We start from the raw sequence: 115,343 nt of genomic DNA, 5'->3' as shown, positions 1-115,343 counted from the left end.
CTGCCTTTACGCGCGCTGGCTGTCGTGGTGTTGATCGCTGCGGCGGGCGGCATTGCGTTGCTGACCACCAAAGGCAAAGCAACCGTGGCTTTTGCACGTGAAGCAAGAACCGAAATGCGTAAGGTCATCTGGCCAACTCGCCAGGAAACATTGCACACCACGTTAATCGTTGCCGCGGTCACTGCCGTGATGTCACTGATTTTGTGGGGGCTGGATGGTATTCTGGTCCGTCTGGTATCGTTTATCACTGGCCTGAGGTTCTGAGATGTCTGAAGCTCCAAAAAAACGCTGGTACGTCGTTCAGGCGTTTTCCGGTTTTGAAGCCCGCGTAGCCAAGTCGCTGCAAGAGCATATCAAACTGCACAACATGGAAGAACTGTTTGGCGAAGTCATGGTGCCGACTGAAGAAGTCGTGGAAATCCGTGGCGGCCAGCGTCGCAAAAGCGAACGCAAATTCTTCCCTGGTTACGTACTGGTCCAGATGGTGATGAATGACGCCAGCTGGCACTTAGTGCGCAGTGTACCGCGTGTAATGGGCTTCATTGGTGGTACCTCTGACCGTCCGGCACCGATCAGTGATAAAGAAGTGGATGCGATCATGAACCGCCTGCAGCAGGTGGGTGATAAGCCGCGTCCGAAAACGCTGTTCGAGCCAGGCGAGATGGTGCGTGTCAACGACGGCCCGTTTGCCGACTTCAATGGTGTGGTCGAAGAAGTGGATTACGAGAAGAGCCGCCTGAAGGTTTCTGTTTCTATCTTCGGCCGTGCAACGCCGGTAGAACTCGACTTTGCTCAGGTGGAGAAAGGCTAAGCCTTTTGTTCACTTTTTAGCTCTTGCGGAAGGCGCGAAATTTACCTATAATTTCGCGCCTTTTGTTTTTATGCGCTGGCAACAGCGTGTAAATCGTTATCACGGGGAGCCTGTTCGCCAGGCGCTATACCCAATAGAGGAAATATCATGGCCAAGAAAGTACAAGCCTACGTCAAGCTGCAGGTTGCAGCTGGTATGGCTAACCCGAGCCCACCAGTTGGTCCGGCTCTGGGTCAGCAGGGTGTTAACATCATGGAATTCTGTAAAGCGTTCAACGCCAAAACAGAATCACTGGAAAAAGGTCTGCCGACTCCAGTAGTTATCACCGTATACAGCGACCGTTCTTTCACCTTCGTTACCAAAACGCCTCCGGCTGCCGTTCTGCTGAAAAAAGCAGCAGGCATCAAGTCTGGTTCTGGTAAGCCGAACAAAGATAAAGTCGGTAAAGTAACTCGTGCTCAGGTACGTGAAATCGCAGAAACCAAAGCTGCGGACATGACTGGTGCTGACGTAGAAGCGATGACTCGCTCTATCGAAGGTACTGCTCGTTCCATGGGCCTGGTAGTGGAGGACTAAGAAATGGCTAAGCTGACCAAGCGCATGCGCGTGATCCGTGACAAAGTTGATGCGACTAAACAGTATGACATCAACGAAGCTGTTGCTCTGCTGAAAGAACTGGCTACCGCTAAATTCGTAGAGAGCGTGGACGTTGCTGTTAACCTCGGCATCGATGCACGTAAATCTGACCAGAACGTACGCGGTGCGACCGTTCTGCCACACGGTACTGGTCGTTCAGTACGTGTTGCCGTCTTTACCCAGGGCGCAAACGCTGAAGCTGCTAAAGCAGCTGGCGCTGAGCTGGTAGGTATGGAAGACCTGGCTGATCAGATCAAGAAAGGCGAAATGAACTTTGACGTTGTTATTGCTTCTCCGGATGCAATGCGCGTTGTTGGCCAGCTGGGCCAGGTTCTGGGCCCACGTGGTCTGATGCCAAACCCGAAAGTTGGTACCGTAACTCCTAACGTTGCTGAAGCTGTGAAAAACGCTAAAGCGGGTCAGGTTCGTTACCGTAACGACAAAAACGGCATCATCCACACCACCATTGGTAAAGTGGACTTCGATGCTGACAAACTGAAAGAAAACCTGGAATCTCTGCTGGTTGCGCTGAAAAAAGCTAAACCTGCTCAGGCGAAAGGCGTGTACATCAAGAAAGTCAGCATCTCTACCACCATGGGCGCCGGCGTTGCCGTTGACCAGGCTGGTCTGAACGCAGCAGCAAACTAATTGCTGCTTGTAACGGGCGAAAAATTCATCTAGAATCTTACGCCCGTTGTTCTGGTTGATCCGTCAATTCAGAACCCAAATTCATAGTCGCGGAGTGCACAGGTCTAAACACCTTGTCATTCAGCGACTAAGGTTGGAGCCAGGCCTGATCCTGGCCTCCGTCCAAGACCGCAGGAGCAGAACCTCTTCGGAAGTGATGCTTAATATCCTGCGTAGACGGTGACAGAACCAAAAAGAATTTTTTCTTCACTGGATTCTGCTCACCGTGTAACGCGCTTACGGCCTTCGGGTGTGTAAGTGAAGTGAGTTCCGGGAAATTTTCCCGGTCAAATCCAGGAGCAAAGCTAATGGCATTAAATCTTCAAGGCAAACAAGCAATTGTTGCTGAAGTTAGCGAAGTAGCCAAAGGCGCGCTTTCAGCGGTTGTTGCGGATTCCCGTGGCGTTACCGTTGATAAAATGACTGAACTGCGTAAAGCAGGTCGTGAAGCTGGCGTCTACATGCGTGTTGTTCGTAACACCCTGCTGCGCCGCGTCGTTGAAGGTACTCCATTCGAGTGCCTGAAAGACACGTTTGTTGGTCCGACCCTGATTGCATACTCTATGGAACACCCGGGCGCTGCTGCTCGTCTGTTCAAAGAGTTCGCGAAAGCGAATGCAAACTTTGAGGTCAAAGCTGCAGCCTTTGAAGGTGAGCTGATCCCGGCGGCACAAATTGACCGTCTGGCAACGCTGCCGACTTACGAAGAAGCACTGGCACGTCTGATGTCGACCATGAAAGAAGCTGCTGCTGGCAAGCTGGTCCGCACTCTGGCTGCTGTTCGCGACGCGAAAGAAGCGGCTTAAGGCCAGATTCTTTTTCTTCGTACTTGCTAACGTATAAACTTTTACTGATTCTTAGGAACAATTGTCATGTCTATCACTAAAGATCAAATCCTGGAAGCCGTTGCAGCTATGTCCGTAATGGAAGTAGTTGAGCTGGTTTCTGCTATGGAAGAAAAATTCGGCGTTTCTGCTGCTGCTGCTGTCGCTGTTGCTGCTGGCCCGGCTGAAGCTGTTGAAGAGAAAACTGAATTCGACGTTATCCTGAAAGCTGCTGGCGCGAACAAAGTTGCTGTAATCAAAGCCGTTCGTGGCGCAACTGGTCTGGGCCTGAAAGAAGCTAAAGACTTGGTTGAAGCTGCTCCAGCTGCAATCAAAGAAGGCATCAGCAAGGACGACGCAGCTGCACTTGAAGCTGCTCTGAAAGAAGCTGGCGCTGAAGTTGAAGTTAAGTAAGACAACCCTCGGGTTGCAGTCTGCGTAAACAGACTGATGGCTGGTGACTTTTTGGTCACCAGCCTTTTTGCGCTACAGGGGAACGATGGCGTTTCGCACTGTTTGTCCATTGTTCCTCTTCAATATCTTTTTCTATCGACGACTTAATATACCGCTTTCCTGTGAGGGTTCCCTGCCTGCGCAACGGCGATGAAATGATTTAAGAGTGATAGAAAGATGTATTGCATGGGGTGCCGCGCATCGCATGAAAAACAAAATAGTGTTGCATGAACTGTCCCTTCAGGACGGACAGCGTGGGTCGACTTGTCAGCTAGCTGAGGAACCCTATGGTTTACTCCTATACCGAGAAAAAACGTATTCGTAAGGATTTTGGTAAACGTCCACAAGTACTGGATGTGCCTTATCTCCTTTCTATCCAGCTTGACTCGTTCCAGAAGTTTATCGAGCAAGATCCAGAAGGCCAGTACGGTCTGGAAGCAGCCTTCCGTTCCGTGTTCCCAATCGCGAGCTACAGCGGCAACTCTGAGTTGCAGTATGTCAGCTACCGTCTGGGTGAGCCGGTGTTTGACGTGACAGAATGTCAGATCCGTGGCGTGACGTACTCCGCACCGCTGCGCGTTAAACTGCGTCTGGTGATCTACGAGCGCGAAGCGCCGGAAGGCACCGTAAAAGACATCAAAGAACAAGAAGTGTACATGGGCGAAATTCCGCTCATGACCGACAACGGTACCTTTGTCATCAACGGTACTGAGCGTGTTATCGTTTCTCAGCTGCATCGTAGTCCTGGCGTATTCTTTGACAGCGATAAGGGTAAAACGCACTCTTCCGGTAAAGTGCTGTATAACGCACGTATCATCCCTTACCGCGGTTCATGGCTCGACTTCGAGTTTGACCCGAAAGACAATCTGTTCGTCCGTATTGACCGTCGTCGTAAGCTGCCGGCCAGTATCATCCTGCGCGCGCTGGATTACACCACTGAGCAGATTCTCGATCTGTTCTTCGAAAAAGTGGTGTTTGAAATCCGCGATAACAAGCTGCAGATGGAACTGGTGCCTGAGCGCCTGCGTGGTGAAACCGCCTCCTTCGATATCGAAGCCAACGGCACGGTCTACGTTGAGAAAGGTCGTCGCATTACTGCGCGCCACATCCGTCAGCTGGAAAAAGACAACATTCAGCACATCGAAGTGCCGGTCGAGTACATCGCGGGCAAAGTGGTCGCGAAAGATTACATCGATCTGAACACCGGTGAGCTGATCGTGCCGGCGAACATGGAGCTGTCACTGGATCTGCTGGCGAAACTGAGCCAGTCCGGTCACAAACGCATCGAAACCCTGTTCACCAACGACCTGGATCACGGCCCGTACATTTCTGAGACGCTGCGCGTTGACCCAACCAACGATCGCCTGAGCGCGCTGGTTGAGATCTACCGCATGATGCGTCCTGGCGAGCCGCCAACGCGTGAAGCCGCAGAAAACCTGTTCGAGAACCTGTTCTTCTCTGAAGATCGTTACGATCTGTCGGCCGTTGGCCGCATGAAGTTCAACCGTTCTCTGCTGCGTGACGAGATCGAAGGTTCCGGTATCCTGAGCAAAGACGACATCATCGAAGTGATGAAGAAGCTCATCGGTATCCGTAACGGTATTGGCGAAGTGGATGATATCGACCACCTCGGCAACCGTCGTATCCGTTCGGTCGGCGAAATGGCGGAAAACCAGTTCCGCGTTGGCCTGGTGCGCGTAGAGCGTGCTGTGAAAGAGCGTCTGTCTCTGGGCGACCTCGACACGCTGATGCCACAGGACATGATCAACGCCAAGCCAATTTCGGCCGCGGTGAAAGAGTTCTTTGGTTCCAGTCAGCTGTCCCAGTTTATGGACCAGAACAACCCGCTGTCTGAGATTACGCACAAACGTCGTATCTCTGCTCTGGGCCCAGGCGGTCTGACCCGTGAACGCGCCGGCTTCGAAGTGCGTGACGTACACCCGACTCACTACGGTCGCGTATGTCCAATCGAAACCCCGGAAGGTCCGAACATCGGTCTGATCAACTCACTCTCTGTTTACGCGCAGACGAACGAATACGGCTTCCTCGAAACGCCGTACCGCCGCGTGGTTGACGGTAAAGTGAGTGATGAAATTCATTACCTCTCTGCAATCGAAGAGGGTAACTACGTTATCGCTCAGGCGAACACCAACCTCGCCGATGACGGCAGCTTTGTTGACGATCTCGTCACCTGCCGTAGCAAAGGTGAATCGAGCCTGTTCAGCCGCGATCAGGTTGACTACATGGACGTTTCCACTCAGCAGGTGGTTTCTGTCGGTGCGTCCCTGATTCCATTCCTGGAGCACGATGATGCTAACCGCGCCCTGATGGGTGCGAACATGCAACGTCAGGCTGTACCTACCCTGCGTGCTGACAAGCCGCTGGTTGGTACCGGTATGGAACGTGCTGTTGCGGTCGACTCCGGTGTAACTGCCGTCGCGAAACGTGGTGGTACCGTGCAGTACGTCGATGCGTCACGTATCGTTATCAAAGTTAACGAAGACGAGATGTATCCGGGCGAAGCAGGTATCGACATCTACAACCTGACCAAGTACACCCGTTCTAACCAGAACACCTGCATCAACCAGATGCCGTGTGTTTCTCTGGGTGAACCTATCGAGCGTGGCGACGTGCTGGCTGACGGCCCGTCTACCGACCTCGGTGAGCTGGCGCTGGGTCAGAACATGCGCGTGGCGTTCATGCCATGGAACGGTTACAACTTCGAAGACTCCATCCTCGTTTCTGAGCGTGTCGTACAGGAAGACCGTTTCACCACCATCCACATTCAGGAACTGGCTTGCGTGTCGCGTGACACCAAACTGGGGCCGGAAGAGATCACCGCTGACATCCCGAACGTGGGTGAAGCTGCGCTCTCCAAACTGGATGAATCCGGCATCGTGTATATCGGTGCGGAAGTGACCGGTGGCGACATTCTGGTAGGCAAGGTGACGCCGAAAGGTGAAACCCAGCTGACGCCAGAAGAGAAACTGCTGCGTGCAATCTTCGGTGAAAAAGCCTCTGACGTGAAAGACTCGTCACTGCGCGTGCCGAACGGCGTTTCCGGTACGGTTATCGACGTACAGGTCTTCACCCGCGATGGCGTGGAAAAAGACAAGCGCGCGCTGGAAATCGAAGAGATGCAGCTGAAGCAGGCGAAAAAAGACCTGTCTGAAGAACTGCAGATCCTCGAAGCGGGCCTGTTCAGCCGTATCCAGGCCGTCCTGATTTCAGGTGGCGTGGAAGCGGAGAAACTGGACAAGCTGCCACGTGAGCGCTGGCTGGAACTCGGTCTGACCGACGAAGAGAAGCAGAACGCGCTGGAGCAGCTGGCTGAGCAGTATGACGAGCTGAAGCACGAGTTTGAGAAGAAACTCGAAGCGAAGCGTCGCAAGATCACCCAGGGCGACGATCTGGCACCGGGCGTGCTGAAAATCGTCAAGGTGTATCTGGCCGTTAAGCGTCAGATTCAGCCTGGTGACAAAATGGCGGGTCGTCACGGTAACAAAGGTGTTATCTCCAAGATCAACCCAATCGAAGACATGCCATACGATGAGAACGGTACGCCGGTCGACATCGTACTGAACCCGCTGGGCGTACCATCGCGTATGAACATCGGTCAGATTCTGGAAACCCACCTGGGTATGGCGGCGAAAGGCATTGGTGAGAAGATCAATGCGATGCTGAAGAAGCAGGAAGAAGTCGCCAAACTGCGTGAGTTTATCCAGCGTGCTTACGATCTGGGCACCGATGTGCGTCAGAAAGTTGACCTGAACACCTTCTCGGACGATGAAGTGCTGCGTCTGGCAGAGAACCTGAAAAAAGGTATGCCAATCGCGACGCCAGTGTTCGACGGTGCGAAAGAGAGCGAAATCAAAGAGCTGCTGCAGCTCGGCGGTCTGCCTTCTTCCGGTCAGATCACCCTGTTCGACGGCCGTACCGGTGAGCAGTTTGAGCGTCAGGTAACCGTAGGTTACATGTACATGCTGAAACTGAACCACCTGGTCGACGACAAGATGCACGCCCGTTCTACCGGCTCTTACAGCCTGGTTACGCAGCAGCCGCTGGGTGGTAAGGCGCAGTTCGGTGGTCAGCGCTTCGGTGAGATGGAAGTGTGGGCACTGGAAGCATACGGTGCCGCGTATACCCTGCAGGAAATGCTTACCGTTAAGTCTGATGACGTCAACGGCCGTACCAAGATGTATAAAAACATCGTTGACGGCAACCATCAGATGGAACCGGGCATGCCGGAATCCTTCAACGTACTGTTGAAAGAGATTCGCTCGCTGGGTATCAACATCGAGCTGGAAGACGAGTAAGCACTCGCAAGTACTGGTTATGGGACGCGCCTGGCGCGTCCCTGAGAGTTCCACTCCGACGGGAGCTAATCCGTGAAAGACTTACTTAAGTTTCTGAAAGCGCAAACTAAAACCGAAGAGTTTGATGCGATCAAAATTGCGCTGGCCTCGCCAGACATGATCCGTTCCTGGTCTTTCGGTGAAGTTAAAAAGCCGGAAACCATTAACTACCGTACCTTCAAGCCGGAGCGTGACGGTCTTTTCTGTGCCCGTATTTTCGGACCGGTAAAAGATTACGAATGCCTGTGCGGTAAGTACAAGCGTCTGAAACACCGTGGCGTGATCTGTGAGAAGTGTGGCGTTGAAGTCACGCAGACCAAAGTGCGTCGTGAGCGTATGGGCCACATCGAGCTGGCTTCGCCGACCGCGCACATCTGGTTCCTGAAATCACTGCCATCCCGCATCGGTTTGCTGCTGGATATGCCGCTGCGTGATATCGAGCGCGTGCTGTACTTCGAATCTTATGTTGTGGTCGAAGGCGGCATGACCAACCTGGAAAAACGTCAGATTCTGACTGAAGAGCAGTACCTTGACGCGCTGGAAGAGTTCGGTGACGAATTCGACGCGAAGATGGGTGCGGAAGCTATCCAGGCGCTGCTGAAAAATATGGATCTGGAGCAGGAGTGCGAGCAGCTGCGTGAAGAGCTGAACGAAACCAACTCTGAGACCAAACGTAAAAAGCTGACCAAGCGTATCAAGCTGCTGGAAGCGTTCGTGCAGTCTGGCAACAAGCCAGAGTGGATGATCCTGACCGTTCTGCCGGTGCTGCCGCCAGATCTGCGTCCGCTGGTACCGCTGGACGGCGGTCGTTTCGCTACGTCGGATCTGAACGATCTGTATCGTCGCGTGATCAACCGTAACAACCGTCTGAAGCGTCTGCTGGATCTGGCTGCGCCAGATATCATCGTACGTAACGAAAAACGTATGCTGCAGGAAGCGGTAGATGCCCTGCTGGATAACGGCCGTCGCGGTCGTGCCATCACCGGCTCTAACAAACGTCCTCTGAAATCTTTGGCCGACATGATCAAAGGTAAGCAGGGTCGTTTCCGTCAGAACCTGCTGGGTAAACGTGTTGACTACTCCGGTCGTTCGGTTATCACCGTCGGTCCATACCTGCGTCTGCATCAGTGCGGTCTGCCGAAGAAAATGGCACTGGAACTGTTCAAACCGTTCATCTACGGCAAGCTGGAACTGCGTGGCCTCGCGACCACCATTAAAGCGGCCAAGAAAATGGTTGAGCGCGAAGAAGCGGTGGTCTGGGATATCCTGGATGAAGTGATTCGCGAACACCCGGTACTGCTGAACCGTGCACCAACCCTGCACCGTCTGGGTATCCAGGCGTTTGAACCGGTTCTGATCGAAGGTAAAGCGATCCAGCTGCACCCGCTGGTGTGTGCGGCGTATAACGCCGACTTCGATGGTGACCAGATGGCTGTTCACGTACCGCTGACGCTGGAAGCCCAGCTGGAAGCGCGTGCGCTGATGATGTCTACCAACAACATTCTGTCTCCAGCGAACGGCGAGCCAATCATCGTTCCTTCACAGGACGTTGTTCTGGGTCTGTACTACATGACCCGTGACAAAGTGAACGCCAAAGGCGAAGGCATGGTACTGACCGGCCCGAAAGAAGCTGAGCGTGTTTACCGCGCTGGCCAGGCCGAGCTGCATGCACGCGTTAAAGTGCGTATCACTGAATACAGCAAAAATGAGCAGGAAGAACTCGTTGCGAAAACCAGCCTGATCGACACCACCATTGGTCGTGCGATCCTGTGGATGATCGTACCGAAAGGTCTGCCTTACTCCATCGTCAACCAGGCGCTGGGTAAGAAAGCGATTTCTAAGATGCTGAACACCTGTTACCGCATCCTGGGCCTGAAGCCGACCGTTATCTTTGCTGACCAGACCATGTACACCGGCTTTGCCTATGCAGCCCGTTCAGGTGCCTCAGTCGGTATCGACGACATGGTGATTCCTGCCAAGAAAGCAGAAATCATTGCAGAAGCCGAAGCGGAAGTGGCCGAGATCCAGGAGCAGTTCCAGTCTGGTCTGGTTACCGCGGGCGAACGTTACAACAAAGTCATCGATATCTGGGCTGCGGCTAACGAACGCGTATCCAAAGCGATGATGGATAACCTGCAGACCGAAACCGTGATCAACCGTCACGGCGAAGAAGAGCAGCAGGTTTCGTTCAACAGCATCTACATGATGGCCGACTCCGGTGCGCGTGGTTCTGCGGCACAGATTCGTCAGCTGGCAGGTATGCGTGGTCTGATGGCGAAGCCAGATGGCTCCATCATCGAGACGCCGATCACCGCGAACTTCCGTGAAGGTCTGAACGTACTCCAGTACTTCATCTCGACCCACGGTGCGCGTAAAGGTCTGGCCGATACCGCACTGAAAACGGCGAACTCCGGTTACCTGACCCGTCGTCTGGTTGACGTGGCGCAGGACCTGGTGGTCACCGAAGACGACTGTGGCACATTCGAAGGCATCATGATGACCCCGGTCATTGAAGGTGGCGACGTTAAAGAGCCGCTGCGTGAGCGTGTACTGGGTCGTGTGACGGCAGAAGACGTGCTGAAGCCGGGCACTGCGGACATCCTGATCCCGCGTAACACCCTGATCGATGAGCACTGGTGTGACGTGGTTGAACTGAACTCCGTGGACGCGATTAAAGTGCGTTCCGTGGTGAGCTGTGAAACCGACTTCGGTGTGTGTGCACACTGCTACGGTCGCGATCTGGCACGTGGTCACATCATCAACAAAGGTGAGGCCATCGGCGTTATCGCAGCACAGTCCATCGGTGAGCCGGGTACCCAGCTGACCATGCGTACCTTCCACATCGGTGGTGCGGCATCGCGTGCGGCAGCTGAATCCAGCATTCAGGTGAAGAATAAAGGTACTATCAAGCTGACCAACGCCAAGTCAGTAACCAACTCCTCCGGGAAACTGGTTATCGTCTCGCGTAACGTTGAGCTGAAGATGATCGACGAGTTCGGTCGTACCAAAGAGAGCTATAAAGTGCCTTACGGTGCGGTCATGGCGAAAGGTGATGGCGAGCAGGTTGCCGCGGGCGAAACCGTTGCAAACTGGGATCCACACACCATGCCGGTTATCACCGAAGTGGGCGGTTTCATCCGCTTCACCGACATGATCGACGGTCAGACCATTACCCGTCAGACTGACGACCTCACCGGTCTGTCATCGCTGGTGGTACTGGATTCTGCAGAGCGAACTGCGGGCGGTAAAGACCTGCGTCCGGCACTGAAAATCGTTGATGCCAACGGCAACGATGTACTGATCCCGGGCACCGACATGCCGGCACAGTACTTCCTGCCAGGTAAAGCGATTGTGCAGCTGGAAGATGGCGTGAAGATCAGCTCGGGTGATACCCTGGCGCGTGTTCCGCAGGAATCTGGCGGTACCAAGGACATCACCGGTGGTCTGCCGCGCGTTGCCGACCTGTTCGAAGCGCGTCGTCCGAAAGAGCCAGCTATCCTGGCGGAGATCAGCGGTATCATCTCCTTCGGTAAAGAGACCAAAGGCAAGCGTCGTCTGGTGATCACCCCGGTTGACGGTAGCGATCCGTATGAAGAGATGATTCCGAAATGGCGTCAGCTCAACGTATTCGAAGGTGAACGTGTAGAACGTGGTGACGTCGTATCCGACGGCCCAGAGTCTCCGCACGACATCCTGCGTCTGCGTGGCGTCCATGCTGTGACCCGTTACATCACTAACGAAGTGCAGGAAGTTTACCGCCTGCAGGGCGTTAAGATTAACGATAAGCACATCGAAGTCATCGTGCGTCAGATGCTGCGTAAAGCAACCATCCTGAACGCGGGTAGCTCGGAGTTCCTGGAAGGCGAGCAGGCGGAAGTCTCTCGTATCAAGATCTCCAACCGCGATCTGGAAGCGAACGGCAAAATCGGCGCGACGTACATGCGTGACCTGCTGGGTATCACCAAAGCCTCGCTGGCAACCGAATCGTTCATCTCTGCGGCATCGTTCCAGGAGACCACCCGTGTCCTGACCGAAGCAGCGGTAGCCGGCAAGCGCGACGAACTGCGCGGCCTGAAAGAGAACGTTATCGTGGGTCGTCTGATCCCGGCCGGTACCGGTTATGCTTACCACCAGGATCGTATGCGTCGCCGTCAGGCGGGTGAAGCACCGGTTGCACCGCAGGTGACTGCGGATGAAGCCTCTGCCAGCCTCGCTGAGCTGCTGAACGCCGGTCTGGGCGGTAGCGACGACGAATAATCGTCTGCTCTGCTGACCATGAAAAAACCCTGCCTCGGCAGGGTTTTTTTTCGTCTGAAAACCGCGTTATTTCTGATTGATATCCTGACGCGTCAGCCCGATGTCACGTAGCTGCGCATCACTCAGGTGCGAAAGAATCTCCCGCGTTTCCCGCCTGGCCTGCCAGCGTTTGATTGCGCGCACGCCGCCACGGAAGATATCGAGTAAGGTCACGCTGAACGGTTTTGCCGCCCGGTTCTGATCGAATTCCATAATCCCAGCCCTCAGTATGATGTCTGAACAACATTTTCCCTCTGATGGCGAATGCAATACAGATTCAAAAATCACTTATCTTTAACATACAGATTGCGCCCGTACCGATCTGAATGGTAGAAATAGGCGTCATCTGTACTGATTTTTGATCACCGTTAACGCAGCGAGGCACACAATGACGCGCTATCAACATCTGGCCTGTCTGCTTTCAGACCGTATTGAGCAGGGGCTGTATCGCAGCGGCGAACGCTTGCCCTCGGTGCGTACGCTCAGCATTGAGCACGGTGTCAGCATCAGCACCGTGCAGCAGGCTTATCATCTGCTGGAAGAGAAGCAGCTTATCGTGCCGCAGCCGCGTTCCGGCTATTTTGTCGCTACCCGTAAAGCCACGCCGCCGGTGCCCGCGATGACCCGACCCGTACAGCGTCCGGTTGAGATCACCCAGTGGGAATCGGTGCTGGAGCTGCTGAGCAGCCGCATTAATGGCGACGTGCTGCAGCTGGGCAGCGGCATGCCGGACCTGACCCAGCCGACGCTCAAGCCGCTGTGGAAAATCATGGGCCGCATGGCGCAGAAGCAGGACATTGATCAGCTCAACTACGACAGCCTGCTCGGCGTGGCAGCGCTGCGCGAGCAGATTGCGCGGCTGACAATTGACAGCGGCTGTCAGCTGACGGCGGAAGATATTGTCATCACTACCGGTTGCCATGAAGCGCTGTCGGTGTCGATTCGCGCCGTGTGCGAGCCAGGCGATATCATTGCCGTCGAGTCGCCAGCGTTTCACGGCACCATGCAGACACTGCGCGGTCTGGGCATCCGCGCCATTGAAATCCCTACCGATGCGGTCAGCGGGATCAGTCTTGAGGCGCTGGAGCTGGCGTTTGAGCAGTGGCCAATCAAAGCGGTGGTGGTGGTACCCAACTGTAATAATCCGCTTGGATTTATCATGCCGGAAGCGCGTAAGCGCGCGCTGCTGACGCTGGCGCAGCGCTTTGACGCGGCGATCATTGAAGATGATGTTTACGGCGAGCTGGCGTGGGAGTATCCGCGTCCGATCACCATCAAATCGCTGGATATGGATGGCCGCGTGCTGCTGTGCAGCTCGTTTTCCAAAACCCTGGCGCCCGGCTTGCGCGTGGGCTGGGTCGCGCCGGGACGCTATCGCGATCGCGTACTGCACATGAAATATATTGGCACCGGTTCGACGGCAACGCAGCCGCAGTATGCGGTCGCAGAGTTTATTCGTCAGGGCCATTACCTGCCGCATTTGCGCCGCATGCGCCATGTGTATCAGCGTAACTATGAGACGTTTAGCTGCTGGGTGCGCCACTATTTTCCCTGCGGTATTTGCGTCTCGCGGCCGCAGGGCAGTTTCCTGATGTGGATTGAGCTGCCGGAAGCCTTCGATGCGGTGCGGCTGAATGCGGAACTGCGGGAGCTGAAAATCCAGGTGGCGGTCGGTTCGTTGTTTTCGGCGGCGGGTAAATATCGCAACTGCCTGCGCCTCAATTATGGTCTGCCAATGAATGAGCAAACCGAGCAGGCGATTGCCAGCCTCGGCGCAGCCGTGGAGCGTGCCATGTAGGCCTGCAGTGCGGAAACGCGCCATACTACCTCCCTGACAGAATAACGGTGGAAAGGCAGGGCCGGACAGAGAGTCGGGGAAGCCAGCCCTGGCCCGCTGCAAGCGACAGCGGGCAGGCTCACTTTAGCGATTGTCCCCGGTCGCGCCAGCCCTGACTGCTGCCGTTTGCGCGCCGTATTCGCGGATTTTTAGCGCCGTTGCAGTCAGTTACAACGCTTTTGCGACATGCTCTGGGGATTCTACCAGCGCCAGCAGCTGGCGGGTCGCCGCCTGCCAGTCTTCCGCCTGGATAATCGCGCTGACCACGGCAATGCTGCCGACGCCGGTCGCCAGCACCTCCGGCACGCGTGCCAGCGAAATGCCGCCAATCGCTACGGTGGGAATGTGCTGCAGCCGCGCCAGATGGCGCTTCAGCTCGGCTATGCCCTGCGGCGCAGAGGGCATCTCTTTGGTTTGTGTCGGAAAGATGTGGCCGAGCGCAATATAGGACGGACGCAGCGCCAGCGCGCGATCCAGCTCGGCGTCATCGTGTGTCGACAGACCCAGGCGTAAGCCGGCGTGGCGGATAGCGTCCAGGTCGGCCACATCCAGATCCTCCTGACCAAGATGCACACCATAAGCGTTGTACTTAATCGCTAAGCGCCAGTAATCGTTGATAAACAGCCGCGCGCCGTACTGTTTGCCCAGGGCGATGGCATCGCGTACTGCGGCTTCAATCTGGCGATCATCGCCATCTTTGATGCGCAGCTGGAGGGTGCGCACGCCGGCTGCCAGCAGGCGTTCAATCCACAACACGCTGTCGACAACCGGATAGAGCCCCAGTTTTGGCGCGGTGGCAGGGAAGGCTTCAGTCATCATTTTTCCTCTTTCAGGGCATCGGCGGCGTGATACAGCTCGCCGCCACGGCTACGGAAGGCATCGGACATTTGCGCCATGCCCAGCGCTATCGGCTGGGCTTCAGCCTGCTGGCGGGCGGCAAATTCGCGCACTTCCTGGGTGATTTTCATTGAACAGAATTTGGGGCCGCACATGGAACAGAAGTGGGCCACTTTGCCGGATTCCTGCGGCAGGGTTTCGTCGTGATAGGCCCGCGCGGTATGCGGATCGAGTGCCAGATTAAACTGATCTTCCCAGCGGAACTCGAAGCGAGCTTTCGACATGGCGTTGTCGCGGATCTGCGCGCCGGGATGGCCTTTAGCCAGATCGGCTGCGTGCGCGGCGATCTTGTAGGTAATCAGCCCCTGCTTAACATCCTCTTTATTCGGCAGGCCAAGGTGCTCTTTCGGCGTGACGTAGCACAGCATCGCACAGCCAAACCAGCCGATCATGGCGGCGCCAATCCCGGAGGTAAAATGATCGTAGCCCGGCGCGATATCGGTCGTCAGCGGGCCCAGCGTATAAAACGGCGCTTCATGGCAGTGTTCCAGCTGCTCGGTCATATTGCGGCGGATCATCTGCATCGGCACGTGACCGGGGCCTTCAATCATGACCTGCACATCATATTGCCAGGCGATTTGCGTCAGCTCGCCTAAGGTACGCAGTTCGGCAAACTGGGCTTCGTCGTTGGCGTCCTGAATCGAGCCGGGACGTAAACCATCACCGAGCGATAGCGCGACATCATAGGCGGCGCAGATTTCACAGATTTCGCGGAAATGCTGGTAGAGGAAGTTTTCCTGATGATGTGACAGGCACCACTTCGCCATGATTGAGCCGCCGCGCGACACGATGCCGGTCAGCCGTTGTGCGGTCATCGGCACATAGCGCAGCAGCACGCCCGCGTGAATGGTGAAGTAATCAACGCCCTGCTCAGCCTGTTCCAGCAGGGTATCGCGGAAAATGTCCCAGTTAAGATCTTCTGCGATGCCGTTGACCTTTTCCAGCGCCTGATAGATTGGCACCGTGCCGATCGGCACCGGACTGTTGCGCAAAATCCACTCGCGCGTTTCATGGATATAGCGGCCGGTCGACAGATCCATCACGGTATCTGCCCCCCAGCGCGTGGCCCACACCAGTTTTTCCACTTCCTCTTCAATCGACGAACTTACCGCCGAGTTGCCGATGTTGGCGTTGACTTTCACCAGAAAATTGCGGCCGATGATCATCGGCTCCGATTCCGGGTGATTGATGTTGGCAGGAATGATGGCGCGGCCGCTGGCCACTTCAGCGCGCACGAATTCGGCGCTGATATTCTCCGGCAGCTGCGCACCAAAGCCGTGACCGGCGTGCTGCTGTAATAGCGTTGCACTGCGGATACGCTCACGTCCCATGTTTTCGCGCAGCGCGATGAACTCCATCTCCGGCGTGATAATGCCCTGACGCGCATAGTGCAGCTGCGTGACGCGGCGACCCGCTTTGGCCCGGCGCGGCAGCGGCAGGTGTTCAAAACGCAGATGATCCAGCCCGTCATCCGCCAGCCGCTGCTGACTGTAGCTTGAGCTGAGTGCGCTGATGGTTTCGCTGTCGTTGCGTTCGGCGATCCAGCCGGCGCGCAATTTTGCCAGACCCTGATGCACGTTGATGGTCGCGTGGGGATCGCCATAGGCACCGGCAGTGTCATACACCGGCACCGGTTCATTTTCTGCGTATTGCGGATGATCTTTGCTGCCGCCGGTGTGCGTCGGGCTGAGCTGAATTTCGCGCATCGGGACGCGGATATCCGCGCGGCTGCCGCTGATCCAGATCCGTTTGGAGTTAGGGAAGGCGGTTCCCTGGAGCGAATCGATAAATTTTTGCGCCTGCGCGCGTTGTTCACGACGTGAGGTTTTAGCATCAGACATAGCAAGTTTCCTGAAAACAAGGGGAAGCTGCTTGTCCGGAGTCCGGAAGGAGTAACAGAAACGGTGCCGGGCGCCTGACTGCACCGTGCTGATCACATCTACTCTTGTTCCCTTCGCAGGTACTAACCTGATCAGGTTCCGCGGATCCCGAATTAACGGTCTCAGCCCCTAAGGGCACTCCGACAAGTTTACGTTTTACGCGATAAGCGACTTTACTGACTGCTGCACGCTGCGCTTATATCGCAAAGTTTGATTGTGGATTGTCGTTAAAAAGACAATAAAAAAGCCCATTCAGCATAAAAGGGCTTTTCCAGAATAACAAGTCTTTTACAACTGCAGCGGTTCAGGCCGGACGAGCAATGGTGCTGTCGTTGGCCACCGGCGGGCGCGCCAGCTGGTTATCCCAGGCGAGCTGAATCAGTTTGTCTTCCAGCGTAAAGCGTGACTCCAGCGCTTCGCCCACTTCTGACAGCGCCTGCTGGAAATCCACGCAGTTGTCGTCATTAATGGCCTGCTGCAGATGGCTGTCATACAGTTGCATCAGCCGTTCAGTATTGCCTTCCAGCGCCGGATAGATCTGCGCCGCCGCAATCATCGGGCTGTCGCCGGACATCTCGCTGATGATGCGCTCGTAAACGCTGAAGTGGCCGGTAGAGAGATAGTCCACCAGACGATGGCAAAACGCATCCAGCGCCTGTTCATCCAGCGCGGTCAGCGCTTCTTTGTTCGGCTTCATGCCAATTAACTCGTAATAGGTGACGAGCAGCTGTCGACGGGCGCGCAACCATGAGTCGACTAATTCATTACCGCCACCTACACGCTCGGTCAGGTTATCTAACTGGGTAAGCATACGGGGCTCCAGGTGAGTTATAGTTGTTTATTACACACTTAACATCAGGATTTCAGCGTGCCATTTGACGCTAAGGACAACGATTAAGATGCAACGTGAGATCTCAAGCGTAGACGCTGGCTGGTGGATTGTCAGCTCCGCGCAGAAACTTTGGTTGCCGCAAGGCGAGTTGCCGCATGGCTTATCCGGCGAGTTTGGCCTGACCGGCAGCAGCGGCAGAGTGATTGGCGAGTGGCAGGGCGAAAACGTCTGGCTGGTATGCGAAGCGCGTCCGGACAATATGGCCTCGGTGCGCCAGCTGATTGACGAAGATGTCGGTCTGTTTCAGCTCGCCGGGCGCGGCGTGCAGCTGGCTGAGTTCTACCGTTCGCATCGCTGGTGCGGCTATTGCGGCCATGAAATGCAGCACAGCAAGCGCGAATTTGCCTGCCTGTGCAGCCACTGCCGCGAGCGCTACTATCCGCAAATCGCCCCCTGCATCATTGTGGCGATTCGTCGCGGTGAGGAGATCCTGCTGGCAAACCATGCACGCCATCGCAACAGCATCTACACCGTGCTGGCCGGTTTTGTCGAAGTCGGTGAAACGCTGGAGCAGGCGGTGGCCCGCGAGGTGATGGAAGAGAGCAACGTGCGGGTAAAAAATGTGCGTTACGTGACCTCGCAGCCGTGGCCGTTCCCGCACTCGCTGATGATGGCGTTCATGGCGGAGTACGATGGCGGCGAGCTGCAGCACGATGGTAAAGAGCTGCTGGATGCTGGCTGGTATCGCTACGACGATCTGCCCCTGTTGCCGCCGCCGGGCACTGTGGCGCGCCGGCTGATTGAAGATACGGTTGCGCTGTGTCGCGCCAGCGCGGCGTGAAAATGCTACACTGCCGGCCTTAGCATGAGAGAGCCCATTATGAGTGAACTGAAGAACGATCGTTATCTGCGCGCCCTGTTACGCCAGCCGGTGGATATCACCCCGGTATGGATGATGCGACAAGCCGGGCGTTACCTGCCGGAATACAAAGCCACGCGCGCTGAGGCCGGTGATTTTATGTCGCTGTGTAAGAACGCGGAGCTGGCGTGCGAAGTTACCCTGCAGCCGCTGCGCCGCTATGCGCTGGATGCCGCGATCCTCTTCAGCGATATCCTGACCATTCCGGATGCGATGGGCCTGGGGCTCTACTTTGAGACCGGCGAAGGCCCGCGTTTCTCTCACCCCATCGCCTGCCGTGCCGATGTGGATAAACTACCGGTGCCGGATCCGGAGCAGGAGCTGGGTTACGTGATGAATGCGGTGCGCACCATCCGTCACAACCTCAAAGGCGAAGTGCCGCTGATCGGTTTCTCCGGCAGCCCGTGGACGCTGGCAACCTACATGGTAGAAGGCGGCAGCAGCAAGGCTTTCACCAAAATCAAGAAGATGATGTATGCCGAGCCGCAGACGCTGCACGCGCTGCTGGATAAGCTGGCAGAGAGCGTGATCCTTTACCTCAACGCGCAGATTAAAGCGGGTGCGCAGTCGGTGATGGTGTTTGATACCTGGGGCGGCGTGCTGACCGGGCGCGACTATCGCGAATTCTCGCTCTATTACATGCACAAAATCGTCGACAGCGTGCTGCATGAGAACGAAGGACGACGCGTGCCCATCACCCTGTTTACCAAGGGCGGCGGCCAGTGGCTGGAAGAGATGGCGGCCACCGGCTGTGATGCGCTGGGCCTTGACTGGACCACTGATATTGGCGAAGCGCGGCGCCGCGTGGGCGATAAAGTCGCGCTGCAGGGCAACATGGATCCGTCTATGCTGTATGCACCCCCTGCACGAATTGAGCAGGAAGTGGCGGGGATTCTGGAAGGCTTTGGCGCAGGCGAAGGCCACGTCTTCAACCTCGGTCACGGGATTCATCAGGATGTTCCGCCAGAGCACGCTGGCGTGTTTGTGGAGGCGGTGCATCGGTTATCACGACCATATCATCAGGGATAAGCATGGATTTAGCCGCACTACGACAGCAACAGGTACAGCTCGCCGCCAGCGTGGTGCGGCAGGATGATTTTGACGTACTGCCGCCGCGCTTCATTGGCGGCGCCGATGTTGGTTTTGAACAGGGCGGCGAGGTAACGCGCGCCGCCCTGGTGATCCTCGAATACCCTTCATTAACGCTGGTGGAGCATCGCATCGCGCGTGTCGCGACCACCATGCCTTACATCCCCGGTTTTCTCTCGTTTCGCGAAATTCCAGCCCTGCAGGCGGCGTGGCAGCAATTGTCGCAGCGGCCCGATCTGCTGTTCGTCGACGGCCATGGCATCTCTCATCCGCGCCGGCTGGGCGTTGCTGCGCATTTCGGCTCGCTGCTGGATGTGCCAACCATCGGCGTAGCGAAAAAGCGCCTGTGCGGCCGTTTCGCTGAGCTGGATGCGGCACCGGGCAGTCGTCAGCCGCTGATGGATAAAGGCGAGCAGATTGCCTGGGTGTGGCGCAGCAAGACGCGCTGCAACCCGCTGTTTGTCTCAACCGGCCACCGCGTCAGCCTCGATAGCGCACTGCACTGGGTTGAGGCCTGCATGGCTGGCTACCGCTTGCCGGAGCCAACGCGCTGGGCCGATGCCGTGGCATCTGGCCGTCCCGCTTTTGTGAAGTGGCAAAATGCGCGCTAACGCTGTTTGTGCGCGGCTTTTGCGGTACACTGCCGCCAGCTAATCTACCGAGAGTAAGTTTGATGTTACAGAACCCCGTCCATTTGCGTCTGGCGAAGCTGGAAAGCTGGCAGCACATGACCTTTATGGCCTGTCTGTGCGAGCGGATGTTCCCCAATTACTGGGCCTTCTGTCAGCAGACCGAGTTTGCCGATCCGCAGCTCTATCGCCGCATTCTCGACCTGGTGTGGGAAAGCCTGACGGTGAAGGATGCCAAAATCAATTTCGACAGCCAGCTGGAGAAACTGGAAGCGGCGATCCCAAACGGTGACGACTTTGACGTTTACGGCGTGCACCCGGCGATTGACGCCTGCGTGGCGCTGAGTGAACTCCTGCACGCGCAGCTGAGCGGTGAAACGCTGGAGCACGCCATCGAAGTCAGCCGCACGTCGATCACCACCGTGGCCATCCTTGAAATGACCCAGGCCGGTCGCGAAATGAGCGACGAAGAGCTGCGTGACAACCAGGCGGTAATTGACGAATGGGACCTGCAGTGGGAGATTTTTCGCCTGCTGGCAGAGTGCGAAGAACGGGACCTGGAGCTAATCAAAGGACTACGTGCAGACCTGCGTGAAGCCGGAATCAGTAACATCGGTATAAATTTTCAGCAATAAGGCGAGAAAACGTGACTTCAGGCCCGAATTACCGCGCCTGGAGGCTTCACATCAGCCCCCTGTCTGGTCTACATTTGGGGGGCTGAAAATTGTGGCTATCGGTGCGTGCAGGCTGAAGAGTGCCAGAATATGGCTTTTCCCTCGCACTCGTTGCTTAGCAAGCGATAAATACACTTTAAGGATAACTTATGAACAAGACTCAACTGATTGATGTGATCGCAGAGAAAGCGGACCTGTCTAAAACCCAGGCTAAAGCTGCGCTGGAATCTACCCTGGCTGCGATCACTGAGTCTCTGAAAGAAGGTGATGCTGTACAACTGGTTGGTTTTGGTACTTTTAAAGTGAACCACCGCGCTGAGCGTACCGGTCGCAACCCGCAGACTGGCAAAGAGATCAAAATCGCTGCAGCTAACGTGCCAGCGTTCGTCTCTGGTAAAGCACTGAAAGACGCTGTTAAGTAAGTTTTCCGCATCGCGGTTTAGCTTTAAAAGAGGGGCGATTTCGCCCCTTTTTGTTACCGGGGCCTGCTATGCTGAACATCTCTCCTCAGCGCCTCTGCGCCATCCTCCTCGGGGTATTACTCACCGGCTGCAGTGCCACTCCCGATCTTCCGGCTTTCACCGCCAGCGGCTATCTGTCTGACCGTGGCACGGTGCGAATCTGGCGTAAAAACGGCGACCACGAAGCCGTCCATCTGCGTACTGTCTACACCCCTTTCAATGGCGATAGCCGGGAAACCACCGACTATATCTGGCAGGCGGATAAACTGCTGAGCGTGGAACGGCACGTCACTGGCCAGCAGCCGGACGACGTAACCCTGCGTTTCGACCATCAGGGCAACCTCAATTTTATGCAGCGACAGCTGGCTGGCCGGCGTGAAGCCGTCAGCGCCGACAGCGTCGAGCTGTACCGGTTTGACGCGCAGCGCATGCTGGCGCAGAGCAATGCACTGCTGAGTGGCCGGGTACTGTTGCGGCAGGGGCACTGGCAGGGCGGTACGCAGGTCCGTGACTGTGAGGGGCAGCAGGTGAATGTGGCGTTCGATCGCGACACGCTGGCGACGCTGTATCGACAACAGCAGGGGCAGCAACAGCCGATTACCCTGTCGTGGCTGGAAGCGCCAGAGGGGATTCAACTGCTGCGTGCCACGCCGGAAGATGAGTGCCGCTGGCAGCCGAAAGAGGCTGATTTTTAGCGGCGACCAGCTGGCCGCCGCCGGGGGCTTACTTGCGGTTAATCGCGCGGTAACCGATATCATTACGGCAGAAGCTGCCGTTCCATGAGATGTGCTGTGCCAGCGCGTAGGCATTCTTCTGCGCTGCCGCCACATCTTCACCCAGCGCAGTCACGCACAGTACGCGACCGCCGCTGGTCACCACCAGGTCATCTTTCAGGGTGGTGCCGGCATGGAATACCTTCCCGTCCGGTACGTCTTCCAGCGGCAGACCGTGGATCTGATCGCCCGTGTTGTAGTCGCCCGGATAACCGCCTGCGGCCAGCACCACGCCGAGCGACGGGCGCGGATCCCACTGTGACTGCTGCTCATTGAGCTTGCCGTCGACGGCGGCGAGGCACAGCGCGACCAGATCCGACTGCAGGCGCAGCATGATCGGCTGCGTTTCCGGATCGCCGAAGCGGCAGTTGAATTCGATCACCTTCGGCTGACCGGCTTTGTCGATCATCAGACCGGCATACAGGAAACCGGTGTAGGTGTTACCTTCCGCTTTCATGCCGTTGACGGTTGGCCAGATGATCTGATCCATCACGCGCTGGTGGATCTCATCGGTCACTACCAGTGCCGGTGAGTAAGCGCCCATGCCACCGGTGTTCGGCCCGGTGTCGCCGTCGCCAACACGTTTGTGATCCTGGCTGGTGGCCATTGGCAGGACATTATCGCCGTCCACCATCACGATGAAGCTGGCTTCTTCACCATCAAGGAATTCTTCGATGACGATGCGGTGACCTGCGTCGCCAAATGCATTGCCGGCCAGCATGTCCTGTACTGCCGCTTCCGCTTCGGCCAGCGTCATGGCGACAATGACGCCTTTACCCGCGGCCAGACCGTCCGCTTTGATGACGATCGGCGCACCTTTCTCACGCAGGTAAGCCAGCGCGGGTTCCACCTCGGTGAAGTTCTGGTATTCCGCCGTCGGGATCTGCTGGCGGGCAAGGAAATCTTTGGTGAAGGCTTTTGAGCCCTCCAGCTGCGCGGCCGCCTGCGTCGGGCCAAAGATTTTCAGGCCGGCAGCGCGAAACGCATCGACTACGCCAATCACCAGCGGCGCTTCCGGTCCGACGATGGTCAGGTCGATGTTTTCCTGCTGCGCAAACGCCAGCAGGGCCGGAATATCGGTGGCGCTGATGGCCACGTTCTGCAGGGCCGGCTCCAGCGCGGTACCGGCGTTGCCTGGCGCAACAAATACGGTTTCTGCCAGCGGCGACTGTGCTGCTTTCCACGCAAGCGCGTGTTCACGTCCACCATTACCAATCACTAAAATTTTCATCGTTACGGCTCCAGGCTATTAATGGCGGAAATGACGCATGTCAGTGAAGATCATCGCGATGCCGTGCTCGTCGGCGGCAGCAATAACTTCATCATCGCGAATGGAACCGCCCGGCTGGATCACACAGGTGATGCCCACTGCTGCTGCGGCATCAATGCCATCGCGGAACGGGAAGAAGGCGTCGGAAGCCATGGCGGAACCCTTCACCTCCAGTCCTTCGTCAGCGGCTTTGATGCCGGCAATTTTGGCAGAGTAAACGCGGCTCATCTGGCCCGCGCCAATACCGATCGTCATGTTGTCGCGTGCATACACAATGGCGTTGGATTTAACGAATTTCGCCACTTTCCAGCAGAACAGCGCGTCACGCAGTTCCTGTTCGGTTGGCTGACGTTGGCTGACAACGCGCAGCTGGCTGGCATCGACCATACCAAGATCGCGATCCTGAACCAGCAGGCCACCGTTGACGCGTTTGAAGTCGAGACCGGCCACACGGCTCTGCCACTGACCGCACACCAGAACGCGGACGTTCTGTTTGGCTGCGGTCACGCGCAGTGCCGCTTCACTGGCCGATGGCGCAATAATGACTTCCACGAACTGACGGCTGATGATCGCCTGCGCGGTCGCTTCATCCAGCTCACGGTTAAAGGCGATGATGCCGCCGAACGCCGAGGTCGGATCGGTTTTATAAGCGCGCTCGTAGGCGGCAAGAATTGAATCGCCTGCGGCGACGCCGCATGGGTTAGCGTGCTTGACGATAACGCAGGCTGGCTCGCTGAACTCCTTGACGCACTCCAGTGCCGCATCGGTATCGGCAATATTGTTGTAGGACAGCGCTTTGCCCTGCAGCTGCTGTGCGGTGGCGACCGACGCTTCGCTGACTTGCTCTTCAATATAGAAAGCAGCGTCCTGATGGCTGTTCTCGCCGTAACGCATATCCTGCTTTTTAATAAAGTTGAGGTTCAGGGTGCGCGGGAAGCGGCCGGCCGGCGCGGTGCTCTCGCCGTGATAGGCCGGTACCAGGCTGCCAAAGTAGTTGGCAATCATGCTGTCGTAAGCGGCGGTGTGTTCAAAGGCTTTGATGGCCAGATCGAAACGGGTTTCCAGCGTCAGGGAGTTTTCGTTGGCATCGAGCTCCGCGATGATCGCGTCGTAGTCACTGCTCTTTACCACGATCGCCACGTCTTTGTGGTTCTTGGCTGCCGAGCGCACCATGGTGGGGCCGCCGATATCAATGTTCTCAACGGCATCTTCCAGGCTGCAGTCGGCTTTCGCCACGGTCTGGGCAAAGGGATAGAGGTTCACCACCACCATGTCGATAGGATTGATGGCGTGCTCGGCCATGATGGCATCATCGGTGCCGCGACGGCCCAGAATGCCACCGTGCACTTTGGGGTGCAGCGTTTTGACGCGTCCATCCATCATTTCCGGGAAACCGGTGTAGTCAGAAACTTCCGTGACGGGCAGGCCGGCATCTGCCAGCAGGCGTGCGGTGCCACCTGTGGAGAGCAGCTCAACACCACGATGGGAGAGGGCCTGAGCAAATTCGAGGATACCGGCTTTGTCAGAGACACTGAGCAGAGCGCGGCGTACAGGACGACGTTGTTGCATGGTGGTTTTATCCCTTGGCTTTGTTTCGCGTAAATAAGAGCGTTACATCAGGCTTAACTTTCTCTCTCTATATATAGAAGAGAACATTTACCTCAGGTAACGCCCCAAAAGGGGCATCCTTGACGTCGCGGGGCATTGTAGCGAAAACGTTTGCGCGATGCTCGCCTAAATTTATTACCGGCTGCAGATGTGGATAACTTTGTGTGTAACCGGGTATAAGGCGGGGTTTTGCTGTGGAATGCAGCGAACGATTGTTTTTATTGAATTTAGCGGTTGCGCGTGCCGAACAACTCCCTATAATGCGCCTCCATCGACACGGCACAACGACTTACGGAATGCGGTGTAGACAGGAAGCTTCGTTAAGAACTTCCGCCGGGGAAAAACGCTGAAAAAAGTGTTTGACTCTGAAGGAGGAAAGCGTAATATACGCCACCTCGCGACAGCAGGCCGAACGCCGCGTCGCACCGCTCTTTAACAATTTATCAGACAATCTGTGTGGGCACTCGCAGGATTGATATCACAAGCCTACGGGCTTTAAAAAATATCAAGTCTTTGCTGAGTGAACACGTAATTCATTACGAAGTTTAATTCACAGAGCATCGCTGCACTCGTTGCAGCAAATCAAACTTAAATTGAAGAGTTTGATCATGGCTCAGATTGAACGCTGGCGGCAGGCCTAACACATGCAAGTCGAACGGCAGCACAGAAGAGCTTGCTCTTTGGGTGGCGAGTGGCGGACGGGTGAGTAATGTCTGGGAAACTGCCCGATGGAGGGGGATAACTACTGGAAACGGTAGCTAATACCGCATAATGTCGCAAGACCAAAGTGGGGGACCTTCGGGCCTCACACCATCGGATGTGCCCAGATGGGATTAGCTAGTAGGTGGGGTAATGGCTCACCTAGGCGACGATCCCTAGCTGGTCTGAGAGGATGACCAGCCACACTGGAACTGAGACACGGTCCAGACTCCTACGGGAGGCAGCAGTGGGGAATATTGCACAATGGGCGCAAGCCTGATGCAGCCATGCCGCGTGTATGAAGAAGGCCTTCGGGTTGTAAAGTACTTTCAGCGGGGAGGAAGGCGGTGAGGTTAATAACCTCGCCGATTGACGTTACCCGCAGAAGAAGCACCGGCTAACTCCGTGCCAGCAGCCGCGGTAATACGGAGGGTGCAAGCGTTAATCGGAATTACTGGGCGTAAAGCGCACGCAGGCGGTCTGTTAAGTCAGATGTGAAATCCCCGGGCTTAACCTGGGAACTGCATTTGAAACTGGCAGGCTTGAGTCTCGTAGAGGGGGGTAGAATTCCAGGTGTAGCGGTGAAATGCGTAGAGATCTGGAGGAATACCGGTGGCGAAGGCGGCCCCCTGGACGAAGACTGACGCTCAGGTGCGAAAGCGTGGGGAGCAAACAGGATTAGATACCCTGGTAGTCCACGCCGTAAACGATGTCGACTTGGAGGTTGTGCCCTTGAGGCGTGGCTTCCGGAGCTAACGCGTTAAGTCGACCGCCTGGGGAGTACGGCCGCAAGGTTAAAACTCAAATGAATTGACGGGGGCCCGCACAAGCGGTGGAGCATGTGGTTTAATTCGATGCAACGCGAAGAACCTTACCTGGCCTTGACATCCAGAGAACTTAGCAGAGATGCTTTGGTGCCTTCGGGAACTCTGAGACAGGTGCTGCATGGCTGTCGTCAGCTCGTGTTGTGAAATGTTGGGTTAAGTCCCGCAACGAGCGCAACCCTTATCCTTTGTTGCCAGCGGCTCGGCCGGGAACTCAAAGGAGACTGCCGGTGATAAACCGGAGGAAGGTGGGGATGACGTCAAGTCATCATGGCCCTTACGGCCAGGGCTACACACGTGCTACAATGGCGCATACAAAGAGAAGCGACCTCGCGAGAGCAAGCGGACCTCATAAAGTGCGTCGTAGTCCGGATTGGAGTCTGCAACTCGACTCCATGAAGTCGGAATCGCTAGTAATCGTAGATCAGAATGCTACGGTGAATACGTTCCCGGGCCTTGTACACACCGCCCGTCACACCATGGGAGTGGGTTGCAAAAGAAGTAGGTAGCTTAACCTTCGGGAGGGCGCTTACCACTTTGTGATTCATGACTGGGGTGAAGTCGTAACAAGGTAACCGTAGGGGAACCTGCGGTTGGATCACCTCCTTACCTGAAGATACCTTCCCGCGAAGTGCTCACACAGATTGTCTGATAGAAAAGTAATGAGCAAAGCGTCTTACGAAAGAGACTTCAGTGTCCCCTTCGTCTAGAGGCCTAGGACACCGCCCTTTCACGGCGGTAACAGGGGTTCGAATCCCCTAGGGGACGCCACTTGCTGGTAATGAGTGAAAGGCGTTACCGATAATACTTCAGAGTGTGCTGATTAAGCATGCTGCGAAGTATTTGCTCTTTAACAATCCGGAACAAGCTGAAAATTTGAAACGACGCGTCGTATTCATTCTCCGTAATAAGAATGAAGCAACGATGCGTTCGAGTCTCTCAAATGCTTGCAGTCCGCAGCGTTGCAAAACGCCTGTGGGTTGTGAGGTTAAGCGACTAAGCGTACACGGTGGATGCCCTGGCAGTCAGAGGCGATGAAGGACGTGCTAATCTGCGAAAAGCGACGGTAAGGTGATATGAACCGCTACAGCCGTCGATGTCCGAATGGGGAAACCCAATGCACTTGTGCATTATCGTTAACTGAATACATAGGTTAACGAGGCGAACCGGGGGAACTGAAACATCTAAGTACCCCGAGGAAAAGAAATCAACCGAGATTCCCCCAGTAGCGGCGAGCGAACGGGGAGCAGCCCAGGACCTGAATCAGCTTGTGCATCAGTGGAAGCGTCTGGAAAGTCGCGCGATACCGGGTGACAGCCCCGTACACGAAGATGCATAAGTTGTGAGTCCGACGAGTAGGGCGGGACACGTGGTATCCTGTCTGAACATGGGGGGACCATCCTCCAAGGCTAAATACTCCTGACTGACCGATAGTGAACCAGTACCGTGAGGGAAAGGCGAAAAGAACCCCGGCGAGGGGAGTGAAACAGAACCTGAAACCGTGTACGTACAAGCAGTGGGAGCACCTTCGGGTGTGACTGCGTACCTTTTGTATAATGGGTCAGCGACTTATATTCTGTAGCAAGGTTAACCGCATAGGGGAGCCGAAGGGAAACCGAGTCTTAATTGGGCGTTAAGTTGCAGGGTATAGACCCGAAACCCGGTGATCTAGCCATGGGCAGGTTGAAGGTTGGGTAACACTAACTGGAGGACCGAACCGACTAATGTTGAAAAATTAGCGGATGACTTGTGGCTGGGGGTGAAAGGCCAATCAAACCGGGAGATAGCTGGTTCTCCCCGAAAGCTATTTAGGTAGCGCCTCGTGAACTCATCTCCGGGGGTAGAGCACTGTTTCGGCTAGGGGGCCATCCCGGCTTACCAACCCGATGCAAACTGCGAATACCGGAGAATGTTATCACGGGAGACACACGGCGGGTGCTAACGTCCGTCGTGAAGAGGGAAACAACCCAGACCGCCAGCTAAGGTCCCAAAGTCATGGTTAAGTGGGAAACGATGTGGGAAGGCACAGACAGCCAGGATGTTGGCTTAGAAGCAGCCATCATTTAAAGAAAGCGTAATAGCTCACTGGTCGAGTCGGCCTGCGCGGAAGATGTAACGGGGCTAAACCATGCACCGAAGCTGCGGCAGCGACGCTTAGGCGTTGTTGGGTAGGGGAGCGTTCTGTAAGCCGCTGAAGGTGTGCTGTGAGGCACGCTGGAGGTATCAGAAGTGCGAATGCTGACATAAGTAACGATAAAGCGGGTGAAAAGCCCGCTCGCCGGAAGACCAAGGGTTCCTGTCCAACGTTAATCGGGGCAGGGTGAGTCGACCCCTAAGGCGAGGCTGAAAAGCGTAGTCGATGGGAAACAGGTTAATATTCCTGTACTTGGTGTTACTGCGAAGGGGGGACGGAGAAGGCTAGGTTATCCGGGCGACGGTTGTCCCGGTTTAAGCGTGCAGGTGTGAAGACCAGGCAAATCCGGTCTTCTTTAACACTGAGGCGTGACGACGAGCCGCTACGGCGGTGAAGTAACTGATGCCCTGCTTCCAGGAAAAGCCTCTAAGCTCCAGGTAACACGAAATCGTACCCCAAACCGACACAGGTGGTCAGGTAGAGAATACCAAGGCGCTTGAGAGAACTCGGGTGAAGGAACTAGGCAAAATGGTGCCGTAACTTCGGGAGAAGGCACGCTGGCGCGTAGGTGAAGGGACTTGCTCCCGGAGCCGAGGCCAGTCGAAGATACCAGCTGGCTGCAACTGTTTATTAAAAACACAGCACTGTGCAAACACGAAAGTGGACGTATACGGTGTGACGCCTGCCCGGTGCCGGAAGGTTAATTGATGGGGTTATCCGCAAGGAGAAGCTCTTGATCGAAGCCCCGGTAAACGGCGGCCGTAACTATAACGGTCCTAAGGTAGCGAAATTCCTTGTCGGGTAAGTTCCGACCTGCACGAATGGCGTAATGATGGCCAGGCTGTCTCCACCCGAGACTCAGTGAAATTGAAATCGCTGTGAAGATGCAGTGTACCCGCGGCAAGACGGAAAGACCCCGTGAACCTTTACTATAGCTTGACACTGAACATTGAGCCTTGATGTGTAGGATAGGTGGGAGGCTTTGAAGCGTGGACGCCAGTCTGCGTGGAGCCAACCTTGAAATACCACCCTTTAATGTTTGATGTTCTAACGTAGGCCCGTAATCCGGGCTGCGGACAGTGTCTGGTGGGTAGTTTGACTGGGGCGGTCTCCTCCCAAAGCGTAACGGAGGAGCACGAAGGTTGGCTAATCCTGGTCGGACATCAGGAGGTTAGTGCAATGGCATAAGCCAGCTTGACTGCGAGAGTGACGGCTCGAGCAGGTGCGAAAGCAGGTCATAGTGATCCGGTGGTTCTGAATGGAAGGGCCATCGCTCAACGGATAAAAGGTACTCCGGGGATAACAGGCTGATACCGCCCAAGAGTTCATATCGACGGCGGTGTTTGGCACCTCGATGTCGGCTCATCACATCCTGGGGCTGAAGTAGGTCCCAAGGGTACGGCTGTTCGCCGTTTAAAGTGGTACGCGAGCTGGGTTTAGAACGTCGTGAGACAGTTCGGTCCCTATCTGCCGTGGGCGCTGGAGAATTGAGGGGGGTTGCTCCTAGTACGAGAGGACCGGAGTGAACGCACCGCTGGTGTTCGGGTTGTCATGCCAATGGCACTGCCCGGTAGCTAAGTGCGGAAGAGATAAGTGCTGAAAGCATCTAAGCACGAAACTTGCCCCGAGATGAGTTCTCCCTGACCCCTTGAGGGTCCTGAAGGGACGTTGAAGACGACGACGTTGATAGGCCGGGTGTGTAAGCGCAGCGATGCGTTGAGCTAACCGGTACTAATGACCCGTGAGGCTTAACCTTACAACGCCAGAGGCGTTTTGGTCTGAGAGACCGAAAGAATTTTCAGCTTGTGACGGAAAAATTAGCGGAAACGAAAGATTTTGCGCTGAGGCAAGGCGGCAGGCCGAAGGAAAGGAAGGAGCATACACGAGTATGTGACTGACTTTACGAGGGCGGCCAACGCGGCATCAGTGAAAAAGATTCGTTTCGCGCACCAGAATTTGCCTGGCGGCAACAGCGCGGTGGTCCCACCTGACCCCATGCCGAACTCAGAAGTGAAACGCCGTAGCGCCGATGGTAGTGTGGGGCCTCCCCATGCGAGAGTAGGGAACTGCCAGGCATCAAATAAGTAAAAAAGCCCCGGACGAGAGTCCGGGGCTTTTTTACGTCCGTACTTCAGCAAATTTCCCGCCAAAAACCCTCTCCATAACGACTTATTTAATCCTGAAAAAATTCTAACGCGCTCTTATTCCGACCTTATTGCTGCTGCTCACCGCGCGGCGCTCGCGGCTATTGCCGTTCAATGCTGAAACAATTTCATAAACCGCATGAAGACTCGACATCCAGCGGCAGCCAGGCTAATCTCGGGCATCTGGATGTCTAAACGTTTATATGGTTATCAGCAAGAGGTCAGCAGGTTATGCCAATCAGGATCCCCGACGAATTACCGGCAGTGAATTTTTTGCGTAATGAGAATGTCTTTGTCATGACCTCATCGCGCGCCAGTGTTCAGGAGATTCGTCCGCTTAAAGTGTTGATCCTTAACCTGATGCCTAAAAAAATTGAAACCGAAAACCAGTTTCTGCGCCTGCTCTCTAACTCGCCGCTGCAGATCGATGTTCAGCTATTACGCATCGACAGCCGCGAGTCGCGCAACACGCCAAGCGAGCATCTGAACAACTTCTACTGCAACTTCGACGATATCGCCAACGATAACTTTGACGGCCTGATTGTCACCGGTGCGCCGCTGGGGCTGGTTGATTTCAATGATGTTGCCTACTGGCCACAGATTCAGCGCGTGCTGCACTGGGCGAAAGAGCACGTCACTTCTACCCTGTTCGTTTGCTGGGCGGTGCAGGCGGCGCTTAACATCCTGTATGGCATTCCTAAACAGACGCGACAGAACAAGCTGTCTGGCGTCTATGAGCATCAGATCCTTCATCCGCACGCGCTACTGACGCGCGGTTTTGATGACAACTTCCTGGCACCGCATTCACGCTATGCTGATTTTCCCAGCCAGCTGATTCGTGACTATACCGATCTCGAGCTGTTTGCCGAATCAGAAAGCACCGGTGCCTATCTGATGGCGAGTAAAGACAAGCGCCTGGCCTTTGTTACCGGCCATCCGGAATATGACGCTCTTACGCTGTCGGGTGAGTACCATCGGGACTACGAGGCCGGCCTGCACCCTGAGGTGCCGTTCAACTACTTCCCGCAGGACAACCCCGAATTGCCGCCGCGCGCCACCTGGCGTAGCCACGGCAACCTGCTGTTCTCCAACTGGCTCAACTACTACGTCTACCAGATTACGCCATTCGATCTGCGTCACATGAATCCAACGCTCGAGTAAAACGCCTGCTAAAAGCGCGTTTAAACCTGCCGTGACAGCCGCGTGTTGTCGCGGCTTTTTTTTGCCTTTTTCTATGATGGAACGTATTGCCTTTATTTCGTGAGATTAAATTACATTTAAATCAGATAAATAAAATCAAATAAACACTAAAATGGAAATAGTTTTTGAAATTAAAATAAAAATGATTATGCTCTGATCTTGCCGGTTAAAAAACACCCTACAGCCCGATCCTGTCGTTAGAAAAAGGATCAAACCAGGAGGCAGCCCGCATGACAGACACGGTTATCAGCCCGACACTGACCTTTAGCCAGCCCTTTACCCACGCGGAGAAGCAGCTGCTCACGCCCGAAGCCATTGATTTCCTGCACTCGCTGGTAGTGCGCTTTGCACCCGAGCGCGAGCGTCTGCTGAAAGCGCGTCAGCAGCGCCAGCAGCGCTACGATCAGGGGGCGTTGCCAGATTTCGATTCGGAAACCGCTTCCATTCGGCAAAGTGACTGGCAGGTGAGGCCCATTCCTCAGCTACTGCGCGATCGCCGCGTCGAAATCACCGGTCCGCCAGATCGCAAAATGGTGATCAACGCGCTGAACGCTAACGTCAAAGTGTTCATGGCCGATTTTGAGGATTCGCTGGCACCGACCTGGCAAAAACTGCTTGATGGCCAGCTGGCGCTGCGCGATGCGGTTAACGGCACGCTGAGCTTCACCAGCGAAAACGGCAAGATCTACCAGTTACGATCCGATCCGGCGCTGCTGATGTGCCGGGTTCGCGGCTTACATCTGGATGAGAAGCATGTTGAGTGGCGCGATCGGGCCATTCCCGGCGGGTTATTCGACTTTGCGCTCTATCTGTTTCACAACGTCACCGCGCTGCTGGAGAAGGGCCACGCTCCGTGGTTCTATCTGCCGAAAACCGAGCATGCGGCGGAAGTGGCATGGTGGCGGGAAATCTTCCGTTTCAGTGAAGATCGTTTCGATCTGCCGCGCGGCACTATCAAAGCCACGGTACTGATCGAGACGCTGCCCGCGGTATTCCAGATGGATGAGATCCTGTGGGAACTGCGCGATCACGTGGTTGGCCTCAACTGTGGTCGCTGGGATTACATCTTCAGCTACATCAAAACGCTGGGCCAGCATGGTGACCGCATTCTGCCGGATCGTCAGCAGATCAGCATGGACCAGCCGTTCCTCGAGGCTTATTCGCGCCTGCTGATCAAAACCTGCCACCGGCGCGGTGCGCTGGCGATGGGCGGCATGTCGGCGCTCATCCCGGCCAAAGACGCTGAACGCAACGCCTGGGTGATGCAGAAAGTGCAGGAGGACAAAGCACGGGAAGCGGGCAACGGCCATGACGGTACCTGGGTCGCCCATCCCGGCCTGGCGGATATCGCCATGGCGGAGTTTGACCGTCAGCTGGGCGATCGCCCCAATCAGCTGCACGTCAGTCGTGAACAGGATACGCCGATCACCGCCGAGCGCCTGCTGCGCCCGTGCCGTGGTCAGCGCACCGAAGCCGGGATGCGCGCCAACATCCGCGTTGCGCTGCAATATCTGGAAGCGTGGATCAGCGGCAATGGCTGCGTGCCTATTGATGGGCTGATGGAGGATGCCGCTACCGCGGAGATTGCCCGCACCTCCATCTGGCAGTGGATTCACCACAAGCAAATCCTCAGCGATGGTCAGCTGGTGACCGCCGCGCTGTTCGAACAGTTTCTTGATGAAGAGCTGGCGGCCCTGCGCCACAGCCTGGGTGACACGCGCTTTGACGCCGGTCGCTATGAAGATGCGGCTGCGCTGATGGCGCAAATCACCACCGACGAACAACTGGTTCCTTTCCTCACCCTGCCGGGCTACCGCCTGCTGCCCTGACTCTGGAGATACTGCTATGTCAAATCGTACCCAACAGATCGCTCAACTGGAAAACAGCTGGCTGGCATCACGCTGGCAGGGCATTACCCGTCCTTACAGTGCCGAAGAGGTCATTAACCTGCGCGGCTCCGTCAATCCCGCCTGCACGCTGGCGGATCGCGGCGCGAGAAAGCTGTGGGCACTGCTCAACGGTGACGCGCGCAAAGGCTATATCAATAGTCTCGGCGCCCTGACCGGCGGGCAGGCGGTGCAGCAGGCGAAAGCCGGTATTGAGGCGATTTATCTCTCCGGCTGGCAGGTGGCGGCCGATGCAAACCTGGCCGGGCAGATGTATCCGGACCAGTCGCTGTATCCGGTCAATTCGGTGCCGAACGTGGTGGAACGCATCAACCAAAGCTTTCAGCGCGCCGATCAAATCCAGTGGGCGAGCGGACTGTCGCCGGACGATGACGGCTTTATCGATTACTACCTGCCAATTGTCGCCGATGCGGAAGCCGGATTTGGCGGGGTGCTCAATGCTTTTGAGCTGATGAAAGCGATGATTCAGGCCGGCGCCGGCGCGGTGCACTTTGAAGATCAGCTGGCGGCGGTGAAGAAGTGCGGACACATGGGCGGCAAAGTTCTGGTGCCGACACAGGAAGCGATTCAGAAACTGGTGGCGGCGCGGCTGGCGGCCGATGTGATGGATGTGCCCACGGTACTGATTGCGCGCACCGATGCCGACGCTGCCGATCTGATTACCTCCGATTGCGACGAGCGCGATGCGCCGTTTATCACCGGGGAACGGACCGCTGAAGGCTTCTTTCGCACCCATGCCGGTATCGAACAGGCGATAGCCCGTGGCCTGGCGTATGCGCCGTATGCCGATGTGCTGTGGTGCGAAACTTCCACGCCGGATCTGGCGCTGGCGCAGCGCTTCGCCGAGGCGATTCACGCGCAGTATCCTGGCAAGCTGCTGGCTTACAATTGTTCGCCTTCGTTTAACTGGAAGACGAATCTCGACGATCGCACCATTGCCCGCTTCCAGCAGGCGCTGAGCGAGATGGGCTACCGCTTTCAGTTCATCACTCTGGCCGGCATTCACAGCATGTGGTTCAACATGTTCGACCTCGCGCACGCTTATGCGCAGGGCGAAGGCATGCGCCACTACGTGGAAAAGGTGCAGCAGCCGGAATTTGCCGCACGCGAACGCGGCTACACCTTCTCTGCGCATCAGCAGGAAGTGGGCACCGGATATTTTGATCGCATCACCACGGTGATTCAGGGCGGCAGCTCGTCGGTCACCGCGCTGACCGGCTCCACCGAAGCCGCACAGTTCTGATCAGCGTACTCGCGGTGCGCAGCATGGCGCACCGTTTCACTGGCTCACGCTTGCCGGAGATTGCCGATGTCACCGAGAGAATCCCTTATCGCCCACACGATTCTGCAGGGTTTTGATGCGCAGTACGGTCGCTTTCTCGACATTACCGCAGGCGCGCAGCAGCGCTTTGAACAGGCGGACTGGCAGGCGGTGCAGCAGGCGATGAAAGCGCGTATCCATTTGTACGATCATCACGTCGGGCTGGTCGCCAATCAGTTGCGCATCCTCAACGAGATGGCCGACTGGGATGACGCCTTCTGGCTGCGGGTGAAAAGCCACTATGCCACGCTGCTGCCGGGCTATCCGCGTCATGAAATTGCCGAAAGCTTTTTTAATTCTGTCTATTGTCGCTTGCTGGGGCACAGCCACTTACTGCCTGAGCGGCTGTTTATCCTGCCGTCACAGCCGTACGCGCCCGCGCCGCCGGCGCAGCGACCGCTGTCGCGCCTGTACCGGCCGCAGCACAGCTGGCATGAGACGCTGCGTCAGGTATTGAATGACATTCCGTTGCGGCTGACGTGGCAGGATCAGACGCGCGACATCGGCTGGATTGTGCGTCATTTGCACGAGCAGTTCAGCGCGGCACAGCTGGCCAATGCCACGCTGGACGTCGCCAGCGAGCTGTTTTATCGCAACAAAACCGCCTGGATTGTGGCGCGGCTGCAGCTGAGCGCGGGCGAGATTGTGCCGTGCCTGCTGCCGATCCAGCGCGACGATGCCGGCCGGTTGTGGATTGATACCTGTCTCACCGACAGCAATGACGCCAGCATCGTGTTTGGCTTTGCCCGCGCCTATTTCATGGTGTATGCGCCGGTGCCGGCCGCGCTGGTGGCCTGGCTGCAGCCGATTTTGCCGGGCAAAACCCTCGCCGAGCGCTATATGGCGATTGGCTGCCAGAAACACGGTAAAACCGAATGCTATCGCGAATATTTAGATTACCTGGCGCACAGTCAGGAAGCATTCACCATCGCACCCGGCGTGCGCGGTATGGTGATGCTGGTATTTACGCTGCCCGGTTTTGATCGGGTATTTAAGGTGATTAAAGATCGCTTCGCGCCGCAAAAAGAGGTGACGGATGCGCAGGTGCGCGCCTGTTACCGGCTGGTCAAAGAGCATGACCGCGTCGGGCGCATGGCTGACACCCAGGAGTTTGAGCATTTCGCCATCCCGCGCGCGCGCATTCCGGCGGCGCTGATGGCGGAATTTGAGCGCGAGATTCCGGAAAAAATCGAGCTGCGCGATGACGTACTGATCATCCGCCACTTATGGCTGGAGCGTCGTATGCAGCCGCTTAACCTGTGGCTGATGCAGGCGACGCCGGAACAGCGCCAGCACGCCATTGAGGAGTACGGCGATGCGATTTGTCAGCTGGCGGCGGCCAATATCTTCCCCGGCGATATGCTGTTTAAAAACTTCGGCATGACGCGCCATGGCCGCGTGGTGTTTTACGACTATGATGAAATCCGCCCGATGACCGAGCTGGTGTTCCGCGATGTTCCGGCGGCGCGTTACGAAGAGGATGAGCTGCAGGCCGAGCCGTGGTACAGCGTCGGGCCGGATGATGTGTTTCCGGAAACCTTCCGCTACGCGCTGTGCAGCGAACCGGCGACCGGAAAACTGCTGCAGGCGCTGCATCCGCAGTTGTTCGATCCTGGCTGGTGGCGCGCCCTGCAGGCGCGGATCCGTGCCGGGCATATTGAAGAGGTGATGGCGTGGCGCGCCGGACAGCGTTTCAGCGCGCGCTACGCGTCAGTGGCCGCCTAGCGGCCGGCATAGCTCAGCGTCACCTGCTTCGCCGCGCGGATCACCAGCGCCCCGAGTTCGGTAATGCGGTCGTCGGTCATACGCGCCAGCGGGCCGGAGATGGAGATGGCGGCAAACGGTTCGCCGTGTTCATCATAAATCGGTGCCGCCACACAGCGCAGGCCGAGCGCGTGCTCTTCGTCGTCGTGCGAAAAACCCATCTTACGGATCAGCGCCAGATTCTCCTTCAGGCTATGCGGCGACATCAGGGTTTTCGGCGTGTAGTGATGTAATCCCTTCTGATGCAGCAGGGCGGTGACCTGATCATCGCTAAGGTGAGCGAGAAACGCTTTGCCGGCACCGGACGCATGCATCGGCAACTTGCCGCCAATCGGCGCTGACATGCGCATCAGCTGGGTGCACTGTACCTGGTCAATAATCACCGCCTGATAATCACTGAGATCCAGCACCGCCAGATTCACGGTTTCGCCGGCTTCTTCCATCAGCCGGCGCAGAATCGGGTGCACAATCGCCAGCAGATTGCGGCTCTGCAGAAAACTGCTGCCGACCACAAAGGCATGAGCGCCAATGGTCCATAAACCGAGGTCGCCCACCTGATGCACAAATCCCTGCTGCTGCATGGTGGTCAGCAGGCGATGAGTGGTGGAGTTGGGAAGCCCGGCCTGTTGCGCCAGCTCGGTCAGCGCCACGCTACCGTGTGATTCGGCAATCAGCTCCAGCAAACGCAGCCCGCGCGTCAGAGATTGTACCTGGCCGCCGGCAGGGGCACTGGCCACCGGAGCCGTACGGGGTTTTTTGCCGCGTTTCGCGGGCGCAGGGGTTGCCATAACATCTCCACAGTCATTGCAGGTATGGAAACCATTTTCGTTTTTAATGGTATGAATGCAAACGCTGGCTGACTGGTCGGATCTGCTGGTCACTTTGCCGCCGGTGGCCGCAAACGGGTGACTTTTGCTCATTTGAAAGTTGTGCCAGTATGACTGGCTGGCATTTAGCCAGCGTAATGACGTGGATGGGGCAAGAGTGAGCAATAAAACCGCAACGCTACAGCAGCAGCTGGCACAACGCATCATGATTCTGGACGGTGGTATGGGCACCATGATCCAGAGTTACAAACTGGATGAGCAGGATTTTCGCGGCAGCCGCTTCGCTGACTGGCCGTGCGATGTGAAGGGCAATAATGACCTGCTGGTGCTGAGTAAGCCGGACGTCATTCGCGAAATCCACGATGCTTACCTGGCGGCTGGCGCGGATATTCTCGAAACCAACACCTTCAACGCCACCCCGATTGCCATGGCCGACTATGAAATGGCCGCGCTGTCGGCGGAGATTAACTTCGAAGCGGCGAAACTGGCGCGCGCCTGCGCCGACGCGTGGACGGCAAAAACGCCCGATCGCCCGCGCTACGTTGCTGGCGTGCTCGGCCCGACCAACCGCACCTGCTCGATCTCGCCTGACGTCAACGATCCCGCGTTTCGTAACATCACCTTCAATCAGCTGGTGGACGCCTACCGCGAATCGACCCATGCGCTGATTAGCGGCGGTGCTGACATCATCATGATCGAAACGGTGTTCGATACCCTGAATGCCAAAGCGGCGATCTATGCGGTACAGAGTGAGATGGAAGCGATGGGCGTGACGCTGCCGCTGATGATCTCCGGTACAATTACCGATGCGTCAGGCCGTACGCTCTCCGGCCAGACCACGGAAGGATTCTACAACTCACTGCGCCACGCGGAGCCGCTGTCGTTCGGCCTCAACTGCGCGCTTGGCCCGGACGAACTGCGCCAGTATGTGCAGGAGCTGTCGCGCATTGCCGAAGGCTATGTCAGCGCCCACCCCAACGCCGGTCTGCCGAATGCCTTCGGCGAATATGACCTTGATGCGGCGACGATGGCGGCGCAGATTGGCGAGTGGGCGCGCGCCGGTTTCCTCAACATTATCGGTGGCTGCTGTGGCACCACGCCGCAGCACATTGCGGCGATGGCGGCAGCGGTCGAGGGCGTGCCACCGCGGCCGCTACCGGAAATAGCCGTCGCCTGCCGTTTGTCTGGCCTCGAACCGCTCAATATTCAGGCCGATTCACTGTTCGTCAACGTGGGTGAGCGCACTAACGTGACCGGCTCGGCCAAATTTAAGCGCCTGATTAAAGAAGAGAAGTACAACGAAGCGCTGGACGTGGCGCGCCAGCAGGTAGAAAACGGCGCGCAGATTATCGATATCAATATGGATGAAGGCATGCTGGATGCGGAAGCGGCCATGGTGCGCTTTCTCAATCTGATTGCCGGTGAGCCCGATATTGCGCGTGTGCCGATCATGATCGACTCCTCGAAATGGGAGGTGATTGAGAAAGGCCTGCAGTGCATTCAGGGCAAAGGCATCGTCAACTCCATCTCGATGAAAGAGGGCATCGAGCCGTTTATTGCGCACGCGCGCAAAGTGCGGCGCTACGGCGCGGCGGTGGTGGTGATGGCGTTCGACGAAGTGGGCCAGGCGGATACCCGCGCGCGCAAAATTGAGATCTGCCGCCGCGCCTACCACATCCTCACCGAAGAAGTCGGTTTCCCGCCGGAAGACATCATTTTCGACCCCAATATCTTTGCCGTCGCCACCGGCATCGAAGAGCACAACAACTACGCGATGGATTTCATCGGTGCCTGTGAAGACATCAAACGCGAACTGCCGCACGCGATGATCTCCGGCGGCGTCTCCAACGTGTCGTTCTCGTTCCGCGGTAACGAACCGGTGCGCGAGGCGATTCACGCGGTGTTCCTCTACTACGCCATCCGCAACGGCATGGACATGGGCATCGTCAACGCCGGTCAGCTTGCAATTTATGACGATCTGCCGGCGGAGCTGCGCGATGCGGTTGAGGACGTGATCCTCAACCGGCGCGACGATGGCACCGAGCGACTGCTGGCGCTGGCGGAGAAGTATCGCGGCAACAAAGGCGAGGGTGAGCAGGACAAGCAGCAGGCCGAATGGCGCAGCTGGGACGTGGTGAAGCGGCTGGAATATTCGCTGGTGAAAGGCATCACCGAGTTTATCGAGCAGGACACCGAAGAGGCGCGCCAGGCCGCGGCACGGCCGATTGAAGTCATTGAAGGGCCGTTGATGTCCGGCATGAATGTGGTCGGCGATCTGTTTGGCGAGGGCAAAATGTTTCTGCCGCAGGTGGTGAAATCGGCGCGCGTGATGAAGCAGGCGGTGGCCTACCTCGAACCCTTTATCCAGGCGAGCAAAGAGGCCGGCCGCAGCAACGGTAAAATCGTGCTGGCGACGGTAAAAGGCGACGTGCACGACATCGGCAAAAATATTGTTGGCGTGGTGCTGCAGTGTAACAACTACGAAATCATCGACCTGGGCGTGATGGTGCCGGGCGACAAAATCCTGAAAACCGCGCGTGAGGAAAACGCCGACATCATCGGACTTTCCGGCCTGATTACCCCGTCGCTCGACGAGATGGTGAACGTGGCGAAAGAGATGGAGCGCCAGGGCTTTACGCTGCCGCTGCTGATTGGCGGGGCCACCACCTCGAAAGCGCACACGGCGGTGAAGATTGAGCAGAATTACAGCGGCCCGACGGTCTATGTGCAGAACGCCTCGCGCACCGTCGGCGTGGTCTCATCGCTGCTGTCGCCCACGCTGAAAGAGGCGTTTGTGGCGCGCACGCGTAAAGAGTACGAAACCGTGCGGATTCAGCACGCGCGTAAAAAGCCGCGCACGCCGCCGGTCACGCTACAGGCCGCGCGCGATAATCATTACGTCATTGACTGGCAACGCTACACGCCACCGGTGGCGCATCGCACCGGCGTCAGCGCAGTGGAGGCCAGTATCGATACGCTGCGCAACTACATCGACTGGACGCCGTTTTTTATGACCTGGTCGCTGGCCGGCAAATATCCGCGTATCCTGGAAGATGAGGTGGTGGGCGAAGAAGCCACACGGCTGTTTGCCGATGCCAATGCGATGCTGGATAACCTCAGCGCGCAGGGCACGCTCAGGCCGCGCGGCGTGGTCGGCATTTTCCCGGCTAACCGCGTCGGCGACGACATTGAAATCTACCGTGACGAGACCCGGCGCGAGGTGCTGTGCGTCAGCCATCATCTGCGCCAGCAAACGGAAAAAACCGACTTCGCCAACTACTGTCTGGCGGACTTCGTGGCGCCGAAATCCAGTGGTAAAGCGGATTATCTCGGCGCGTTTGCCGTCACCGGCGGGCTGGAGGAGGATGCGCTGGCGGCGGCGTTCGACCAGCAGCACGATGATTACAACAAAATCATGGTGAAAGCGGTGGCGGATCGCCTGGCGGAGGCGTTTGCCGAATACCTGCATGAGCGCGTGCGTAAGGTGATCTGGGGCTATGCCGCCCATGAAAATCTCAGCAACGACGAGCTGATTCGCGAAAATTACCAGGGCATTCGTCCGGCGCCGGGCTATCCGGCCTGTCCGGAACACACCGAGAAGGCACAAATCTGGCAGCTGCTGGATGTGGAGCATCACACCGGCATGAAACTGACCGAATCTTTTGCCATGTGGCCCGGTGCCGCGGTGTCCGGCTGGTATTTTAGTCATCCGGAGAGTAAATATTTCGCCGTGGCGCAGATTCAGCGCGACCAGGTGGAAGATTACGCGGCGCGTAAAGGCATGAGCGTCAGCGACGTGGAACGCTGGCTGGCACCGAATTTAGGCTACGACGCGGATTGATGAATTGCCGGCGCAGAGCGCGCGCAATGAAATGCTGGCAGGCGGTCGCCATCAATGGCGACCCTACATGGTTCACGTAGGGTGCGCATTAATGCGCACCGTTAAATGGCGCGGGTTGAACCCCGCGCTACGATTTAATTAAAACGCGCATCGCGATCGGCGGTCAGATCGTACAGCTGGTATTTGCGGCCCAGCATCTGACCACCGTCACGCGTCAGCGGCACCCAGTTCACCTGCGCACGGCCACGGGTTGGCGTGACGGTAAACAGATCCATCGGAATCGAAATATAGAAACCTTTGGTGAAATCCCCTTCGCCATACGCTTCGGCTGACACGTTGGTTTTGGTGGCGTAGAAGCCGACCATCACGCCGCTGTCAAAGCGCTTCGACACATCCAGCGTGACCCCTTTGTCCTTCGCCAGATATTCACCGACGCTGGCTTTCACCAGCACATCCTGCATGAACCACGGACGCCAGTAAGCGGTAAGGTGCCCGGTCGGCGCCTTATAGTCGGTGAACTGCATCATGTTGTCCCAGTCACGCTGCTTCACGTAGTTCGCATCGAGACCGAAAGCCCAGTTGCTGTCCACCGGGCGATACAACAGCTCGCCGCCCACGCCGCCATACATGGTTTCCAGATAGCCACCGTACACCTGGCCGTAGAAGCCATTGCCGAGATAGCGCATGTAGTTGGCCTGCAGATCATTCACGTAAACGTTGTTCTCCACGTAGTCGCGAATGTGGGTGCGCACGCGCGGCAGCGTCGAGTCGGCTGGCGCGCCGTTGTAGTTGAACTTGTCATAGTTGTTGGCGATGTTGCCAAACAGGCTGCCGCCAATCAGCCAGTGATCGGTCAGCCAGTAATCGACATTGCCCATTACGCCGAGCTGATACATGTAGAAGCTTTCCGGACCGCCGACCGACTGGTTCAGCACCGGCGACAGGCTGTAGTTGAGGCGATCCTTACGGATGAAATAGCCCTGTTCGGTGGTGCCCGGATCGATCGGTTCTTCACGCGTCTGCTGCAGCGGCTGCTCGTGGCCGAGCGGATAGCCGCGCAGTTCGTTATTCAGGCTGACCACATCGGTGCGCGTGGTGACCTGCGGCATGTTAAAGCGCGACTCGGTGACTTCAATCGTATCAATGCCAGCCGGCAGATTGTTCATGATAATGCGGTTAGCGCGGTCAACGCCTTCGCGCGTGTCGCGATATTTAGTCTGCTCACCGGAAACGTATAGCGTGCGGCCTTTGGTCTGGATGCGCGGACCATCCAGTCCGGCATTGTATTTCAGATCGGTAAGCTGATTAGCGACCACCGTCGGCTGCAGCAGATCGCCCTGCGGCTGTGGCTGATAAGCCGGTTTTGCGCTATCAAGGTGCGACTGGTGTAACGAATTAAAGTTGGTGCGCACGGTCACGCCAAACATAAAAGTATTGCCGCGCTCGTAGCTGGCGTTGATATCCGCCCAGTCGGTAAGGCGATAGATTGCGCCAACGTTGACCTTACTGCGCTGCTCCAGCCGGCCGGCAAAATCGTCCTGATAATCGTTGCCTTCATACTCCAGCTTGAGACGCAGCGGCTGCCACGGCGTCTGGTATTCGATGCCACCAAACAGTGCCGCCGGGCCGTGGAACATCTGCGAGCCGTTAATGGAACCCGCCGAACCGCCGCCGGTGCGGCTGCAGAAGCTATCGCTGTAGGAGCAGAACGGGTTTTTGATGGTGCCGCTGTTGCCGAGATAGCCCCAGCCCAGCCCGAGACTGAAATCAAACGGTCCCCAGGCTTTACTCGCCACCAGATATTCACTGTCGAACAGGCCGGTACCGCCCAAATCGCGCGAACCGACCGCCACTTCCGGCAGCCAGAAGCTCTCCTGCCACAGGCGCAGTTTCAGGTCGAAGGCTTTGTCTTTATAGCTCTGGTTACCGCTGAAGCCTTCCACCGCACTGTAGCGGCGGGTGCGTACGTCGGTATAGCGCACCGTGGTTTCCAGCCATGGGAACAGCTGCAATGACGCAGAATAGTAGCGATATTGATCATTATCGCGGAAGTTCAGGCTAAATTCGCCCTCTTTTGCCATGCGCGCAGTCGGCGTTTGCATCAGGCCCACGCCGCCAAAATCAGATTGTGAAGGACCGACCGGTTCCGGCCAGGTTTCCGCCTGCACCTGGCATGCGGCGGCGACAGAAGCAGCCAACAGGCTGAGGAGTAATTGTTTTTTCATCAGTCTGGCATCCGGTGAGTCAGAACGGAAAGCATGCGCGCATTCAAATCAGGCTGGCCCCAGGGCAGGCTCCATGTGGAAAAGCCCAGCCAGATGGTGCTGCCAGGCTCAACTTCAACATGCCGCTGATTCCAGTAAGCGATCGGCACCTGCTGCGTCTCACCTGACGGCGCAATCACCGTGGCCACGCTGCGCTCGGCACCCGATAAACGCGCATGCGGCGCGAGGTAGTCACGCACCGTGCGTCCTGGCTGCCAGCTCTCACTGCCGGGATGGCTGAGTGCGCCCATCACCCGTACCTGCGTCGGCGCTGCCACGATGTACAGGTCGTAGCTGCCCTGCAGTTTACGGTTGGCTTCCGGACGCAGCCGCACCCAGTCGGGATCGAGCGAAGTAAACTGGCGCCCGGTAACCTGCAGGGCGCTGAGCTGCTGAATTACGCTGCCGATGGTTGCGGCCAGTGAAGTACCGCTGTCGGCCTGCCAGGCGCGCAGATCCGCCAGCAGCTGAGCGTGCTGCTGCTGCGCCACGGCGGTCGCACCGCGTTCGGCAATCACCGTGCCCGGCCACCAGCTGTGCAGCGCCGGGTTCGTTACCAGTTCACTCAGGGTGCTGGCATGATCGATCTGAAAACTGCGCTGATCGTGCGCAGGGTGTACCGTCACCTGGCTATCCGCCAGCGCGTGGCTGGCCGCCGTGAGGGCGAGTGCCGCCAGCAAAGAATTGATTTTTTTCATGATTTCGCCGGCTTCAGAAGAGTGGTTGCAATCGGGAACTGGTCAGCCGCCAGCATCTGCTGCGCCTGCAGCACCGTACCGTCGCGGTTATCGATCCAGAAGGTGTTCTGCCAGCTGACGCCGGGGCTCTCCATCTCTACCGTTTCGTGCCAGACGCGGCAGGGCACCCGCTCGCCGGCGAGGTTCAGCACTTCATCGTCGCCGCGCTGAAAGGTGGAGTGGGCGGTGGCGGCGCGCACGTTGTCCTGCTCGCGCCACTGCACGACGCGCGTCCACTGCGCGCCATTTTGCAGCCGCAGCCCATCGGCCAGCGGATCCTGCGCCAGGTTACTGACGGCCTGCAGGTTGTCGCGCAGGCCGAGGGTTTTCACCAGGCGGCCGTGCTGCATCACCAGCATGGCTTTATCCTGGGTTACCCATTTCTGCTGGCCGTTTTCCAGGTAGCCCAGCACCACAAAGATGCGCGGACCGTTATCGACGCGCGCATACAGGCTGGCATAGGGCAGAGTAGCGATTTGTTCATCGCTGACGGTGACATCGTCCGGACCGCTGATGGCGAGCATCACGGTCTGTTCGAGGCCTTTTTGCGTTTGTGTGCAAGCCTGCAGCAACAGGCAAAGAAGCAGCAAAGAGAGTCGGCGCACTGTGTATCCCTGTCTCAATAGAGGCAAAAAACAAAAAATAACCACACGACTGTGTGGTTATGTTTAAAGGTGCTACATCAACGAGTGGTGCTCGTTGTGGTAGTGGTTGTTGTACCGGTATTTGCACCGTCGCCACCGCCAGCAGCGGCAACGCCGAGACCCACTAACGCACCGAGTGCGCCGATACCCACAGCGGTGGTCGCACCGGTCGAGATTGCTCCCGCCTGCGCGCCTGCTGCAGCACCGGCTTCTTCCGGTGCGGCAATCGCAGCGGAAGAAACGGCAACGTAAAGTAAGGCTGCACCGGCAACCATCAGTTTTTTCATAACAACGTTTCCTGCATCTTGATAAAACGTGAATGAAGGATATTACCCGTCATACCGTACGCTGCCGTCCGATGGCCGCTGGGCCGCATGCAGCTGGCTAACCGTGGTCAGCGCGCAATAATGTTTCCCGGGCCGCCGGGCGACAGCGGGGAAGTATTCAGGGCAGCCTTGAAGGCGCGTTCAGTATAGGGCAACAAATTACCAGAGTTCAGCGCCAGAAAAAGAGGGGGATTAAGCAGGACATTTCTGGTGATAAATAAGGCGAATTGGCGTTAGCTGCTTTTTTTAATTGCGCTTTTTTCGCTGGCTGGAATATTTGCGCAGGACGTTATAGCACAGCAGCATTTTTCACTTTTGCATTAAAAAATGGCACGGAATAGGAATAATCAGATTTTCCTGAAAGGGTTAAAATAGAAAGGTAAATTTAATCAGTTGCTTAGGTGGGTGAGGTGGACAAATCAGATCCATTTTTTACCAGATAAGCCCACCACGTATGATGGCATCTTCCGATTTTCCTTAGGGCATTTTAAGAATTATCTAACCGCAGCGTGGCAGCAAAATCCGCTTATTTGCTGCGGGGCAGTTGATCGGAACAAAAAAAGGCGGCATGTGCTGCCGCCTGATGAGCCTGGGGGTGAAATTAACGCCAGGATTTATAGCGATTAATTAAGCCATTGGTGGAGCTATCGTGGCTGTTAATCTGCGCATCGTTTTCCAGCTCCGGCAAAATGCGGTTAGCCAGCTGTTTGCCCAGCTCAACGCCCCACTGATCGAAGGTAAAGATGTTGAGAATCGCGCCCTGAGTGAAGATCTTGTGCTCGTACAGCGCAATCAGCGCGCCGAGGCTGAACGGAGTAATTTCACGCAGCAGAATCGAGTTGGTCGGGCGGTTACCTTCAAACACCTTGAACGGCACGATATGCGCGACGGACTCCGCCGATTTACCGGCATCGGTAAACTCTTTCTCTACCACCTCGCGGGCTTTACCAAACGCCAGCGCTTCGGTCTGAGCAAAGAAGTTGGACAGCAGCTTCTGGTGGTGATCGGCCAGCGCGTTGTGGGTCTGCGCCGGCGCAATGAAGTCGCATGGAATCAGCTTGGTGCCCTGATGGATCAGCTGATAAAACGCGTGCTGCCCGTTGGTGCCGGGTTCACCCCAGATGATCGGACCGGTCTGGTAATCCACCGGGTTGCCGTCGCGGTCGACGTACTTACCGTTGGACTCCATGTTGCCCTGCTGGAAGTAAGCGGCAAAACGGTGCATGTACTGGTCGTACGGCAGAATCGCTTCGGTTTCGGCACCGAAGAAGTTGTTGTACCAGATACCGATCAGCGCCAGCAGCACCGGCAGGTTTTGCTCCGCTGGCGTGTTCGCGAAGTGCTGGTCCATGGCGTGCGCGCCGCTCAGCAGCTGTTCGAAGTTTTCGAAGCCGATGGACAGGATGATCGACAGGCCAATTGCGGACCACAGTGAGTAGCGGCCGCCGACCCAGTCCCAGAACTCGAACATGTTGGCGGTGTCGATACCAAATTCGCCGACCGCTTTCGCATTGGTCGAGAGCGCGGCAAAGTGCTTCGCCACGTGCTGCTGATCGCCGGCGGTGTTCAGGAACCAGTCGCGCGCGCTGTGGGCGTTGGTCATGGTTTCCTGCGTGGTAAAGGTTTTTGACGCCACGAGGAACAGCGTGGTTTCCGGGCTAAGCGGTTTCAGCGTTTCGGCAATGTGCGTGCCATCAACGTTGGAAACAAAGTGCATGTTGAGGTGGTTTTTATACGGACGCAGCGCTTCGGTCACCATGAATGGGCCGAGGTCTGAACCGCCGATACCGATGTTCACCACGTCAGTAATCGGCTTGCCGGTGTAGCCTTTCCACTCGCCGCTGATGATGCGCTCTGAGAAGGCTTTCATCTTCGCCAGCACCGCGTTCACTTCCGGCATTACATCTTTGCCATCCACGAGGATCGGCGTATTGCTGCGGTTGCGCAGGGCCACGTGCAGCACGGCGCGATCTTCGGTGCGGTTAATCTTCTCACCGGAGAACATGGATTTGATGGCGCCCGCCAGATCGGTCTCTTTCGCCAGCGCCTGGAGTTTGTCGAGGGTTTCCTGGGTGATGCGGTTTTTTGAGAAATCCACCAGCATCTGATCATCAAAGGTGGCAGAGAATTTCGCAAAACGATCGGCATCCTGCGCAAACAGGTCGGCAATCTCTACCGATTTCATCTGATCAAAATGCTGCTGCAGCGCTTTCCAGGCTGCGGTTTGTGTCGGATTGATATTTTTCATGGCAACACTCTTGTTGATATAAGAACCGTCATTCCATCCGGGCGCATCCTGTCTGGCCCGGCATGCTGAGCATTTGTTACGGCTTGCACGCGTTTCAGTATGACCACAGTTGCAACTGAAAGGAAAAAATTTGTGACGCCAGCCGCAGCGTTTCAGGTAAATCCGGCGGCGATTGTCGGCCGGTTCGCCGCGCATTACTCTGCGCGGCATCAGCAAAACACCGGTTTTTTCGCACCGCTGACTACTTTAGGCGGCTGGCGGCTGCCGGGTTTGTTTAGCAATGCGCTGCATAAGTGTAAAAATGAATTTTCCCGGCGCCGCAAGGCTGGACAGCGGAACAATTAATCAGTATTTTGTGCGCGCGACTTGCACCTCCGGGTGCAAGCCAGAAGAGGCGCGTCGCCCAGGCAGTGTGTTTGAGGATCCGTATCCGGCGAGAACACATCAGGGGGTGCGACGCCGAGGTGGTGCAACATGCGGAGTGTTGTGCTGTCGGCTGCAGGGGCTGAATCCTCTGGGTTGTCACCAGAAGCGTCCGCAGTCGGACGTTTCGCAAGGTGAAGTGCTTTTGGTGACTCATCTCCTGATCTTGTCTGTCCAATTCTGCTCTTCTCTTGTGCCAAGGCTGTTACCCGATCTTCTCTTCCGCGAATGGGAGGAGATAACCTGACACGAGGTTTTGTTACATGTCTCAATCGTTGATCGTGGCAAAATTTGGCGGCACCAGCGTTGCCGATTTCGATGCCATGAACCGCAGCGCGGACGTCGTGCTGTCTGATGCCAATACCCGTCTGGTGGTGCTCTCTGCCTCGGCGGGCGTGACTAACCTGCTGGTTTCGCTGGCTGAAGGCCAGGAACTCGAGCAGCGCGCTTATCTGCTGGATCAAATCCGCACCATTCAATACGCCATCATCGATCGCCTGCAGTCGCCGGACGTCATCCGTCAGGAGATTGATCGCATGCTGGAGAACATCATCATGCTGGCGGAAGCGGCGGCCTTAGCCCGTTCGACCGCGCTGACCGATGAGCTGGTGAGCCACGGCGAACTGATGTCGAGCCTGCTGTTTGTGGAGATTCTGCGCGAGCGCCAGGTGAATGCCGAGTGGTTTGACGTACGCAAAGTGATGCGCACCAGCGACCGTTTCGGCCGCGCCGAGCCGGATGTGGCCGAGCTGAAAACGCTGGCAGCGGCTCAGCTGCAGCCGCGCACCGCAGAAGCGCTGGTGATCACGCAGGGCTTCATTGGCAGCGAAGGCAAAGGCCGCACCACCACGCTGGGCCGTGGCGGCAGCGATTACACCGCTGCGCTGCTCGGCGAAGCGCTGCAGGCGACGCGCGTGGATATCTGGACCGACGTGGCGGGCATCTACACCACCGACCCGCGTGTGGTGCCACAGGCGAAACGCATCGAAGAGATCACCTTTGAAGAAGCGGCGGAGATGGCAATCTTCGGCGCGAAAGTGCTGCATCCGGCGACGCTGCTGCCAGCGGTGCGCAGTGATATTCCGGTGTTTGTCGGCTCCAGTAAAGATCCGGCGGCGGGCGGCACGCGCGTCTGCAACGAGACTAAAAATCCGCCGCTGTTCCGCGCGCTGGCGCTGCGGCGCAAACAGACGCTGCTGACGCTGCACAGTCTGAACATGCTGCACGCGCACGGCTTCCTGGCCGAAGTGTTTGCTATCCTGGCGCGCCACAGTATTTCGGTTGATCTGGTTACCACCTCGGAAGTGAGCGTGGCGCTGACGCTGGATACCACCGGTTCAACCAGCACCGCCGACAGTCTGCTGACCCAGGCGCTGCTGACCGAGCTCTCTTCCCTGTGCCGGGTAGAAGTGGAAGAGAATCTGGCGCTGGTGGCGATCATCGGCAACAACCTGTCGAAAGCCTGCGGCGTCGGCAAAGAGGTGTTCGGCGCGCTGGAGCCGTTTAACCTGCGCATGATTTGCTACGGCGCAAGCAGCTACAACCTGTGCTTCCTGGTGCCAACGCCGGATGCGGAAGAAGTGGTGCGCGCGCTGCATAAGAATCTGTTCGAATCTTAATTGGCGCGTAAGTCACCCGAAGCCGGACAATGTCCGGCTTTTTTTATCTCTGCCGTTCAGCCTGACGCTATTTCGGACAAATGCCAGCGGAATGCTCGTGCCTGCCCGGCGATCTTTAGCAGCCGATAGGCATTTTCTGTCGTCGGCCACGCTTATGATAATGAAATGTTATGATCCGGCGCAGGTCGCTGCGGTCGTTCCCCGCGCGTCTTTTCATCTGTGGCAAAAAACCAATTAAGTAAAACGCTAAGGACATTTCTTCATGCTCGCCAAACTCACCCGCCTGTTTCCGCTCTGGGCCGTACTGCTGTCCGTTGCAGCCTATTATTCGCCGTCCACCTTCCTCGGCATCGGGCCGTGGGTAACCTACCTGCTGATGCTGATCATGTTCGGCATGGGCGTGACGCTCAACATTGACGATTTCAAACGCGTGCTGGTGCGTCCGGCACCGGTGGTTGCCGGCACGTTCCTGCACTATCTGGTGATGCCGCTGGCGGCCTGGGCGCTGGCGAAACTGTTCCAGATGCCGCCGGATCTGGCCGCCGGGATGATCCTGGTCGGCAGCGTGGCCAGCGGGACAGCCTCGAACGTGATGATTTATCTGGCGAAGGGCGATGTGGCGCTGTCGGTGACCATCTCCTCGGTTTCGGCGCTGGTGGGTGTGTTCGCGACGCCGCTGCTGACGCGCTTCTACGTAGATACCCACATTCAGGTTGATGTGGTGGGCATGCTGCTCAGCATCGTCAAAATCGTGGTGATCCCGATTGGGCTTGGCCTGATTATTCACCACTCCATGAACAGCGTGGTGCGCCGCGTTGAGCCGTATCTGCCGGCGTTTTCGATGGTGTGTATTCTGCTGATCATTAGCGCGGTGGTCGCCGGTAGCCAGGGCTTTATCGGCTCGGTAGGGCTGATGGTGATCGCGGCGGTAATCCTGCACAACGCCATTGGGCTGCTCGGCGGCTACTGGGGTGGCAAGCTGTTTGGCTTTGACGAATCCACCTGCCGCACGCTGGCGCTGGAAGTCGGTATGCAGAACTCCGGACTGGCGGCCACGCTAGGCAAACTGTACTTCTCACCGCTGGCCGCACTGCCCGGCGCACTGTTCTCGGTGTGGCACAACCTCTCCGGTTCGCTACTGGCGGGTTACTGGTCGGGTAAAACGATTGAGAAGAAGCAGAAATAACGGGGCATGCGTACCGGTGGTCATCAATGACGATCGGTTACGCACCATCGTCCTGTTGATGCCGGTGCGCATAAAGGTACAAACCGGCCACATGGGTAACACTTTAGACCGGGCACATGGGTAACAGTTATAAACGGCATAGCAGAGGAGACTCACTATGCCCTGGACTGAGACTGTTACCATGCAACGCCTTGAATTCATCCTCGCCTGCCAGGCAGGCGGGGAATCCATGACGCAGCTGTGTCACCGCCACGGCATCAGCCGCAAAACCGGCTACAAGTGGCTCAGCCGCTTTAACCCCGGCGAGCTCTCCTCGCTTGAAAATCTCTCCCGCGCCCGCCATCTCCAGCCCGATAAAATCGCCCCCGACATCGCCGCGCGCCTTGTTCAGTTCCGCCAGCAGCACCCCGACTGGGGGCCAAAAAAAATCCGCCACTGGTTCCTCAGCAACGGCGCTGACTTCATCGTGCCCGCCGCCAGCACCATCGGCGACCTGCTGAAGGCGGCGGGAATGGTGCAGCCGCGGACGCCGCGTAAGCGAACGCCGGGCAACCTGCGCAGTCTCACGACACCCGTGAGGAATAACCACGTCTGGAGCGCTGATTTTAAAGGGCGCTTCCGCCTGAAAGACGGCAGCTGGTGCCGCCCCTTCACGCTCACCGATAACCACAGCCGCTACCTGCTGTCCTGCGAGCCGGGCACGTCGGAGACCACGGTGTTCGTGCGCGGCTGCATGGAAAAGGCCTTCCTGGAAGGCGGGCTGCCCGACGTTATCCGCACCGACAACGGCTCGCCCTTCGTTGCGCCGGGCATCCTCGCGCTGACGCAGCTGAGCGTGTGGCTGATAAAACTGGGGATACAGCCGGAAAGAACCGCACCGGGCTGTCCGGGGCAGAACGCCCGCCACGAGCGGATGCACCGGTCGCTGAAGGTCGCCATGAGCCATCACGACGTCTTTGGCTCGCTGCCAGAGCAGCAGGCGTGGTGCAGCGGATGGCGGAACGAGTTCAATCAGGAAAAGCCGCATGAGGCACACGGGCAGCAGCCGCCCGCAAAAATATGGACGCCTTCACCGCGGAAATGGAACGGAAAAGTGCCGGAGGTGGGTTATCCGGAGGGGGCGAAGCTGTACAAAGTCGGTGAAAAAGGCGACCTGAGGCTGAACGGGCGGACCTTCCTGAGCGCAGCGTTACGGGGCGAGTACGTGCGGTTCCTGGAAGTGGACGACGGCATTGACGTCATCCTCTTCGACAGGCTCATCCTTGCGTATTATGACCGGGCAGAAAAGCGTATTATCCGGATCGACTGACCACAAAAAGTGTTACCTGTGTGCCCGGTCTGATCTGTTACCCATGTGCCCGGTCGTACCTAAATGCGCACCCTACCAAAACGCGCAATGATCTTTCAGGGGCGCAATAAATCCGCCCTCTGCAAAACGCGCAATAATCTTGTAGGGTCGCCATTCATGGCGACCGCAAACACTCAACGGACATCATGGCGTCATAAATAGTCATTCAAAAATATTCTACTGGCGCACTAATCCTAACCTCATATAAATATGCAAGCACCAGGAACCCCTACACGGGCCAGCCCGATTTATTCTTTTTTTACTGATGCAGGAAAAGCCAGAAATGGAAACAGTAAATAAGGCGCAACGATCAAAAGAATAAATACTCCCCGTGAATATCCCGCATCGTTTATTCTTCTGCTGCCACAAGCCAGCGATGGCAGAACGAAAAGCAGTAAAGGAATCCATGCTATTTCATTCGTGGATGAAGCGAACACACTGAGATAACAACAAAACCAGATAATCTGGAACATCATAAAAATGATGTAGCATAAGCGGCTATCTTTGCCATTATAATCAAACGTCTTAATCAATCCATTCTTTATGGATGTTAGTAAGAGAGTCCGCGCCATTTTATTCTAACCACCACAAAAAAGATGAGAGACCGCAAGCTGTTCACTGTCGAAAAACACGTAAAATAGCGATTTTACGATAAAACGGATAACGCGTGTTGTGAACCTGAATGTTGTCTATAGAATACCAGGCAATAACATGCGTTGACTCATGCTATTCCTGGTATTATTAATTAGCGCCGCCAGCATGCGAAACGCTATAACTTCAGGTAAACCCGAATCCCGTCCAGGAACATCTGCGTCGCCAGCATAATCAGGATCAAACCCATTAATCGCTCCAGCGCGTTGACGCCTTTATCCCCCAGCAGGCGCAGGAACAGGCCGGACATCAGCAGAATCACCACCGTGACGCCCCAGGCAATCAGCAGGGCGCCGACCAGGTGCGTCATCTGATTGGGATACTGGTGTGACAGCAGCATCAGGGTGGCGAGCAGCGAGGGCCCGGCGACCAGTGGGATCGCCAGCGGCACCAGGAACGGCTCTTCGCCGGCGGGCAGGCCGCTGGTGCTGGTCTCGCCGGACGGAAAAATCATGCGAATGGCGATCAGAAACAGAATGATGCCGCCGGAAATCGATACCGTTTCGGTGCGCAGATTAAGAAACGCCAGGATGCGTTCACCGGCGAACAGGAACAGCAGCATCAGAATCAAGGCGATCAGCATCTCGCGCATCAGCACTACGCGGCGGCGCTTCGGCTCCAGGTGCTTCAGCACCGACATGAAAATCGGCAGGTTGCCCAGCGGGTCCATAATCAACAGCAACAATATGGTCGCGGATATCATTTCAGTCATCAGAGGTAAACCATCCCTTCAGGTCGGCCACAGCCGTTATAAGTTGTACTGCTGAAAAAGTTAGCGCAATCGAATTAATTCACTTGCCAGAAGTGCTGCATTTTGTAGAGTTGTGGGTCATAGGTAAACCTGATTATTACGCAGACTGGCGCATTGCTGGCGCTGGTCTTTTTTCGCACCACCCAGGCCCCGGCCCGAGTTCCTGAGACGGACAGAAAATGAAGAATGTAGGTTTTATTGGTTGGCGTGGCATGGTCGGCTCTGTGCTGATGTCACGTATGAGCGAAGAACGCGATTTCGATGTGATCAATCCGGTCTTCTTCTCCACTTCGCAACTGGGTCAGGCTGCGCCGACGTTTGGCGGTAAGTCGACCGGTGCGCTGCAGGATGCGTTTGATATTGAGGCGCTGAAGGCGCTGGATATCATCATTACCTGCCAGGGCGGCGATTATACCAGTGAAGTCTACCCGAAGCTGCGCGAGAGCGGCTGGCAGGGCTACTGGATTGATGCGGCCTCCACGCTGCGCATGAAAGATGACGCCATCATTATTCTTGATCCGGTCAACCATCAGGTGATTCGTCAGGGCCTCGACAGCGGCATCAAAACCTTTGTCGGCGGTAACTGCACCGTCAGCCTGATGCTGATGTCGCTGGGCGGACTGTTCGCTAACGACCTGGTCGAGTGGGCCTCCGTCGCGACGTATCAGGCGGCCTCCGGCGGCGGCGCGCGCCATATGCGCGAACTGCTGACCCAGATGGGCATGCTGCACGACCACGTTGCGACTTCGCTGCAAAATCCGGCCTCCGCCATTCTCGACATTGAGCGCAGCGTGACTGACTTTACCCGTTCCGGCACGCTGCCGACCGACAACTTCGGCGTACCGCTGGCCGGCAGCCTGATCCCGTGGATCGACAAGCAGCTGGACAACGGCCAGAGCCGCGAAGAGTGGAAAGGCCAGGCGGAGACCAACAAAATTCTCTCGACCCGTCACACCATTCCGGTCGATGGCCTGTGCGTGCGCGTCGGCGCGTTGCGCTGCCACAGCCAGGCGTTCACGTTGAAGCTGAAGAAAGATGTGCCGCTGAACGAAATCGAACAGCTGCTGGCCGCGCACAACGAGTGGGTGAAAGTGGTGCCGAACGATCGCGACATCACCATGCGTGAACTGACGCCTGCTGCGGTGACCGGTACGCTGACCACGCCGGTGGGCCGTCTGCGTAAGCTGAACATGGGACCGGAGTATCTGTCGGCCTTCACCGTCGGCGATCAGTTACTGTGGGGCGCTGCCGAACCGCTGCGTCGCATGCTGCGTTTGCTGATCGACTAAGCGCAGCGCGAATCCAGACAGGCCGGGGTTTCCCGGCCTTTTTTCTTTCCACGGGAGTGCAAAACTTAACCCAAATTGCGCCCGACAAGTGATCAGCTTCCCCTTTTTGCTCGCCCGATAACAATTTTTTGCGTTCCACCCTGGCTTCTGCCAACCCCAAGCTATGATTTAACAGTGATGTGCCGGTTGTTAACTGTTTTTACTTTGCGAATGGAATAGTTGTTGTACACGGCCAGGATCTTTCCCACGGAGGGTGTCCTTCCTTGCTGCTGTATGTATGGCTCATGAAAAGCAGCGCACCTATAGCGACAATCCTGTCTCTCCGGTCGCCTGCGTAAAAAATCATAGGAAGAAAGTCATGTCAGAGCTTCCCGATCGCCATGCGATCAATGCCCTTTTCGCCGGGAATTATGCCGACCCCTTCTCAGTACTGGGGATGCACCAGACCACACAAGGTCTTGAAGTGCGTGCGCTGTTACCGGATGCATCCGAAGTCTGGGTGATTGAAACCAACACCGGCCGCAAATGCGCCCAGCTTAAATGTCTTGATTCGCGCGGCTTCTTCAGCGGCGTGATCCCGCGCCGTAAAAACCTGTTTCGCTACCAGCTGGCAGTCAACTGGCACGGCCAGCAAAACCTGATCGACGATGCCTACCGCTTTGGCCCGCTGCTGGCGGAGATGGATGCCTGGCTGCTGGCCGAAGGCACGCACCTGCGGCCGTATGAAACGCTCGGCGCGCACGGCACCACCATTGATGGCGTCGCCGGCACGCGCTTCGCCGTCTGGGCCCCGAACGCGCAGCGCGTTTCGGTGGTGGGCGAGTTTAACTTCTGGGATGGTCGCCGCCATCCGATGCGTTTCCGCCGCGAACTCGGCATCTGGGAGCTGTTTGTCCCCGGCGCGGTTAACGGCCAGCTGTATAAATTCGAGATCATTGATGCGCACGGTCAGATGCGCATCAAAGCCGATCCGTTCGCCTTCGAGGCGCAAATGCGCCCGCAGACCGCCTCGATGATCTGCGGCCTGCCGCCGAAGCTGGAGATGCAGCCACAGCGCAAAATCGCCAACGGCTTTGACCAGCCGATCTCCATTTACGAGGTGCATCTCGGTTCGTGGCGTCGCCACACCGACAACAATTTCTGGCTGAGTTACAAAGAGCTGGCCGAACAGCTGGTGCCCTATGTCAAAGAGATGGGGTTTACCCATATCGAACTGTTACCGATCAACGAGCATCCGTTCGACGGCAGCTGGGGCTATCAGCCACTCGGCATGTACGCGCCTACGCGCCGCTTCGGCACGCGCGATGAGTTTCGGCATTTCATCGCCGCCGCGCACGAAGCGGGCCTCAACGTGCTGCTCGACTGGGTGCCGGGCCACTTCCCCAGTGACGATTTTGGCCTCGCCAAATTCGACGGTACCGAGCTGTACGAGCACAGCGATCCGCGCGAAGGCTACCATCAGGACTGGAATACGCTGATCTACAACTTTGGCCGGCGCGAGGTCAGCAACTATCTCTCCGGCAATGCGCTGTACTGGATGGAGCGCTTCGGCATTGATGGCCTGCGCGTCGATGCGGTGGCGTCAATGATCTATCGCGACTACAGCCGCAAAGAGGGTGAGTGGGTACCTAACCAGTTTGGCGGCCGTGAAAACCTCGAAGCCATCGCCTTCCTGCGCCACACCAACCGCACGCTGGGCCGCGCCGCACCCGGCAGCATCAGCGTGGCGGAAGAGTCTACCGATTATCCCGGCGTGACGCGGCCATCCGAAGATGGCGGCCTGGGCTTCTGGTTCAAATGGAACCTCGGCTGGATGCACGACACCCTCGACTACATGAAGCTCGATCCGGTGCATCGCCGCTACCATCATCAGCTGATGACCTTCGGCATGCTGTACAACTACACGGAAAACTTCGTGCTGCCGCTGTCGCACGACGAAGTGGTCCACGGCAAAAAGTCGATCCTCGACCGCATGCCTGGCGATCCCTGGCAGAAATTCGCCAACCTGCGCGCCTATTACGGCTGGATGTGGGGCTTTCCCGGCAAAAAACTGCAGTTCATGGGCAATGAATTCGCTCAGGGACGCGAGTGGAACCACGACACCAGCCTCGACTGGCATCTGCTGGAGGGGCTGGATAACTGGCACCACGGCGTGCAGCGTCTGGTGCGCGACCTCAACCACAGCTATCGCCACTTTTCGCCGCTTTATCAGCTCGATTTCGATGCTAATGGCTTCGAATGGCTGGTGGTCGACGATCACGAAAACTCGGTCTTTGTGTTTGTGCGCCGCGACCGCGAGGGCAACGAACTGATCGTAGCCAGTAACTTCACGCCGGTGCCGCGCCACAACTATCGCTTCGGCGTGAATCAGCGCGGCGGCTGGCGCGAAGTGCTGAACACCGATCAGCATGATTATCACGGCAGCGATCTGCGTAATCACGGTATCGTCCATACCGATGACATCGCCAGCCACGGGCGCGCGCAGTCGCTAAGCCTGACGCTGCCGCCGCTCGCCACGCTGTGGCTGGTGCGGGAGGGCGATTGATGCTCCAGCCGGGCCAGCCGGTACCGCCGGGTGCCCATTATGACGGGCGCGGCGTCAACTTTACGCTGTTCTCGCGCCACGCGGAGCGGGTGGAGCTGTGCCTGTTTGATGAACAGGGGAGTGAGCAGCGTTTTCCTCTGCCGGCGCGCAGCGGTGACATCTGGCATGGCTATGTTCCGGCGCTAAAGCCGGGCCAGCGCTATGGCTACCGCGTGCATGGGCCGTGGCAGCCAGAGCGCGGTCATCGTTTCAATCCGGCCAAACTGCTGGTCGATCCCTGTGCCAAAGCGGTATGCGGCGCGGTACCAGACGACGCGCGCCTGCTGGGTGGAGAGTGGCGGCAGGATGATGCCGATAGCGCTGGCGTTGCGCCCAAATCGCTGGTGATCGCCGACGATTTTGACTGGCAGGACGATTGTGCGCCCCGCACGCCGTGGGGCAGGACGGTGATTTACGAGGCGCACGTTCGCGGCCTGACGCAGCAGCATCCGGAAATTCCGGAAAGGCTACGCGGGACATATGCGGCGCTGGGGCATCCTGCTATGGTGAGCTATCTGCGCCGGCTGGGTATCACCGCGCTGGAGCTGCTGCCGATAGCCGCATTTGCCAGCGAGCCGCGCCTGCAACGGCTCGGCCTGAGCAACTACTGGGGCTACAACCCGTTTGCGCTGTGGGCGCTGCATCCGCATTACACGGCGGGTGAAGCGGGCCAGACGCCGCTGCAGGAGTTTCAGCAGGCGGTAAAAGCGCTGCACGCCGCGGGCATTGAAGTGATTCTGGACGTGGTGTTCAACCACAGCGCCGAGCTGGAAGAGATTGGCCCGACACTGTCGCTGCGCGGCGTCGACAACGCCAGCTATTACTGGCTGGGCGATAACGGTGAATATCACAACTGGACCGGCTGCGGTAATACGCTGAACCTCAGCGATCCGCAGGTGCTTGACTGGGCGCTGGGCGCGCTGCGTTACTGGGTGCAAACCTGCCACGTTGACGGCTTTCGTTTCGATCTGGCCAGCGTGCTCGGGCGCACGCCGGATTATCGCCAGGATGCGCCGTTGTTTGTGGCCATGCAGGCCTGCCCGGTGCTGTCGCAGGTGAAACTGATCGCTGAACCCTGGGATATCGGCCCCGGCGGCTATCAGGTGGGCAACTTTCCGCCCGGCTTCGCCGAATGGAACGACCACTTTCGCGATACGGCGCGCCGCTACTGGCTGCACGGTGAGTTGAGTAACGGTGATTTTGCCCGCCGCTTTGCCGGCTCCAGCGATGTATTTCAGCGCGCGGCGCGTCTGCCGCACGCCAGCATTAATCTGATCACCGCGCACGACGGCTTCACGCTGCGTGACGTGGTGAGTTATAACCAGAAGCATAATCAGGCCAACGGCGAGGACAATCGCGACGGCAGCAGCAGTAATTTCAGCCATAACCATGGTTTTGAAGGGCTGCAGGGCAACTTCGATGTGGTCGAGCGGCGGCGGCGCAGCGTGCACGCATTGCTGACCACGCTGCTGCTGGCGCAGGGCACGCCGATGCTGCAGGCCGGTGACGAACGCGGTCACAGCCAGCACGGCAACAATAATGCGTACTGTCAGGATAATCCGCTCACCTGGCTGAACTGGCAACAGGATGATTTTGGACTGGTCGACTTCACTGCCGCGTTAATCCGGCTGCGTCAGCATATTCCCGCGCTGACGCAGGACAGCTGGTGGCAGGAGGGCGATGGCAACGTGCAGTGGTTGAATGCCAGCGGCAAACCACTGGAAAGGGATGAGTGGGAACAGGGGATGCACAGACTGCAGATCCTGCTCTCCGGCCGCTGGTTACTAACGATAAACGCCACGGATTCGGTGAGTGACCTTGCCTTACCAGACGGAGAATGGCGAGCCATTCCTCCTTTCGCCGGGGAAGATAACCCCATCCTGACAACTGTCTGGCACGGGCCCGCACACGGCGTGTGTGTGTTCCTAAAGCAATCATAAGGAGTCAGACATGGTGAAATTAGATAGAAACGACCCCCTGATGCTGGCGCGCCAGCTCCCTACACAGACGGTTGCCCTGATCCTTGCTGGCGGGCGCGGTACGCGCCTGAAAGATCTTACCGCCAAACGCGCCAAGCCTGCCGTGCACTTCGGCGGCAAGTTCCGCATCATCGACTTTGCGCTCTCCAACTGTATCAACTCCGGGATTCGGCGCATCGGCGTCATCACCCAATATCAGTCACATACGCTGACGCAGCACATTCAGCGCGGCTGGTCCTTGTTCAACGAAGAGATGAATGAGTTTGTCGATCTGCTGCCGGCGCAGCAGCGCGCCTCGACCGAACACTGGTATCGCGGTACCGCCGATGCGGTCACGCAGAATCTCGACATCATTCGCCGCTATAACGCGCAGTACATCGTGATTCTCGCCGGGGATCACATCTACAAAATGGATTACTCGCGCATGCTGCTCGACCACGCCGATCGTGGCGCTAAGTGCACCATCGCCTGTCTGCCCGTACCGCTGCATGAGGCCACCGCATTTGGCGTGATGGCAGTCGATGCGGACAACAATGTAATCGATTTCGTTGAGAAACCGGCGCAGCCGCCGTCCATGCCGGGCGACGACAGCAAAGCGCTGGCGAGCATGGGCATTTACGTGTTTAACGCCGATTACCTCTATGAACTGCTGGAGGAGGATTTGCAGATCGCCGACTCGAGCCATGATTTCGGTAAAGATCTGCTGCCGAAGATCGTCGCCAGCGGCGAAGCCTATGCGCACTCCTTTACGCTGTCGTGCGTACAGAACGACGAAAACGCGGAACCTTACTGGCGCGACGTCGGTACGCTGGAAGCTTACTGGCGCGCCAACCTCGATCTGGCCTCGGTGACGCCCGAACTCGATATGTATGACCACGAATGGCCGATTCGTACTCACATGGAACCGCTGCCGCCGGCCAAATTTGTCCAGGATCGATCCGGCAGTCACGGCATGACCATGAACTCGCTGGTCTCCGGCGGCTGCATTATCTCCGGCTCGGTGGTGGTGAATTCGGTGCTGTTCCCGCGCGTGCGCGTTAACTCGTTTTGCAATATTGATTCGGCGGTGCTGCTGCCCGATGTGGTTATCGGGCGATCGTGCCGTTTGCGTCGCTGCGTCATAGACCGTGCCTGCGTCATTCCGGAAGGCATGGTGATTGGCGAAAATCCGGATGAGGATAGTCGCCGTTTTTACCGTTCAGAAGAGGGCATCGTACTGGTGACGCGCGCCATGCTGGCCAAATTGGCCGCTGCGGGTCAGTAAGTGACGAAAGGCAAAGAACATTGCCGCGTGGAACGCGGGCGATAACACAATAGGGGTTCAGGATGCAGGTTTTACATGTCTGTTCAGAGCTTTTCCCGCTGCTAAAAACCGGCGGACTGGCTGATGTCGTCGGCGCATTGCCTCAGGCACAAATTGCCGAAGGTATGGACACGCGGGTGCTGATTCCGGCGTTTCCGGATCTGCGTAAAGGGATTCCTGATACCGAAGTGGTGGCGGAGCTGCAAACCTTTGCCGGGCCGGTCCGCTTGCTGTTTGGGCCCTTTAACGGCGTGGGGATATATTTGATTGATGCGCCGGGACTGTACGATCGTCCCGGCAGTCCGTACCACGATACGTCGCAGTTTGCCTATGTCGATAACTACCTGCGCTTTGCGCTGCTCGGCTGGATGGCGGCCGAGCTGGCCAGCGGGCTGGATACTTACTGGCAGCCGGACATCGTGCACGCGCACGACTGGCACGCCGGTCTGGCTCCGGCCTATATCGCCGCACGCGGACGTCCGGCGAAAACGGTGTTTACCGTGCATAACCTGGCGTATCAGGGGCTGTTTTCCGCGCGGCATCTGGACGAAATCCAGATCCCGCGCGCCTATTTTGAAATGCACGGGCTGGAATTCTACGGCCAGATTTCTTACCTAAAGGCCGGCCTGTTTTATGCCGATCATATAACTGCCGTCAGCCCGACCTATGCGCTGGAGATCACCCGGCCGGAGTTCGGCTACGGCATGGAAGCGCTGCTGGAGCAGCGGCTGCGCGAAGGACGGCTGAGCGGGATTCTCAACGGCGTCGATCCCGGCATCTGGGATCCGGCACACGACCTGTTGCTGACCGCCCGCTACGACCGCGACACGCTGGAGAGCAAAGCGGAGAATAAACGTCAGCTGCAGATTGCCATGGGGCTGAAGGTTGATGACAAAGTGCCGGTGTTCTGCGTTATCAGCCGTTTAACCAAACAGAAAGGGCTGGATCTGGTGCTGGAAGCGCTGCCGGGACTGCTGGCACAGGGCGGGCAACTGGTGCTGCTGGGCCAGGGCGATGCGGAACTGCAGCAGGGCTTCCTCGCCGCAGCCGCTGAGCATCCGGGTAGCGTCGGCGTGCAAATTGGTTATCACGAAGCGTTCTCGCACCGCATTGTCGGTGGTGCGGACGTCATTATGGTGCCCAGCCGTTTCGAACCGTGCGGTCTGACGCAGTTGTACGGCCTGAAATATGGCACGCTGCCGCTGGTCAGGCGCACCGGTGGACTGGCGGATACCGTACAGGACAGCTCGCTGGAAAACCTCGCCGACGGCGTAGCCAGCGGCTTCAGCTTCGAAGACAGCAATGCCTGGTCACTGCTGCGCGCGATTCGTCGTGCTTTTGTTTTATGGTCCCGTCCTTCACTCTGGCGTTATGTTCAGCGCCAGGCGATGGGGATGGATTTTAGTTGGCAGGTGGCAGCACAAGCCTACCGCGATCTTTATCAACGCTTGCTGTAATGAGAGATTGGGATACCGCATATGAACGCACCTTTCACCTATGCCTCACCCACGCTGACGGTTGACGCCCTCAAGCACTCAATCGCCTATAAGCTGATGTTTACCATTGGTAAAGATCCGTCGATCGCCAACAAGCATGAGTGGCTGAACGCCGCGCTGCTGGCGGTACGCGATCGCATGGTGGAGCGCTGGCTGCGCTCCAGCCGTGCGCAACTGTCGCAGGATGTGCGCCAGGTTTATTACCTGTCGATGGAGTTCCTGATGGGGCGCACGCTGGGCAATGCCTTGCTGGCGATGGGTATCTATGACGATCTCAACCAGGCGCTGGATGAGATGGGACTCGACCTCAGCGAGCTGATGGAAGAAGAGAACGATCCCGGGCTCGGCAACGGCGGTCTTGGCCGGCTGGCGGCCTGCTTCCTCGACTCGCTGGCCACGCTGGGCCTGCCCGGACGCGGCTACGGCATTCGCTACGATTACGGCATGTTCAAACAGAACATCGTTGACGGCCAGCAGCGTGAATCGCCGGATTACTGGCTGGAGTACGGCAACCCGTGGGAGTTCCAGCGCTTTAATACCCGCTACAAAGTGCGTTTTGGCGGGCGGTTGCAGCATGAAGGCAGCCGGGTACGCTGGGTTGAGACCGAAGAGATCGTGGCGATGGCTTACGATCAGATCATCCCTGGCTTCGACACCGATGCCACCAACACGCTGCGGCTGTGGGGCGCGCAGGCCAGTAACGAAATCAACCTCGGCAAGTTCAATCAGGGCGACTACTTCGCGGCGGTGGAAGATAAAAACCACTCGGAGAACGTGTCGCGCGTGCTCTATCCCGACGACTCGACCTACTCCGGGCGCGAGCTGCGTCTGCGCCAGGAGTATTTTCTCGTCTCCGCCACGGTGCAGGATATCCTCAATCGCCACTGGCAGATGCATGAAACCTGGGACAACCTGGCCGACAAAATTGCCATCCACCTCAACGATACCCATCCGGTGCTGGCGATTCCCGAGCTGATGCGTCTGCTGATTGATGAGCACAAGTTTACCTGGGACGACGCCTTTGAAGTCACCTGCCAGGTGTTCTCGTACACCAACCATACGCTGATGAGCGAAGCGCTGGAGACCTGGCCGGTGGACATGATCGGCAAGATCCTGCCGCGTCACCTCAGCATCATTTTCGAAATCAATGACTACTTCCTGAAGACCATTCAGGACTACTATCCGGACGACTGGGATCTGATGGCGCGCATCTCGATCATCGACGAAAACGATGGTCGCCGCATCCGCATGGCGTGGCTGGCGGTGGTGGTTAGCCACAAAGTTAACGGCGTGTCGGAGCTGCACTCTAATCTGATGGTGCAGTCGCTGTTCGCCGATTTTGCCCGTCTGTTCCCGGGGCGCTTCTGCAATAAAACCAACGGCGTGACGCCGCGCCGCTGGCTGGCGCTGGCCAACCCGGCCTTGTCAGAGGTGCTGGATGACGCCATTGGCCGCACCTGGCGTACCGATCTGGCTCAGCTGAGCGAGCTGGTGCCGCACATTGACTATCCGGCGTTTATTGAACAGATCGCCGATGCCAAGTTCGCCAACAAGAAGCGCCTCGCGGAGTGGGTGGCGAAGAATATGGATATCGTGCTGGATCCGCAGGCGCTGTTCGACGTGCAGATCAAGCGTATTCACGAATACAAACGTCAGCTGCTGAACGTGCTGCACGTGATCACGCGTTACAACCGTATCAAAGCCGATCCGACCGCGGAGTGGGTGCCGCGCGTCAATATCTTCGCCGGGAAAGCGGCGTCGGCCTATTACGTCGCCAAGCACATCATTCACCTGATCAACGATGTTGCCAATGTGATCAACAACGATCCACAGGTGAAGAACAAGCTGAAGGTGGTGTTTATCCCTAACTACGGCGTCAGCCTGGCGCAGATCATCATTCCGGCGGCGGATCTCTCCGAGCAGATCTCTACCGCCGGCACCGAAGCCTCCGGCACCAGTAACATGAAGTTTGCGCTAAACGGCGCGCTGACCATCGGTACGCTGGACGGGGCCAACGTGGAGATGCGCGAGCACGTCGGCGCAGAGAATATCTTTATCTTCGGCAACACCACGCCGCAGGTGGAGAAGCTGCGCACTGAGGGCTATAACCCGCGTAAATACTATGAAGAGGATGCGGAACTGCACCAGGCGCTGACGCAAATCGCCAGCGGCGTCTTCAGCCCGCAGGAGCCAGGGCGCTACCGTAACCTGTTCGACGCGCTGGTCAACTTTGGCGATCATTATCAGCTGCTGGCGGATTACCGCAGTTACGTGGATACCCAGGATAAGGTGGATAAGCTTTATCGTCAGCCGGAAGAGTGGCAGCGGCGTGCGGCGCTGAACATCGCCAATATGGGCTATTTCTCCGCCGACCGTACCATTCAGGAGTACGCGGATGAGATCTGGCATATTTCGCCGGTGAGGTTATAAACGAGGCACATTCTGTAGCGGCGCAATTCATTGCGCGGTTTTTAACAACGCGCGATAAATCGCGCCGCTACCGTTGGTGCAAACTTACTTCAGGGTAATACTCTTCACAATCGCATCGGCATCGCTCTGCGCCTGCTGCTGATTGTCGGCGGGCAGGGTGATCTGCAGCGTCAGCAGTTTACCGTCCACCTTCGCCAGAATAACCGAGGACCAGGAGGTCTGGTTATTGGCGGAAATCACCGTATCCAGTTGCTGTGCCGGCTGGTCTTTCAGCGTCACCGCTTTGTTCGACACCACCTGCAGCTGCGGATCGCGGTTGCGCTGCTGCTGCTCCAGACGCTGAGCCAGCGCATCCAGTCCTTCACTGGTCGGATCGCCCGCAATCACGATAATTGCGCGCTGGCCGGTTTCATCGGCATACACGTGCATATTGGTGGATTCCGAACCCAGCTTGCCGCTCTTATCTGACATGCCTGCTGGCAGGCTGAAACTCAGCTTACCGTCCATCAGGTTTACTGTCTGTGCTGACTGACTGGCGCTGGCGCCGTTGCTGTTTGCCGCCGTGTCGTCTTTCTTCTGATCACACGCCGCCAGGCCTAACACCAGCAGGCCGATGCCCGCATATTTCACTAAGTTACGCATTCTTATCCCTTCGTAAGGTTTCCATCAGCCGTTATCAAAACGGAATCGGTGCTTAAAAGCAATCAGCGCTTTGTCAGGAAATCTTAGCGTGCCGTGGCGTTTCGTCTACGTTCAATTAGCCGAAATTCATCTGGCGCTGAGCCGAACGTTCCGCCAGACGCTTAAGTGCCGCATTGAGCAGAACACCATAAGCAGGCAGGAAGAAAACCATGCAGATCAGCACTTTGAAGCTGTAATCCACCAGTGCGATCTCCACCCAGTGGCTGGCCATGAACGGGTCCGGACTCTTATAAAAGGCGATAAAGAAGAAGGCCAGCGTATCGCTGATATTGCCGAGGAACATGGCACAGGCAGGCGCAATCCACCACTGCGGCAGTTTACGCAGGCGGTTGAACACGTGCACATCAAGAATCTGCCCCAGCGCATAGGCCATAAAGCTGGCGCAGGCGATACGCGCCACGAACAGATTGACCTCCTGCAGCGAGGCCCAGCCCTGCCACGCGCCCTGATAAAACACGCATGACACGATGTAGGAGATAAACAGCGCCGGAATCATCACCGCAAGGATAATGCGCCGTGCCAGCGGTGCGCCAAAAATACGCACGGTGAGATCGGTGGCGAGAAAAATAAACGGGAAGCTAAACGCACCCCAGGTGGTGTGGAAACCGAAAATCGCGACCGGCAGCTGCACCAGATAGTTACTGGAGGTAATCACCAGCAGGTGAAACAGCGATAGCCAGAATAGCGCATGCATGCGCTGACGAGCAGAGAAGTTGATCATAAAGGCCTTTTTTTAAAAATGGGGTGAGGGAACCCAATCCCCTTCATCGTTGGCATTTTTGCTGCGTTGGCCGCGCTTGCGTACCCCGGTCACTTACTTCAGTAAGCTCCCGGGGATACGCGCACTTGCCGCCTTGCAGAAAAGCCAACGATCTTGGGGATGTCTGGTATTGCTTAATAAAAAATCGGACGGCATCTTAGCGTGTTGCGCAACAAATGCAATGGTTAATTTTAGCGCAATCGTTCTCGCCTTGCGCGCGCGCTGTAGCGCGTTAGAATGAGCGCCCACCCTGAATAAAGACAGAGAATCATGAGCGATCCTTTTTCCGCTGCGGACCATACGCTTGATGCGCTTGGGCTGCGCTGCCCGGAGCCGGTGATGATGGTGCGCAAAACCGTGCGTACCATGCAGGCGGGCGAAACGTTGCTGATCATCGCCGACGATCCGGCGACCACGCGTGATATTCCCGGCTTCTGCCGCTTTATGGAGCATCAGCTGCTGGCACAGCAGACCGAGAGCCTGCCGTACCAGTATCTGATCCAGAAAGGCGCGGATGCCTGATCGCGGCATCCGCCCGCCTCAGCGCTGACGCAGCAGGCGCAGCGCGTTGGCGGTGACCAGCGCGGTGGCACCGGAATCGGCCAGCACCGCCAGCCACAGGCCGGTAAAGCCGAGCAGCGTGGTGACGAGGAAAATCGCCTTCAGCCCCAGCGCCAGCGCAATATTCTGACGGATAATGGCGCGCGTGCGGCGTGCCAGCTGCACGGTGCGCGGCAGAATCGCCAGGTTATTCTGCGTCAGAGCCGCATCGGCCGCTTCCAGCGCCACATCGGTGCCGCTGCCCATGGCAATCCCCAGCGTCGCGGCCTTCATGGCTGGCGCATCGTTGATGCCATCGCCGACCATCGCCAGCGGCTGTTGTTCGCCCAGTTCACGCACGGCGGCTACCTTATCCGCAGGCAACAGACCGGCGCGATAGCTGATGCCGAGTTCGGCGGCTATCGCGGCGGCGGCGCGCGGATTATCGCCGGTCAGCATCACGCTGCGAATTCCCAGCGCCTGCAGCGCCGCCAGCGCACTGCGCGCCTCCTCGCGCAGCAAATCCTGCAGCGCCAGCAGCCCGAGCGGCTGTGCTTCGCGCAACAGCACCACCACGGTTTTGCCCTGTGCCTCCAGCTGCGCAATCTGCTGCTGCTGCGTGTCACTCAGCGCCGCCGCATCACGCGGTGCCAGCAGTTGATGCATCACGCCGTCGATTTGTGCGCGAATGCCGCTGCCGGCCAGCGTTTGCTGATGCTGCGCCGGTGGAATCACCTGCTGCTGGCGCTGCGCTTCCGCGACTATCGCCCGCGCCAGCGGATGGCCGGAGCCCTGCTCGATAGCGGCCGCGAGGCTGAGCAGCTGTTGCTGTGTATCCGTGCCAAACGGCTGCACGTTGGTAACCTGCGGTTTACCGGCGGTCAGGGTGCCGGTTTTATCAAACGCCAGCGCCTGCACCCGGCTGAGGCGTTCGAGCGCCGCGCCGCCTTTAATCAGCGCGCCCTGGCGAGCCGCCGCCGCCAGGCCGGAAGTGATAGCGGCAGGCGTGGAGATCACCAGCGCGCACGGACAGCCAATAAGCAGCAGCGTCAGCCCTTTGTAGATCCACGGCAGCCAGGCGCCGAATCCGAGCAGCGGCGGCAGCACCATCACCAGCAGTGCCAGCAGCATGATGGCCGGCGTGTAGAGGCGGCTGAAGCGATCGATAAAACGCTCCACCGGCGCGCGGTGACTTTCAGCTTCTTCTATCAGCTGCAGAATGCGGTCGATAGCGCTGTGGCCCGGCTGTGAGGTCACGCGCAGCGTCACCAGCCGATCCACGCTGGTTGCGCCTGCCATCACGGCATCGCCCGGCTGATGGGCCACCGGTAGCGATTCGCCGGTCAGCGCGCTTTCATCAAAGCTGGCGCTGGCGTGCAGCAGCTCGGCATCGGCGGGCAGACGACCGCCTGCCGCCACTTCAATCACATCGCCGGGCTGGAGCGCCGCCAGTGCCACCTGCTCACGCTGTGTGCCATTGACGCGCGTGGCGGTGTCCGGACGCAGCGCCATCAGCGCGGTGACGCCACGGCGCGCCCGCGCGGCGGCATAGGCTTCCAGCCGTTCTCCCAGCTGGAACAGCAGCAGTACCATGGCAGCTTCGGCATGGGCGCCAATCACCAGCGCGCCTGCGGCGGCGAGAGTCATCAGGGTTTCAATGCTGAACGGCGAGCCGCTGCGTATGGCCTGCCAAGCGCTGCGGGCTACCGGCACCAGACCGACCAGCGTGGTAAGCACAAACAGGCGATCGCCCCACAGCGGCGTGAGCTGGCTCAGCAGCCAGCTGGCAATCATCAACAGCGTGAGCAGCATGAGCGAGGCATTATCGCGCCAGCGGCGCGCCGCCGGTGCGGGGCTCTCAGTGGATTTCAGGCTAAAGCCGGCGTGGTTAACGGCCTGTTCGACAGCAGGACGAATATCGCTGTGCGCCTCCACCAGCAGATTTTCACTGGCGAATATCACTCGCGCGCTGGCGACCTGCGGCAGCTTTTGCACGGCGGTTTCGATTTTGCGGGCGCAGCTCGGGCAGTCCATGCCGGCAATCTGCCAGCGGAACTGATAGGACGCGGATGCGCGCCTGTCGCTGTCGGCGTCGCCGCCGCCGGGACTGTCGTCATCGCTGGTGCAGCAGCCACAATCACTGGACGCGGCCACCGGCTGCGCGGCGGAAATCTTCAGGGATGCAGGCTGAACGCTGCGTACCGCGCACAGCGGTTTTGGCTGACGGTGTGATTTGCCACAGCGGCAAGAGTGGGCATGTTGATGCATGTGACCTCCGGTTGCAGAAGCGGGCCGATGCCCGCAGTCTGCATGCTACACTCTGGAGTGGACTCCAGAGTCAAGCGGTGAGGTCAATTTTTTCAGTACAGCCAAAGTGAACGCACAATCATGAAGTGACCGGCGAAGTAGCAGGCGGCAACGATGGCGCTGTCAGCGCTGAAGCGACGGCGATAGTGCGAGATAAACCACACGATGTTAGCCAGCAACAGCAGCACGGCACCCACCAGCAGCGAGAAACTGTAATCGGTCGGACGGAAGAAGTAATTTTCCGCCGCCATCCAGTTCATCACCAGCGTCATACCAATCAGCGTACAGATCGGCCAGCGCAGCGTATCCAGTTTTGACCAGATAATGGCGATCACGATGATACCAATCACCAGGAAGGTGAGCGGAATCGGCCAGAAGAAGCTCATGGTCATGTGCGCGGCAAAGCTGATGGTGTACAGCAGATGCGAAAGGAAAAAGGCGCCGAGCGCATACAGCATCTGCTGACGCGGCAGCAGGGTTAACGCATCGCCCACCAGCGTGGCGACCAGGCCAGCCAGAATCAGGTAGTCGGTGGTGTTAAGCGTGGGAGCCTGCCACGCCCAGGCAACCAGCAACAGCAGCGTAACGGGTTTGAACAGCCAGCGCTGCCACTGCGGGCCGCGGTAGGAGGCATCGACATACAGCCAACCGGAAAAAAGGACTGCAAGGAAAGACCAAAGCATTTTTTCTCCCTTTTGTGAACGTGTCGCCCACATTGATGAATTTTCCCAAAATCGCGATCTCAGTTTAAGTTACTGGCGGCAAATGTGACAATCGGGCAACTCTGGTTGTATGCTTTGGCGTCTTTTATCTGTTAACCCCCGACGTAAAGTGCGAGAGAAAACATGAGCAAACCACCGCTAATCTTTTTTATCGTCCTGGCTGTAATTGCCATCCTGGCAACCCGTCAGTTTATCAAGCAGCGCCGCGAAGCCGCGGTCAACGACGCTTCACCGGTGCGCTCAATGAGTGTGGAAGTGAAAACCAAGCGAGAGTTTCCGGCCCCCAATCGCCGTTCGCGTCAGCGCGAAGAGATTGTGGCGGAAGAGATGAAGTATGAAGCCTGGTTCCATCCGCTGAACGGCGCCGGTGATTTTAAGGTCAACGTCAGCGCCAGCGATTATCACCAGATGGACAAAGGCGTGAAGGGCGAGCTGAAAATGCAGGGCACGCGCTTTGTCAGCTTTACCCCGGCGCAATAGGCACTAAAGCGCACGGGGCTGAAGCCGCGCGCGCTGTCTTGAGTTACGACGGATAGTGCTTTTTCTGCCACGCCAGCAGTTCAAATACGCCAAAGAAGAAGATTTTCGCCTGCGTGGCGCGGCTCAGCTTTGGCGCTTCCTTCGGCTGCGTGGCACGCAGCAGCACCAACTGCAGGCCGTGCATCACCACCATAAAGAACAGCGCAACGTGGACAAAGTAGCGCAGCGGCGTCGGGAAGGGGTGCACCAGGTTAAGCAGCAGAAATGCCCAGACGCAAATCATCAGCAAACGTCCCAGATTAAGCCACATCATCGGTCTCCTGTTGGCGTTGATAGAGGCGATAGGCCACCTGACCGGCAATCTTCTCGCGATACAGATCCCAGTTAGCCGGGGCCAGCGGGGTGCCGTGTTCCACTTCGCTCTCAACATAAATCAGCGCGTGGGCGGCGAGCCAGCCATTGTTCTCCAGCAGCGTTAGTGTCTCCTGCAGCAGGCCTTTGCGGAACGGCGGATCAACAAACACCACGTCGAATGGCTCGCCAGGCTGGCTTAGCCACTGCAGCGTATTGGTCTGGACGACGCTGGCGTTACTGGCGCGCAGCGTGTGCAGGTTTTGCGTCAGCTGCTGCGCCACGTGACGTTCCAGTTCCAGCAGGGTTGCGGAGGCGGCATAGCGCGACAGCGCTTCTAAGCCCAGCGCGCCGCTGCCGGCATAGCAATCGAGGCAGCGCGCCTGCTGGATATCCGGCGCCAGCCAGTTGAATAGCGTTTCACGCACGCGATCGGTGGTCGGGCGCAGGCCGGCGCTGTCCGGCACCGGCAATTTGCGTCCGCGCCACTGTCCGCCAATCAGGCGAATCTGGCCTGCCGCGCCGCTGTTGCGGGGGGATTTACTCATTTCGCTCACAACTCGTCATAATTTGTTGCGTAGTTTAACGGGCGTAGCAGGCAGAAGAAACGTTAAAAAAGGGTGCTGTGGTGCGCTGGCAGGAAAGTGTTAGACTACTAAGTTGATAAAGCGGACGTAATTGCCTGATTTTTACGCCGCTCACGCGCGAAAAAGTGAATTTTTTATCCCCTGGGAACAGCGTGCTACCGGGAATAAGCCATCGAGGAGTGTGGTCACACAATGGCAAAAGAGAAAAAACGCGGCTTTTTTTCCTGGCTGGGCTTTGGCAAAGAAGAGCAGCAGCCAGCGGAAGAGCAGGCGCAGCAGCAGCCGACCGATCAACCGGCACCCGCCGCTGAAGAGAGCGCGTTAGCAAGCGCCGAAGCGCAGGCCGCCGAAACCGTGATCGTCACTGAACAGGTGGCAGAACAGCAGGCCGAATCGCCGGTTCACGCCGACGCTGAAACGCATCCCGTCGCGGAAGCAGAAACCGCAGCCGAATCCGACGCTAACGCTGATGACGCAGAAATCGCTGCCGTCAGCGCGATTGAAGAAGAGGTACTGCCGGAAGATCATCCGCAGCCGGAGCTGATGCCGGTTGAAGAGGAGCCGCAGGCTGAAGAACTGATTATTGAAGCACCGGTTTTATCTGAGGAGCCTCAGCCAGAGGACGCAGAGGACGCAGAGGACGCAGACGCACCGCTGAGCGATGAAGAGCTGGAAGCGCTGGCGTTAGCGGAAACCTATGCCGAAGACGCGGCAGAAGAGCGCGTGGCGACAGACACCGTGAGCGATCTGCCGCTGGCGGCCGCGCCGATTGTGGCCCAGGAGCAGGAGCGCCCCACCAAAGAGGGCTTCTTTGCCCGCCTGAAACGCAGCCTGGTCAAAACGCGTGAAAACCTCGGATCCGGCTTTATCAGCCTGTTCCGCGGCAAAAAAATCGATGACGAGCTGTTTGAAGAGCTGGAAGAGCAGCTGCTGATTGCCGATGTCGGCGTGGAAACCACGCGCCGCATTATCACCAGCCTGACGCAGCAGGCCAGCCGTAAGCAGCTGCGTGATGCCGAAGCGCTGTATGGTCTGCTGAAGGCTGAAATGGCCGGCATTCTGGAAAAGGTCGATGCTCCGCTGGACGTGGCGGGCAAAACACCGTTCGTTATCCTGATGGTCGGCGTTAACGGCGTGGGTAAAACCACCACCATCGGTAAGCTGGCGCGTCAGTATCAGGCGCAGGGCAAGTCCGTCATGCTGGCGGCGGGGGACACCTTCCGCGCGGCGGCGGTAGAGCAGCTGCAGGTCTGGGGCCAGCGCAACAATATCCCGGTGGTCGCGCAGCATACGGGCGCGGATTCCGCGTCGGTCATTTTTGACGCCATCCAGGCGGCGAAATCGCGCCACGTTGACGTGCTGATCGCCGATACCGCCGGCCGCCTGCAGAACAAAGCGCATCTGATGGAAGAGCTGAAGAAAATCACCCGCGTGATGAAGAAGCTGGACGAAGAGGCACCGCATGAGGTGATGCTGACGATTGACGCCAGCACCGGCCAGAACGCCATCAGCCAGGCGAAGCTGTTCCACGAAGCGGTCGGCCTGACCGGCATCACCCTGACCAAGCTCGACGGCACTGCAAAAGGTGGCGTGATCTTCTCGGTGGCCGATCAGTTTGGCATTCCGATTCGTTATATCGGTGTCGGGGAAGGCATCGAAGATTTACGGCCGTTTAAGGCCGCCGACTTTATTGAGGCACTGTTTGCCCGAGAGGAATAATTGGCATGATTCGCTTTGAAGAGGTCAGTAAGGCTTATCTGGGAGGACGCCAGGCGCTGCAGGGCGTGGATTTCCATTTGCGTCCCGGTGAGATGGCGTTTCTGACCGGCCACTCAGGCGCGGGGAAAAGTACCTTACTGAAGCTGATTTGTGGCATTGAGCGCCCGAGCGCCGGGCAAATCTGGTTCAGCGGTCACGATATTTCCCGGCTGCGTCACAGCGAAGTGCCTTTCCTGCGCCGCCAGATCGGCATGATTTTCCAGGATCACCATTTGCTGATGGATCGTTCGGTCTACGACAACGTAGCGATTCCGCTGATTATTTCCGGGGCCAGCGGCGAGGATATTCGCCGTCGCGTGTCGGCGGCGCTGGACAAAGTCGGCCTGCTCGACAAAGCAAAAAGTTATCCGATTCAGCTCTCTGGCGGTGAACAGCAGCGCGTCGGCATTGCCCGCGCGGTAGTGAATAAACCGGCGGTGCTGCTGGCGGATGAACCGACCGGTAACCTCGATAACGCGCTGTCAGAAGATATTTTGCGCCTGTTTGAAGAATTCAACCGCGTGGGCGTTACGGTACTGATGGCGACGCACGACATCGGGCTGATCGCACGCCGCAATTATCGCGTGATGACGCTTAATCAGGGACGTCTGCACGGAGGCCACGATGGTCAATAAACGTAACAAGCGTCCGGCTGCGCCGAAAGCGGCGAAGCAGCCGTCAAAGAGCAAAGCGCTGAAGGGCGGCTGGCAGGAGCAGTGGCGCTACGCGTGGCGCGGTACGCTGTCCGACATGTATCGTCAGCCGCTGGCGACGCTGCTGACGGTAATGGTGATCGCGATTTCGCTGACGCTGCCCAGCGTGTGCTACATGGTGTGGAAAAACGTCAGCCAGGCCGCCGCGCAGTGGTATCCGGCGCCGCAGCTGACGGTTTACCTCGACAAAGCGCTGGATGACACGGCGGCAGAGAACGTGACCGCCGAGCTGAAAAAGCTCGATGGCGTGGACAAGGTGAACTACCTGACGCGTGAAGAGGCGCAAAGCGAGTTCCGCAACTGGTCCGGCTTTGGTGGTGCGATGGATATGCTGGAGCAGAACCCGCTGCCGGCGGTGGCGATCATCACGCCGAAGCTGAACTTCCAGAACTCCGATACCATGGCCAATCTGCGCGATCGCGTGGCGAAAGTGCAGGGCGTGGATGAAGTGCGCATGGATGATAGCTGGTTTGCGCGTTTAGCCGCACTCACCGGGCTGGTGGGGCAGGTGGCGTCAATGATCGGCCTGCTGATGGTGGTGGCGGTGTTCCTGGTGATTGGCAACAGCGTGCGCCTGAGCATTTTTGCCCGGCGCGACACCATCAACGTGCAGAAGCTGATTGGCGCGACCGATGGCTTTATTCTGCGGCCTTTCCTCTACGGCGGCGCGCTGCTCGGTTTCAGCGGTGCGGTGCTGTCGCTGATTCTGTCGGAAGTACTGGTGCTGCGCCTGCAATCAGTGGTGGCGCAGGTCGCCTCGGTCTTCGGCACCAGCTTCGCGCTGGAGGGCTTTTCGTGGGATGAAGGTCTGCTACTGCTGTTAATCGCGGCCATCATCGGCTGGATTGCCGCGTGGCTGGCGACAGTGCAACATTTACGTCGTTTTACGCCGCAGTAACCCATAGCAACGATTTTTTGATATACTCTTCCTCTGCTGCCGACGACCTGGGAGCAGAGGATTTCTCCGATTTCCCCCGCCGTCATCTGTGTGTAAAATATTCACTGCTATAATTGAACTTGTGGATAACTTTGACGTCCAAGTAGCACAGATTGCTTTTGGTTTTCACGCGTCGTTGACATAATGTAACGGCTGCGCAGGGAAACGAGCAGCAAGTCCATTGAATTTGTGAGGGTTTGAATGACCAAAGAAATGCAAACTTTAGCGATTGCTCCTCTGGGCAACCTGGAATCTTACGTCCGGGCTGCTAACAACTGGCCGGTATTAACGGCAGAAGAGGAAAAAGCACTGGCTGAGCGGCTGCATTACCAGGGCGATCTGGATGCAGCTAAGACGCTGATCCTGTCTCACCTGCGCTTTGTTGTTCATATCGCTCGTAACTATTCCGGTTACGGCCTGCCGCAGGCGGACCTGATCCAGGAAGGTAACATCGGCCTGATGAAGGCGGTGCGTCGCTTCAACCCGGAAGTCGGGGTGCGTCTGGTGTCGTTTGCCGTACACTGGATCAAAGCGGAGATTCACGAGTACGTGCTGCGTAACTGGCGTATCGTGAAAGTTGCCACCACCAAAGCACAGCGCAAACTGTTCTTTAACCTGCGTAAAACCAAGCAGCGTCTCGGCTGGTTCAATCAGGATGAAGTCGAAATGGTGGCGCGCGAGCTGGGTGTCAGCAGCAAAGACGTGCTGGAAATGGAGTCGCGCATGGCGGCCCAGGATATGACTTTTGACATGTCATCTGATGACGATGCGGGCGAAGGCAAGCCGATGGCACCGGTGCTGTATCTGCAGGATAAAACCTCTGACTTTGCCGACGGCATTGAAGAGGATAACTGGGATGCGCACGCTGCTGACAAGCTGAGCGATGCAATGCTGAGCCTTGATGAGCGTAGCCAGCACATTATCCGCGCCCGCTGGCTGGATGATGACAACAAAACCACGCTGCAGGAGCTGGCCGACCAGTACGGTGTGTCTGCCGAGCGCGTGCGTCAGCTGGAAAAGAACGCCATGAAGAAACTGCGTATGGCGATTGAAGCCTGATTAACGGCTGACAGATAAATGGGGCGACCAGCGGGTCGCCCTTTTTTATGCGCGCAATAACCTGCGATGACTTATGACCTGTGCGGATTACAGCACGGTCGCCATGAATGGCGACCCTACAGGACACGCATGCATAGGCATCGTTAATCACGATCCCACGCAATCTGTACACTCGTTCGCAATCCCCGTAGGGGGCGCAATCATGCGCACCGCTCTGCACAGCGTAAATTCGCCGCTCAACGCACCCATCCGTCGCTCTGCGCGCGGAAACCACACGCCTGCATAAACGCCGCGCGTACGCGCTGATCGTCTTCGCCGTCATCGGCAACCCACCAGTGATCCAGCGCGCTGTTCTGCGCTATCGTCTCTTCCAGCAGATACTGCCCTACGCCGCGCCGCCGCGTGACTTCACGCACTTCCAGCTGAGTAATCTTGCCCAGCGTGCCGCGAATCTCCAGCCGCAGCGCGCCGAGCAGGCGATCGTTAAAGCGCGCTGCATACAGCCGCTGCGCTTCACTGAGGCTGGCTTCCAGCTGCGCGATATCCTGCTGCGGCCAGACTTTGGCTAAATCCAGTCGATCCTGCGGTGTCAGCGTGCTGATGCGCTGAATAGTGAGCTTCATAACCCTTACCTGTACTGGCAGAAAGGCCTTAGTGTAGCGAATTTAGACAGTCAGAGCGCTGTCACTTTTTTGCGATGAAAAGAGGTCAAATGCCAGCCACTTTGCCAGGATTGTGGAGTAAGCCAGCATCGATCGCTGAAAAAGCCAGCATAACGCGCTGGCCTGGTGGTGAAAAACCGGCCATAAAAACCAGAGTAATCTGCTGTTCCCGTCAGCTTTTACTGAATATGTCAGTTGATTTACAGAAGAAAGTTCCTGTTTAATAACCTGAAAAATAAAGCCTTCTTAACAAAAAATGCCAGAAAAGAGCGCTAACTCATTATTCTCAAATCAGTTTTGCTCTTTGACTGGCAGATAAATAACCAATCACAACAGACACGACACAACAGATGGGGAAGTTCGCATGAAAATGAGTAAAGGACGCGCATTACTGGCGGGTTGCGTAGCGCTGGCGATGAGCCATGCGGTACTGGCGAAAGACATCAAAATTGCGATTGTCGGTGCGGCAACCGGCCCGGTGGCGCAGTACGGTGACATGCAGTTCACCGGTGCGGCCCAGGCGATCAAGGACATCAACGCCAAAGGCGGCGTAAACGGCGACAAGCTGGTCGGCGTAGAATATGACGACGCCTGCGACCCGAAACAGGCGGTTGCGGTGGCCAACAAAGTGGTCAATGACGGCATCAAATACGTTATCGGCCACCTGTGCTCCTCCTCCACTCAGCCAGCATCAGACATTTATAACGATGAAGGCATTCTGATGATCACCCCGGCGGCTACCGCGCCTGAACTGACCGCGCGCGGCTATGCCGACGTGATGCGTACCACCGGTCTGGATTCCGATCAGGGCCCGACCGCTGCCAACTACATCCTCGATCAGATCAAACCAAAACGTATTGCCGTGGTACATGACAAGCAGCAGTACGGTCAGGGCCTGGCGGAATCCGTGCAGAAAACCCTGAAGGCCAAAGGCGGCAACGTAGTGCTGTTCGAAGGGATCACCGCGGGCGATAAAGACTTCTCCACGCTGATCGCGCGCCTGAAGAAAGAGAACGTCGACTTCGTTTACTACGGCGGTTACTACCCGGAACTGGGCCAGATTCTGCGTCAGGCCAAAACCGCCGGTCTGAAAGCCGGCTTTATGGGACCAGAAGGGGTCGGCAACGCTTCCCTGTCTAACATCGCGGGTGACGCCTCTGAAGGCCTGTACGTGACGCTGCCGAAGCGCTACGACCAGCTGCCAGACAACAAAGCGATTGTGGACGCGATCAAAGCCAACAGCGCATCAAACCGCAAAGATCCAACCGGCCCGTTCGTCTGGACCACCTATGCGGCTATTCAGTCACTGGTGGCGGGCATTGAGCGCAGCAAAAGCGATGAGCCTGATGCGATTGCTAAAAACCTGAAAGAGGGTGCGCCGGTGCCCACCGTGATGGGTAACCTGAGCTGGGACCAGAAGGGCGATCTGAAGGGCTTCGAATTTGGCGTCTTCAAATGGCACAAAGACGGTTCTTCTACCGCAGTTAAGTAAGCACGCTCCTGAATTGTCCCTCTCCTGATGGGCGAGGGCAGGGTGCGGCACCGCGCGCACGCGCTGAATGAGGCGCTGCGACGCGGTGCTCTCACCCTAACCCGGTGCCGAACGCACCGGGGATTTCCCGTTTACATGCAGGTCCTCACTATGTCCGAGCAGTTTCTCTATTTCATTCAGCAGATGTTCAACGGGGTCACCCTCGGGAGCACCTACGCGCTGATCGCCATCGGTTACACCATGGTTTACGGCATCATCGGCATGATCAACTTCGCCCACGGCGAGGTGTACATGATCGGCAGCTATGTCTCCTTTATCGTGATTGCCGCCCTGATGATGATGGGTATCGACACCTCGTGGCTGATGATTGCCGCCGGGTTCGTGATGGCGGTGATTATCTCCAGCGCGTATGGCTGGAGTATTGAGCGCGTGGCGTATAAGCCGGTGCGCTCCTCCAAACGCCTGATCGCGCTGATCTCGGCGATTGGTATGTCGATCTTTCTGCAGAACTACGTCAGCCTGACGCAGGGCTCGCGCGATCTGGCGCTGCCCAGCCTGATCACCGGCCAGTGGACGCTGGGTGAGAGCAACGGCTTTGCCGCCACGCTCACCACCATGCAGCTGGTTATCTGGGTCGTCACCTTCCTCGCGATGCTGGCGCTGACGCTGTTCATCCGCTATTCGCGCATGGGCCGCGCCTGCCGCGCCTGCGCTGAAGATCTGAAAATGGCCAGCCTGCTGGGCATTAACACTGACCGCGTGATCTCGCTGACCTTTGTGATCGGCGCAGCGATGGCGGCCGTGGCTGGCGTGCTGCTGGGGCAGTTTTACGGCTCCATCAACCCGTTCATCGGCTTTATGGCTGGCATGAAAGCCTTTACCGCGGCGGTACTGGGCGGCATCGGCAGCATTCCGGGCGCAATGATTGGCGGCCTGGTGCTGGGCATTGCGGAAGCGCTGACGTCAGCCTATCTGTCGACCGAATATAAAGACGTGGTGTCGTTCGCGCTGCTGATCGTGGTGCTGCTGGTGATGCCAACCGGTATCCTGGGCCGTCCGGAGGTAGAGAAAGTATGAAACGCCTCGGTCTGGTTAACGCCGTGGTCTCCACGGTGATGCTGCTGGTGCTCGCCAGCTTCTTTATGGGTATGCGCCTCGATCTCGACGGCACCAAACTGGTGGTGGCGAATGCGGGCGCCGTGCGCTGGAACTGGATCTTCCTCGGCTGCGCAGTGGTGTTTGTGTTCCAGCTGCTGCGACCGCTGCTGCAGGGCAAGTTCAAACGCAGTGGCAAAGGGCTGGTGCTGCCGGGTTTTGACGGTTCGACACCAAAACAAAAGCTGCTGATGCTGCTGGTGATTGTTGCTGCCGTCGCCTGGCCCTTCTTTGTATCGCGCGGCAGCGTGGATATCGCCACCCTGACGCTGATCTACGTGATGCTCGGCCTCGGCCTGAATGTGGTAGTGGGCCTGTCCGGCCTGCTGGTGCTGGGCTACGGCGGCTTTTACGCCATCGGTGCTTACACCTTTGCGCTGCTGAATCACTATTACGGCTTTGGCTTCTGGGAAAGTCTGCCGCTGGCCGGCATTGTTGCCGGTGCCTTTGGCCTGCTGCTGGGCTTCCCGGTGCTGCGGCTGCGCGGTGACTATCTGGCGATTGTGACGCTCGGCTTTGGTGAGATCGTGCGTATTCTGCTGCTGAACAGCACATCAATCACTGGCGGTCCCAACGGAATCGCGCAGATTCCCAAGCCGAGCCTGTTTGGTATTGAATTTGGCCGGCGCGTCAGTGAAGGCGGCTGGACCACCTTCCACGATCTGACGGGCCTGGCGTACGATCCCAATCACCGCGTGATTTTCCTTTATCTGGTGGCGCTGCTGCTGGTGGTGCTGACGCTGTTCGTCATCAATCGTCTGCTGCGCATGCCGCTGGGGCGTGCGTGGGAAGCGCTGCGTGAAGATGAGATCGCCTGCCGTTCGCTCGGTCTCAGCCCAACGCGCATCAAGCTGACGGCCTTTACCATCAGCGCGGTGTTCGCCGGTTTCGCCGGTACGCTGTTTGCCGCGCGTCAGGGCTTTGTCAGCCCGGAATCTTTTACCTTTGTCGAGTCCGCGTTTGTGCTGGCGATTGTGGTGCTGGGCGGCATGGGTTCGCAGCTGGCGGTGATCCTGGCCGCGATTCTGCTGGTGGTGTCGCGCGAGCTGATGCGTGATTTGAACGAGTACAGCATGCTGGTGCTCGGTGGGTTGATGGTGCTGATGATGATCTGGCGTCCGCAGGGGCTGCTGCCGATGAAGCGTCCGCACCTGAAGCTGAAACAGGCAAAACAAGGAGAGCAGGCATGAGTCAGCCTTTATTAGCCGTTGAAGGCCTGATGATGCGCTTCGGCGGCCTGCTGGCCGTCAACAACGTGGCGCTGGAACTGCATCCGCAGGAGATCGTCTCGCTGATTGGCCCGAACGGGGCGGGGAAAACCACGGTATTCAACTGCCTGACCGGTTTCTATAAGCCAACGGGCGGCACCATCAAACTGCGCGATCAGCCATTGCAGGGCCTGCCGGGGCAGAAGATTGCGCGCATGGGCGTGGTGCGAACTTTCCAGCACGTGCGCCTGTTCCGTGAGATGACGGTGATTGAAAACCTGCTGGTGGCACAGCATCAGCACCTGAAAAGCGGCGTGTTCTCCGGGCTGTTTAAAACCCCGGCGTTCCGGCGCGGCGAGAGCGAAGCGCTGGACCGCGCGGCTAGCTGGCTGGAGCGCATTGGCCTGCTGGAGCTGGCTAACCGCCAGGCCGGCAATCTGGCTTACGGCCAGCAGCGCCGGCTGGAGATCGCCCGCTGCATGGTGACGCGTCCGGAAATCCTGATGCTCGACGAACCGGCCGCCGGCCTCAACCCGCGCGAAACGCACGAGCTGGATGAGCTGATCGCTGAACTGCGCGGCGAACACAAGGTGACGGTGTTGCTGATTGAACACGATATGAAACTGGTGATGGGCATTTCTGACCGTATTTATGTGGTGAATCAGGGAACGCCGCTGGCCAACGGTACGCCGGAAGAAGTGCGTAACAACCCGGATGTGATCCGTGCTTATTTAGGTGAGGCGTAACATGGCGAACCCGATTTTAACTTTACAGGGCGTCAGTGCGCACTATGGCCCGATCCAGGCACTGCACAACATTAATCTGCACATCAGTCAGGGCGAAATCGTGACGCTGATTGGCGCTAACGGCGCGGGTAAAACCACGCTGCTCGGTACGCTGTGTGGCGAACCGCGTGCCACCAGCGGCATCATCACCTTTGATGGTAAAACCATTACCGACTGGCAGACGGCAAAAATCATGCGTGAAGCGATTGCCATCGTGCCGGAAGGCCGGCGCGTGTTTTCGCGCATGACGGTGGAAGAGAATCTGGCGATGGGCGGTTTCTTCGCGACGCGTCAGCAGTATCAGGAGCGCATTGAGCGCGTTTATCAGCTGTTCCCCCGGCTGGCGGAGCGCAAAGTGCAGCGCGCCGGCACTATGTCCGGCGGTGAGCAGCAGATGCTGGCGATTGGCCGCGCGCTCATGAGCCAGCCGCGCCTGCTGCTGCTGGACGAGCCGTCGCTGGGTCTGGCGCCGATCATTATCCAGCAGATTTTCGACACCATCGAACAGCTGCGTAAAGAGGGCATGACCATCTTCCTCGTCGAGCAGAACGCCAACCAGGCGCTGAAGCTGGCCGATCGCGGCTACGTGCTGGAGAACGGTCACGTGGTGCTGGAGGATAGCGGTGAAGCGTTGTTATCCAATGAAGCGGTGCGAAGCGCGTATTTAGGCGCCTGACCTGGCTTTGGTCATGACGTTGGTGCGGTGATTTGCCCTCACCCTAACCCTCTCCCGCACGCGGGAGAGGGAACCGTACGGCAGCGTTATTCAGGCCAGGTTGCTATCCTGGCATCCTCCCGGACTTCTCTCGCCCTGCAGAAGAAGGCATCAGCGCACCGCCTTTTATCCCCCTCTCCCCGTGGGAGAGGACCGGGGTGAGGGCATCAGCGCGCACGGCCTTTCATCTCCCTCTCCCTGTGGGAGAGGGCCGGGGTGAGGGCATCAGCGCGCACTAACCCCGTCATATTCCCGTCATAATCCTGTTATTTTTCCGTCATTTCCTCGTGTCATGTTACTTCGCGAACAAAAAATGCGTGATATCGCGCGCGCCACAAGCACAGGAAACCCTTATGTCCGCTTTTACGCTTCGTCCCCGCCTGATGAGTCTGCTGCTCGGTCTGGCGATCAGCGGTAATGCGCTGGCTGCTACCGAAATCCCTTTCTGGCACTCAATGGAAGGTGAGTTAGGCAAAGAAGTCGATTCTCTGGCACAGCGTTTTAACCAGGCTCACCCGGATTACAAAATCGTTCCGACCTATAAAGGCAACTACGAGCAGAGCCTGGCCGCGGGTATCGCTGCGGTGCGCAGCGGTAAGGCACCGGCCATTCTGCAGGTTTACGAAGTGGGCACCGCCACCATGATGGCCTCTAAAGCCATCGTGCCGGTGCATGAAGTGTTTAAAGACGCCGGCGTGCCGATGGACCCGAAACAGTTTGTTCCTGCCGTTGCCGGTTACTACAGCGACAGCAACGGCCAGCTGATCTCACAGCCGTTTAACAGCTCCACGCCGGTGCTGTACTACAACAAAGACGCGTTCAAAAAAGCCGGTCTTAACCCGGATCAGCCACCGAAAACCTGGCAGGCGCTGGCACAGGATGCCGCCGCGCTGCGTAAAGCCGGCATGAGCTGCGGCTATGCCAGCGGCTGGCAGGGCTGGATTCAGATCGAAAACTTCAGCGCCTGGCATGGCCTGCCGGTTGCCACCAAAAACAACGGCTTTGACGGTACCGACGCGGTGCTGGAGTTCAACAAACCCGTGCAGGTGCGCCACATCCAGCTGCTGGAAGAGATGAATAAGAAAGGTGATTTCACCTACTTTGGCCGTAAAGACGAGTCGACGTCCAAGTTCTATAACGGCGACTGCGGTATCACCACCGCCTCATCCGGTTCGCTGGCCGACATTAAGCATTACGCCAAATTCAACTTTGGCGTGGGCATGATGCCGTACGATGACACCGTGCCGAACGCACCGCAGAACGCCATTATCGGTGGCGCCAGCCTGTGGGTGATGAAAGGCAAAGATGCAGCGACTTATAAAGGTGCGGCGGAGTTCATGAAGTTCCTCGCCCAGCCGGATATCGCGGCAGAATGGCACCAGAAAACCGGTTATCTGCCGATCACCACCGCGGCTTATGAGCTGACCAAACAGCAGGGCTTCTATGACAAAAACCCGGGCGCGGACATCGCCACGCGGCAGATGCTGAATAAAGATCCGCTGCCGTTCACCAAAGGTATGCGTCTGGGCAACATGCCGCAGATTCGTACCATCGTCGACGAAGAGCTGGAAGGCGTGTGGACTGGCAAACAGTCGCCACAGGCAGCGCTGGACAACGCGGTGAAACGCGGCAACGAACTGCTGCGTCGCTTTGAACAGCAAGTGAAGTAACTCCGTAATGGCGGGATGGACGGTAAGTCCGTCCCGCTGTCTCTTTCTGACGAGCCTGCTATGTCCTCATCATCACGTCCGGTTTTCCGCGCCCGTTTGTTGCCGTATCTGCTGGTGGCCCCGCAGCTGGCGATCACCGCGATCTTTTTTCTCTGGCCCGCCGGAGAGGCGCTGTGGTACTCGCTGCAAAGCATCGATCCGTTTGGCATCTCCAGCACCTTTGTTGGCCTTGATAACTTCCGCCGCCTGTTCAGTGACGACTACTACCTTGATTCGTTCTGGACCACCCTCGTGTTTAGCGCGCTGGTGACGGTATGCGGCATGACATTCTCGCTGCTGCTGGCGGCGCTGGTGGATTACGTTATCCGGCTGAAAAAGCTCTATCAGACGCTGCTGCTGCTGCCCTATGCGGTAGCGCCGGTGGTTGCGGCGGTGCTGTGGATGTTCCTGTTCAATCCGGGGCTGGGGCTGTTCAGCCATCTGCTGAACCAGCTTGGCTACAACTGGAACTATGCGCAGAACAGCGGTCAGGCGATGTTCCTGATTGTACTTGCGTCGATCTGGCAGCAAATGAGCTACAACTTCCTGTTTTTCTTTGCCGCGCTGCAGTCCATTCCTAAATCGCTGGTGGAAGCCGCGGCGATTGACGGTGCCGGACCGGTGCGCCGTTTCTTTAATCTGTCACTGCCGCTGATTACGCCGGTCAGCTTTTTCCTGCTGGTGGTGAATCTGGTTTACGCCTTTTTCGACACTTTCCCGGTGATTGATGCTGCCACCGGCGGCGGGCCGGTACAGGCCACCACCACGCTGATCTACAAAATCTACCGCGAAGGCTTCACCGGGCTCGATCTCTCGTCGTCCGCCGCGCAGTCGGTGGTGCTGATGCTGCTGGTTATCGGGCTGACCATTCTGCAATTCCGCTTTGTCGAGCGTAAGGTGCAATACCAATGATTGAAAACCGACGCGGGCTGGATATCTTCGCCCACACGCTGCTGGCGCTGGGGGTGCTGACCATTCTGTTCCCGCTGTACGTGGCGTTTGTCGCCGCGACGCTGGATAACAACGCGGTGTATCAGGTGCCGATGACGCTGGTGCCCGGCCCGCATCTTATCGATAACATCACCCACATCTGGCGCGATGGCGTCAACGGCAGCGCGGCGTTTGGCCTGATGATGCTGAACAGCCTGATCATGGCGCTGGGCATCACCGTGGGCAAAATCACGGTGTCGATGCTCTCAGCTTATGCGCTGGTGTGGTTTCGCTTTCCGCTGCGCACGCTGTTTTTCTGGCTGATCTTCATCACCCTGATGCTGCCGGTAGAAGTGCGTATTTTCCCGACGGTGGAGGTGATCTCCACGCTGCACATGCTGGACAGTTACAGCGGTCTGACATTGCCGCTGATGGCCTCCGCGACCGCCACGTTCCTGTTCCGCCAGTTTTTTATGTCGCTGCCGGATGAGCTGATTGAAGCGGCGCGCATTGACGGCGCCAGTCCGATGCGTTTTTTCTGGGATATCGTGCTGCCGCTGTCAAAAACCAATCTCGCCGCGCTGTTTGTCATCACCTTTATTTACGGCTGGAACCAGTATCTGTGGCCGCTGTTGATCATCAACGATGCCGGACTGAGCACTGCCGTGGCGGGGGTGAAAAGTATGATCAACACCAGCGGCGGTCCGACGCAGTGGAACGAAGTGATGGCGGCGATGTTATTAACCCTGATTCCACCGGTGGTGGTGGTGCTTGTGATGCAGCGCGCCTTTGTGCGTGGCCTGGTGGAGAGTGAGAAATAGATGGCAGCGGTAACCCTTCAGACCGTTACGAAATCGTATGACGGCAAAAACCAAATCATTCAGCCGCTGAACATCACCATCAATGACGGTGAATTTATGGTGATGGTCGGCCCATCCGGCTGTGGAAAATCGACGCTGCTGCGCATGGTGGCCGGGCTGGAGCGCGTCACCTCGGGCGATATCTACATTGATGATCGGCGCGTCACCGACATGGAGCCGAAAGATCGCGGCATCGCCATGGTATTCCAGAATTACGCGCTCTACCCGCACATGACGGTGGGAGAGAACATGGCTTACGGCCTGAAGATCCGCGGCATGGGCAAAGAACAGATTACCCAGCGGGTGATGGATGCGGCGCGCAGTCTGGAGCTTGATCACCTGTTGCAGCGCCGTCCGCGCGAGCTCTCCGGCGGCCAGCGTCAGCGCGTGGCCATGGGCCGCGCCATCGTGCGGGAACCGGCGGTGTTTCTGTTTGATGAGCCGCTGTCGAACCTGGATGCGCGCCTGCGCGTGCAGATGCGTCTGGAGCTACAGCAACTGCACCGCCGGCTGAAAACCACCAGCCTGTACGTCACGCACGATCAGGTTGAAGCCATGACGCTGGCGCAGCGCGTGATGGTGATGAATAAAGGCGTGGTGGAGCAGGTGGGCACGCCGGTGGAGGTGTATGAGCGTCCGGCCAGTCAGTTTGTTGCGTCGTTCATTGGCGCGCCGGCGATGAACCTGCTACCCGGTCAGATCAATAGCGATGGCTCGCGCTTTACGCTCGACGCGCTCAACAGCCTGCCGCTCGGCGCCGGCAAAGCGCGATGGGCCAACCGTCCGCTGACGCTCGGCATTCGTCCCGAGCATATTCAGCTCAGCAGCCGTGAGGCCGGCGGTGTGCCGCTGGTGGTGGATACGCTGGAGATCCTCGGCGCGGACAATCTTGCGCATGGCCACATTGGCAACACGCGGCTGGTGGTGCGTTTGCCGCATAGCGATCGGCCGCAGGCTGGCAGCAGCCTGTGGCTACAACTGCCGCCAGATGCGTTACACTTCTTCGATTCTACCCATGGAAAGCGTCTGGAATGAGTGTAAAAAACTGGCCCTATCCGCACATTGTTGCGCATCGCGGCGGCGGCAAGCTGGCCCCGGAAAACACCCTGGCGGCGATTGATGTCGGCGCGCACTACGGTCATACCATGATCGAATTCGACGCCAAACTGTCACAGGATAAGCAGATTTTCCTGCTGCACGATGACACGCTGGACCGCACCAGCAACGGCTGGGGCGTGGCGGGCGATCTGCCGTGGCAGCAGCTGGCGCAGCTGGATGCCGGCAGCTGGTTTAGCCGTGAATTTGACGGTGAACCGCTGGCATTGCTGAGCGAGGTGGCCGCGCGCTGCCGCCACCATCAGATGATGGCCAACATTGAGATCAAACCCAGCAGTGGTACCGAGGTGGAAACCGGACGTGATGTGGCGCTGGCCGCACGAACGCTGTGGCAGGGACAAACGGCACCGCTGCTGTCCTCGTTCTCGTACGCGGCGCTGAAAGCGGCAATGCAGGCCGCGCCGGAGCTGCCGCGCGGCCTGCTGCTGGATGAGTGGCACGACGACTGGCAGGCGCTGACCGCCGCGCTCGATTGTGTCTCCATCCATTTAAATCATCGCTTGCTGGACGCCGGACGCACCGCCGCGCTTAAAGCCGCCGGTCTGCGTATTCTGGTGTATACCGTGAATCAGCCCGCACGGGCGCGCGAGCTGCTGAGCTGGGGCGTGGATGCCATCTGTACCGATCGCATTGATGCTATCGGCCCGGACTTCCGTTAATTGCCGTACTGCGATTGTGTATTGCTGTTCTGCTGGCCTGGCTGCGACTGAATCACGCGCTGCCGGGCGCTATCGCGCCGCTCCTGCAGCTTACGCTGCATCTCCTGATTTTGCTGCTGCTGATCCTGACGCAACTGCTGCTGCTGTTGCTGCTGCTGGACCTGCATGCGCGTCTGCATCCGCTGCTGGCTTGGGTTATAGCCGGGTTGATTCGGTTGGTTAGTGTTGTTCAGCATGTTCGCCATGCCACTCAGCGGCATCAGTGCCGCGATAACAATCAGCCATTTTTTCATGGTGTTCCTCCATCAGTGCGGCCTGCTGTGTGAGGTTGCTCGCCACCCGGCAGCAACCGCCGCAACCATAAGTTTATGCGATATCACAAACCCCAAAACCAGGAGTGCACCTAATTTGGCTTAACTGCTATCTTTTTTACAGTATTTGCAAACACTTGCAGCAATCAATAACAAATGTAAACAACTGAAAGGATGGTGGCGGGATGAGGATACATAACGGTGTGCGCCAGTTCGGCTGGGCGCTGTTAATGAGTTTTACCGTGGTGCAGGGGGCGCAGGCGGTGCCAGCCAGCGCACCGCCGGTGTCATATGGCGTCGACAGCGACACCTTTCATCCGGTGAAAGCGCAGCACGGGATGGTTGCGTCAGTGGACGCCATGGCAACCCGGGTTGGCGTCGATATCCTCAAACAGGGGGGTAACGCGGTAGATGCAGCGATTGCGGTGGGCTTTGCGCTGGCGGTCACTCACCCGCAGGCGGGTAACCTGGGCGGTGGCGGCTTTATGCTGCTGCGCACCGCTGCCGGCCGCACCACCGCCATTGATTTCCGCGAGATGGCGCCGGCGCGTGCCTCGCGCGATATGTTCCTGGATAAGCAGGGCAACGCGGATAGTAAGTTATCACTCACTTCTCATCTGGCTTCCGGCACGCCGGGAACCGTAGCCGGTTTTGCCCTGGCGGCGCAGAAGTACGGCACGCTGCCGCTCAGCACGCTGCTGGCGCCGGCGATCAAACTGGCGCGCGACGGCATCATCGTTAACGATGCGCTGGCTGACGATCTCGCTACCTACGGTAAAGAGAACCTGATCAACCACGACAACAGTCGCGCCATTTTCTACAAAGCCGACGGTCAGCCTTACCAGAAGGGCGATCGCCTGGTGCAGAAAAACCTCGCGCACAGCCTGCAGCTGATTGCCCAACAGGGGCCGGATGCTTTCTACAAAGGCAAAATTGCCGATGAGATCGCTGCCGAAATGGCGCAGCACGGCGGACTGATTGGCAAGGCGGATCTGGCGGCCTACCGCGCAGTGGAACGCAAGCCGGTAAGCGGCAGCTACCGTGGCTACGAGGTGTTCTCCATGCCGCCACCGTCGTCCGGTGGCATTCATATTGTGCAGATCCTCAATATCCTGGAAAACTTCGACCTGGCGAAATGGGGCTTCGGCAGCGCGGACGCGATGCAGGTTATGGCCGAAGCGGAAAAATATGCCTACGCCGACCGCTCCGAGTATCTCGGCGATCCCGACTTCGTTAAGGTGCCACAGCAGGCGCTGACCAGCAAAGCCTACGCCAAAACGCTGGCCCAGCAGATTGACGTCAACAAGGCGCGCCCCTCAGCGGACATCAAGCCCGGCAAGCTGGCACCGTACGAGAGCAATCAAACTACCCACTTCTCGGTGGTGGATAAAGACGGCAACGCGGTGGCGGTGACCTACACGCTGAATACCTACTTTGGCAGCGGCGTGGTGGCCGGTAACAGCGGCATTCTGATGAACAATGAAATGGATGATTTCTCCGCCAAGCCGGGCACGCCAAACGTCTATGGCCTGGTGGGCGGTGAGGCGAACGCGATTCAGCCGGCCAAACGTCCGCTGTCATCGATGTCGCCAACCATTGTGGCGAAAGACGGTAAAACCTGGCTGGTGACCGGCAGCCCGGGCGGCAGTCGGATTATCACCACCGTGCTGCAAATGGTGGTGAACAGTATCGATTTCGGCATGAACGTGGCGGAAGCCACCAATGCGCCGCGCTTCCACCATCAGTGGCTGCCGGATCAGCTGCGCGTCGAGAAGGGCTTCAGCCCGGATACGCTGCGTCTGCTGGAAGCAAAAGGTCAGCATGTGAAAGTGCTGCCGGCGATGGGCAGCACGCAGAGCATCATGATTGGCCCGGACGGCATGCGCTACGGCGCGTCCGACCCGCGCTCGGTGGATGATTTGAGTGCCGGGTATTAACGTCGCGCAATAAATTGCGCCGCTACCTCACCGTGCACCGGCCGGTAGCGGCGCGATTCATCGCGCATTCTCTTTCAGACGCGCCATGTAGTGCGTATCGATCATCTGGCCGTCGCGGACCGCGAAACCTCTGGCGGTACCTTCAATCTCAAAACCAAACTGCTGATACAAACCCATGGCCTGGTAATTATCCGCAAACACCGTCAGTTCAATCCGCGTGACCTGCAGCCAGTTGTCGCACAGATCCACCATCGCCGCCATCAGCGCTTTACCCACGCCGCGCCGATGGAATGCCGGATCAACGCCCATGCCGATAGTGGCGCAGTGACGGCGGCGTGCCACCGCCATCACTTCCAGCGTCAGCTGACCGACAACCTGCCCGTCAATACAGGCCACCAGCATGGTGACATGGGGACGGGGATTCGCGAGCCGCTCCTGCCAGAGTGACGGTGACTGATACGGCAGATGCAGCGTGCCCGCCTGGGTTTCCGGCTGGCTATAGATACGCGTCAGAACGGCGGCATCTTCGGGCGTTGCGTGACGAACAGTAACCTGACTCATAAAGCAGCTCCTTGCACTCAGTGAATGAAATCCCCTTTAACATCAGGGAATTCGCGCGCAACGTCAACGGTAAAAAAATCGGGAAAGGGCTTTACAGGCGAGAATGATAATGATTATTATTGTCAACGCGAATCCGGCAGCGTCTCCTGACAAACCGGGTAAGCACGACATTGCTCACATTGCTTCCAGTGTTTCTTAGCCAGCTCGGGTGCTGGCTTTTTTTTGCCTGCGCCTCAGCCGAACGCCGTCCTCAGCATTTTATCCCTCTTCTCCTTCCGTGGCCGCAACGGCATAACATGACAAAAAAATGATAAACTCAGCGTATCTCTGACCTCAGGCGCACACGATGAAGAAGAAAAGACCGGTATTACAGGATGTTGCCGATCGCGTCGGCATCACAAAAATGACCGTCAGCCGCTACCTGCGGAACCCCGATCAGGTCTCTGCGGCGCTGCGCGATAAAATCGCCGTGGCGCTGGATGAACTCGGCTATATCCCTAACCGTGCGCCCGACATGCTCTCTAACGCCACCAGCCGCGCGATTGGCGTGCTGCTGCCCTCGCTCACCAACCAGGTATTTGCCGACGTGCTGCGCGGCATTGAAACCGTGACCGATGAAGCGGGCTATCAGACGCTGGTGGCGCACTTCGGCTATAACCCGCACAAAGAGGAGCTGCAGCTGCGTTCGCTGCTGGGCTGGAACATTGATGGCGTGATCCTCACCGAACGTTCCCACACGCCGGGCACGCTGCGCATGCTGGAAGTGGCGGGCATTCCGGTAATCGAAATGATGGATTGCGTCACGCCGTGCCTTGATATGGCCGTAGGCTTCGACAACGTCGAGGCGGCGCGGCAGATGACGCATGCTATCCTCAGGAAAGGCCATCGTCACACCGTCTATCTGGGCGCGCGCCTCGATGAGCGTACGCTGCAAAAGCAGCAGGGCTACGAACAGGCGATGCGCGAAGCCGGGCTGACGCCGCACAGCGTCATGATGGAAGATGCCTCCTCCTTCAGCGCCGGTGCTCAGCTTCTGCGCGAGGCGCAGAAGCGCTATCCGCACACTGACAGCCTGTTCTGTACCAATGATGACCTGGCGGTAGGCGCGATGTTTGAGTGCCAGCGCCAGGGGTTGCGCGTGCCGGAGCAGATGGCGATCGCCGGTTTTCACGGCCACGACATCACGCAGGTGGTCAATCCGCGGCTGGCTACGGTGCTGACGCCACGCGAACGCATGGGGCGTGAATCAGCCGCCATGCTGCTGGCGCGGATTGGCGGCGATCGCAGCGTGACCGCGCCGCTGGATGTCGGTTTTGAGATTGCCGAAGGTGGCAGCATCTGATTTTGGCGATTTTTTGAGCCAGTTCACACTTTCGTGCTTTTCCGCCTGACAAGGGTTGCCAGCGTCTGAGCGCGCTCGGACAATGGCAATCAAAATTGTTATCGGTAACATTGGCAGCTTAAGCTGCCGGAGCGCAAAACCATGACCACGCCATCTCCATCGCACCACGTCTTTATCCTGATGGGTGTTTCCGGCAGCGGAAAGTCTGCCGTCGCCAATCAGGTGTCTCATCAGCTCAGCACCGCGTTTCTGGATGGTGATTTCCTGCATCCGCGCAGCAACATCACCAAAATGGCGGAAGGCCATCCGCTGAACGACGATGATCGCCAGCCGTGGCTGCAGGCGCTGAATGATGCGGCGTTCGCGATGCAGCGCACCCAGGCGATCTCGATCATCGTCTGTTCGGCGCTGAAGAAGTCCTATCGCGACATCCTGCGTCAGGGCAATCACAACCTGAAATTCATCTATCTGAAGGGTGATTTTGCCACCATCGAGTCTCGTCTCAAGGCGCGCAAAGGCCACTTCTTCAAACCGCAGATGCTGGTGACGCAGTTTGAAACCCTGCAGGAACCGGGTGCCGACGAGCCGGATGTGCTGGTTGTCGATATCAATCACTCACTGGATGAGGTAGTTGCGGCCACGGTTGCGACCATCGAGGGCGCAATCAACAAGGGCTAGTCATGAGTACCGCAACGCTGGTGTTAACCGCAGCAGGCTCTGTCCTGCTGCTGCTGTTTTTGGTGATGAAAGCGCGGATGCACGCCTTTGTCGCCCTGATGTTAGTATCGATGGGTGCCGGTCTGTTCTCCGGTATGCCGCTGGATAAAATTGCCGAGACCATGCAAAAAGGCATGGGCGGCACGCTCGGCTTTCTCGCCATTGTGGTGGCGCTGGGCGCCATGTTCGGCAAAATTCTGCATGAAACCGGTGCGGTCGATCAGATCGCCATTCGCATGCTGAAAACCTTTGGCGAGCGGCGCGCGCACTATGCGATGGGCATTGCCGGGCTGATCTGTGCGCTGCCGCTGTTCTTTGAAGTGGCCGTGGTGTTGTTGATCAGCATCGCCTTCGCGGTGGCACGTCGTACCCACGATAATCTGGTTAAACTGGTGATCCCGCTGTTTGCCGGCGTCGCCGCCGCGGCGGCCTTTTTGCTGCCCGGACCGGCACCGATGCTGCTGGCAGCGCAGATGCACGCTGACTTTGGCTGGATGATTCTGCTGGGATTGTGCGCGGCGATTCCCGGCATGCTGATTGCCGGTCCGCTGTTCGGCAACCTGATTGCGCGCCATGTGACTTTCAGCGCGCCGCCGGAAGATCATCAGCCGGACGTCAGCGAGGGCCAGCTGCCGTCGTTTGGCTTTAGCCTGTCGCTGATTCTGTTCCCGCTGCTGCTGGTCGGGCTGAAAACCATCGGCGCGCGCTTTACCACACCGGATTCACGTCTGTATGCATGGCTGGAGTTTATCGGCCATCCGTTTACCGCCATCCTGCTGGCGCTGCTGGTAGCGATTTACGGCCTGGCTTACCGTCAGGGCATGGATAAAGAGAAGGTGATGCAGGTATGCGGCAGCGCGCTGCAACCGGCGGGGATTATTCTGCTGGTGATTGGTGCGGGCGGCGTGTTCAAACAGGTGCTGGTGGATTCCGGCGTTGGCCCGGTGCTGGGCCACGCGCTGACCGGTGCCGGCATGCCGATTGCGCTGGCCTGTTTTATTCTCTCCGGCGCGATTCGGGTGATTCAGGGCTCGGCCACGGTGGCCTGTTTAACCACCGTCGGGCTGGTGATGCCGGTGATTGAACCGTTGCATTACAGCGGTGCGCAGCTGGCGGCGCTGTCGATCTGCATCGGCGGCGGCTCGATTATTATCAGCCACGTCAACGATGCCGGTTTCTGGCTGTTCGGCCGCTTCACCGGTGCCACCGAAGGCGAGACGCTGAAGACCTGGACGCTGATGGAGACGATTCTCGGCACCACCGGCGCCATCGTCGGGATGATCGCGTTTAGTTTGTTGTCGTAATGGCAATGCGCAATAAATTGCGCCGTTACAGATTAATGCACAGCCTGTAGCGGCGCGATTTATCGCGCGTTGTAAAAATGATCAATCCACCTCGCGCTCATCGTCCGGCTGATCCAGCACGGTGTACGCCACCGCGCAGAACAGCGAATTCAGGCGCTTCATATCTCCCAGCAAACCCAGATGCAGCGAACTGGTCTCGATGCTTTGCACATTCTGCCGGTGCAGGCGCTCGACGTGGGCGTGGGAATAACGGCGAATCAGGATGCGGAAACGGTGCTTGGCACGGCGCAGGCGCTTGGCGCTGCTGACGTCGTGCGACAGAAACACCGACAGGCTCAGGCGCAGGTTGCTTAGCACCTGCTCCTGCAGCGAATTCAGCTCCTCCAGCCCTTCCGGCGAAAACGCCCGGCGCGCCTGCAGCGATTTGTCCGCCACGTCGGCGCTCATGCGCTCGATAATGTCGCCTGCCTGCTCCAGATTCAGCGCCATCTCAATCACCTCGGCCCAGCGGCGTGAATCCTCTTCCGCCAGATCCTCCTTCGGCATGCGCGCCAGATAGAGCTTAATGGCGGTGTACAGCACGTCCACATCATCATCCAGCCGCCGCACTGCCCGCTCCTCGCGCAGTTCGCCCATCACCACCTTGTTGAAGCTCTCCAGCATCTGCTCCACCACATCGCCAATGCGCAGCGTCTCCCGCGCCGCGTTGGCCAGCGCCAGCGCCGGGGTATCCAGCGCGCTGCTGTCGAGGTGCTTAGGTTTGAGATGGGTCTGGTTTTCCGCATCGTCGGCGATCATGCGGCGGCACAGGCGCGCCATCGGTTCGGCAAACGGCACCATCACCAGACAGCGCACCAGGTTGTAGAACACGTGGAAGAAGATCACCATCTCTTCATCGTTAACCGGCAGCTTATCCAGCAGGTCGGCGATGTAATCGACAAACGGCAAAATAACGATGCTGCCAATCAGCTTGAACAACAGGCTACCGAGCGCCACCCGCTTGCCGGCAGCATTCGATCCGCTGGCGTTGATCATCGCCAGCAAGCCGCTGCCGAGGTTAGCGCCAATCACCAGACACAGCGCCACTTTGAACGAGATAACGCCGGTGGCGGTCAGCGTGGCGGTAATCAGCACCGCAGCCAGGCTGGAGTAGCTGATGATGGCGAATACCGCGCCAATCAGCGCATCCAGCATGATATCGCCGGTCAGCGTTGAGAACAGTACCTGCACGCCGGCGGCCTGCGTAATGGGTTTGGCGGCGGCGACAATCAGCTGCAGCGCCAGCAGAATCAGCCCGAGGCCGATGGCCGCGCGTCCGATCTGACCGGCGCGCGTCTGTTTGCGGCTGAGGAAAAATACCACGCCAAAAAAGATAAACAGCGGCGACAGCCAGGAGAGATCGAAGGTCAGGATGCGCGCCATGATGGCGGTACCGACGTCGGCTCCCAGCACCACCACCAGCGCGGGCGTCAGGCTGACCAGATTCTGCGCCACAAACGAGGTGACTAATAACGTGGTGGCGTTACTGCTCTGCACCAGCGCGGTAACGCCGATCCCGGCAAGAAACGCCATCGGTTTTTTTTCCACGCTGCGGCTTAACACGCGACGCAGATCGGCACCGTACACGCGCATCACGCCGGTGCGGACAATGTGGGTGCCCCATACCAGCAGGGCGACGGCGGAGAGAAGGTTAAGCAGGGTTAGCACGAATAAAGGCTCCTATGCGCCAGGCAGAAAACAGGCGGCTGCCTGCCTGGCGATAAGCACAGCCGATAAATACCTGCGTCGCGCTGCGTTGCCAATTTTTCGTTTAATTTAAGCGACCTGGCGCAACGTCGACATCTCTAACTGTAGTCCAATCTGCATGCCGGCGGGGTGTAAATCTGCCACGCTGCGGTTGAGCACATCCACCGACAACTCGACCTGATTCGCCAGCACGCGATAGCGGATCACGTTCCCGAGCAGGCTATGGCTGAGAATGGTGGCCGCGATGCCCGCCTGCGGTGCGCACAGCTGGATGGATTCCGGACGAATCGCCACCTGGCTGCTGAACGGCTGGCCGGTCAGCTGCGTTGCCTGTTCGGCGCTCAGCAGGTTGTAGTTACCAATAAAGCCGGCGGCGAACAGATCCACCGGCTGGGTATAGAGCGTTTCCGCGTTGCCGTTTTGTACAATGCGACCGCGATTCATCAGCACAATCCGGTCCGACAGCGTCAGCGCCTCTTCCTGATCGTGGGTGACAAAAATGGTGGTCAGCTTCAGCTCCTGCTGAATGTGGCGAATCTGCTCGCGCAGATGGCGGCGAATGCGGGCGTCCAGCGCCGACAGCGGTTCATCCAGCAGCAGCAGGCGCGGCCGCGTCACCAGCGAGCGCGCCAGCGCCACACGCTGACACTGACCACCCGACAGCTGGTGTGGATAGCGGCGCGCGAAGTCGGTCAGCTCCACCAGCGCCAGCGCTTCCATCACGCGTTGCTGAATCTCGCCGGCGGGCAGTTTCTGCATCTTCAGGCCAAAGGCGACGTTCTTCTCTACCGTCATATTGGGAAACAGCGCATAGCTCTGGAACACCATGCCAATGGTACGTTTCTGCGGCGGCAACGGCACCAGATCCTGGCCCTGCAGCAGAATGGTGCCGCTGTCGACATCGGTCAGGCCGGCGATGCAGCGCAGCAGTGTCGACTTGCCGCAGCCGCTCGGGCCGAGCAGGGTGACAAACTCACCTTCGTCGGCGCTGAAATCGATGTTTTCAAAAATGGTGGTCGGGCCGTAGCTTTTATTCAGTTGGGTAACGTTCAGGTAACTCATGGTCAGCCTCGTTCAGGATTGAGGGCATTGGCCAGCCAGGTGACCAGCAGGACAACCGCAAAATAAGAGATCACCAGCGCGCTGGTGAAATGCCCGCTGCCGTTGCGCATGTTGTAGAGATAAACCTGCAGCGTTTCATAGCGGGTGCCGACCAGCAGGTTAGCAAAGACAAACTCACCAATCAGAAAGGAGAAGGAGAGCAGCACGGCAATGAACACCCCTTTGCGCAGATTTGGCAGCACCACAAACAGGGCTGCCTGCCAGGTGCTGGCGCCCAGCAGATGAGCCGCGTCAATCAGCTCTTTCAGGTTGATGGCCTGCATATTGTTGGCAATGGCGCGGTAGATAAACGGCAACGCAATGGTGAAGTAACAGCCGATGAGAATCCATGGCGTGCCGGTCAGCATCAGCGGGCCCGAGGAGTAGAGCTGCAGCAGCCCGACCGACGAGACTACCGGCGGCACGGCAAACGGCATCAGAATCAGCACGTTCATCACCGCGTCCAGTTTTGGATAGTAGTAAGCGATTACAAACATCGCAGGCAGCACCAGCAGCAGGGAGAACAGCAGCGCACCCACGCAGATCAGCAGCGAATGACCGAGCGCGGTGAGGAAGCGCGGATCGCTCCACAACTGCGTCAGCCACTTCAGGGTAAAGCCCTGCGGCAGAATGGTATCGCTCCACTCGCTGGAGATGCCGTACAGCAGCGTCGCCAGCAGCGGTGCGGCGAGCACGATCAGCAGCAGCCAGACAATCAGGCGATGGTAGAGTTTTTCGACGCGAGACATGTCAGGACTCCTGTACGCGGGCATGCAGATAGCTGCGACGCACCAGATACTGCTGCACCACGGTAATCAGCGCCATAATCAGCACCAGCAGCATCGCCAGCGCGCCGCCGGTATTGGGATCGAGCGAGATATCGCCTGACACCAGCGCGGCGATGCGCACCGGCACCACGTTGAAGTTGCCGGTGGTCAGCGCGTAAATGGTGGCGTAGGCGCCCAGCGCGTTGGCCAGCAAAATCACAAAGGTACCGAGCAGCGCCGGAAACAAAATCGGCAGGCCGATGTGCCACCAGTAGCGCCAGCGGCTGGCACCGAGCAGTGCCGCCGACTCTTCCCAGTCTTTCCGCAGCCCGTCAAACGCCGGGTAGAGCAGCAGAATACCGAGCGGAATCTGGAACCAGGTGTAAACCAGCACCATGCCGTCGCGCGAAAACAGCTTAAAGCTGTCCAGCCAGCCGTAGTGGCGCAGCAGCAGCGTCAGGCAGCCGTTCAGTCCGAGCAGGATGACAAAGGCGAAGGCCAGCGGCACGCCGGCGAAGTTGCTGGTCATATTGGTGAACGACAGTAAAAAGCGCTGAAAACGGCCGGTGCCGAGCTTGTGCAGCGAATAACCGGCAAGCAGCGCGATCAGCAGGCCGTAAACGCTCGACCACAGCGAAATATCCAGCGACAGGCGAAAAGCCTGCAGGTAGAACGGTGAAGTTAGGATATCGCTGTAGTTATCAATGCCCCAGCGCTCATTGATATCGCTCCAGAAGCTGTTGATGGCAATCCACAGCAGCGGCGCGAGCTGGAAGGCGATCCAGAACAGCACGAACGGCAGCAGCAACAGCGAGGCCAGGGTTTTGCCCTTCATCAGCGCGGCTCCGCCAGCAGACCACGACACAGCGGTTTGTCGTGCGGGACGCCGAGCAGGGTGCAGACGGTGCCGCACAGGTCGGTTTGCTGCGGTTTAAGGTCGGGCTGCAGCGAGAAGCCGCGGCCAAAAACAAACAGTGGCACCTGCGTCTCTTCCGGCAGAATACCGCCGTGCGAGCGATCGTCGTTCATGCCGTGATCGGCGGTGACAATCACCTGATAACCGGCGGCCAGCCAGCCGGGCATCCACTGCGACAGATAGCCATCCGCCATTCGTGCCCGGTTACGGTACTGCGGTGATGACAGGCTGTGCTTGTGCCCGGCATCGTCGATGTTCATTGGGTGAATCAGCAGGAAATCGGGATCGTGCTGCAGGCGCAGGCTTTCGGCATCCTCAAACAGATGCGAGTCGGGGTAACCGTCGTCCCAGTAGAAATGGCCGTACTGGATCGGCAGGTCGGGTGCGTTAGTGTGGCGATCGCGCGCAGCGTTGAACGGCGAGCGGTTATACAGTTCGCTCACCCAGTGATAAGCGGCAGCGGCGGTAGTGAGTCCGGCGTCGCGCGCATAGTGGAAGATGCTGCGCTGATTGCTCAGGCGATTGACGCCGTTGTGAATGATGCCGCTGCGCACCGGCGGAATGCCGGTCAGAATGCATTCGTACAGCGGACGCGACAGCGACGGCAGTTCGCAGGTCAGCGTGTAATAGTGGCCGTTGCCCTGTTTGCATTCGGCAAACAGATAGCCCATGGCGTGCTGCGCCACCTGATTACTCAGCCCATCGAGTACCACCAGGATTGTTTTCATCCCCGCTCCCTCAGGTGCGCATGAATGCGCACCCTGTAAAAATTGGTGATAGGTACCGGCGCAATGTATTGCGCATTGCCGGAAAACGGATGCGCGATACATCGCGCCGCTACGGTATGTGCGACTGGCAAAACGTCTGCGTTACTGCTTCATGTTAATAACCACATTCTCCTGCCACAGACGCGGCAGCAGTTTCGAGGTTTTATCCCAGGCAGCCTGATCTTTGATCGGACGGGCATTTTTATATTCCGACTGCGGCAGCAGTTTGGCCTGCACGTCCGCTGGCAGCGTTAAATGCTCGGCGCGAATCGGGCGCGCATAGCCTTTCGCCAGGTTGATCTGGCCCTCATCCGACAGAATGTATTCACGCGCCAGCTTCGCCGCGTTCGGGTGGCGGGCGTATTTGTTGATAATGGTGGTGTAGCCAGAAGTCACGGACCCGTCCGACGGAATCACCACTTCGTAGCGATTTTTATCAATCTGATCGCGGTAGTTCAGACCGTTGAAGTCCCACACCACGGCGACCTGAATCTCACCTTTTTCGATGTTGGCGATCACCGGATCGGTCACGCCAAGGCGGCCCTGTTTCGCCAGCTCGCCAAAGAACGCCAGCGCCGGCTTGATGTTCTTCTCGTCACCGCCCAGCGCATAGCTGGCGGCGAGGACGCCATTTGCCGCCTGAGCTGCCGTGCCGACGTCGCCGATAGTGACCACATACTTACCTTTTTTCAGATCGGCCCAGCTGTGCGGTGCGTCTTTCACCTGCTGCTTGTCGATCAGGAAAGCGATGGTGCCGGTGTAGGCCAGCATCCAGTTGCCATCGGCGTCTTTCGCCCATGCCGGAATCTGATCCCAGTGCGTCGGTTTATAGGGTTGCGCCACGCCTTTGGCGACGGCAATCGGACCGAAAGCGGCGCCCACGTCGCCGATATCGGCGCTGGCGTTATCCTGCTCGGCGGCAAACTTCGCCAGCTCCTGCGCCGAAGACATATCGGTATCGCTGTGCTTCAGACCATATTTGGTGCTGAGATTGTTCCAGGTATCTTTCCAGTTAGCCCAGGTGTCAGGCATACCGACGCTGTTAACCTGGCCTTCGGCGCGCGCGGCTTTTTCCAGTGCGGCAACATCGTTATCGGCGGCATGCGCGGCGGGCAGCGCAAGCAGAACAGCACTGGCTACTACAGAAGAGATAAACGCTTTCATCTCGATTGCTCCGGGTGTAAGTTGTGGGTCGTCGTGGTCTAGTCCAGCAAGAACCGAGCCAATGTAGCCCGGATAGATGAAGGTTTTATGACCGGGGTGTTGAAATGGGATGTGGCGCGTCGTTCCACATGCGGTTACAGCGCGCTAAAGCGTGGGATGTGCCTTGTCACATTGTAGTCATCGAACTGTCATAGTGCAGATTTGCCCCAAAATGAGGCTGAAAAAAATGTCGTCGAAAACCGCAGATGTGATCGCCGCCGCACTATGCGAACGGATTGAAAACGGAGAGTTTGTCACCAGACGATTGCCGGCCGAGCGCGCGTTGAGCGAACAATATTCCACCACGCGCATCACGCTGCGTGAAGCGCTTGGCCTGCTGGAAGCGCAGGGCGTCATCTACCGCGAATTACGGCGCGGCTGGTTTATTGCGCCGCCGCGTCTCATCTATAACCCGGCACATCACAGCCACTTTCACGCCATGGCGCTGCAGCAGGGGCGCATTGCCAGCACTGAGGTGATGGAGGCGCGCGAGGTGCCGGCGCAGCTGGCAATTGCGCGTCATCTGCAACTGCTGGAAGGCGATCAGGTGTACCGCATTCGCCGCCTGCGCCGCATTGATGGCCGCGCGGTGCTATACGTCGAGCATTACCTCAATCCGGCCTTCTTTCCCGGTCTGCTGCGTGAAGATCTCACCCGCTCGCTGACCGATCTGTATGACCAGCGCTACGGCATTCACTACGGCGGCGCACGGTTTACCATTGTGCCCGGTCCGCTTCCGGCGCGGGCGGCGCCCGCACTGAACGTGGCGAGCGGTACGCCCGGCCTGCTGATTACGCGTATCAACCGTGACCAGCATAAGCGGGTGATTGACTGCGACTGCGAGTACTGGCGTTATGACGCGCTGTGCGTTGATGTTGAGGTGTGATGTATTGTGATTTAGATCACATTACAGCATGATAGCGCCAGAAGAATCTCGTCATCTGAGGCGCAAAATAATGACAACAAAACCAGCGGCGGGGCAGCTTATTGCTTCGGTATTACAGTGGGTACTAAACATTGGCCTGGTGATTCTGGCCGTTATTCTGGTGGTGTTTCTCGGTAAAGAGACCATTCACCTGGCGAATGTGCTGTTCAGCACCGGTGAGCAGGCGTCTTCGTATCTGCTGATCGAAGGCATTGTGATCTACTTTCTCTATTTCGAGTTTATCGCGCTGATTGTGAAGTACTTTCAGTCCGGCTATCACTTTCCGCTGCGCTACTTCGTCTATATCGGCATCACGGCGATTATTCGTCTGATCATTGTCGATCATAAAAATCCTTTCGATACGTTGTGCTACTCGGCGGCCATTTTGATTCTGGTGGTGACGCTGTGGCTGGCCAACAGTAACCGCCTGAAACGCGAGTAATTCCTCCCGCGACGCCAGCGTGGCACAAGCAGATGTGTCACGCTGAGCGCGGTGCGCTACACTAGGGCAACTTTTTTACCGGAGATGTCCTGATGTCGCATGACGCGCTGCGCCAGTTACGCGCACTGCACTGGCTGCCAGCCTCTTCCCCGTTACTTTCACCGCCGCTGCTTGACTGGCTGCTGGAAGAAGACTCAATGACGCGCCGCTTTGAGCAGCACTGCCAGCAGGTTACCGTACAACTGCTGCGGGAAGCGTTCATTACCGCCGATGAGATGCCGCAGGAAGCGGCGTTTCTGCCTGCCGACACGCGCTTCTGGCTGCGTGAAATCGTGCTGTGCGGTGACAATGAACCCTGGCTGATTGGCCGAACCGTGGTGCCGGAGAGCACGCTGAACGGGCCGGAACAGATGCTGCAAAATCTCGGCACGCGGCCACTGGGACGCTACCTGTTTTCCTCCTCGACGCTGAGCCGCGATTTTATCGATCCGGGCCAGATTGATGACCTGTGGGGACGCCGCTCGCGGCTGCGCCTGTCCGGCAAACCGCTGCTGTTAACTGAACTGTTTTTACCGGCGTCGCCGCTGTACCGCGCGCTGAAGCAAGGATAACGCCCCGTGCAAAAGACTTTAACCATGAGCAAATGGCAGGCCTATAGTCGCCTGATGCGTATTGATAAACCGATTGGCACGCTGCTCCTGCTGTGGCCGACCCTGTGGGCGCTGTGGCTATCCGGCATGGCGATTCCGCCGCTGTCGGTGCTGGTGGTGTTCGTACTTGGCGTGTTTGTGATGCGTGCGGCGGGCTGCGTGATCAACGATTACGCCGACCGTAACGTCGACGGCCACGTGAAACGCACCGCCGCGCGACCGTTAGCCAGCGGCGCGGTAACGGAGAAAGAGGCGAAACTGCTGTTCGCCGGCCTCGGTCTGCTGGCGTTCCTGCTGGTGCTGACCATGAACCGCATGACCATTCTGCTGTCATTTGGCGGGCTGGCGCTGGCGTGGGTTTATCCCTTTATGAAGCGTTATACCCATCTGCCGCAGGTGGTGCTGGGCGCGGCGTTTGGCTGGGCGATTCCGATGGGCTGGGCGGCGGTTAGTGAGTCCTTACCTTTTGTCTGCTGGCTGGTGTTTCTCGCCAATATTTGCTGGACGGTGGCTTATGACACCCAGTACGCCATGGTTGACCGCGACGACGATCTGAAGATTGGCGTGAAATCCACGGCGATTCTTTTTGGGCGTTACGACAAGCTGATTATCGGGTTGTTACAGCTGGCCGCGCTGGGCCTGATGGCACTGGTGGGCATTTTACTGCATCTGAACGGTGCGTTTTACTGGTCGCTGCTGCTGGCGGGCGGGCTGTTTGTGCATCAGCAGAAACTGATTGCCGGGCGTGAACGTGAGCTGTGCTTCCAGGCATTCCTTAACAACAACTACGTTGGTCTGGTGCTGTTTATTGGCGTGCTGCTTAATACCCAGCCGTTTGTTGCGCTGTTCTGATGGTGGGGTGATTAACCCCGGCGGCGCGCCGGTCGCCGCATTGGGAGGCGCGTTCTTTTCACGCCTGAATTCTGACAACAAAAACCGCGGCGCAATCTGGCGTGTGACAGATGCGCCGCGGTTTTCAGTCGTCCATTAGTCGTGCGCCACGGCACTCTCAATGGTCAGGCGGACATCGCTGGTGACCAGTTCGGCCAGCATCTGCCACATCATATTGGTACGTTCAGCATCCGCATCACCGGAATCACTGATATAGCCTTCATCACGCAGCGACAGCACCAGCGCGGTAAAGACTGCCTTGTCGAAGAACTCCGGCGCATTGATACCGTGCAGCACTGACAGACGCTGAGCCAGCGTGCGGCTCTCTTTCTCCAGCGTGCCACGGTTAATGGTCGGCTTGGCGCTGAGAATGGCGAAGGTAATGGCGAAACGCTGCAGCGTTTCACGGATCCCGGCCGCCAGCAGCTGCAGCGTACGGTAACGCGCCGCACTCATTTTCAGCTGGCCTTCCTGTACGGTGATCAGTCCCTGCCGCGCCATTTCGGCGCAGAGCGCATTCAGCAGGGCCGGCAGTTCGGCACTGTCCCAGCGCAGGAACAGTTCGCTCTTCAGCATCGGATAGACCAGGCTGACCTGACGCAGCAGTTCCGCCTCGCTGATCTCCCGATGCTGCTGCACGATAGCGGCAATCAGCGACGGCATCACCAGCATATGGTGGATGTTGTTGCGATAGTAGGTCATCAGCACCGCCTGCTCGCGCGGCAGAATGATGATCTCGCCAATACTGTCCTGCTCGGTCTCGAACTTGTTCATGCCCATGGCGTGATCGAGCAGCGCTTCAGCGCTGAGATCCGGCACGGTTGACTCGGGTGAGTACGGCACATTGCGCAGCAGCTGGGTGTAGCACTCCAGCTGTTCCGTCAGCTGTTCACGCGTCAGCGAACGCTGGCGCGATGCCAGCAGCGCGGTCACGCACAGGTTCATGGCGTTGGCCGCGCCGGCTTCGTTGATGCGTACCATCAGACGTGCCGCGATATCGTTCACTACCGGCGTCATCCACGCCGGACGCTGAGGATCGATAGGGTCAATCGCTTCACGCCACTCCGGAACCTGTTTGTTGAGATAGTTAACCAGCGACAGCGGCTCACCGAAGTTCACATAGCCCTGGCCGAGGTTACGCAGCTTGCGCAGGCCGCGCACCATCTGCATGAAGCCCTCTTTCTCTTTCGCGGCACCGCGCAGCTCTTTGGCATAAGTGCCGACTTCCATCACGTGCTCATAACCGATGTAGATCGGCACAAAGGTGATAGGACGGCTGCCGCCGCGCAGCAGCGCCTGTAACGTCATCGACAGCGTGCCGGTTTTCGGGTCGAGCAGACGGCCAGTACGTGAGCGCCCGCCTTCAACAAAATACTCAACTGAATAGCCGCGGCTGAACAGCTCGCCCAGATACTCGCGGAACACCGTGGAGTAGAGCTTGTTGCCTTTGAAGGTACGACGAATAAAGAAGGCACCGAGGCGACGGAAAATCGGTCCGGCTGGCCAGAAGTTGAGATTGATACCGGCAGCAATGTGCGGCGGCACCAGGCCCTGATGATAGAGCACGTAGGACAGCAGCAGATAATCCATGTGGCTGCGGTGGCAGGGCACGTAAACAATTTCGTGACCATCCTGCGCCAGCTGGCGCACGCGTTCGCCGCCGTGCACGTTAATGCCCTGATAGAGCCGACTCCACAGCCAGCCCATCACACGGTCAGTCACGCGGATCGCTTCGTACGAGAAATCCGCCGCCACTTCTTCCATCATTTCGATGGCATTCTGCTGCGCTTTTTCATGCGAAATCTTCTTGCTGCGCGCTTCGTCTTCAACCGCTTTCTCAATCGCTTTGGATTGCAGCAGCTTGTTGAACAGATCCTGGCGTGCCGGCAGACGCGGGCCGACGGCTGCCAGCCGCTGGCGGGCAAAATGAATGCGTGCGACACGTGCCAGCTTCTGCGCGATCGACTGATCGGTACCGTGTTCGGTGGCCATCTGACGCAGTGAAACCGTGGGCGAGAAGCGGACAAAGCTGTCGCGACCGTGCCACAGGATGGCAAAGAACTTCTGTATACCGTTAAGAATACGCAGATGTGGCGTCGGTTCGCCCTGAATTTCACGGCCTGGCGCACGGCCAAACATCACGGAAACCGGCAGCATCTGTACGTCCAGCGCCGCATTATTGCGGTGCAGATCGAGGTAGTCATGGAAAAGCTTGACCGACTCCGGGTTCGCCACGAAATAGGGGAAGACGCGCGGCCCATCGTGAATAAATACGTGGCGCGGCAGCAGGGTGCCGTCAATCTCCAGCGGCGCCAGCGGATCCGGCAGATCGTGCTTCAGGCACTGTGCGCGTAGCGTGAGCAGGTCCGCCTTTGAATCATAAGGCAAAACATACATCACCGGACGGGTCGGATCGATACCGTGTTCCGAGATCGGATCGGTCGGAATGACCTTACTTTTTACCAAAATAGAGAGTGGTAAATTCAACAATTTGTAATAGAGTTTACGCCAACCTGACATAGACAACTTGAAGCCTCTTGTTAGCAAAGCGCGGCAAGCATACCAGAAAGTGCGGCGAAGATCTGTGGCTGTGCCACCTCGCGCGCCCAGACATTGACGTCAAAAACAGTTAAGGGTTCCACAACATGGCAAATAACGTCACCGGTTTCCTGAGAATCATTAAAGCCGCCGGTTATTCCTGGCAGGGGCTGCGCGCTGCCTGGCAGCATGAAGCCGCTTTTCGCCAGGAGGCGATTGCCGCACTGGTCGCGGTTGCCATCGCCTGCTGGCTGGATGTCGATATCATCACGCGTGTGTTGCTGATTGGCTCGGTGGTGCTGGTAGTCATTGTTGAGATCCTTAATAGTGCCATCGAAGCCGTGGTGGACCGTATTGGTCAGGAACGCCATCCGCTGGCGGGACGCGCCAAAGACATGGGCTCGGCGGCGGTACTGCTGGCTATCTTACTGGCTCTGTTTGTCTGGATCGCGCTGCTTTGGTCGCATTTGCGATAAACATTCCACATTCATCAAGCCGCTGATTTTTCCCTCTGTTTCGGTTTTCATTTCGCCAATACCTGTATATACTCACAGCGACTGTATAAACAACCAGGGGGCGGGATGAAAGCGTTAACCAGCAGGCAGCAACAGGTCTATGACCTGATTCGCGACCATATTAATCAGACCGGCATGCCGCCAACGCGTGCTGAAATTGCTTCGCAACTGGGCTTCCGCTCGCCTAACGCTGCTGAAGAGCACCTGAAAGCGCTGGCGCGTAAAGGTGTCATTGAAATCGTCTCCGGTGCATCGCGCGGTATCCGCCTGCTGATGGAAGAAGAGGCGAGTGAAGGGCTGCCACTGATCGGTCGCGTCGCCGCCGGTGAACCGCTGCTGGCGCAGGAACATATCGAAGCCCACTATCAGGTTGACGCCAACCTGTTCAAACCCTCTGCCGATTTCCTGCTGCGCGTCAGCGGTATGTCGATGAAAGATATCGGCATTATGGACGGTGATCTGCTCGCGGTGCATAAAACACAGGAAGTGCGCAATGGCCAGGTGGTGGTTGCGCGTATTGATGATGAAGTCACGGTGAAACGCTGGAAGAAGCAGGGCGCGATTGTCCAGCTGCTGCCGGAAAACAATGATTTCCAGCCGATTGTCGTGGATACCCGTGAACAGTCGCTGACCGTGGAAGGGCTGGCCGTTGGCATCGTGCGCAACGGCGAGTGGCTCTGAAACCCGGTTGATCTCCCCCGCTGCGGCGGCGCTCGCGCGCTGGCCGCAGTCTGCTTTAATCATACTTTTGTTCCCGGCCCGTAAGGCGCTCGCTCAGGCCGACTACCGTAACCCTCGGGATGGGGCTGATGCAGCTATTTTCCTCTTCTGATAAAACGCTGTGGCGACTGGCGTTGCCAATGATCCTCTCCAATATCACTGTGCCGCTGCTCGGCGTGGTCGATACCGCCGTGATTGGCCATCTTGATAGCCCGATCTACCTCGGCGGCGTGGCCGTAGGCACCACGGCAACCAGCTTCATCTTTATGCTGCTGCTGTTTCTGCGTATGAGCACCACCGGTTTAACCGCGCAGGCGTTCGGGGCCGGCGATAAACAGGCACTGGCGCGCGCACTGATGCAGCCGCTGCTGATCGCTCTGGCCGCCGGGTTGCTGCTGGCGCTGCTGCGTTCTCCTGCCAGTAGCCTGGCGGCAACGCTGATGGGCGGCAGCGCGGAAGTCCAGCAGCAGGCGCAGATCTTCATTGAAATCCGCTGGCTGAGCGCACCGGCTACGCTGGCTAACCTGGTGATTCTCGGCTGGCTGCTGGGCGTGCAGTATGCGCGTGCGCCGATGGTTCTGCTGATTGTCGGAAACCTGGTCAACATCCTGCTCGATCTGCTGCTGGTGCTGAAATTGCACTGGGGCGTTGCCGGTGCCGCCGCCGCCACGGCGCTGGCCGAATACGTGACGCTGGCAGTGGGATTATGGATGGTGGCGCGCGTACTGAAACTGCGCGGCATCGATTTCAAACTGCTGAAAAACAGCTGGCGCGGTGACGCGGCGCGGTTATTTCGCCTTAATCGCGACATCATGCTGCGCTCGCTCATGCTGCAGATTTGCTTTGCCTCACTGACCCTGCTGGGTGCACGCATCGGACCGGATGTGGTTGCGGTCAATGCGGTGCTGTTGATGTTCCTGACGTTTACTGCCTATGCGCTGGACGGCTTTGCTTACGCGGTGGAAGCCTGCTCGGGTGAAGCGGTAGGGGCAAAAGATCGCAGCCGGCTGCTGCTGATCTGGCATGCCGCCTGTCGCCAGGCGGGTATCGTTGCGCTGCTGTTTGCGCTTATTTATGCGCTCAGCGGGCCGTACATTGTTGCATTGCTTACCTCGCTGCAGCCGCTGCGTGAGATGGCCGATCGCTTTCTGCTTTGGCAGGTGATTTTACCGCTGGTCGGCGTCTGGTGTTATCTGCTGGACGGCATGTTCATTGGCGCGACGCGCGGCCGCGAAATGCGTAACAGCATGATCATGGCTGCAGCCGGTTTCGGCATCACTTTGCTGACGCTGCCGTGGTTAGGGAATCACGGTTTATGGCTGGCGATCACGGTGTTTCTGGCGCTGCGCGGCCTGACGCTGGGATGGATGTGGCGCCGCCACTGGCAGCGTGACAGCTGGTTCAGCCAGCCATAAGCGCAGCGCAGGCACCAGAATAATCTGTAATTCCGTGCACAATCCGAAGCGGCTACTATAATTATCTCAAACGGCGCAGATACGCAGCGCGTTATATGGTTATTTCCGGCATTACATGAGAAATACACCATCTCACTCAGGAAGACGTGGAGGATTGTTATGAACAAAGACGAAGCGAGCGGAAACTGGAAGCAGTTTAAAGGGAAGTTTAAAGAGAAATGGGGCAAGTTAACCGATGACGATTTGACCGTGATCGAAGGGAAACGCGATCAGCTGGTGGGTAAAATCCAGGAACGTTACGGTTACGCCAAAGATGAAGCTGAACGTGAATTGAAAGACTGGGAAAGTCAAAACAAAGATTACCGCTGGTAAGTCTCCCGCTTTAAGGATGATGCTCCTACCCGCTGATCGTTACGATCGGCCTGGCACACGGACGTGCCAGTTACCCTTTACGCATCTTCTTCTTACTTTCCACTTCATGATCGTGATGACAGCTACCCGGCTGCGTGCAGGCAGCAACTTCAGCACAGTTTTCACACAGGCCGTGCGCCTCAATAACGCTATGACGTAAGGTAAAACCTGCCTGATCGGCCAACCCGGCAATGATCTTTTCCACGCCGTGCGCGTGCTTCTCACTGACGGCGGCACAGTTGTCGCACACCAGCATCACCGAGGTGTGCGCCGGCTCGTCGAAATGGTGGCACACCACATAACTGTTATTTGACTCTACCCGATGAATAAATCCCTGCTCCAGCAGGAAATCCAGCGCGCGATAAATAGTCGGTGGTTTCGCCTGGGGTTCACTGATGCGCAGCTGGTCCAGCAAATCGTAAGCGCTAATGGAACCGTTCTGCTCCGCCATCAGGCGCAACACTTCTGCGCGCTGCGTAGTGAGGCGCACGCCACGGTCAAGGCACAGAGATTCAGCCTGCGTGAGCAGTTGTTCGGGCGTGAGGTTTGGCATAAGCATTCTCCAGGTGATGGGTGATGTTATTTTATCACACAAACTTTTACGCTGCTGCCATTGCTTTTTTACCTTATATCATCCAGGAAATGTCCGGCTTTCAGCCACTTATCTGCCGCGTTACGTCCTGGTACCTCCTTCTGTTAAGCCATGCTTTTCCTTCCTGAGTTTTTTCTCACAGGTTAACCCATCTTTTTGCTTTGCAACTCACTGACTTAGTGGCTATGGTTCAAAAGGTTTTAAGTAATTTCTGGCATCAATTTAGCTGACGTTCATATTTCTGCATAAAACAACAGCAGAATGGTGCGGGCGTGACCAATTCTGCGAATAGCAATGCTAATTCCTTTCAATTCACAGCAATAAAGCGTTAGCCAGCGTTCAGAATAGGGCTAATAAACTATTCCGTCGTAGAGACAGTCCACGACAATTAAAAGGTGATGGCAGACTCATGGTGAAGACATTATTCAGACGCAAGAAAATTGCTTATGTTGTTGGTTTTAATGCGGTATTTGTTACCTCATCAGCATTTGCTGCTGGCACCTGGTACGATGCGCGTAACGATGCCATGGGGGGAACCGGTGTCGCTTCCTCAACCTGGAGCTCGGCAGTGCTGGCTAACCCGGCATTGATGACCAAAGCGCAGCCTGAAGATAACGTCAGCATCATTTTTCCTTCAGCAGGTGTGCAGATTACTGACAAAGACAAATTAGTGGATCGCGTAGACGAAATTACTGATACGGTGGACCGCTATCGTGACGTGATCAACAACATCACGCTGCCGGAGATCATCAATGGCGCGCCTCAGGTCAGAGCCGCGGCAGGTGATATGGCCAATCAGCTGCGCGATCTGCGCGGTGATAAAGCGAATGGCACCGCAGGCGTGGCGTTAGCCGTCAGCATTCCCAACGAGACCCTTCCTTTCGCCTTCATCACCAAAGCCTACGGCACGGCGCACATCCGCGCTAACGTAGTACAGAGCGATATTGATTATCTGGATCAGGTCGCAAATGGACGCATTCCCTTGCCGGGCGACCAAAATAATCTGCGCTCCAGCGCCAACGGCCTGGCTGCGCTGATCACCGATTACGGCGTCGCAATGGCACATGAGTTCACCATCGCCGGTCACCCGGTCTCCGTTGGCGTCACGCCGAAGCTGCAGAAAACCTGGCTGTATAACTACACCGCCAGCGTTTATAACTATGACAAGAATGATATTAACGACAGCCGCTATCGCAGCACCGATACCGGTTTCAACGTCGATGCCGGTATCGCTACCGACTTCGCGGAGAACTGGACCTTCGGCGTGACCGGGCAGAACCTGGTCTCGCGCGATATCGACACCAAAGAGGTTAATGGCTATCGCGATACGTATCAGATTCGCCCGCTGGTAACTACCGGACTGGCGTGGAATCGCGGACCCTTTACTCTGACCGGCGATGTCGATCTGACCGAAACCAAACGTTTTAAATCGCAGGAGAGCAGTCAGTACGCTGGCGTGGGTGGTGAATATCGCGTGCTGGACTGGCTGGCGCTGCGTGCCGGCTATCGCGCGGATATGAAGTCGAATGACACCGATGTGTTTACGGCCGGTCTCGGCGTGTCACCGTTCAACAATGCGGTGCATCTGGACCTGGCCGGTTCGGTCGGCAAAGACAATACCTGGGGCGCCATGGTGCAGCTCGGGTTTAACTTCTGACCACACGGTGACGGGCGGCTGTGTCGCCCGTCACAGCTGTGATATCATTGCGCAGTTTCTCATCACTTAACTGCGGATTTACTGCGTTTCATGACCGATACATTCTCTTCGCAACGTTTCTCCATCGCCCCGATGCTGGACTGGACCGACCGTCACTGTCGCTATTTTCACCGTCAGCTGAGCGGCGACACGCTGCTGTACACCGAAATGGTGACCACCGGTGCCATCATCCACGGCAAAGGCGACTATCTGGCCTATAGCGAGGCGGAGCATCCGCTGGCGCTGCAGCTGGGCGGTAGCGATCCGGCCGCGCTGGCAACCTGTGCAAAGCTGGCAGAAGCGCGCGGATACGATGAGATCAACCTGAACGTCGGTTGTCCGTCCGATCGGGTACAGAACGGCCGTTTTGGCGCGTGCCTGATGGGTGAGGCGGCGCTGGTCGCGGACTGTATCAAAGCGATGCGCGATGTGGTCAGCATTCCGGTCACGGTGAAAACCCGCATCGGTATTGACGACCAGGATAGCTACGCCTTCCTGTGCGATTTTGTCGGCACCGTGGCGCAGCAGGGCGGTTGTGATACGTTCATTATTCATGCGCGTAAAGCGTGGCTGTCGGGTCTCAGCCCGAAAGAGAACCGTGAAATTCCACCGCTCGACTATCCGCGTGTTTACCAGCTGAAGCGGGATTTCCCGGCGCTGACCATAGCCATTAACGGCGGCGTTAAGACGCTCGATGAGGCCAAAGCGCATCTGCAGCACCTGGACGGCGTGATGATGGGGCGCGAGGCCTATCAAAATCCCGGCATTCTGGCGCAGGTTGATCGCCAGCTGTTTGGCCGCGAGACACCGGTGGCCGATCCGGTCGCCGTGGTGCGTTCCATGTACCCTTACATCGAAGCCGAACTGGCCCAGGGCACCTATCTGGGACACATTACGCGCCACATGCTGGGCCTGTTCCAGGGCATCCCCGGCGCGCGCCAGTGGCGCCGTCACCTGAGCGAAAATGCCCACAAACCGGGCGCCGACGTCCGCGTGCTGGAAGCGGCGCTGGCGCTGGTGGCTGACCGCATTGTGCAGGAAGCCTGATGCCGCGAGCCGGCCTGGTCAGGCTGGCAGGACGGTTTAAACCGCACGGTTTCATCGTGCGGTTTTTAATTCACCAGCAGTTAGTCAATTTCACCAAATCAACGTCCCCTCTGTCCTGCATCTAAGCGATAATTCAATGGCTTAGCGATCGTTACGACCTGGCACGTATCTTGTAATACCTTCTGCATTACTGATACAGGAGAGCGCTCGTGGAAATATTATTCGTTATCGGCTTTTTTATGATGCTGCTGCTGACTGGCGTATCGCTGCTGGGCGTGATCGCCGCACTGCTGGTGGCCACCGTGGTGATGTTTCTCGGCGGGCTGTTTGCGCTTGTTATAAAATTGTTGCCGTGGCTGGTGCTGGCGGTGGTCGCCGTGTGGCTGTATCGCGCATTTACCACGCCGCAGGGAGAGGTGAAACTTAACCGGCTGAAAAGGAAAATCAGCGACTTAGAGAAGAGAAGCTGGCGTTAAATGCGGTTACGATCACAGAGTTGGTGATTGCTTAGTACGAATCCGCAATTAAACATATTTTTTACTTATGTTTTCTGTCAGGATAGGTAAAGAAATTCAGACGAATTCATCGCCGCTGTCCCTACACCAGCGCGAACTATAAAAAAGAAAGAAAAGGGCTTCCTTCGGGAAGCCCTTCATCATTTCTGCTATCAGGGAATTAACAGGCTGGAACCCTGAGTGGCACGACTCTCCAGCACCTGATGCGCACGTACCGCATCGCTCAGGGCAAATTTCTGCTGCTCCGGCACGTTAAGCTGAATAGCGCGGCTGGCGATAAGCGAAAACAGTTCGCCGCTGGCGCGATCGAGCTCTTCACGGTTGGTGATATAGCCAAACAGGGAAGGGCGGGTGACAAACAGCGAGCCTTTCTTGTTGAGAATGCCGAGGTCAACGCCGGTCACCGGGCCGGAGGCATTACCAAAGCTCACCATCAGGCCGTGGCGGCGCAGGCTGTCGAGGGAGGGTTCCCAGGTATCTTTGCCCACTGAGTCGTACACTACCGCCACTTTTTCACCGTTGGTCAGTTCGCTGACGCGCTGGGCGATATCCTCTTCGCGATAATTGATGGTGGCCCAGGCGCCGGCATCTTTGGCGATCTGCGCTTTCTCCGCAGAACCGACGGTGCCAATCAAATGCGCGCCCAGCGCTTTCGCCCACTGGCAGGCAATCAGGCCCACGCCGCCTGCAGCGGCATGAAACAGGAAAATTTCATCGGCTTTTACTTTGTACGTCTGACGCAGCAGATACTGCACCGTCAGGCCCTTGAGGAAAGAGGCCGCAGCCTGCTCAAAGCTGATGCTGTCCGGCAGAATCACCAGCCGATCTTCCGCCACATTGTGCAGCTCGCTGTAGGCACCCAGCGCGGCCTGGCAATACACCACGCGATCGCCCGGCTTGAAACGCGAAACCGCGCTGCCCACTTTTTTCACGATGCCTGCCGCTTCAGTGCCCAGGCCGGACGGCAGCGAGGAGACCGGATACAATCCGCTGCGCACGTAGGTATCGATGTAGTTAATACCAATCGCCTTGTTCTCCACCTGAACTTCATGGTCGGCGGGATCGGCTAGTGTGAAATCGACCCATTGCAATACTTCCGGGCCGCCGTGCTGGTTGAACTGAATTCGCTTTGCCATTCTGACTCCTGTGATTGTTCATCCTGGGACGGTATACTTGCGCGTCCCTTTCACGATCGGTAATGCATTCACTATGGCAGGAAATAAACCCACCAACAAATCGAACGAACCCCGCGATCGGCAGCTCGAAGGCGTGAAAATGCCGCCGCACTCTCTCGAAGCGGAGCAGTCGGTGCTCGGTGGGTTGATGCTGGATAACGAACGCTGGGATAACGTCTCCGAGCGCGTGGTCGCGGAAGATTTCTTCAACCGCTCGCACCGCATGATTTTCTCCGAAATGCAGCGCCTGCTGGAAGCCGGTCAGCCTATCGATCTGATCACCCTGTCAGAGTCGCTGGAAACGCGCGGTGAGCTGGAGATGGCGGGCGGCTTTGCCTATCTGGCCGAGCTGGCAAAAAATACTCCAAGTGCGGCAAACCTCGGTGCTTATGCCGACATCGTGCGTGAACGTGCGGTAGTGCGTGAGATGATTTCGGTGGCCAATCAGATCGCTGACGCCGGTTACGATCCGCAGGGCCGCAGTAGCGAAGAGCTGCTGGATTTCGCTGAATCCAACGTCTTTAAAATTGCCGAACAGCGCGCCAATAAGGATGAAGGCCCGCAAAATATCGAGCAGATTCTCGAAGCGACGGTATCGCGCATTGAAGCGCTGGTGTCAACGCCGCACGATGGCGTGACCGGCGTCGATACCGGCTATCAGGATCTCAACAAGAAAACCGCCGGTCTGCAGGGATCAGATCTGATCATTGTCGCGGCGCGTCCGTCGATGGGTAAAACCACTTTCGCCATGAACCTGTGCGAAAACGCCGCCATGCTGACAGACAAACCGGTGCTGATTTTCAGTCTCGAGATGCCCAGCGAACAGCTGATGATGCGTATGCTGGCCTCGCTGTCGCGCGTTGATCAGACGCGCATCCGTACTGGTCAGCTGGAGGATGAAGACTGGGCGCGCATCTCGGCCACCATGGGCATCCTGTTAGAAAAGAAGAACATGTTCATCGATGACTCGTCCGGCCTGACGCCAACCGAAGTGCGTTCACGCGCGCGCCGCGTGTTCCGTGAAAACGGCGGCCTGAGCATGATCATGATCGACTACCTGCAGCTGATGCGCGTACCGGCGCTCTCTGACAACCGTACGCTGGAGATCGCCGAGATCTCACGCTCGCTTAAAGCGCTGGCGAAAGAGCTTAATGTACCGGTGGTGGCGCTGTCGCAGCTTAACCGCTCGCTGGAGCAGCGCGCCGATAAGCGTCCGGTTAACTCGGATCTGCGTGAATCGGGGTCGATCGAGCAGGATGCGGATCTGATCATGTTCATCTATCGTGATGAGGTGTATCACGAAAACAGCGATCTGAAAGGCATCGCCGAGATCATCATCGGTAAACAGCGTAACGGCCCGATCGGCACAGTACGTCTGACGTTCAACGGCCAGTGGTCACGCTTTGATAACTACGCCGGACCGCAATACGACGACGAATAATCGCGCTTCCACAGTTGCATGCACGATTTGTGCATGCATTTCACGTCATCAGAAAATAGTGTTGGACAACCTCGTCAATTATCAGGTTATCTGTAGCAAAGCGAATCCTATAACGCTGTGGACACAGAATGACTCAGGTAGACGATTACGACCTTAAGATACTGACACTACTACAATCTAACGGCCGCCTTACCAACCAGGAACTCAGTGATTTAGTCGGACTTTCGGCGTCGCAATGTTCACGCCGGCGCATTAATCTCGAACAGGCAAATCTTATTCTCGGCTATCACGCGCGGCTCTCGCCGGACGCGGTAGGGCTGGGCATGGTCGGCTTGATCGAGGTGCGACTAAAAAATCACACGCCCGATTACGAAGAGAGTTTTCACCGCATGGTGGAGCAGGAAGCGGCGATTGTCGACGCGTTCAAAACCACCGGTGACGCCGACTATCTGTTAAAAGTCGCGGTGGCCGATTTAGCGGCGCTGAGCGCGCTGATCAGTCAGCTCGTCGCTGGCCATCAAAGCGTGGCGCACGTGAAAACCTCGGTGGTACTCAACCGTTTAAAAGAGAACGGCTTGATGATGATCCCCGAGCACAAAGTGCGCCAAAAGAGTGCATGAT

The 115,343-nt window shown here is 57.7% G+C and carries 94 protein-coding genes, 1 tRNA gene, 3 rRNA genes and 2 riboswitches (1 of these 100 only partly in view); of the genes, 66 read left to right on the top strand and 32 right to left on the bottom strand.

All coding sequences use genetic code 11. The features are described from left to right. The 8 genes from secE to rpoC all read left to right on the top strand — a co-directional run. Positions 1 to 264, top strand: partial view of a preprotein translocase subunit SecE gene (gene secE, locus E7738_RS12775; protein ID WP_021508209.1) — the 3' portion only. Its footprint begins 120 nt before the window's first position; only the last 264 of its 384 coding nucleotides appear in the window; the start codon falls outside the window, past its left edge; it ends in the stop codon at positions 262 to 264. 1 nt (position 265) lies between these two features. Beyond that, a complete protein-coding gene (gene nusG, locus E7738_RS12770; RefSeq protein WP_010616908.1) occupies positions 266 to 811 on the top strand; it encodes a transcription termination/antitermination protein NusG in 546 nt (181 codons plus the stop codon). 147 nt (positions 812 to 958) lie between these two features. Then, a complete protein-coding gene (rplK, locus tag E7738_RS12765) occupies positions 959 to 1,387 on the top strand; it encodes a 50S ribosomal protein L11 (protein ID WP_013507401.1) in 429 nt (142 codons plus the stop codon). A gap of 3 nt (positions 1,388 to 1,390) precedes the next feature. Further along, a complete protein-coding gene (gene rplA / locus E7738_RS12760) occupies positions 1,391 to 2,095 on the top strand; it encodes a 50S ribosomal protein L1 (RefSeq protein WP_021508208.1) in 705 nt (234 codons plus the stop codon). Positions 2,096 to 2,442: 347 nt separating this feature from the next. Beyond that, entirely contained in the window at positions 2,443 to 2,940 is a 498-nt protein-coding gene (rplJ, locus tag E7738_RS12755; protein WP_021508207.1) for a 50S ribosomal protein L10, read from the top strand. 66 nt (positions 2,941 to 3,006) lie between these two features. After that, the gene (gene rplL / locus E7738_RS12750) at positions 3,007 to 3,372 is read left to right on the top strand and encodes a 50S ribosomal protein L7/L12 (protein ID WP_021508206.1); all 366 of its coding nucleotides are present in this window, start codon (positions 3,007 to 3,009) and stop codon (positions 3,370 to 3,372) included. Between the two features lie 326 nt (positions 3,373 to 3,698). Further along, complete coding sequence (rpoB, locus tag E7738_RS12745) at positions 3,699 to 7,727, top strand: DNA-directed RNA polymerase subunit beta (RefSeq protein WP_021508205.1); 4,029 nt, start codon at positions 3,699 to 3,701, stop codon at positions 7,725 to 7,727. A gap of 72 nt (positions 7,728 to 7,799) precedes the next feature. Further along, on the top strand, positions 7,800 to 12,023 hold the full coding sequence (gene rpoC / locus E7738_RS12740; protein ID WP_058758899.1) for a DNA-directed RNA polymerase subunit beta': 4,224 nt from the start codon (positions 7,800 to 7,802) through the stop codon (positions 12,021 to 12,023). Positions 12,024 to 12,089: 66 nt separating this feature from the next. On the opposite strand, the gene E7738_RS12735 is transcribed toward rpoC, so the two are convergent. Beyond that, positions 12,090 to 12,275, bottom strand: a complete 186-nt coding sequence (locus tag E7738_RS12735; protein ID WP_058769981.1) for a DUF1127 domain-containing protein — start codon at positions 12,273 to 12,275, stop codon at positions 12,090 to 12,092. Positions 12,276 to 12,450: 175 nt separating this feature from the next. On the opposite strand from E7738_RS12735, the gene E7738_RS12730 reads away from it, so the two are divergent. Beyond that, the gene (locus E7738_RS12730; RefSeq protein WP_394515686.1) at positions 12,451 to 13,860 is read left to right on the top strand and encodes an aminotransferase-like domain-containing protein; all 1,410 of its coding nucleotides are present in this window, start codon (positions 12,451 to 12,453) and stop codon (positions 13,858 to 13,860) included. Positions 13,861 to 14,067: 207 nt separating this feature from the next. On the opposite strand, the gene thiE is transcribed toward E7738_RS12730, so the two are convergent. From thiE to E7738_RS12715, 3 genes are all read right to left on the bottom strand, one after another. Continuing rightward, a complete protein-coding gene (gene thiE, locus E7738_RS12725) occupies positions 14,068 to 14,715 on the bottom strand; it encodes a thiamine phosphate synthase (protein ID WP_264443779.1) in 648 nt (215 codons plus the stop codon). Further along, positions 14,715 to 16,637, bottom strand: a complete 1,923-nt coding sequence (gene thiC / locus E7738_RS12720; RefSeq protein ID WP_021508200.1) for a phosphomethylpyrimidine synthase ThiC — start codon at positions 16,635 to 16,637, stop codon at positions 14,715 to 14,717. Before thiC ends, thiE begins: the two co-directional genes overlap by 1 nt. A gap of 91 nt (positions 16,638 to 16,728) precedes the next feature. Next, positions 16,729 to 16,829: riboswitch (TPP riboswitch) on the bottom strand. Positions 16,830 to 16,980: 151 nt separating this feature from the next. Further along, a complete protein-coding gene (locus E7738_RS12715; protein WP_021508199.1) occupies positions 16,981 to 17,487 on the bottom strand; it encodes an Rsd/AlgQ family anti-sigma factor in 507 nt (168 codons plus the stop codon). An 88-nt stretch (positions 17,488 to 17,575) separates the two neighbouring features. On the opposite strand from E7738_RS12715, the gene nudC reads away from it, so the two are divergent. The 6 genes from nudC to E7738_RS12685 all read left to right on the top strand — a co-directional run bounded on the left by nudC (position 17,576) and on the right by E7738_RS12685 (position 21,975). Next, a complete protein-coding gene (gene nudC / locus E7738_RS12710) occupies positions 17,576 to 18,349 on the top strand; it encodes an NAD(+) diphosphatase (protein WP_021508198.1) in 774 nt (257 codons plus the stop codon). A 39-nt stretch (positions 18,350 to 18,388) separates the two neighbouring features. Then, the gene (gene hemE, locus E7738_RS12705) at positions 18,389 to 19,456 is read left to right on the top strand and encodes a uroporphyrinogen decarboxylase (protein ID WP_394515685.1); all 1,068 of its coding nucleotides are present in this window, start codon (positions 18,389 to 18,391) and stop codon (positions 19,454 to 19,456) included. Positions 19,457 to 19,458: 2 nt separating this feature from the next. Further along, entirely contained in the window at positions 19,459 to 20,127 is a 669-nt protein-coding gene (gene nfi, locus E7738_RS12700) for a deoxyribonuclease V (protein WP_058781855.1), read from the top strand. A 62-nt stretch (positions 20,128 to 20,189) separates the two neighbouring features. Then, on the top strand, positions 20,190 to 20,780 hold the full coding sequence (locus tag E7738_RS12695) for a YjaG family protein (protein WP_058758906.1): 591 nt from the start codon (positions 20,190 to 20,192) through the stop codon (positions 20,778 to 20,780). A 188-nt stretch (positions 20,781 to 20,968) separates the two neighbouring features. After that, positions 20,969 to 21,241: a nucleoid-associated protein HU-alpha gene (gene hupA, locus E7738_RS12690; protein ID WP_006121511.1), complete on the top strand. Its 273-nt coding sequence runs from the start codon at positions 20,969 to 20,971 to the stop codon at positions 21,239 to 21,241. A gap of 68 nt (positions 21,242 to 21,309) precedes the next feature. Beyond that, positions 21,310 to 21,975 carry a DUF1481 domain-containing protein gene (locus E7738_RS12685; RefSeq protein WP_021508194.1) on the top strand — a complete coding sequence of 222 codons (666 nt, stop codon included), beginning with the start codon at positions 21,310 to 21,312 and terminating at the stop codon, positions 21,973 to 21,975. A gap of 28 nt (positions 21,976 to 22,003) precedes the next feature. Here the strand turns inward: E7738_RS12685 and purD are convergent, their stop codons facing one another. Beyond that, a complete protein-coding gene (purD, locus tag E7738_RS12680) occupies positions 22,004 to 23,284 on the bottom strand; it encodes a phosphoribosylamine--glycine ligase (RefSeq protein ID WP_394515684.1) in 1,281 nt (426 codons plus the stop codon). Between the two features lie 18 nt (positions 23,285 to 23,302). Next, entirely contained in the window at positions 23,303 to 24,892 is a 1,590-nt protein-coding gene (gene purH, locus E7738_RS12675) for a bifunctional phosphoribosylaminoimidazolecarboxamide formyltransferase/IMP cyclohydrolase (protein ID WP_021508192.1), read from the bottom strand. A 629-nt stretch (positions 24,893 to 25,521) separates the two neighbouring features. Between purH and E7738_RS12670 the strand changes: the two genes are divergently transcribed. The 8 genes from E7738_RS12670 (at position 25,522) to aceK (ending at position 36,885) form a co-directional block, all read left to right on the top strand. Continuing rightward, a 16S ribosomal RNA gene (locus E7738_RS12670) occupies positions 25,522 to 27,063 on the top strand. An 86-nt stretch (positions 27,064 to 27,149) separates the two neighbouring features. Beyond that, positions 27,150 to 27,225, top strand: a tRNA-Glu gene (locus E7738_RS12665). A gap of 215 nt (positions 27,226 to 27,440) precedes the next feature. Continuing rightward, positions 27,441 to 30,344 (top strand): 23S ribosomal RNA (locus tag E7738_RS12660). Between the two features lie 203 nt (positions 30,345 to 30,547). Continuing rightward, positions 30,548 to 30,663, top strand: a 5S ribosomal RNA gene (gene rrf, locus E7738_RS12655). The 16S, 23S and 5S rRNA genes sit together here with 1 tRNA gene alongside, the layout of an rRNA operon. A 300-nt stretch (positions 30,664 to 30,963) precedes the next feature. Continuing rightward, positions 30,964 to 31,893 carry a homoserine O-acetyltransferase MetA gene (metA, locus tag E7738_RS12650; RefSeq protein ID WP_031279798.1) on the top strand — a complete coding sequence of 310 codons (930 nt, stop codon included), beginning with the start codon at positions 30,964 to 30,966 and terminating at the stop codon, positions 31,891 to 31,893. Positions 31,894 to 32,162: 269 nt separating this feature from the next. Beyond that, complete coding sequence (gene aceB / locus E7738_RS12645; protein ID WP_394515683.1) at positions 32,163 to 33,761, top strand: malate synthase A; 1,599 nt, start codon at positions 32,163 to 32,165, stop codon at positions 33,759 to 33,761. 16 nt (positions 33,762 to 33,777) lie between these two features. Beyond that, a complete protein-coding gene (gene aceA / locus E7738_RS12640) occupies positions 33,778 to 35,082 on the top strand; it encodes an isocitrate lyase (protein ID WP_394515682.1) in 1,305 nt (434 codons plus the stop codon). A 66-nt stretch (positions 35,083 to 35,148) separates the two neighbouring features. Next, positions 35,149 to 36,885 carry a bifunctional isocitrate dehydrogenase kinase/phosphatase gene (gene aceK, locus E7738_RS12635; protein ID WP_104093893.1) on the top strand — a complete coding sequence of 579 codons (1,737 nt, stop codon included), beginning with the start codon at positions 35,149 to 35,151 and terminating at the stop codon, positions 36,883 to 36,885. Here the strand turns inward: aceK and iclR are convergent. Next, on the bottom strand, positions 36,882 to 37,712 hold the full coding sequence (gene iclR / locus E7738_RS12630) for a glyoxylate bypass operon transcriptional repressor IclR (RefSeq protein WP_059012756.1): 831 nt from the start codon (positions 37,710 to 37,712) through the stop codon (positions 36,882 to 36,884). The two genes, aceK and iclR, sit on opposite strands and share 4 nt — an antisense overlap. 244 nt (positions 37,713 to 37,956) lie before the next feature. Between iclR and metH the strand changes: the two genes are divergently transcribed. Further along, complete coding sequence (gene metH / locus E7738_RS12625) at positions 37,957 to 41,592, top strand: methionine synthase (protein WP_394516345.1); 3,636 nt, start codon at positions 37,957 to 37,959, stop codon at positions 41,590 to 41,592. 134 nt (positions 41,593 to 41,726) lie between these two features. On the opposite strand, the gene E7738_RS12620 is transcribed toward metH, so the two are convergent. From E7738_RS12620 to pgi, 5 genes are all read right to left on the bottom strand, one after another. Continuing rightward, positions 41,727 to 43,817 (bottom strand): YjbH domain-containing protein, encoded by a 2,091-nt coding sequence (locus E7738_RS12620; protein ID WP_058769990.1) that lies wholly within the window; start codon positions 43,815 to 43,817, stop codon positions 41,727 to 41,729. Then, entirely contained in the window at positions 43,817 to 44,554 is a 738-nt protein-coding gene (locus E7738_RS12615; protein WP_021508033.1) for a capsule biosynthesis GfcC family protein, read from the bottom strand. Before E7738_RS12615 ends, E7738_RS12620 begins: the two co-directional genes overlap by 1 nt. After that, a complete protein-coding gene (locus E7738_RS12610; protein WP_058769991.1) occupies positions 44,551 to 45,198 on the bottom strand; it encodes a YjbF family lipoprotein in 648 nt (215 codons plus the stop codon). Before E7738_RS12610 ends, E7738_RS12615 begins: the two co-directional genes overlap by 4 nt. Positions 45,199 to 45,275: 77 nt before the next feature. Further along, entirely contained in the window at positions 45,276 to 45,524 is a 249-nt protein-coding gene (gene yjbE / locus E7738_RS12605) for an exopolysaccharide production protein YjbE (RefSeq protein ID WP_021508031.1), read from the bottom strand. 640 nt (positions 45,525 to 46,164) lie between these two features. Further along, positions 46,165 to 47,811, bottom strand: a complete 1,647-nt coding sequence (gene pgi, locus E7738_RS12600; RefSeq protein WP_021508030.1) for a glucose-6-phosphate isomerase — start codon at positions 47,809 to 47,811, stop codon at positions 46,165 to 46,167. Between the two features lie 381 nt (positions 47,812 to 48,192). Beyond that, positions 48,193 to 48,387: riboswitch (Lysine riboswitch) on the top strand. 110 nt (positions 48,388 to 48,497) lie between these two features. Here pgi and lysC point away from each other — a divergent pair. The 3 genes from lysC to E7738_RS12585 all read left to right on the top strand — a co-directional run bounded on the left by lysC (position 48,498) and on the right by E7738_RS12585 (position 52,348). Continuing rightward, positions 48,498 to 49,853: a lysine-sensitive aspartokinase 3 gene (gene lysC, locus E7738_RS12595; protein WP_021508028.1), complete on the top strand. Its 1,356-nt coding sequence runs from the start codon at positions 48,498 to 48,500 to the stop codon at positions 49,851 to 49,853. A 262-nt stretch (positions 49,854 to 50,115) separates the two neighbouring features. Beyond that, positions 50,116 to 51,039 carry a ketopantoate/pantoate/pantothenate transporter PanS gene (gene panS / locus E7738_RS12590; RefSeq protein WP_058769993.1) on the top strand — a complete coding sequence of 308 codons (924 nt, stop codon included), beginning with the start codon at positions 50,116 to 50,118 and terminating at the stop codon, positions 51,037 to 51,039. A gap of 181 nt (positions 51,040 to 51,220) precedes the next feature. Then, positions 51,221 to 52,348 carry a DDE-type integrase/transposase/recombinase gene (locus E7738_RS12585; RefSeq protein ID WP_196368259.1) on the top strand — a complete coding sequence of 376 codons (1,128 nt, stop codon included), beginning with the start codon at positions 51,221 to 51,223 and terminating at the stop codon, positions 52,346 to 52,348. 287 nt (positions 52,349 to 52,635) lie between these two features. Here the strand turns inward: E7738_RS12585 and E7738_RS12580 are convergent, their stop codons facing one another. Both E7738_RS12580 and E7738_RS12575 read right to left on the bottom strand, forming a co-directional pair. Further along, positions 52,636 to 52,860, bottom strand: coding sequence for a DUF805 domain-containing protein (locus E7738_RS12580; RefSeq protein WP_230857098.1), 225 nt, complete (start codon positions 52,858 to 52,860; stop codon positions 52,636 to 52,638). A 296-nt stretch (positions 52,861 to 53,156) separates the two neighbouring features. Continuing rightward, positions 53,157 to 53,750, bottom strand: coding sequence for a YhgN family NAAT transporter (locus tag E7738_RS12575; protein WP_031279795.1), 594 nt, complete (start codon positions 53,748 to 53,750; stop codon positions 53,157 to 53,159). A 218-nt stretch (positions 53,751 to 53,968) separates the two neighbouring features. Here E7738_RS12575 and asd point away from each other — a divergent pair, with 218 nt between their 5' ends. From asd to glgP, 6 genes are all read left to right on the top strand, one after another. After that, on the top strand, positions 53,969 to 55,078 hold the full coding sequence (gene asd, locus E7738_RS12570; RefSeq protein ID WP_059009874.1) for an aspartate-semialdehyde dehydrogenase: 1,110 nt from the start codon (positions 53,969 to 53,971) through the stop codon (positions 55,076 to 55,078). 358 nt (positions 55,079 to 55,436) lie between these two features. Next, a complete protein-coding gene (gene glgB / locus E7738_RS12565; protein WP_058769994.1) occupies positions 55,437 to 57,623 on the top strand; it encodes a 1,4-alpha-glucan branching enzyme in 2,187 nt (728 codons plus the stop codon). Next, on the top strand, positions 57,623 to 59,602 hold the full coding sequence (gene glgX / locus E7738_RS12560; protein WP_262256565.1) for a glycogen debranching protein GlgX: 1,980 nt from the start codon (positions 57,623 to 57,625) through the stop codon (positions 59,600 to 59,602). Before glgB ends, glgX begins: the two co-directional genes overlap by 1 nt. Before the next feature lie 10 nt (positions 59,603 to 59,612). Continuing rightward, entirely contained in the window at positions 59,613 to 60,905 is a 1,293-nt protein-coding gene (gene glgC / locus E7738_RS12555; RefSeq protein WP_058757590.1) for a glucose-1-phosphate adenylyltransferase, read from the top strand. Between the two features lie 62 nt (positions 60,906 to 60,967). Then, positions 60,968 to 62,401: a glycogen synthase GlgA gene (gene glgA, locus E7738_RS12550; protein WP_058757589.1), complete on the top strand. Its 1,434-nt coding sequence runs from the start codon at positions 60,968 to 60,970 to the stop codon at positions 62,399 to 62,401. Positions 62,402 to 62,422: 21 nt separating this feature from the next. Then, positions 62,423 to 64,870: a glycogen phosphorylase gene (gene glgP, locus E7738_RS12545; protein ID WP_058769996.1), complete on the top strand. Its 2,448-nt coding sequence runs from the start codon at positions 62,423 to 62,425 to the stop codon at positions 64,868 to 64,870. A gap of 84 nt (positions 64,871 to 64,954) precedes the next feature. Here the strand turns inward: glgP and E7738_RS12540 are convergent, their stop codons facing one another. Beyond that, positions 64,955 to 65,512, bottom strand: coding sequence for a DcrB family lipoprotein (locus tag E7738_RS12540; RefSeq protein WP_021508019.1), 558 nt, complete (start codon positions 65,510 to 65,512; stop codon positions 64,955 to 64,957). Positions 65,513 to 65,627: 115 nt separating this feature from the next. Beyond that, entirely contained in the window at positions 65,628 to 66,293 is a 666-nt protein-coding gene (locus E7738_RS12535; protein ID WP_021508018.1) for a 7-cyano-7-deazaguanine/7-aminomethyl-7-deazaguanine transporter, read from the bottom strand. 309 nt (positions 66,294 to 66,602) lie between these two features. On the opposite strand from E7738_RS12535, the gene tusA reads away from it, so the two are divergent. Next, entirely contained in the window at positions 66,603 to 66,854 is a 252-nt protein-coding gene (tusA, locus tag E7738_RS12530; protein ID WP_021508017.1) for a sulfurtransferase TusA, read from the top strand. Positions 66,855 to 66,872: 18 nt separating this feature from the next. On the opposite strand, the gene E7738_RS12525 is transcribed toward tusA, so the two are convergent. Continuing rightward, positions 66,873 to 69,140 (bottom strand): zinc/cadmium/mercury/lead-transporting ATPase, encoded by a 2,268-nt coding sequence (locus E7738_RS12525; protein ID WP_262256562.1) that lies wholly within the window; start codon positions 69,138 to 69,140, stop codon positions 66,873 to 66,875. Positions 69,141 to 69,232: 92 nt separating this feature from the next. Next, complete coding sequence (locus E7738_RS12520) at positions 69,233 to 69,862, bottom strand: lysoplasmalogenase (RefSeq protein ID WP_021508015.1); 630 nt, start codon at positions 69,860 to 69,862, stop codon at positions 69,233 to 69,235. Positions 69,863 to 70,024: 162 nt separating this feature from the next. Here E7738_RS12520 and E7738_RS12515 point away from each other — a divergent pair, with 162 nt between their 5' ends. After that, positions 70,025 to 70,381 (top strand): DUF2500 domain-containing protein, encoded by a 357-nt coding sequence (locus E7738_RS12515; protein WP_021508014.1) that lies wholly within the window; start codon positions 70,025 to 70,027, stop codon positions 70,379 to 70,381. 43 nt (positions 70,382 to 70,424) lie between these two features. Here the strand turns inward: E7738_RS12515 and E7738_RS12510 are convergent, their stop codons facing one another. Together E7738_RS12510 and rsmD are read right to left on the bottom strand one after the other, a co-directional pair. Next, complete coding sequence (locus E7738_RS12510) at positions 70,425 to 70,691, bottom strand: DUF1145 family protein (RefSeq protein ID WP_021313674.1); 267 nt, start codon at positions 70,689 to 70,691, stop codon at positions 70,425 to 70,427. After that, on the bottom strand, positions 70,681 to 71,280 hold the full coding sequence (gene rsmD / locus E7738_RS12505) for a 16S rRNA (guanine(966)-N(2))-methyltransferase (protein WP_059009888.1): 600 nt from the start codon (positions 71,278 to 71,280) through the stop codon (positions 70,681 to 70,683). Before rsmD ends, E7738_RS12510 begins: the two co-directional genes overlap by 11 nt. 231 nt (positions 71,281 to 71,511) lie before the next feature. On the opposite strand from rsmD, the gene ftsY reads away from it, so the two are divergent. The 4 genes from ftsY (at position 71,512) to rpoH (ending at position 75,786) form a co-directional block, all read left to right on the top strand. After that, entirely contained in the window at positions 71,512 to 73,038 is a 1,527-nt protein-coding gene (gene ftsY / locus E7738_RS12500) for a signal recognition particle-docking protein FtsY (RefSeq protein WP_059009890.1), read from the top strand. A 5-nt stretch (positions 73,039 to 73,043) separates the two neighbouring features. After that, positions 73,044 to 73,712, top strand: coding sequence for a cell division ATP-binding protein FtsE (ftsE, locus tag E7738_RS12495; RefSeq protein ID WP_021508011.1), 669 nt, complete (start codon positions 73,044 to 73,046; stop codon positions 73,710 to 73,712). After that, the gene (gene ftsX, locus E7738_RS12490) at positions 73,702 to 74,688 is read left to right on the top strand and encodes a permease-like cell division protein FtsX (RefSeq protein WP_058770000.1); all 987 of its coding nucleotides are present in this window, start codon (positions 73,702 to 73,704) and stop codon (positions 74,686 to 74,688) included. The genes ftsE and ftsX overlap by 11 nt, the downstream gene beginning before the upstream one ends. 240 nt (positions 74,689 to 74,928) lie before the next feature. Continuing rightward, positions 74,929 to 75,786, top strand: coding sequence for an RNA polymerase sigma factor RpoH (gene rpoH, locus E7738_RS12485; protein ID WP_021508009.1), 858 nt, complete (start codon positions 74,929 to 74,931; stop codon positions 75,784 to 75,786). 236 nt (positions 75,787 to 76,022) lie between these two features. Here rpoH and panM read toward each other — a convergent pair whose 3' ends face one another. Further along, positions 76,023 to 76,409 carry an aspartate 1-decarboxylase autocleavage activator PanM gene (gene panM / locus E7738_RS12480; RefSeq protein ID WP_021508008.1) on the bottom strand — a complete coding sequence of 129 codons (387 nt, stop codon included), beginning with the start codon at positions 76,407 to 76,409 and terminating at the stop codon, positions 76,023 to 76,025. Positions 76,410 to 76,812: 403 nt separating this feature from the next. On the opposite strand from panM, the gene E7738_RS12475 reads away from it, so the two are divergent. The 10 genes from E7738_RS12475 (at position 76,813) to ugpQ (ending at position 87,077) form a co-directional block, all read left to right on the top strand. Further along, a complete protein-coding gene (locus E7738_RS12475; protein WP_021508007.1) occupies positions 76,813 to 77,940 on the top strand; it encodes a branched-chain amino acid ABC transporter substrate-binding protein in 1,128 nt (375 codons plus the stop codon). Between the two features lie 150 nt (positions 77,941 to 78,090). After that, a complete protein-coding gene (gene livH, locus E7738_RS12470; RefSeq protein ID WP_010615899.1) occupies positions 78,091 to 79,017 on the top strand; it encodes a high-affinity branched-chain amino acid ABC transporter permease LivH in 927 nt (308 codons plus the stop codon). Then, on the top strand, positions 79,014 to 80,285 hold the full coding sequence (locus tag E7738_RS12465) for a high-affinity branched-chain amino acid ABC transporter permease LivM (RefSeq protein ID WP_059009892.1): 1,272 nt from the start codon (positions 79,014 to 79,016) through the stop codon (positions 80,283 to 80,285). The genes livH and E7738_RS12465 overlap by 4 nt, the downstream gene beginning before the upstream one ends. Beyond that, positions 80,282 to 81,049 (top strand): high-affinity branched-chain amino acid ABC transporter ATP-binding protein LivG, encoded by a 768-nt coding sequence (gene livG, locus E7738_RS12460; RefSeq protein ID WP_021508005.1) that lies wholly within the window; start codon positions 80,282 to 80,284, stop codon positions 81,047 to 81,049. The genes E7738_RS12465 and livG overlap by 4 nt, the downstream gene beginning before the upstream one ends. A 1-nt stretch (position 81,050) precedes the next feature. After that, on the top strand, positions 81,051 to 81,764 hold the full coding sequence (gene livF, locus E7738_RS12455) for a high-affinity branched-chain amino acid ABC transporter ATP-binding protein LivF (RefSeq protein WP_394515681.1): 714 nt from the start codon (positions 81,051 to 81,053) through the stop codon (positions 81,762 to 81,764). Between the two features lie 392 nt (positions 81,765 to 82,156). After that, complete coding sequence (gene ugpB / locus E7738_RS12450; RefSeq protein WP_058757579.1) at positions 82,157 to 83,473, top strand: sn-glycerol-3-phosphate ABC transporter substrate-binding protein UgpB; 1,317 nt, start codon at positions 82,157 to 82,159, stop codon at positions 83,471 to 83,473. A gap of 60 nt (positions 83,474 to 83,533) precedes the next feature. Then, positions 83,534 to 84,424, top strand: coding sequence for a sn-glycerol-3-phosphate ABC transporter permease UgpA (gene ugpA / locus E7738_RS12445; protein WP_031279792.1), 891 nt, complete (start codon positions 83,534 to 83,536; stop codon positions 84,422 to 84,424). Beyond that, complete coding sequence (ugpE, locus tag E7738_RS12440) at positions 84,421 to 85,263, top strand: sn-glycerol-3-phosphate ABC transporter permease UgpE (RefSeq protein ID WP_262256560.1); 843 nt, start codon at positions 84,421 to 84,423, stop codon at positions 85,261 to 85,263. Before ugpA ends, ugpE begins: the two co-directional genes overlap by 4 nt. Beyond that, positions 85,264 to 86,337 (top strand): sn-glycerol-3-phosphate import ATP-binding protein UgpC, encoded by a 1,074-nt coding sequence (locus E7738_RS12435; RefSeq protein ID WP_262256559.1) that lies wholly within the window; start codon positions 85,264 to 85,266, stop codon positions 86,335 to 86,337. It begins immediately after the preceding gene. After that, entirely contained in the window at positions 86,334 to 87,077 is a 744-nt protein-coding gene (gene ugpQ, locus E7738_RS12430; protein ID WP_262256558.1) for a glycerophosphodiester phosphodiesterase, read from the top strand. Before E7738_RS12435 ends, ugpQ begins: the two co-directional genes overlap by 4 nt. Here ugpQ and E7738_RS12425 read toward each other — a convergent pair. After that, on the bottom strand, positions 87,074 to 87,370 hold the full coding sequence (locus E7738_RS12425) for a DUF2756 domain-containing protein (RefSeq protein ID WP_262256557.1): 297 nt from the start codon (positions 87,368 to 87,370) through the stop codon (positions 87,074 to 87,076). The genes ugpQ and E7738_RS12425 overlap by 4 nt on opposite strands. Before the next feature lie 203 nt (positions 87,371 to 87,573). On the opposite strand from E7738_RS12425, the gene ggt reads away from it, so the two are divergent. Then, entirely contained in the window at positions 87,574 to 89,325 is a 1,752-nt protein-coding gene (gene ggt, locus E7738_RS12420) for a gamma-glutamyltransferase (RefSeq protein WP_215786746.1), read from the top strand. A 57-nt stretch (positions 89,326 to 89,382) separates the two neighbouring features. On the opposite strand, the gene E7738_RS12415 is transcribed toward ggt, so the two are convergent. Continuing rightward, positions 89,383 to 89,886 (bottom strand): GNAT family N-acetyltransferase, encoded by a 504-nt coding sequence (locus E7738_RS12415; RefSeq protein WP_262256555.1) that lies wholly within the window; start codon positions 89,884 to 89,886, stop codon positions 89,383 to 89,385. A gap of 346 nt (positions 89,887 to 90,232) precedes the next feature. On the opposite strand from E7738_RS12415, the gene gntR reads away from it, so the two are divergent. The 3 genes from gntR (at position 90,233) to gntU (ending at position 93,249) form a co-directional block, all read left to right on the top strand. Next, positions 90,233 to 91,228: a gluconate operon transcriptional repressor GntR gene (gene gntR / locus E7738_RS12410; RefSeq protein WP_021507996.1), complete on the top strand. Its 996-nt coding sequence runs from the start codon at positions 90,233 to 90,235 to the stop codon at positions 91,226 to 91,228. Between the two features lie 141 nt (positions 91,229 to 91,369). After that, positions 91,370 to 91,906 carry a gluconokinase gene (gene gntK / locus E7738_RS12405; RefSeq protein ID WP_010615889.1) on the top strand — a complete coding sequence of 179 codons (537 nt, stop codon included), beginning with the start codon at positions 91,370 to 91,372 and terminating at the stop codon, positions 91,904 to 91,906. Between the two features lie 2 nt (positions 91,907 to 91,908). Further along, entirely contained in the window at positions 91,909 to 93,249 is a 1,341-nt protein-coding gene (gntU, locus tag E7738_RS12400) for a gluconate transporter (protein WP_021507994.1), read from the top strand. Positions 93,250 to 93,330: 81 nt separating this feature from the next. Here gntU and E7738_RS12395 read toward each other — a convergent pair whose 3' ends face one another. The 6 genes from E7738_RS12395 to E7738_RS12370 form a co-directional block, all read right to left on the bottom strand. Continuing rightward, on the bottom strand, positions 93,331 to 94,956 hold the full coding sequence (locus E7738_RS12395; protein WP_058757573.1) for a Na/Pi cotransporter family protein: 1,626 nt from the start codon (positions 94,954 to 94,956) through the stop codon (positions 93,331 to 93,333). Between the two features lie 108 nt (positions 94,957 to 95,064). Continuing rightward, a complete protein-coding gene (locus tag E7738_RS12390; protein ID WP_021507867.1) occupies positions 95,065 to 96,057 on the bottom strand; it encodes an ABC transporter ATP-binding protein in 993 nt (330 codons plus the stop codon). 2 nt (positions 96,058 to 96,059) lie between these two features. Continuing rightward, positions 96,060 to 96,845, bottom strand: coding sequence for an ABC transporter permease (locus tag E7738_RS12385; protein WP_058757571.1), 786 nt, complete (start codon positions 96,843 to 96,845; stop codon positions 96,060 to 96,062). 1 nt (position 96,846) lies between these two features. Next, positions 96,847 to 97,698 (bottom strand): ABC transporter permease, encoded by an 852-nt coding sequence (locus E7738_RS12380; protein ID WP_021507865.1) that lies wholly within the window; start codon positions 97,696 to 97,698, stop codon positions 96,847 to 96,849. Beyond that, positions 97,698 to 98,507 carry an alkaline phosphatase family protein gene (locus tag E7738_RS12375; protein ID WP_394515680.1) on the bottom strand — a complete coding sequence of 270 codons (810 nt, stop codon included), beginning with the start codon at positions 98,505 to 98,507 and terminating at the stop codon, positions 97,698 to 97,700. Before E7738_RS12375 ends, E7738_RS12380 begins: the two co-directional genes overlap by 1 nt. A 141-nt stretch (positions 98,508 to 98,648) precedes the next feature. Beyond that, positions 98,649 to 99,710, bottom strand: coding sequence for an ABC transporter substrate-binding protein (locus tag E7738_RS12370; RefSeq protein ID WP_394515679.1), 1,062 nt, complete (start codon positions 99,708 to 99,710; stop codon positions 98,649 to 98,651). Between the two features lie 226 nt (positions 99,711 to 99,936). On the opposite strand from E7738_RS12370, the gene E7738_RS12365 reads away from it, so the two are divergent. The 4 genes from E7738_RS12365 (at position 99,937) to ubiA (ending at position 102,618) form a co-directional block, all read left to right on the top strand. Beyond that, positions 99,937 to 100,635 carry a UTRA domain-containing protein gene (locus E7738_RS12365; protein ID WP_021507862.1) on the top strand — a complete coding sequence of 233 codons (699 nt, stop codon included), beginning with the start codon at positions 99,937 to 99,939 and terminating at the stop codon, positions 100,633 to 100,635. 70 nt (positions 100,636 to 100,705) lie between these two features. Further along, complete coding sequence (gene psiE, locus E7738_RS12360; RefSeq protein ID WP_010616618.1) at positions 100,706 to 101,116, top strand: phosphate-starvation-inducible protein PsiE; 411 nt, start codon at positions 100,706 to 100,708, stop codon at positions 101,114 to 101,116. A gap of 92 nt (positions 101,117 to 101,208) precedes the next feature. Further along, positions 101,209 to 101,727 carry a chorismate lyase gene (ubiC, locus tag E7738_RS12355; protein ID WP_010616617.1) on the top strand — a complete coding sequence of 173 codons (519 nt, stop codon included), beginning with the start codon at positions 101,209 to 101,211 and terminating at the stop codon, positions 101,725 to 101,727. Positions 101,728 to 101,751: 24 nt separating this feature from the next. After that, the gene (ubiA, locus tag E7738_RS12350) at positions 101,752 to 102,618 is read left to right on the top strand and encodes a 4-hydroxybenzoate octaprenyltransferase (protein WP_176428066.1); all 867 of its coding nucleotides are present in this window, start codon (positions 101,752 to 101,754) and stop codon (positions 102,616 to 102,618) included. A gap of 135 nt (positions 102,619 to 102,753) precedes the next feature. Here the strand turns inward: ubiA and plsB are convergent, their stop codons facing one another. Further along, positions 102,754 to 105,177, bottom strand: a complete 2,424-nt coding sequence (gene plsB, locus E7738_RS12345) for a glycerol-3-phosphate 1-O-acyltransferase PlsB (protein ID WP_059009901.1) — start codon at positions 105,175 to 105,177, stop codon at positions 102,754 to 102,756. Between the two features lie 125 nt (positions 105,178 to 105,302). Here plsB and E7738_RS12340 point away from each other — a divergent pair, with 125 nt between their 5' ends. The 4 genes from E7738_RS12340 (at position 105,303) to E7738_RS12325 (ending at position 108,217) form a co-directional block, all read left to right on the top strand. Then, a complete protein-coding gene (locus tag E7738_RS12340; protein WP_058780895.1) occupies positions 105,303 to 105,671 on the top strand; it encodes a diacylglycerol kinase in 369 nt (122 codons plus the stop codon). Between the two features lie 105 nt (positions 105,672 to 105,776). Next, on the top strand, positions 105,777 to 106,391 hold the full coding sequence (gene lexA, locus E7738_RS12335; protein ID WP_031279762.1) for a transcriptional repressor LexA: 615 nt from the start codon (positions 105,777 to 105,779) through the stop codon (positions 106,389 to 106,391). A 128-nt stretch (positions 106,392 to 106,519) separates the two neighbouring features. Further along, complete coding sequence (gene dinF, locus E7738_RS12330; protein WP_058770113.1) at positions 106,520 to 107,845, top strand: MATE family efflux transporter DinF; 1,326 nt, start codon at positions 106,520 to 106,522, stop codon at positions 107,843 to 107,845. A 159-nt stretch (positions 107,846 to 108,004) separates the two neighbouring features. After that, positions 108,005 to 108,217: a CsbD family protein gene (locus tag E7738_RS12325; protein WP_021507857.1), complete on the top strand. Its 213-nt coding sequence runs from the start codon at positions 108,005 to 108,007 to the stop codon at positions 108,215 to 108,217. Positions 108,218 to 108,287: 70 nt separating this feature from the next. Here E7738_RS12325 and zur read toward each other — a convergent pair whose 3' ends face one another. Next, complete coding sequence (zur, locus tag E7738_RS12320) at positions 108,288 to 108,809, bottom strand: zinc uptake transcriptional repressor Zur (RefSeq protein ID WP_058774937.1); 522 nt, start codon at positions 108,807 to 108,809, stop codon at positions 108,288 to 108,290. Positions 108,810 to 109,257: 448 nt separating this feature from the next. On the opposite strand from zur, the gene traF reads away from it, so the two are divergent. The 3 genes from traF to pspG all read left to right on the top strand — a co-directional run bounded on the left by traF (position 109,258) and on the right by pspG (position 112,067). Beyond that, positions 109,258 to 110,505, top strand: coding sequence for a conjugal transfer protein TraF (traF, locus tag E7738_RS12315; protein WP_058780893.1), 1,248 nt, complete (start codon positions 109,258 to 109,260; stop codon positions 110,503 to 110,505). Between the two features lie 90 nt (positions 110,506 to 110,595). Next, a complete protein-coding gene (gene dusA, locus E7738_RS12310; protein WP_132465722.1) occupies positions 110,596 to 111,591 on the top strand; it encodes a tRNA dihydrouridine(20/20a) synthase DusA in 996 nt (331 codons plus the stop codon). 209 nt (positions 111,592 to 111,800) lie between these two features. Further along, positions 111,801 to 112,067, top strand: a complete 267-nt coding sequence (gene pspG, locus E7738_RS12305) for an envelope stress response protein PspG (RefSeq protein ID WP_058770016.1) — start codon at positions 111,801 to 111,803, stop codon at positions 112,065 to 112,067. Between the two features lie 191 nt (positions 112,068 to 112,258). Here pspG and E7738_RS12300 read toward each other — a convergent pair whose 3' ends face one another. Continuing rightward, entirely contained in the window at positions 112,259 to 113,242 is a 984-nt protein-coding gene (locus tag E7738_RS12300; RefSeq protein ID WP_058774935.1) for a quinone oxidoreductase, read from the bottom strand. A gap of 73 nt (positions 113,243 to 113,315) precedes the next feature. Between E7738_RS12300 and dnaB the strand changes: the two genes are divergently transcribed. Then, positions 113,316 to 114,722: a replicative DNA helicase gene (gene dnaB / locus E7738_RS12295; protein WP_021507851.1), complete on the top strand. Its 1,407-nt coding sequence runs from the start codon at positions 113,316 to 113,318 to the stop codon at positions 114,720 to 114,722. A 128-nt stretch (positions 114,723 to 114,850) separates the two neighbouring features. Next, positions 114,851 to 115,342: an Lrp/AsnC family transcriptional regulator gene (locus E7738_RS12290; RefSeq protein ID WP_058757562.1), complete on the top strand. Its 492-nt coding sequence runs from the start codon at positions 114,851 to 114,853 to the stop codon at positions 115,340 to 115,342. The last annotated feature ends 1 nt before the right edge of the window (position 115,343 follow it).

The sequence above is a fragment of the Pantoea sp. SGAir0430 genome (assembly GCF_043549295.1).
Note: the sequence above shows the minus strand (reverse complement) of the source record. Positions and strands in the feature narration are given on the sequence as shown.

Bases quoted from the DNA above. Each gene is read 5' to 3' on its own strand.
- nusG (WP_010616908.1), top strand. From the start codon at position 266: ATGTCTGAAGCTCCAAAAAAACGCTGGTACGTCGTTCAGGCGTTTTCC.
- rplK (WP_013507401.1), top strand. From the start codon at position 959: ATGGCCAAGAAAGTACAAGCCTACGTCAAGCTGCAGGTTGCAGCTGGT.
- rplA (WP_021508208.1), top strand. From the start codon at position 1,391: ATGGCTAAGCTGACCAAGCGCATGCGCGTGATCCGTGACAAAGTTGAT.
- rplJ (WP_021508207.1), top strand. From the start codon at position 2,443: ATGGCATTAAATCTTCAAGGCAAACAAGCAATTGTTGCTGAAGTTAGC.
- rplL (WP_021508206.1), top strand. From the start codon at position 3,007: ATGTCTATCACTAAAGATCAAATCCTGGAAGCCGTTGCAGCTATGTCC.
- rpoB (WP_021508205.1), top strand. From the start codon at position 3,699: ATGGTTTACTCCTATACCGAGAAAAAACGTATTCGTAAGGATTTTGGT.
- E7738_RS12735 (WP_058769981.1), bottom strand. From the start codon at position 12,275: ATGGAATTCGATCAGAACCGGGCGGCAAAACCGTTCAGCGTGACCTTA.
- E7738_RS12730 (WP_394515686.1), top strand. From the start codon at position 12,451: ATGACGCGCTATCAACATCTGGCCTGTCTGCTTTCAGACCGTATTGAG.
- thiE (WP_264443779.1), bottom strand. From the start codon at position 14,715: ATGACTGAAGCCTTCCCTGCCACCGCGCCAAAACTGGGGCTCTATCCG.
- thiC (WP_021508200.1), bottom strand. From the start codon at position 16,637: ATGTCTGATGCTAAAACCTCACGTCGTGAACAACGCGCGCAGGCGCAA.
- E7738_RS12715 (WP_021508199.1), bottom strand. From the start codon at position 17,487: ATGCTTACCCAGTTAGATAACCTGACCGAGCGTGTAGGTGGCGGTAAT.
- nudC (WP_021508198.1), top strand. From the start codon at position 17,576: ATGCAACGTGAGATCTCAAGCGTAGACGCTGGCTGGTGGATTGTCAGC.
- hemE (WP_394515685.1), top strand. From the start codon at position 18,389: ATGAGTGAACTGAAGAACGATCGTTATCTGCGCGCCCTGTTACGCCAG.
- nfi (WP_058781855.1), top strand. From the start codon at position 19,459: ATGGATTTAGCCGCACTACGACAGCAACAGGTACAGCTCGCCGCCAGC.
- E7738_RS12695 (WP_058758906.1), top strand. From the start codon at position 20,190: ATGTTACAGAACCCCGTCCATTTGCGTCTGGCGAAGCTGGAAAGCTGG.
- hupA (WP_006121511.1), top strand. From the start codon at position 20,969: ATGAACAAGACTCAACTGATTGATGTGATCGCAGAGAAAGCGGACCTG.
- E7738_RS12685 (WP_021508194.1), top strand. From the start codon at position 21,310: ATGCTGAACATCTCTCCTCAGCGCCTCTGCGCCATCCTCCTCGGGGTA.
- purD (WP_394515684.1), bottom strand. From the start codon at position 23,284: ATGAAAATTTTAGTGATTGGTAATGGTGGACGTGAACACGCGCTTGCG.
- purH (WP_021508192.1), bottom strand. From the start codon at position 24,892: ATGCAACAACGTCGTCCTGTACGCCGCGCTCTGCTCAGTGTCTCTGAC.
- metA (WP_031279798.1), top strand. From the start codon at position 30,964: ATGCCAATCAGGATCCCCGACGAATTACCGGCAGTGAATTTTTTGCGT.
- aceB (WP_394515683.1), top strand. From the start codon at position 32,163: ATGACAGACACGGTTATCAGCCCGACACTGACCTTTAGCCAGCCCTTT.
- aceA (WP_394515682.1), top strand. From the start codon at position 33,778: ATGTCAAATCGTACCCAACAGATCGCTCAACTGGAAAACAGCTGGCTG.
- aceK (WP_104093893.1), top strand. From the start codon at position 35,149: ATGTCACCGAGAGAATCCCTTATCGCCCACACGATTCTGCAGGGTTTT.
- iclR (WP_059012756.1), bottom strand. From the start codon at position 37,712: ATGGCAACCCCTGCGCCCGCGAAACGCGGCAAAAAACCCCGTACGGCT.
- metH (WP_394516345.1), top strand. From the start codon at position 37,957: ATGATTCTGGACGGTGGTATGGGCACCATGATCCAGAGTTACAAACTG.
- E7738_RS12620 (WP_058769990.1), bottom strand. From the start codon at position 43,817: ATGAAAAAACAATTACTCCTCAGCCTGTTGGCTGCTTCTGTCGCCGCC.
- E7738_RS12615 (WP_021508033.1), bottom strand. From the start codon at position 44,554: ATGAAAAAAATCAATTCTTTGCTGGCGGCACTCGCCCTCACGGCGGCC.
- yjbE (WP_021508031.1), bottom strand. From the start codon at position 45,524: ATGAAAAAACTGATGGTTGCCGGTGCAGCCTTACTTTACGTTGCCGTT.
- pgi (WP_021508030.1), bottom strand. From the start codon at position 47,811: ATGAAAAATATCAATCCGACACAAACCGCAGCCTGGAAAGCGCTGCAG.
- lysC (WP_021508028.1), top strand. From the start codon at position 48,498: ATGTCTCAATCGTTGATCGTGGCAAAATTTGGCGGCACCAGCGTTGCC.
- panS (WP_058769993.1), top strand. From the start codon at position 50,116: ATGCTCGCCAAACTCACCCGCCTGTTTCCGCTCTGGGCCGTACTGCTG.
- E7738_RS12585 (WP_196368259.1), top strand. From the start codon at position 51,221: ATGCAACGCCTTGAATTCATCCTCGCCTGCCAGGCAGGCGGGGAATCC.
- E7738_RS12580 (WP_230857098.1), bottom strand. From the start codon at position 52,860: ATGTTCCAGATTATCTGGTTTTGTTGTTATCTCAGTGTGTTCGCTTCA.
- E7738_RS12575 (WP_031279795.1), bottom strand. From the start codon at position 53,750: ATGACTGAAATGATATCCGCGACCATATTGTTGCTGTTGATTATGGAC.
- asd (WP_059009874.1), top strand. From the start codon at position 53,969: ATGAAGAATGTAGGTTTTATTGGTTGGCGTGGCATGGTCGGCTCTGTG.
- glgB (WP_058769994.1), top strand. From the start codon at position 55,437: ATGTCAGAGCTTCCCGATCGCCATGCGATCAATGCCCTTTTCGCCGGG.
- glgX (WP_262256565.1), top strand. From the start codon at position 57,623: ATGCTCCAGCCGGGCCAGCCGGTACCGCCGGGTGCCCATTATGACGGG.
- glgC (WP_058757590.1), top strand. From the start codon at position 59,613: ATGGTGAAATTAGATAGAAACGACCCCCTGATGCTGGCGCGCCAGCTC.
- glgA (WP_058757589.1), top strand. From the start codon at position 60,968: ATGCAGGTTTTACATGTCTGTTCAGAGCTTTTCCCGCTGCTAAAAACC.
- glgP (WP_058769996.1), top strand. From the start codon at position 62,423: ATGAACGCACCTTTCACCTATGCCTCACCCACGCTGACGGTTGACGCC.
- E7738_RS12540 (WP_021508019.1), bottom strand. From the start codon at position 65,512: ATGCGTAACTTAGTGAAATATGCGGGCATCGGCCTGCTGGTGTTAGGC.
- E7738_RS12535 (WP_021508018.1), bottom strand. From the start codon at position 66,293: ATGATCAACTTCTCTGCTCGTCAGCGCATGCATGCGCTATTCTGGCTA.
- tusA (WP_021508017.1), top strand. From the start codon at position 66,603: ATGAGCGATCCTTTTTCCGCTGCGGACCATACGCTTGATGCGCTTGGG.
- E7738_RS12525 (WP_262256562.1), bottom strand. From the start codon at position 69,140: ATGCATCAACATGCCCACTCTTGCCGCTGTGGCAAATCACACCGTCAG.
- E7738_RS12520 (WP_021508015.1), bottom strand. From the start codon at position 69,862: ATGCTTTGGTCTTTCCTTGCAGTCCTTTTTTCCGGTTGGCTGTATGTC.
- E7738_RS12515 (WP_021508014.1), top strand. From the start codon at position 70,025: ATGAGCAAACCACCGCTAATCTTTTTTATCGTCCTGGCTGTAATTGCC.
- E7738_RS12510 (WP_021313674.1), bottom strand. From the start codon at position 70,691: ATGTGGCTTAATCTGGGACGTTTGCTGATGATTTGCGTCTGGGCATTT.
- rsmD (WP_059009888.1), bottom strand. From the start codon at position 71,280: ATGAGTAAATCCCCCCGCAACAGCGGCGCGGCAGGCCAGATTCGCCTG.
- ftsY (WP_059009890.1), top strand. From the start codon at position 71,512: ATGGCAAAAGAGAAAAAACGCGGCTTTTTTTCCTGGCTGGGCTTTGGC.
- ftsE (WP_021508011.1), top strand. From the start codon at position 73,044: ATGATTCGCTTTGAAGAGGTCAGTAAGGCTTATCTGGGAGGACGCCAG.
- ftsX (WP_058770000.1), top strand. From the start codon at position 73,702: ATGGTCAATAAACGTAACAAGCGTCCGGCTGCGCCGAAAGCGGCGAAG.
- rpoH (WP_021508009.1), top strand. From the start codon at position 74,929: ATGACCAAAGAAATGCAAACTTTAGCGATTGCTCCTCTGGGCAACCTG.
- panM (WP_021508008.1), bottom strand. From the start codon at position 76,409: ATGAAGCTCACTATTCAGCGCATCAGCACGCTGACACCGCAGGATCGA.
- E7738_RS12475 (WP_021508007.1), top strand. From the start codon at position 76,813: ATGAAAATGAGTAAAGGACGCGCATTACTGGCGGGTTGCGTAGCGCTG.
- livH (WP_010615899.1), top strand. From the start codon at position 78,091: ATGTCCGAGCAGTTTCTCTATTTCATTCAGCAGATGTTCAACGGGGTC.
- E7738_RS12465 (WP_059009892.1), top strand. From the start codon at position 79,014: ATGAAACGCCTCGGTCTGGTTAACGCCGTGGTCTCCACGGTGATGCTG.
- livG (WP_021508005.1), top strand. From the start codon at position 80,282: ATGAGTCAGCCTTTATTAGCCGTTGAAGGCCTGATGATGCGCTTCGGC.
- livF (WP_394515681.1), top strand. From the start codon at position 81,051: ATGGCGAACCCGATTTTAACTTTACAGGGCGTCAGTGCGCACTATGGC.
- ugpB (WP_058757579.1), top strand. From the start codon at position 82,157: ATGTCCGCTTTTACGCTTCGTCCCCGCCTGATGAGTCTGCTGCTCGGT.
- ugpA (WP_031279792.1), top strand. From the start codon at position 83,534: ATGTCCTCATCATCACGTCCGGTTTTCCGCGCCCGTTTGTTGCCGTAT.
- ugpE (WP_262256560.1), top strand. From the start codon at position 84,421: ATGATTGAAAACCGACGCGGGCTGGATATCTTCGCCCACACGCTGCTG.
- E7738_RS12435 (WP_262256559.1), top strand. From the start codon at position 85,264: ATGGCAGCGGTAACCCTTCAGACCGTTACGAAATCGTATGACGGCAAA.
- ugpQ (WP_262256558.1), top strand. From the start codon at position 86,334: ATGAGTGTAAAAAACTGGCCCTATCCGCACATTGTTGCGCATCGCGGC.
- E7738_RS12425 (WP_262256557.1), bottom strand. From the start codon at position 87,370: ATGAAAAAATGGCTGATTGTTATCGCGGCACTGATGCCGCTGAGTGGC.
- ggt (WP_215786746.1), top strand. From the start codon at position 87,574: ATGAGGATACATAACGGTGTGCGCCAGTTCGGCTGGGCGCTGTTAATG.
- E7738_RS12415 (WP_262256555.1), bottom strand. From the start codon at position 89,886: ATGAGTCAGGTTACTGTTCGTCACGCAACGCCCGAAGATGCCGCCGTT.
- gntR (WP_021507996.1), top strand. From the start codon at position 90,233: ATGAAGAAGAAAAGACCGGTATTACAGGATGTTGCCGATCGCGTCGGC.
- gntK (WP_010615889.1), top strand. From the start codon at position 91,370: ATGACCACGCCATCTCCATCGCACCACGTCTTTATCCTGATGGGTGTT.
- gntU (WP_021507994.1), top strand. From the start codon at position 91,909: ATGAGTACCGCAACGCTGGTGTTAACCGCAGCAGGCTCTGTCCTGCTG.
- E7738_RS12390 (WP_021507867.1), bottom strand. From the start codon at position 96,057: ATGAGTTACCTGAACGTTACCCAACTGAATAAAAGCTACGGCCCGACC.
- E7738_RS12385 (WP_058757571.1), bottom strand. From the start codon at position 96,845: ATGTCTCGCGTCGAAAAACTCTACCATCGCCTGATTGTCTGGCTGCTG.
- E7738_RS12380 (WP_021507865.1), bottom strand. From the start codon at position 97,698: ATGAAGGGCAAAACCCTGGCCTCGCTGTTGCTGCTGCCGTTCGTGCTG.
- E7738_RS12375 (WP_394515680.1), bottom strand. From the start codon at position 98,507: ATGAAAACAATCCTGGTGGTACTCGATGGGCTGAGTAATCAGGTGGCG.
- E7738_RS12370 (WP_394515679.1), bottom strand. From the start codon at position 99,710: ATGAAAGCGTTTATCTCTTCTGTAGTAGCCAGTGCTGTTCTGCTTGCG.
- E7738_RS12365 (WP_021507862.1), top strand. From the start codon at position 99,937: ATGTCGTCGAAAACCGCAGATGTGATCGCCGCCGCACTATGCGAACGG.
- psiE (WP_010616618.1), top strand. From the start codon at position 100,706: ATGACAACAAAACCAGCGGCGGGGCAGCTTATTGCTTCGGTATTACAG.
- ubiC (WP_010616617.1), top strand. From the start codon at position 101,209: ATGTCGCATGACGCGCTGCGCCAGTTACGCGCACTGCACTGGCTGCCA.
- ubiA (WP_176428066.1), top strand. From the start codon at position 101,752: ATGAGCAAATGGCAGGCCTATAGTCGCCTGATGCGTATTGATAAACCG.
- plsB (WP_059009901.1), bottom strand. From the start codon at position 105,177: ATGTCAGGTTGGCGTAAACTCTATTACAAATTGTTGAATTTACCACTC.
- E7738_RS12340 (WP_058780895.1), top strand. From the start codon at position 105,303: ATGGCAAATAACGTCACCGGTTTCCTGAGAATCATTAAAGCCGCCGGT.
- lexA (WP_031279762.1), top strand. From the start codon at position 105,777: ATGAAAGCGTTAACCAGCAGGCAGCAACAGGTCTATGACCTGATTCGC.
- dinF (WP_058770113.1), top strand. From the start codon at position 106,520: ATGCAGCTATTTTCCTCTTCTGATAAAACGCTGTGGCGACTGGCGTTG.
- E7738_RS12325 (WP_021507857.1), top strand. From the start codon at position 108,005: ATGAACAAAGACGAAGCGAGCGGAAACTGGAAGCAGTTTAAAGGGAAG.
- zur (WP_058774937.1), bottom strand. From the start codon at position 108,809: ATGCCAAACCTCACGCCCGAACAACTGCTCACGCAGGCTGAATCTCTG.
- traF (WP_058780893.1), top strand. From the start codon at position 109,258: ATGGTGAAGACATTATTCAGACGCAAGAAAATTGCTTATGTTGTTGGT.
- dusA (WP_132465722.1), top strand. From the start codon at position 110,596: ATGACCGATACATTCTCTTCGCAACGTTTCTCCATCGCCCCGATGCTG.
- E7738_RS12300 (WP_058774935.1), bottom strand. From the start codon at position 113,242: ATGGCAAAGCGAATTCAGTTCAACCAGCACGGCGGCCCGGAAGTATTG.
- dnaB (WP_021507851.1), top strand. From the start codon at position 113,316: ATGGCAGGAAATAAACCCACCAACAAATCGAACGAACCCCGCGATCGG.
- E7738_RS12290 (WP_058757562.1), top strand. From the start codon at position 114,851: ATGACTCAGGTAGACGATTACGACCTTAAGATACTGACACTACTACAA.